The following is a 115,343-nucleotide window of genomic DNA, read 5'->3' on the forward strand; positions in this document are numbered from 1 at the left end:
GGCTGATAAAAACAGTGTGCCTTAAAGCTTCCTGCACGCGGTTGATTGTACCAAGTTGCAGGACAAGGACCGCTTGGGTCAAAAAACCATAAAGAATTTTTAGCCGGATGAAAACGCTGGCCGTTAATGACTCTTCTGGCTAATCTTCGTTCGTTCTCTCTGGCACCTTGATAAAAGTATCCTTTAATGGTCGCTTCAAATCCCCCTGGCCTCTGAAAAACCATCTGCTGCATCGTTCGGATATTTTTAAAATCAAGGCAGTTAGAGCGAATGCGGTTCACGCCGGTATTGCCAACGAGCAGCATGCCTTGATCGCCTTCACCTTCCGCCTCAGCACGTATAAGTCGTGCAAGCAGATCAATATCCTTATTAGTCGCTTTAATGACTGCCACTTGCCTTCCCCCTCTATGTGTTGATTCATGGTGTACAAGCAGGGAAACAGAACATTCGATATATGTGTATGAGCTGTTTTTGGAAACTAGACCAAACTGGATAAAAGTTTTGCCTCTCTGACATTAGAAAACTAGAAAAGTAAAAGGAAGTGCATGAAGAAAAAAGATACAGAAGGGAATTTAGGGAAGCTGTTTTTTGGGGAACGTGCAATATAGTGCGAATGTACGTGCTCAGTGGACAAACTCATTGTTCGGTGTAGAAATAAAATTTATATCCACGTTATTCGTGATATATCCACGTTATTTTCATTAATTCCACGTTAATCGATTTTTACCATAAAAAAACTAAAAAGATGACTCGTCGACTGGAACGAGTCATCTTTATCCATTACACTTGCAAGTAAGACGGCACTGCTTCTTTTGTCAGGATGTTTCCAACATAGAAAGATCCGAATTCGCCGTAGCGTGCACTTACTTCATCAAAGCGCATTTCGTATACTAGCTTCTTAAATTGAAGCATGTCGTTTGAGAACAGTGTTACGCCCCATTCCCAATCGTCAAAGCCGACTGATCCAGTGATGATCTGCTTCACTTTCCCTGCATAGCCGCGGCCGATCATGCCGTGGGAGTACATCATCTTCTTGCGCTCTTCCATCGGCAGCATGTACCAGTTATCGTCACCATCACGGCGCTTGTCCATCGGATAGAAACATACATGCTTCCATTTTGGCAGCTCTGGGAACAGACGAGCTTTAATCATCGGATCCATCTCGCCGCTTTCGTTCTGCGGGTTGTACGTACTAAGCTCAACAACAGAAACGTAAGAGTACTCTTTTACTGTATATTGTGCGAATGCTGTTTTGTTAAATGCGTTCTCGATCTCGTTCAGTTCTTCCATCGTCGGACGAAGAAGCATCATCATGAAATCAGCTTTTTGTCCCATGATGCTGTAAAGAGCATGGCTGCCCGCTTTGTTTGCTTCTACGTTCTCCCACTTTTCAAGAAACGTTAAAAATTCATTGATTGCATATTCTCTCTGGTCACTCGTAAGCGTTTTCCAAGCGGCCCAGTCCATCGTACGGAAATCATGAAGGCAATACCAGCCTTCTAGTGTAATCGCTGCTTCACTCATCATTTATTCACTCCTTGCTAGATATAAACACGTCCCTACAAATATACCATAAGTAGGGACGAATCCAAAAAGGGGGATTAGCTGTATTGGCGAAGCAACTGCTCAATCTTACTTTTAACACCAGCAGGATTTTGCAGCTCGCTGCGAGTAAGTGTCAGGCGTACTTTCGTTTCGTCAAGATCCATTGCCTCTGACAGCATACCGAACAACCCTTTTCCTTTTTTATCAATTTCAAGTAAAAGTTCGATGCTGTCTGTTTGCGGAACCATGATTACTTCTAGCTCATCAAGCTTTCCAGCATATGCTCCTGAAGTTGGAACATACTCGAACTCTTGTAAAAACGGAAGTCTGCGGCGCATATAACGCGGTGCAGAACCACAGTATGCTTTTCGGAGGCGGAATCCAAGCTGTTCAATCGCATCAAAGATTGCAGACGTTTCAGCATCTGGCAGCACACGAATCTGATCGTTATCTGTGGGATCCACAGCCATCTGAATATCAAGTCCTGTTTTGATCCAAACAGGAGTATGTCCGAGAGTTAACGGTGCATCATATGGAAGTTTAAGAGAGAAAGGGATCTCTTGCTGGCTGCCTGCTTTTACAACAAGGGAGCTCGTAACAGTCGTTTTCTCAATCGCAGCTGTTTCGCGTACTTTTTTATCATCTATTTCACGATAGTATTCTGTCATTACATAAAGAGTAATGTGATCGATGTTTTGATCGACCTTGCCACCTTCAATTTTTATTTTTCCTGTAATGTTTTCACCAGGTGAGTAAGTATCTTTATCTAAAATTGTGTCTACCTTTGCTGATCCAATTCCTACTGAAGCTAACATGCGGTTTACAAATGACATGTGAATTCCTCCTCCAAATTTTTCTATCAATTGTACGGAAGAGGGATTAAAAAGATTCATGCGCAAATAAAAAACTTTCTCCCGATCTGGAAGAAAGTTTGTATCGTTCTAGGCGATCATTTTTCTACAAGCGTCTGCACATCTGAAACATGCCTTTGCACACTCCTGACAATGCTCGTGATCGTGCTGTTTACATTCATTACCGCAAGCTTCACAAACTTTTGCGCATAGTTCACAGATTTCTTTAATAAATGGGCTGTTTCGCGCCATCATCTCTGCAGCATAACTGCAAATATCAGAGCATTCACGGTCAAGTCTGATACAATCCGCCATCATCTTAACGTCTTCTTCTTTTAAACAAGCATCATAGCAATGGTTGCATGCTTGCATACAGCGCAGGCATTCATCAATACACTCTTGAAAAGTTTGGTTCATTTCTGAAAAACCTCCTACTAATCGATTTTAGTAAACTGTTTCCCCTGAGTCGTAGTTGTAAACATGCGAGGTGCAGACGTTGAAAAATTCGAAATATAAGAACTTCTTCTATCAAGCGCTTACAACTGCATGGGTAGGTTTAAAAGGTGTAAAAAAAGGAGTAACCTAATAGGGAATGCAAAAAGTAGAGTATTTATAGGAAATAGGAGGCAAAATCATGAGTGATCTTTTTATAGATTTAAAAAACAGAGTTCAATCCGCAAATCCGGTTATCGTTTTTCCTGAAGGAACGGATGAAAGAATTCTAGAGGCAGCTAGCCGTCTAGCATCTGAAAAGGTATTGCAGCCTATTTTAGTAGGAAACCCTGCTGACGTGACAGCAAAAGCACAAGCGGGTAACTTCTCTTTAGATGGGGTACAAGTGCTGAACCCAGCTGAATATGGCGAGTTTGACGCATTAGTTGATGCACTAGTTGAACGCCGTAAAGGTAAAACAACAGAAGAGCAAGCACGCAAAATTTTGTTGGATAAAAATTACTTCGGAACGATGCTGGTTTACACAGGCAAAGCTCACGGACTAGTGAGTGGTGCAGCACATTCTACAGCTGATACCGTTCGTCCGGCGCTTCAAATCATTAAAACAAAAGAAGGCGTGAAGAAAACGTCTGGTGCGTTCATCATGGTTCGCGGTGACGAGAAGTATGTGTTCGCTGACTGCGCGATCAACATTTCTCCAAACAGCCAAGATTTAGCGGAATCTGCGATGGTTTCTGCTGAAACAGCTCGCGTATTCGGAATCGACCCAAAAGCAGCACTTCTGTCTTTCTCTACAAAAGGATCTGCGGTTTCACCAGAGACAGAAAAAGTGGTAGAAGCATTGGAAGTTCTGAAAGGAATGAATCCAGATTTTCCATATGACGGAGAGCTTCAGTTCGACGCAGCGTTCGTACCGTCTGTTGCAGCGAAAAAAGCACCAGAATCACCAATCAAAGGGGAAGCGAACGTATTTATCTTCCCAAGCCTTGAAACAGGGAACATCGGATACAAGATGGTTCAGCGCCTAGGCGGTTTTGAAGCGATCGGACCGATCCTTCAAGGGTTGAATATGCCTGTGAACGATCTTTCCCGTGGCTGTAATTCAGAAGATGTATATAAGTTAGCATTGATTACAGCGATGCAAGCTCTGTAAGTTTATAAAAATGGAAAAGCCAGCTTTGTGCAGCTGGCTTTTTTTGTATGGAAATTGCAGGCGGTTTGGCCAGTCTGCTGTTAAAAATACACCATCACATAAAAATGGAGTCATATCACATAAAAAAGGACCGTTATCACATAAAAAAAATAGGAAGATCACATAAAAATAGCCGTTCATCACATAAAAATAAATTTCAGGTTCTATCTTGTACACCTCAAAAAGACACTGCCACCTAAAGTGACAGTGCCTTCTCATTTCGATCCCACATTCGTTTTATGTTTCCTGGAAGCAGCTCGCTTTCCTCCACCGAAAGCTGACCGCTGTAAAAAAGCTCGCTATTTTTGTGAAGTACACTTAGTAAAGAGGCGTGAATATCAGGAACTGTCACAGGGCGTCCAAGCAGTTCCGCTAAGCTTGCCATAACATCAGGCTCAATCACCGGGTACTGGAACTTTGTCTCCAATCCTGCTAAACCGCGCTTATAAAACTCTCCGATCAACGCCGCGCGCTCTGAACCGCTGCCGTCCACGCATAAGTAGATCTGTACAGCGACCCCGCCGCGCATACGCCGCTGGGAGATTCCAGCAAATTTTTTCCCGCCGATACTTAGGTCATAACTTCCCGGGCAATAAGAACCTACGATCTCATACGCTTCAAACGCTGCATCATAAGGCGCAAGCAGCTCTTCAACTAGTGCTGTCATCGTGTCGTACCCTTGATTGATGTCGATCGTGCCTTCTTTTTCAGGAAGAATGAGTGAGATGTTCAACACGCCGCTGTCAAGCACTACGGCAAGCCCACCAGAATTTCTCACAATCACGCGATAACCCCGAGACTCTAGAAAATCAATCCCTTCCCTTAGATGAGGCAGGCGTGTATCCTGTATGCCGAGGACGATCGTGTCATGGTGAACCCATGTGCGAGCTGTTGCCGGTGAATCACCGCTTCCGATCGATGTGCAAAGAGTGTCATCGGTCGCAAAAGACTGCCGCGCATCAAATGACGGGCCGAGCCCAGACTGATCGATCAGCCGCCAGACCGGCTGGCTCAGTAAATGATCCGCCATTACAATTTCTCCGCCACGATAATAAAGGACTTTGGAATGCCGCGGTCGAGTTCATCCGGGTGTGGTTCTTCAACGAGCTGTTTGATCCAGAGTCCAGCTGAACCGATCGCGGTAACAATCTCACCTAGTGTCCACTGGCGAATTTGTACTTGGAACGGTGCACGCTCTTCTGATGTTGCGTACTGCAGCTCAGGCAAGAACTTAGAATACGCCACGTCTGTCGTTACAAGTTCTTCGCTAAAGTAATCCCCCGAAACTTTATGCTTTCGAACCGATTGGCTTTTACCTTGTGATTCTATGAGTTTTGTTGAAACGGGGTGGAAGTCTTGCAGGATGAGTGTTCCGCCTTTTTTCAAAAGACCTGCTACGACCGCAAAGTATTCGTTCAGATCAGCAAAATAGTGAAGAATGCCGTTTTCCATAAACGCCATATCATAATCTGCAGTCATTTCCGATTCCGGCAGATTCAAAATATCCTCTACCACATAGCGGACATCAACATTAGCTGCTTTAGCCAGTTCTCGCGCATAAGCTGCGTTCGATTCAGAAATATCGATTACGGTAACTTCTGCTCCGAGTAAAGTGAGTGCTACTGCTTTACTGCCATGAGAACCTAAGAGATTCACAACTTTTTTGCCCGAAACTTCGCCAATGTACTGATCCAATGGCTGAAGCCGGCGCATAGGATCTTTTGTGATACGCGAAACTGCTTTTTCTGGCGTGCCAAAGCGGTTTACCCAAGCGGTATAAGAGCTGTTGCTCCATGCTTGTCCGTTTCTAATTCTACGTTCTTGATCCATGATTTGTTCCTCCTGAAATCTATATAAAATCTATCATTTCCGTATTAAGCCTTATCTAGTATAACTCAAATCAGAAGGGTAAGAAAATGGTGGATGCCGGTTATCTTTTACCGATATATATAAAGACCGGCTAGAAAAAAATAGTGGTTGTTTTCAAAGTTATGAACACGATACAATAGGGTATATTCTATTAAATACAACACGACTTTTTGTACAGAAAATACCTTCTCGACGGAATGATTGAGGAAGGGATTTTTCTTTTTTACGAGAACTCTTACCTATAAATGCTGTAGAGAGGGAGCAGGAAAAATTCAATGGCCAAACCATTAGGAAAGTTGCACGAAGAGAAAGTGTTTAAAGATCCGGTGCATCGATATATTCATGTGCGTGATGAGCTGATCTGGCGTCTGATCGGCACGCGCGAGTTTCAAAGACTGCGAAGAATTCGGCAGCTTGGGACGACATACTTAACATTTCATGGAGCAGAACATAGCCGTTTTAGCCATTCTCTTGGTGTTTATGAGATTACGAGGCGGATCATTGATATTTTTCAAGAAAAACAAACGTGGGATCCCGAGCAGCGCCTGCTTGTTCTATCCGCGGCCCTTTTGCATGATGTTGGACACGGTCCATTCTCACACTCCTTTGAAAAAGTGTTCGGGGTCGATCATGAGGAGTTCAGCAGAGATATTATTTTAGGAGATACAGAAGTTCATAACGTCCTTTTGCAGATGGGTGATGATTTTCCGAAGCAGGTTGCAGAAGTGATCGCGAAAACACACAGCGATAAACTGATCGTCAGCTTGATCTCAAGCCAGATTGATGCAGACCGAATGGATTATCTTTTACGAGATGCTTATTTTACTGGGGTAAGCTACGGTAACTTTGACATTGAGCGGATTCTTCGTGTGATGCGCCCGACTGAAGAGGGTGTTGTCATTAAATCGAGCGGAATGCATGCGGTGGAAGATTACATAATGAGCCGCTACCAAATGTACTGGCAAGTTTATTTTCATCCTGTAACGCGCAGTGCTGAAGTGATTTTAAGTAAAATTCTTCATCGAGCGAAGGAACTTTATGAAACAGGGTATACATTTAAGAGAGAGCTCTCTCACTTTAAAACGCTGTTTGAAGGCGATGTTTCACTTCACGATTATATTTCGCTGGATGAAGGTGTTATTCATTATTACTTCCAGGGCTGGATGGAAGAAGAGGATGCTATCCTTAGCGATTTATGTCAGCGATTTATTGATCGTAAATTATTTAAATATACCGAAATGGTCTCGTTTACGGATGGACATTTGCTGTCGGGCTATTTTACAGAAGCCGGCATCAATCCGAAATATTATTTAGTAGTGGATTCATCGTCAGATCTGCCATACGATTTTTACCGTCCTGGTGAAAAAGAAGAGCGTCTGCCGATTAATCTATTAAAACCAAACGGCGATATTCGCGAGCTATCCCGCGAATCCGATGTCGTTGAAGCGATTTCAGGAAAACGCCGCACAGATCATAAGCTTTATTTTCCGCTTGATCTCATTGAAGCGATTGAGGATGAAACGCTTAAAAGTAAAATTAAAGAGATTTTGAATAGATAGAGTTTGGCTCACCACCCAGATTTACTTTACAATAGAGTCTTTTTTAAAGATTCTTGCTTAAAAGACATCATTGCAAGTTGATTGAAGTGTAAGGCGAGAGACTCCTGCGGGACAGGCGGGCGGGTGAGACACTTATACGTGAAACGTACGAATGTGTCTCACCGCGTGCCCCGCGGAAAGCGAGCACCTGAAACGGAAATCAACTACTTACAAAAACAACATTGAATAGTGACAAAACAGAAAATAGATAAAACGAAAAAGGATGTTAGGGGGAAATACTGTGTTTGAGGATCATTTAAAGGTAGTCACCTTGATTCAAGAAGCCGGGGAAGTGGTCGGCCGGAAAAAGCTTCAAAAGATGGTGTATATCGCAAAAAAGCTGAATTTTCCTTTTCAAGAAAAATATCAATTTCACTTTTATGGCCCATATTCCGAGGAGTTAACGTTAAAAATCGAAGAGCTCTGCAACATGGGATACATACATGAAGTAAAAGAAAAGGTGAGCGGTTATTCACAGTACCGTTATGCCGTGAATGAAGAAGGACAGAAGCTTCTTTCCACATATGGTGCGGAGATCGAACAGCTAGGCAATTGTGTGCGCTCAATGAACGAGCAGTCATCACGTTTTCTGGAGCTTGTTTCAACCGTTATGTACTTTGAAAAGCTTGAGCAGGATGAGATCAAAGAAAAGGTCCAGACCGTTAAAGCGAAACAAAAGTACACAGAAGAAGAGATGGATGAAGCTTTTGCATATATCAACTCATTAAAAAGCCAAGTGCAATAAAAAAAACCTGTTTGAGGGCATCGGTTTATGCAGCCTAAGAACAGGTTTTTTGTTTACCATTTAAATTGAAGCGGATGACCGTGATTGTAAAGGCCATAAAAATAAATAAATCCAATAAACACACAAAAGGGAACGAGAATAGCAAGCAGTGTAGTTACAAAACCTTTTACAACACTCTTGTCGTAAAGGCGAGTTGCGTAATAGCCGATTCCTAATCCTAAAAACAACAGCGACAAAATTAAAGCAGCAAGCCAAATCTTCATGCGACACCATCCCTTTTTATCAGCATATCCACCGAATTCTCCGTATAAACGACAGTTTATCTGAAACTTTTTTCTTTTTCTTGCGACTAACAAGAAAAAGGAGGGCATAGTGATGAAAAACATGAAGCTGTTTTTAATGGCATGTCTGCTCGTTCTCCTTGCCGCTTGTGGCTCTAAACCAGTGCCAGAAGAGGACAAACAGAACGGAGCAACTCAAATTGAGAATGATATTCCTGCTGAAAAAGCGGGTGTAGAAGCAGAACTAGCAATTGAAGAGGGCAATGAGGAAGCGAATCTCTCGTTGAAAAATTCATCTGATAAAGAGGCAGGAACAGGAACCGCTTATGTATTAGAAAAGTGGACAGATGGCAAATGGGAGAAAGTAAATAATAATCAAATGTTTACGGAGCAGATGATCATGGTGAAAGCGGGAGAAAACTTTGATCAAGTCATTGATTTAAAGGATCAAGAGGCTGGGACATACCGAGTGTCAAAAGATTTCTTTTTAGATGAAAAGAAAGAAAAGGTAGCAGTTGTGTTCGATAAAAAATAAGAAAAGACCGGTTGCAGCCCTTAATTTAAGGGTTGGCCGGTCTTTTTGTGTATGAGAGATAATTGAAGTCCTTGAAAGTGGTTGATTTCCGTTTCAGATGCTCGCTTTCCGCGGGGCAGGCGGTGAGCCACATTCGTACGTTTCACGTATAAGTGTCTCACCCGCCCGCCTGTCCCGCAGGAGTCTCGCACCTTACACTCCAATCAACTTGGCAATGAAGAACAAATCCTCAATTCACTTTTTATTAGAAAGAAAAAAATTAGTGAGGTAAAAACGCTAACTGATAGAAGAACAATACCGCAAAAAGATAGACTAAAAACGGAACCTCACGATATTTTCCTTTTACTACTTTTAAGATTGGATATGAAATAAATCCTAGTGCAATACCTGTTGCGATCGAAGACGTGAGTGGCATTGTTAAAATAATTAAGAACGCCGGGAACGCTTCATCAAGCTCGTTCCAGTTAATCTTGCTCAAAGATCCGAGCATCAAGCTGCCAACGATTATGAGTGTTGGTGCCGTGATGGCCGCTAGACCCGAGATGGCACTTACGAGCGGTGCAAAGAATGCAGCTGCGATAAATAAAATCGCAACGACAACAGACGTTAAACCAGAACGACCGCCTGCCGCAACACCTGAAGAAGATTCGATATAAGCACTCGTTGGGCTCGTGCCAAATGCCGCACCAACCGTAGTTGCAACAGAGTCAGCTAGTAATGCTTGGCGTGCACGAGGCATCTTTTTGCCTTTCATGAGACCAGCTTGTTCAGCTACACCAACCATCGTTCCTGTTGTATCAAAGATTGTTACGAGCAAGAAAGAAAATACGACAGCATATAATCCATATTGAAACACATCAGAAAACGCGGTGATCGGATCACCAAAGATAAATAGTTCAGATGGCAGGTTGGGAACAGACATAATTTTGTCTTCGAATTTAAGTTGTTCTGTGTAATAAGCAATAGCACCTGTTGCAATCATTCCGAAGAACAATGCGCCGTTTACGTTTAGAGCCATTAAAATGAGTGTGATAGCAAGTCCAGCAAGTGCTAAGAGTACAGTTGGCGAGTGCAGATCACCGAGCCCTACTAAATTTTCCGGATGAGCGACGATAATTCCAGTAAGTCGCATTCCGATAAAAGCGATAAATAGTCCGATACCAGCTGTAATTCCGTGCTTTAAGTTTGCAGGAATCGATTCGATTAATTTTTCTCGAAATGGTGTTAACGATAAAATTACAAAAAGGATACCTGCAACGAAAACAGCACCGAACGCGATACGGTAGTCAATGTTAGGGTTATTCCCAACGACCGAAAACGCAAAATACGCATTAAGCCCCATACCCGGAGCGATAGCGATCGGATAGTTGGCGAGAAGTGCCATCCATAATGTTCCGACAACCGTGGCGATGATTGTTGCCATAAATACCGTGTCAAAAGGAACACCTGCGGAATGTAAAATAATCGGGTTAACCACAACGATGTAGACCATCGTTAAGAAGGTAGTAATACCCGCTAAAATTTCTGTTTTAATGGATGTACCAAGTTCTTTTAATTTAAAAAAGGATGAAAGCATGTGTTTGAACCTCCAAAATACGAACAATTTATAAGTACATGATATATAATATTCGTTTTTAACGGATTATTCAACATTTATCTTTAGGTTTCCATCTGAGAATTTTTTATGTTTTGTGATACAATACGTGGTAACAATGAATGGTAGAGGAGCTGGAAGCATGAAAGATTTTTTCAATTCCAATGACGGCGATAAAAAGAAAAAAGGGATGGGCTTTACCATCATTAGCGGTGATTCAACCGATGGACATGGCGGATATGGTGTAGGAAGTTTAACACTCGATCACGTAACGCCTGTTATCGTTGATGTTGAAGATTCGATCGCTTATATCGATATGGGTGCAATGCATGCTAGAAGTGACGTGGAAAAGCGCATAAAATTCACTCCTAATCGTGTAGATACACCAAACCCGAGACTGTATTGGCTCGTTTGGGTAACGATCAACCGCGGTGCTGAAGGTCCATATTATTTCGGTCTAACGGCTTGTGAGATGCAAGTAGACACTGAAGCGCGACGTGGATATAAAAGTCTGCCAGAACACGTGAACCGAATGGATAAGTCCATGAAGGGAAAAGTGATCGTCGAGGATATGGACGTAAGTGCTCGCCGAGTGCTCGGAAACTTCCTTAAAGAGCATGATGAAGGGATGTTTAGCCGTTCTAGTGACGAAATCAAGTCATTAGTGGAATAAATATGGCAAAGTTATGAACCTTTTTTGAACATTTTTCAAATAACTTGTGACAAGAAAGCACTTCCATTAGAATGTAGATAGCATTGTACACACAATGTTTCTAGGACAATAAAGTGCCCGGGGCTCCTGTAGTAGAGCTCCGGGCATTTTATTTTGTGCAGGATTTGGTAAAAGATAGGACTAGTCGAATGGTCTCGACCCCCCGTAGTTTATGTAATTAGGACTCGCGGGATTATATCCGAAATTCGCGGGAATATCATCAGAACTTGCGGGAATATCATCAAAACTCGCGGGATTATCATCGAAACTTCAGGAAATATTGTTTTATGATTAAAAAATCCCTGTCCGGCTCACCAATAGACAGGGATTACAGGTTCACCAAGAAAAAATCCGCTTAAAAAATCCCTTTTTCTCCTGCTTCTTCTCCAATTTCTCTTTTATTTCATTTGATACACCGTGTTCATCACAATACTCAACAGGTTCTGTTCCTTTTTCATAATACGAGATGCGCGTGACCGGGCAGCTTTCGGTTGCGAGCTTGCCGTTTTGCGGATTGATCGTTACCGCTGTTACACCTTCTGGCTGCTCAAATGATAGGATCTGTTTATTTTTTAAAGCACCTTCCATAAAATACGCCCAGATTCGCTTCGAATAGCCCGTATCGTTCACATCGTGCAGCTCTTCGTTGTTATCGTAGCCGACCCACACACCAGTAACGAGTTGTGGAGCATACCCGACCATCCAGCTGTCGTTCGGAGTGGAGCCCGACTTTCCTGCCATCGGACGCGTCAGATAATGGTTGATGCTTGATCCTGTTACGCTCGTATAGTCATTCAGCTTTTCATCAAACGTTCCTGCCAAGAGATCGGTCATCACAAACGCTTTGTTTTCATCGATGGCCTGCTCGCTTTCGTACTTGTGCTCATAAAGCACTTCGCCTTTAGAGTCCGTAATCTTGGTAATAAAAACAGGTTCTACCTTTTTGCCGCCATTCGCAAAAACTCCGTATGCTTTCGTCAGTTCTAAAACGCCTACTGCCTTTGATCCAAGAGCAAGTGATGGAATGCCGGCAAGTTCACTCTTGATGCCAAACTTCTTTGCTGTTTTCACGAGTTTGTTTGGTCCTAAATAAAGGTTCGTTTTTACAGCATATATGTTATCAGAAAGAGCGAGCGCTTGTGCCATCGTTATAAAATCGTTCGCGTAGCGGTTTTTAAAGTTCTTCGGCTTATAGCTGCTTATGGCGTCTCCCATCGCGAATGTGGTCGGTTCTGATTTAATCGGAGTCGATGCTGTATATCCGTGCTCGAGTGCGGTGTAATACAAAAACGGTTTGAAAGTCGAGCCTGGTGCTCGTTTCGCTTGGAGCGCACGGTTGAAGGAACTTTCCTCAAAGTCCCGGCCGCCAACGAGCGCTTTTACATCGCCGCTGCGAGGATCCATTGCGACTAATGCGGTCTGAATGGAGCTGTTATCGATAATCCGGTTTTCAATCGTATGTTCAGCGACTTCCTGCATGTGTGGATCGAGTGTTGTGTAGATGCGAAGCCCGCCGAACTGTATAGAGTTTGTGTTTACGTTCAGTTCTTTTTTTAATGCACGCATAACAGCATCCTGAAAGTAAGGAGCGACCGTTGCGATCTCTTCCTCTTCTTCACGAACATAAGATAACTTATCTGAAGCTGCTTTTTGGACGTCCGCTTTTTTGATCGAACCATCCTCAGCCATTGAGCTTAGTATAATTCCTTGCCTTTTCTTAGCGTTTTCTTCGTGTAGAATCGGTGAATAGTAACTTGGGCCTTTTGGGATCCCTGCGAGCATACTTGCTTCACTTAGAGAAAGTTCCTCTGCATTTTTTCCATAATAATAGCGTGAAGCAGACTGGATGCCATATGAACCGTGACCATAATAGATCGTGTTCAAATAACCTTCTAAAATCTCATCCTTTGAATAACTCATTTCAAGGCGCAGTGTGTAAAACGCTTCTTGAAACTTTCTTCGCCACGTTTTTTCATGTGTAAGAAAAAGGTTTCGGGCATACTGCTGGGTAATCGTACTTGCTCCTTGCACTTTCGCACCAGCTTTAATGTCAGCGAGTAGTGCTCCTGCAATCCTCTTCAAATCAAATCCGTTATGTTTATAAAAACTTTTATCTTCAATTGAGATTGTGGCAGAAATCAGATTCTTATCTATTTTTTTGAGCGGAACCCAATATCGGTTCTGCCCTCCGTTATTGATCTCGCCCATCTTCGACCCGTCAGCGGCGTACATGATGGTTGTTTGCGGAACAAGCAATGCAGGCGGGCCCATGAGTTTAGCGAGAAGTAACAGCCCAATGAATGAAAGCGCAAAGCTTCCTGAGGCAATGATTCCCCATTTTTTGATCCAGCGTATTTTTTGCTGTTTCGTAGCTTCTTTATAAACCTGCCAAAACTTCATAATCCGCCCTCCTTAAAGACTCTCATTTTCTTATCTAGTATGGTGAAAAAAGACGCTCCTTAAACGTAGGAAAGGGAATGAAATGCTATAATGCTAGTGAGACAGAGGAGGTTCGGAATATGCTTATACAAAACATTCAATATATGACGGTAAGTGATGATGGAAGATGGGTTGTAAACAATGGCGACATCCTTATAAAAGACAATAAAATTGATTCAATAGGAAACGTTGAATGGGATGAAACAGTTGAGAAGCTGGACGGAAAAGGAATGCTTGCTCTGCCTGGACTTGTAAATGGGCACCAGCACACTCCGATGTCCTTATTGCGCTGCTATAGTGATGATGTAACCTTAATGACATGGCTGAATAAAAAGATGCTGCCGCTTGAGATGAAGATGAATGATGAAGATCGTTATTGGGGAGCTTTGCTTTCGATGGCGGAAATGATTAAAAGTGGAACTACTTCTTATGCAGATATGTACATAGGCATCGACACGATCGGGGAAGCGGCTGTGGAATCTGGGATTCGATCAGTTATAGCGCGTGGACTTATCGCGATGGATTTGGATTATGAAGGACGATTGAAGGAAGCTGGGGAAGTTGTAGCTCGCTGGCACGGAAAAGGAAACGGCCGGATTACAACGATGATCGCACCGCACTCGCCTTATATGTGCCCGCCTGATTTTTTACGGTCGGCTGTAAATCTTTCTAAAGAAAAAGACGTTCCACTGCACATTCATTTGGCAGAGACGAAAGATGAAGAAAAGATGATCCAGGAGAAGTATGGGGTGAGCCCTGTTGAATATTTAAGGCAAGCTGGTGTATTTGATCGTCACGTGCTGCTCGCCCATGGTGTTCATTTTAACGATGCAGATTATGAAACACTGACGACTGTGCAAGGCGGCATCATTCATAACCCGGTGAGCAACGCGAAGCTTGGGTGTGGAATCAGTGATGTTAAACGACTGATGGATTTCGGTGTGAAAGTGGGGCTAGGAACGGATGGACCTGCGAGTGCCAGTTCACTCGATCTGTTTTTGGAGATGAAAGCGGCAAGCTGGTTCCAAAAATTGAAGTACGAAGAGGCGGCTGTACTGAGTGCGCATGATGTGTTGACGATGGCGACACAGAACGGTGCTGACATCCTCGGAATCGGAAATGAAGTCGGATCGTTAACAGTAGGAAAGAAGGCGGATATCCTATTGATGGACATGAACAAGCTTCATCTGACTCCGAGTCATGAACCGGCAAACTTGCTCGTCTATTCCGCAACAGGTCAAGACGTAGATACGGTGATCATCGATGGGAAGATGGTAATGCGCGGTCGTGAGTTGAAGACGATTGACGAAGAAAAAGTGATGGCAAATGCTAAAGAACGAACGAAAGAGCTCTTAGGACGATTGTAAGTAGAAAGGCGCCTCAAATTTGAGGTGCTTTTTTGTCGTAAAAATGATTGACACAAAAATTAAAATCATGATATTATAAAATATTTGATTAAATTATAGGGGTATGGTACTCTTAGAAGGTTAGCAAATCTGGAGGTGGAGTATTTGTTTCAAATTGGCGATAACATTGTGTACCCAATGCATGGAGTAGGCGTAATTGAAGCCATAGAAGAAAAAGAATTCCCCGACGAAAAACAACAGTATTATGTTATAAAAATGTCAGTCAGCAACATGCAAGTTATGATTCCAGCGTGTAAGATTATGAATTCTAAGATACGCCCTGTTACGGAACTATTAGCATTAAAGCAGATTATGCACGATTTTCACAATGGAGAATCTGAAACTTTACTAACGTGGAAAGAAAGATACAAAGTAAATTCAGACAAGCTAAAAACGGGTGAAATACGTGATGGTGCCGAAGTTGTACGTGATTTGATGCGTATGAAGAAAGAAAAAACACTGAATGCAAGCGAAAAAAAGATGTTGGAAAGTGCATATGGATTTTTACTCAGTGAACTTGAAGTAATCAAAGGAATCACTGAAACCCAGATTAAAAGTTTCTGTTAAGGTTTAATGGCATGATATGAGGGCTTGAAAAGGATCTCATTCATAGTCGTTTCAGAGACAACACACTTCTTAAACTTACTTAGTTTAACCTCTTTAATTTCTACAACCATCTAATCCTTAATTTTGATTTTACTTTCCTCTATAACCTTATGAAGTTTTTCAAATAAATTCTTTTCAATAATCACTTGATCGGAGTAATACTGATTCACACTGGCACGGACAAGGAGCCGTAAGGATGGAAGAGAGGTAGGGCTTCCATTGTTTTAGGTATACCTCAGTGACTATTTTTAGAAGATTTACTTATCCACCTCCACTAGTACTGTTAATTGTATATAAAAATGGGAAAAGCAGCCGAGAGTGGGTAACGCGGTTTGCTTTTTTACTTTTCAACAAAAAAAGTTCGGAAAATTATGTTAAAATAAATAGGGTTTTAATACCTCTAATTAAATAAAAGAAGGAGGCCAACACGTCATGATCATTAAATGGATCAAATTTCGTTAATGACAAGTGCAGGCCAAGATGACTCCGTTGAGTACTTATTGCTCTGCGCTCTACACAAGGCGAAAAAATAAATTCACGGAGGATACAATGATGAAACAACAACTTTTACAAACGAATCAGGTGGATATAAATACAGAAAGCTTCGGTAACCCTAGTGATCCTGCTGTTCTGCTCATCATGGGGGCGATGTCTTCGCTCGATTGGTGGGATGAAGAATTTTGTGAGCGTTTAGCAGCAGCGGGCAGATATGTGATTCGCTATGATCATCGCGATCTCGGTCAATCCGTCGTCTATGAACCTGGAACTTCAAACTATACGATTACGGACCTGGTTGATGATGCGTTTGGAATTTTAGATGCCTATTCCATAGAGAAAGTGAATATCATGGGAATGTCTCTGGGTGGAATGATCGGGCAGATTATGGCGATCAAGCATCCTGAACGTGTACTAAGTCTCACCATCCATGCATCCAGTGTCTTCGGGTCAGAGCAAGCTGAGCTGCCTCAGATGGATCAGAAGATTTTAGATTTCCATGGAAAAAGTGCTTCGATTGATTGGTCAGACCGAGAGTCGTCCATGGCTTATTTAGCAGAGGGATGGGCAGTTCTTTCAGGATCAAAACCCTTTGAAAAGGAAAGAATGTACACATTGGCAGAAAGAGAATACACACGTGCCAAACAGATTCAAAGCCGCTTTAATTATATTTTTCTAGGTGGCGGTGAAGAGTATTTGGATCGTATGAGTGAAATTGGAGTTCCTACGATTATCCTTCACGGAACTGAAGATCGGGCACTTCCGTTCGAACACGGTCAAGCGCTTGCAAGAGCGATTCCGCAGGCTGAACTCGTTCCCCTCGAAGGAACCGGTCATGAGCTGCACACAGAGGATTGGGATATCATTATAGCCTCAATTGTAAGGAATAGTTCTATAGGAAATTAAAAGTCAAGTTAGCCATGAACAACGGTTGGGTGTTCATGGCTTTTTAAAATTCTTGAGTTCCAGGCATGTTGGTAAGAGGGGTATAATGCTGGGTGTTTAGAGTCGAATTTTGTCAACTCGCCGATAAATGATCAAAACTCGCCGGATTATAGCAAAAACTCGCTGGATTAATTCAATAATTTCTAGGATTATGACCTCAATTTCCTGAATCAAAGTCGTTAATACCCCTACTGGTATTAAGTCAGATCACTTATAAGAGCAAGGGCTGCCCTATATTCGTTCGTATGTGCTCTATTTGTCGTTTGTAAAATAAAGATTCAAATAAAAGGATTACTTTAAACAAGTTTTGTTCCTTAATATCCGTTTTTTTAGAAACTTCACTAAAAAGAACTCGTCCGTGCTAGACACGGACGAGTTGGGCGCCAGAAGGGACACACGAGCCGGTAAAGCGAGGCCGGTTTTTCTGGAACGAAAACCCGGGTGCTTTTACACGTGTGACAGAGGCCTATTTATTTTTAGACGTAAGGACAGTAACGATAAGCGAGCTAAATGCGACCGCAAACATCAACGCCTCAAAGATCGTCAGAGGCATCACCCCCCTTAACTGTAAGCTGCAAAATCAGCTAGATGTCCAGCTTCAGTTTAAAAAAGGGAATGCGCCGACCGTCTGTCATTCTGAACGCTATCTTCATTATACCACTTAATTAATCAGAATAGTCTGCCAAAAGAAACGGGGTATTTGTCCTATTTTAATAATGAAAGATTAGGGAAACAGTAATGTGGTATGGAAAAGAAGCGGCTATTTAGATTTGGCGCACATTCTTACAAAAATTGAATTGGAATCTTAGGTCCTGGAATGCTATAATCATTTTGTTTGTAAAAAGTTGAAACAACGATGCCTGGCATTTCAAAATATATAGTAGGAGTGAGACCAACATGAGTATTTGGTTTACTGAAAAACAAACGGAAAATTTCGGAATTACAATGAAAATTAACAAAACGTACGTATCTGAGCAAACAGAATTTCAAAAGCTGGATATGGTAGAAACAGAAGAATTCGGAAACATGCTAATCCTTGATGGCATGGTAATGACAACGCAAAAAGACGAGTTCGTTTACCACGAGATGGTAGCGCACGTACCTCTTTTCACGCACCCTAACCCGAAGCACGTTCTAGTTGTAGGTGGAGGAGACGGCGGAGTAATCCGTGAAGTGCTGAAGCACCCATCTGTTGAAAAGGCAGTACTTGTTGAGATCGACGGAAAAGTAATTGAGTACTCTAAACAATATTTGCCTGAAATCGCTGGTGACTTAGAGGACCCGCGTGTTGAAGTAAAAGTAGATGACGGATTCATGCACATCGCGACAAGCGAGAATCAGTACGATGTAATCATGGTTGATTCCACTGAGCCAGTTGGACCAGCTGCTAAGCTTTTTGAAAAAGGTTTCTATGAAGGAATCTCAAAAGCACTTAAAGAAGACGGTATCTTTGTTGCACAAACAGACAACCCTTGGTTCACGCCTGAGTTGATCTCTCAAGTGTTCAGTGACGTTAGCGAGATCTTCCCGATCACTCGTCTTTACACAGCGAACATCCCAACTTACCCAAGCGGACTTTGGACGTTCACGATTGGATCTAAGAAACACGATCCATTAGAAGTTCCTGCTGATCGTTTCCACGATATCGAAACGAAATATTGGACACCACAGCTTCACACAGCTGCGTTCGCGCTGCCGAAGTTTGTTAGTGACTTGATTAAAAAATAAATATTAAAAATAGGGGCCGTCAAAAGTGAGTGTGATCTTGCTTTCGGGACGGTCCCGTATTTTACATAAGGAGTGTAAAACTTATGCGTTTTGATGAAGCTTATTCTGGAAATGTATTTATTTTAAGCAAGCCTGATTATAAGACTGCTGATGCTGTTCTTTACGGAATGCCGATGGATTGGACGGTTTCATTCCGACCAGGAAGCCGTTTCGGCCCTGCTCGTATTCGTGAGGCGTCACTTGGCCTTGAAGAGTACAGCCCATACATGGACAAGCATCTTGAAGAAGTGAACTATTTTGATGCTGGAGATATTCCATTGCCTTTTGGTAATCCGCAGCGTTCACTAGATATGATTGAAGAGTATGTTTCAACGCTACTCGCTGACAACAAGTTCCCGCTTGGAATGGGTGGAGAGCATCTTGTAACTTGGCCTGTATTTAAAGCATTAAAACAAAAATATGATGACTATGTGGTAATTCACATTGATGCTCACGCTGACCTTCGCGAGCAATATGAAGGTGAAGTTCTTTCCCACTCAACACCGATCCGTAAAGTGTGTGATTTGATCGGAGCTGAAAACGTTTATTCTTTCGGTATCCGTTCTGGTATGCGTGAAGAGTTCGAATTCGCAAAAACAAGCGGCATGCACATGTACAAGTTCGATGTGGCTGAACCTCTAAAAGAAGTTCTTCCAACATTAAAGGGACGCAACGTTTACGTTACGATCGATATCGATGTGCTTGATCCATCTGCAGCTCCTGGAACAGGAACTGCAGAAGCGGGCGGAATCACTTCCAAAGAGCTTCTTGAAGCGATTCAGTTGATCGCAAAAGCTGACATCAACGTGATTGGTGCAGATTTAGTAGAAGTAGCGCCAATCTATGATCACTCAGAACAAACGCCAATCGCAGCAAGCAAGTTCCTACGTGAAATTTTACTTGGCTGGGTAAAATAATTGAAGAAAAGCCCCTGTATGTCAGCGATTTGCTGATGAACAGGGGCTTTTTAATTGGCCGGGAGAGTGGATGTGAGTGTGCCGAGCGGTGTCGAATGGCCTTTATTTGCTGATTTAGACTTAATTTTTTCTATTAAGACTTAATTAACCTTCAATTAGACCCAATTCAACATGAAAACGACTTAATTGGGGTTCACCGCTTCATTAAAGCCCAATAAGAAAACCGGCCTCGCACTATCGAGACCGGCCATCAACTAAGCTAATTTTTCTACTAACTTTTCTTTTTTTACGGATTTTGCGAACAATACAGCTTCAATTGCAAAATAAACCAATGATCCGACACATACATATGTCCAGATTTCTTGAAGCTTTGCGATCTGCCACATGTCGAGCAGCATGAACAGGGAAGGTAGTGTTAACGTCACCCATGATTGAACGAAAGCGACTCTTCCGATGTACGCTTCGTAAGGCTTCTTAAGTGCGGACGACAAAAAGAACAAAAACCATAGAAACGCCCACAATACCCAAGTCAGTGCGTTAACGACGTCGTTTTCCTGAACATAAAAAACGAGTGCGTAAACGATTGCCATCATCGCAACCCATAACGAGTACCATCCAAGGCCGCTCGCATCAAAGCCTTTTAAAATGGTCACCCCTAAATAGAGGTAGGTGAATCCAAACAAGAAGACGGCACCGTTATTAAACATCGACCAGTTCGATCCATCAGATGTAATGATCAGATAGATCGGAGTGATCACTTGCAATAAGCCGACTAATATATTAAAAAACGCGACACTTTTTTCCTCTGCTTTTCCGAGCAGCATCAAGCTGTTTAAGAATAAAGCTCCACCCGAAAACAGTAATCCTATAGCACCCATTTTATTCCCTCATTACTTTTTATAAATTTCTTTTAGAGGTCTGACCTCTTACATTTATCAAATATAGTAAATTCTTAAGTGTAAAGCAATGGAAACTTAAAGAAAAATAGTAGTTTGGAACTGTCTTAAACAGATTTGGGTCAAAATTGTCGAAATTTGTTATATCGTTAAGTCTTTTTTGCTATAGTTACAATAGAGAATTAGGTGGATAAAGGAGGGACGAATATAATGACAGCGATTTCAAACGAGATGAAGCATATGCAAAATTTCATCGATCAGCTTTCTGAATCGGTAATACTTGTAGCGGCAAATGGTGAGATATCGGCTGTGAATCAGCACTATTTGAATCTCACAGAACAAACAGACTTTGAATCAGGAAAATCTGTTGATGAGGTTCTTTTACGTCATTTCAATGGTGAAGATGGAACAATTCTTGCTGCTAACGGTTTTATAGCGGTTAAAATTAACGAAGGTCTATTGCCGCTTCATGGCGATTTTTTTCGATATTATATCTTGAATGAACAGCCCGCTGTCGTTCATTCGTGCCAAGAGCCTCTTATGAAGACCTTAATGAACATCGTTCCGGATTTTATTGGCATAAAAGATGGGGACGGACGTTTTGTGTTTGCGAACGAATTTGTAGGTGAATTATTTGAACTGACTGGCTTTGATTTTACCGGAAAAAATGATGCTGATCTGGCAGAGATCGCTCCATTTTTTCGTGATGTATTCCAATACTGCATCGAGACAGATGAACAAGTGTGGCAGGCAAAAGAAATCGTGCGATGTGAAGAATATGTGCCTGCACGTGATGGCAGCACACGTTTTTTTGACGTATACAAAATTCCTGTTTTTCATCCAGATGGTTCGCGTAAAAACTTGCTTGTCTTCGGTCGAGAGGTAACGGAAAAGATTGAGTCCCGAATGCTTTTAGAAGAGAGTGAAGCAAGATACAGACTGCTTGCTGAAAACGCGATGGACATGATTACGACCCACACGATGGACGGAACATATACATACGTGTCTCCTGCCTGTGAGATTCTGCTTGGGAGAAAGCAGGAAGAGCTGATCGGAAATACCGGCTATTGGCTGCTTCATCCCGATGATGAGGAAGCGGCATGGAAAGGTCACGAGCAATTGATGGAAGGGCCATGCACGGCAACTGTCCAATTCAGGCTGCAGCATAAAGACGGACATTACGTCTGGCTTGAAACGTCTTGTAAGAGCATCGCGGATGATTCAGGTAAAGTGGTTGAAATCATTGGCGTTACCCGTGATATTTCGGAACGTAAAAAATCTGAAGACATGCTTCGCCAATCCGACAAACTATCGATTGTTGGACAGCTTGCTGCATCAGTAGCGCATGAAATCAGAAATCCGTTAACTTCTTTAAAAGGATTCGTTCAGCTTCTTCAAGAGTGTGAACAAATCGAGACTGCGAACTACTACAACATCATGTTTAAAGAATTGAACCGTATCGATCAAATCATGGGGCAGCTGTTATTGCTGGCTAAACCTCAAGCGAAGACTTACAAAAAAACATCACTGCCAGAGCTCGTGGAGTTCGTAGAAACACTTCTTCAACCTGAAGCACTTAAACAGAATATAGAGATTGAAAGTGTGTTGTGTGAGAGTCTTCCGCTTATTACAGCTGAGGAAAATGAGCTGAAGCAAGTGTTGATCAATGTGATTAAAAATGCGATGGACGCTATGAGCATCGGCGGAACCATTTCTATTGAAGGAAAAAGAGAAGACGATCTCGTTCATTTGATTGTAAAAGACCAAGGATGCGGCATTTCGTCAGACCGCCTGGCAAGACTCGGCGAACCCTTTTACACCACGAAAGAAAAAGGAACAGGCCTAGGATTGATGGTAAGTTCAAAAATTATGAAAGAGCATAAAGGCGAGCTTAAGTTTTACAGTGAGGAAGGCAGAGGAACGACGGTGAGTCTGATATTGCCTGTATAAGGGCGTGAGTGTGCGGGAGTAAGAGCAGGAATAGAAGAGATAGGGTGAAAATTGTCGGAGAGTGTCGACTCGGGGATAAACTCTACAAACTTCTGGATTTAGGCCCGATATTTGTGGATTGGGAGCTGTTTTTTGTGGATTCACCCCCAAAATTTTAGGATTCACTATCTGCGCCCTCATAAAAAGACTGTTGCCAAGCCCTTTTTCAGGTTGGCAACAGCCTTCAACATAACGATTAATTATAGATTTTCTGGATCAGCCACTTTTACGAGCTGTTTTCCTGTGTTTTCACCAGAAAACAGTCCTAAGAACGCATCAATCGTGTTTTCGAAGCCGTCCACGATGTTTTCACTGTAAGAAAGTTTGCCTTCTTTTAGCCATTTCGCAAGTTCGATCGCGCCTTCCTCAAAATGAGCTGCATAGTCGCTCACGATAAAGCCTTTCATTAATGCGCTGTTGATCAGAAGCTGACTTTGCATGCGTGGGCCAACATCGGCTTTTTCGAGATTATAAAGGGCAATCTGTCCGCAGACTGGGATGCGTGCACCTTTGTTGATCAAAGCCAGGACGCTGTCAGAGATCTCGCCGCCGACGTTATCAAAATATACATCAACGCCATCAGGGCATGCAGCTTTTAACGCTTTATATACGTTCTCGGTCTTATAATTGATTGCTGCGTCAAAGCCTAATTCATCTTTCAAATAAGAAATTTTTTCGTCTGAACCAGCGATTCCGACTACACGCGCACCTTTAATCTTGGCGATCTGGCCAACGATTGTTCCAACGGCACCAGCGGCACCACTTACAACAACAGTTTCACCTTCTTGCGGATTTCCGATATCAAGCAATCCGAAATATGCGGTTAAACCTGTCATTCCAAGAACACCAAGGTTTGCAGTTAGTGGCGCAATAGAAGGATCAAGCTTTCGTACTTCAGCATCGCTCGCGACATTGTATTTTTGCCAGCCTAGGTTTCCAATTACAAAATCACCTTCAGCTAATTCCCCAGAACGAGATTCTACAACTTGTCCGACAACGCCTCCAGAGATCGGTTCATTTAACGCAAAAGGAGGTACGTAAGACTTACGGTCACTCATGCGCCCCCTCATGTAAGGATCCACGGAAAGGTAGATCGTCTTCAGAAGCACCTGATCATTTTCTAACGCAGGAATGGCAGCCTCCTCATAACGGAAGTCGCTTTTTTGCGGAGTTCCTTTTGGACGGTTCACCAGTAAGATTTTTTCGTTTTTCATCATAATCCTCCTCATCTATAAATCATCTTCTCGAATGTATGATACGTCATTATCGTGCCTCTTTCCAAATCATCCACTCACAGAAACGTATTTTTAGGCTAATTTTACCTATTAAACAAACGTTTTTTCAAAAAGACACCCATAAGGTTGAAGCGAGGCATTGAAATCTTTTATAATAGGTAAGTTAAAGAGGTACACCAAAAAAGGAAGTGTTGTTCGCATGGATCAAGATACGGAATTGTCTGTTGCGCTTACGATAAGTTCAGAAGTCCATTTTAGCGGTGAAAAAGAAAAGCATTACACCGAGACTGAAGGTAAGCTTTATAAAAGAGGGGACGTCACATATCTTCAATACAAGGAAGAGATAGAAGGTGCAGGTTCTGTCAATAATGTGATTAAGATTACGCACGCTGGAATTCTGATTATCCGCTCAGGCAGTGTATCTATGAAACAGAAATATTTAATCGGCCAGACTACAAAAGGCATGTACGACAGCCCCTATGGCCAGCTTTGGATGGAAACGACCACACATGAAATGAATTTCCGATGGAATCAGCAAAATCAGACGGGTGATCTGAAGCTCGCGTACGAGCTGGTTCTGCAGGGTGAACATACAGGAACACATCGAATCAAGATTAATTTTCAGGAGGCAAAAGCATGAATATCCTTGACCAGGTCAAGCATCTGTTAAAAGAAGAGATTGAAGAAGCGGTCGTAAAAGCAGGGCTAGCTAAAAAAGAAGAACTGCCATCAATCGTTCTTGAGGTACCTAAAGATAAAGCAAATGGTGATTTTGCGACGAACATGGCGATGCAGCTAGCGCGTATCGCAAAAAAAGCACCTCGTATGATCGCTGACGAATTAGTGGCGAACTTTGATAAAAGTAAAGCGTCTATCGCAAAGGTTGAAATCGCAGGCCCTGGATTTATCAACTTTTATATGGACAACTCTTACTTAACAGAGCTAGTACCGACTGTTTTAAAAGCGGGCAAGGATTATGGACGTACTGAGCATGGCGGGGGTAAAAAAGTTCAAGTCGAGTTCGTTTCAGCGAACCCGACAGGAACACTTCACTTAGGACATGCCCGTGGTGCGGCTGTTGGTGACACGATCTGTAATATCCTGGATTATGCAGGATATAACGTTTCCCGTGAGTTCTATATCAATGATGCCGGAAACCAGATCAACAACTTAGCTACGTCGATCGAAGCTCGTTATTTCCAAGCGCTAGGCAAAGATAAAGAGATGCCTGAAGATGGTTATCACGGAGCTGATATCATTGAGTTTGGTAAAGATTTAGCTGAAGAGTACGGCGATTCTTGGCTGGATAAAGATGAAACAGAACGCGTAAGCTTTTTCCGTGAATACGGTCTTACACGAGAGCTTGAAAAATTAAAAGCAGATCTTGCTGAATTCCGTGTAGATTTTGATGTGTGGTTCTCTGAAACTTCTCTTTATCAAAACGGGAAAATTGATGCAGCTCTAGAAAAGTTAAAAGCTAAAGGTGTTGTTTACGAAGAAGAAGGAGCAACATGGTTCCGTACAACAGACTACGATGATGACAAGAACCGTGTACTCATCAAAAATGACGGATCTTACACGTACTTAACGCCAGATATCGCATATCATAACGACAAGTTTGAGCGTGGCTTTGAAAAGCTGATCAATATTTGGGGAGCGGACCACCACGGTTATATTCCTCGAATGAAAGCAGCGATTCAAGCGCTCGGTTATGATAAAGAACAGCTTGATGTCATGATTATTCAGCTTGTTTCTCTTTTCCAAAACGGAGAAAAAGTTCGTATGAGTAAGCGTACAGGTAAAGCTGTTACGCTTCGTGAACTGATGGAAGAAGTGGGCATCGACGCAACTCGTTATTTCTTTGCAATGCGTTCGAATGATACTCACCTTGATTTTGATATGGACTTAGCCGTTTCCAAATCAAACGAAAATCCTGTATACTATGTACAATACGCACACGCACGCGTATGCAGCATGCTTCGTCAAGGAGAAGAGATGGGGCTTTCTTATGACGGGGACTTGGATTTAAAGCAGATCGATTCTGAAAAAGAGTTTGAACTGTTGAAAAAGATCGGGGAATTCCCAGCCGTTATTAATGAAGCGGCTGAAAAACTTCTCACACACCGCGTGACGAACTATGTATTTGAGCTAGCATCTGCTCTTCATAGCTTCTATAACGCTGAGCGTGTACTGGATGCTGAAAATAAAGTAAAATCACAAGCGCGTTTTGCTTTGATGAAAGCAACTCAAGTGACGATTGAGAATGCACTGAACATCGTGGGCGTAGAAGCGCCAGAGCGTATGTAATAGAGAGATACAATGGGAAAACCTGTCTGCGGACAGGTTTTTTTATCTGTTTTCGTACATACATTGTTGTTCTTGAAAGTAGTTGATTTCCGCTCCAGGTTGCTCGCTTTCCACGGGGCGTACGGTGAGCCTCCTGCCGCTTTGCGCCTTTAGGAGTCTCCACCTGACCGCTCGTCCCGTAGGAGTCTCGCACCTTGCGCTCCAATCAACATGCTAACGATGATGATAGAAAGAGTCTGAGAAGAGAAGACAAATCTAGAGGTTAGGATCGCTTCGACTACTACTCCAACTTCCATGTCAAAAGTCTGCAAGCTCACTACATCCATCAGAAACCTTTAAAGCCAAGAGGAATTTTCCAGATTTTCTTGAATTCTAATAAAGCACATTATTGCTCAGGAGGTTACACAAAATGACAACATCCAACAAAAGCCCTTTCGTCATCGGACAGATCGAAGGGTATTCGAAGGAGTTTTCTAACTTGATCTCGATGATGAACTACGCGAGGGAAACGACGATTTGGGAAGTGGAAAATTTATCTGTGGAAGAACTCGACTTTAGAATCAACGGAACGGGCAATTCGATCGGTATGCTGCTCGCTCATTTTGTAGCGGTGGAGAAGATCTATCAATTTTTAACGATGGATGGAAAGGACCTGCCAGATGAAGAGATCGATCGTTATGCAGAAACTCTTCAGCCCGCACTCGATTTAGGCGAAGCGGGGACAATCATCAATGGGAATACAGCGGAATTTTATTTAGAAGACTTAAAGAAGACCCGTGAAATTACACTGAAGAATTTTCAGAAGCTGCCAGATTCGTGGCTCTACGAAACGACACCGTGGTGGAATAATGAGCTTGGCAACAACTATTTTAAGTGGTTTCATGTTTTTGAAGACGAGATCAATCACCGCGGCCAGATCCGAATCATTAAAAAGCAGTATGAACGAGCGAACGCCTCCACCACCACTCAAGCTTAATTGCAATGAAATAGGGATATTGTAGTAAGAACGTGCCATATTAATAATAGATAGGTTTGGAAACTCGTTTGAATGAGGGGGTACATACATGAAGTTGATCTTATTATCATTGATAACAGGCGCCCTCGTAGGCTTTGTTTTTGCCCTGTTAAAGTTACCAATTCCAGCGCCGCCCGCATTACCCGGAATCATGGGAATCGTTGGCATTTATTTAGGCTATCAAGTGTACATTTGGATGGCAGGAACGTTTTTAAAGTGAGGATAACATGGCATTAGCCGGACTGACCTCTGAGTTTCAAATCTACTATGAAAAGTTAGGGACGGGTGCTCCACTCGTATTTTTACATCCGTCGGGTATGAGCCATCTCGTGTTCAAGTATCAAAAAGAGCTATCACAATACTGCCAAACCATATTTCCAGATGTTCGGGGCCATGGCAGGTCATCTGTTAAAGACCCAGAGTCGTTTACAATATGGGATCTAGCTGATGATGTGGCAAATCTTCTGGACCATCTGTTAATTGACGAGGCGTATATTTGTGGTTATTCTGCAGGAGGCTCGATCGCACAGGCTTTTGTACAAAAGTATCCACATCGGACAAAGGGTCTTATATTAAGCGGGGGCTTTTCTCAAGTTTCCACTTTTGCACTTAAAAAGCAGTTTCAAACAGGAATAAGGCTGGCAAAAAATGCACCAGCCCTATTGAATCAGATACTTGTCGGCACACATTCAAATTCGCAGCAGGATCGAAAAGAGATGCTGGCGTATCATAAACAATCAGATCCGAAAACGTGTGAACGATTTTACAGGGAAAGCTTTATGTTTAATTGCACAGATCAGTTAAAAGAATGGTCGTTTCCATTATTGTTTCTGTACGGTGACCGAGCGGAATATATGCATCCTTATAGAAGGATCTATACAAAAAATGTACATCCAAGGGCTAAGTTCGTCATATTGAACAAAGCTCTGCATCAGCTGCCGATCAAGCATTATAAAAGCTTTAATGCTGAGGTTCAGCGTTTTATAACGGGTTCTACATAAGAATCGTCCCGCCGCTCATCCTTTTAAAACCGCGTACTTTTTCAAGCTCATCAACGAGCTGAAGAACGGCGCGGTCTTTTTGTTTAGCTTCAATCATCACATCAAGCTCATCTGTAAAATCAGACATCATCTTAAAAAACGGAAGCACGTAGTCTAGGCTCACATAATCGTGGTGGCTTCTGTACGCTTTTTCGTCTTTCGGTGATGAGAGGTGAACCTTAGGCGGTCTGCCCGTATTTTTCCAAGTGGCAACAAACCGCGGAAGAAGTTCCTCGAGCGCACCATCGTCATCAGGGTTCGCTTTATAATGATGATAATCAAACATGAATGGGATGCCTTCATTTTCACATACCTCCAGCGTCTCTTTCGTTGTAAAGGTTTTGTCGTCGTTCTCAAGTGTCATCCTAGCTTTAACATCAGCGGGAAGCATTTTAATATTTTCATAAAAACGTTCTAATGCGGAAGATTTATCTCCATAAGCGCCGCCAATATGGATATTGATATAGCTGCGGTCCTCAATGCCCATTCCTTTAAGTAGGTCATAATGATACTGCATGTCTTTTACCGCATTAACTGTTACTTCCGGCCGCGGACTCGTAAAAAGGGTGTATTGGTTCGGATGCATGCTCGTTCGAATATTGTACTTCTTCACGAGCTTCTCAATCTCTTTGCACTCTTTTTTTGTTTTCTGCAAGAAATCCCAAGCGGCTTCAGGGTGTGTAGCTAAAGGGACGATGGAAGAGGACATCCGATATAACGGAAGTTCGTGTGCAATGCAATAATGGAGCACACGAAGGGTCCGCTCTAAATTGTTTTTTGTGATGGCAAGCAATTGTGCCGTACGTTCTTTTTCTTCGCGTTTCTGATACGTTGCATATGTCATCGTTTTTGCAGGTGAGGCCTCATATAAGTTGAGAGCCGTTGATACAAAACCAAAAGATGTTAACATGTTTGGCCCCCTGTTTTTATTGTTATGGTGAGTTGAAAAAACTGCTGCTAAGAGGTGTTTTATGCTTTGTTTGATAGAAGTGCAAGAGTGTACCGCTGACGTCCTGAAACGGATATCACTATCTTTCAAAAGCATTAAAGAAAGTTTATTTATAAAGGCTCTTTTCTAAAAGAATGTTGCTCTCAAATTTTGTCTTCTATGCTTGTTGATTGGAGTGTAAGGTGCGAGACTCCTGCGGGACAAGCGGTCAGGTGAGACCCTTAAAGGCGCAAAGCGGCAAGGGGCTCACCGCCTGCCCCGCGGAAAGCGAGCACCTGAAATGGAAATCAACTACTCTCAAGAGCAACAAAGTTTTAGCTTTATAAAAAAGGCGAAAGTATAAACCCAATCACTTCTTTTACACGCACTTTGGCTGTTCTAGTCTTTTGAAGCCGTTCGAGTGTCAGCTTCTCGGAACGAGCGAGATCCGATTCGATCACTTTTTTGACGGCTTGAATTTCTGTTTTGTCAGTAAAGATACAATTGATCTCGTCGTTATAAAAAAAGCTGCGCAGATCAAAGTTGGCGGTTCCGATATCACAGATCGATTCATCAAACATTAATACTTTTGAATGATAAAATCCTTCATGGAACTGATAGATTTCTGCTCCAGCTTCTAAAAGCGGTATGACAAAACGATAAGACGCTTCTTGTACAAATGGGTGGTCAGGAGTCATAGGGACGAGCAGCTTGACATTTACACCCCGATCAATTGCAGACAGAAGTTCCTTGTTCATCTTTTTACCCGGAATAAAGTACGGTGAACCTATAAAGATGTTTTTTTCGGAACGTTTTATTTTTTCATAAAAGAAACGATAGGCTGCATCGCCTTTAGAGGGAAGAAGCAAGATCTCTTTGCCGTGTTCTTCATCAGTTGCAAGCCCATTCTTACTGGTCATCTTATCATTCGTCGATCCATTCCAATCATCAATGAACAAAAGCTGCAGTTCATGTACAGCTGGACCTCTTAATTTTAAATGATAATCCCGCCAATCCCCAAACCTTGTGATTCTGCCAATGTATTCATTACCTATGTTATATCCACCGATATATCCGATCTTGTCATCTATGATGGTGATCTTCCGATGATTTCGGTGGTTGATGCGATATAAAAGATAAGGAAACTGTGGTTTGTTGCTGTATTCAAAATGAACTCCCGCATTCTTCAAATTTTGAATGGTCTTCTTTTTTACTCTATAACTTCCTATATAATCGAGAAGCAGCCTGACTTCTACGCCTTCTTTTGCTTTTGAAATCAATCTTGTACACAAATCATTGCCAAGTTCATCATCACGTAAAATGTAAAACTGTATGTATATGGAATGAGAGGATTTATCGATATCTTGAAACAGCTCATCGAAAAAATGTGAGCCAGTCGATAGAAACTGCATGCTTCCTTTTGTTGTTACGGGAGGCTCTTCCTTTTTAACTGTTTGTTGATGTCCTAAATAAAAATCAATCCACGCTAAAATCCCCACGATAGCAATCACTAAAACGATCCACACGTTCATCTCCTCCTTCTGCCAAAACTTTTATTTAGTATGCCCTTGCCATTTAAAACGACTAAAAAAAATTTTGATGAGATGTTGACTGAATGCTCATTCATTTATTTTTTATGATATAATGATGTCAGAAAATTAATTTCATTTAGAATTATTAAAAGAGAAAGAATTAGGGAATAGCAGGAGTGGAAGGGAGAGAAAGTGATGAACGGCTTAATGGTAGCAAACTGGCTTGCATTTCTTTTTGTAACCGCTTACGCATTGTTTTTGTTTGCTTATGTGGTAAAGACAAGGTATGAGTTTATCAAACTCGGTAAGAAAGTGGAGTTCGATAACACGGTACAAGAAAGAATCAAAGCAGTCTTAGTCAACGTTTTTGGTCAAAAGAAGCTGTTGAAAGATAAAAAAAGCGGAATTATCCACATTATGTTTTTTTACGGATTTATTCTTGTCCAGTTCGGAGCGATCGATTTTATTTGGAAAGGGCTCGCACCTGGGTCTCATCTGCCGCTCGGTCCGCTATATCCAGGGTTCACGTTTTTCCAAGAAATCGTAACAACGATGATCATGGTTGCAGTAGTATGGGCTTTTTATAGAAGATATGTTGAAAAGCTTGTGCGTCTGAAGAGAGGCTTTAAGTCAGGATTAGTGCTTCTGTTCATCGGCGGCTTGATGCTATCAGTACTAGTAGGAAATGGAGCAGAAATCATCTGGCATGACTTGCCTTATGAATGGACGGCTCCGATCGCGTCAGGTATCGCAATGGCTCTCGGTTTCCTAGGTAAAACCGGTGCTGCAGTCGTTTTCTTTACCTCTTGGTGGATTCATTTATTGTTCTTATTAACATTCTTAGTGTACGTGCCTCAATCGAAGCATGCTCACTTGATCGCAGGCCCGCTGAACGTTTGGCTTGGCCGCAAAGATAAAGTAGGAAAGCTTTCTTCTATTAACTTTGAAGATGAAACGCAAGAAGTTTTCGGCGTAAATAAGATTGAAGACTTCAACCAAAAACAGCTCGTTGATCTCTACGCTTGTGTAGAATGTGGCCGCTGTACAAATGTTTGTCCAGCAACGGGTACAGGTAAGATGCTTTCACCGATGGACATGATCGTTAAACTTCGTGACCATCTGACGGTCAAAGGTGCTGCTGTTACATCCCGCACACCTTGGATGCCAGCATTTGCTTTCTCGAACACAACAGGCAACCAGATCGCATTTGAAGCGAGAGGCAAAGGCGCTGAAGAAACAGCGGCAACAACAGACGGATCATCTGCCCTAGCTTATGATGTGGAAATGATCGGTGAAGTTATGACAGAAGAAGAGATCTGGGCTTGTACAACTTGCCGAAACTGTGAAGATCAGTGTCCTGTAATGAACGAACACGTAGATAAAATTATCGACATGCGCCGTTACCTTGTTTTAACAGAAGGTAAGATGGATGCTGAAGCGCAGCGTGCGATTAAGAATATCGAAAAGCAAGGAAACCCTTGGGGGATCTCGAAAAAAGAACGCGAAAACTGGCGTGAACTGAAAGAAGATATCGTGATTCCTACTGTGAAAGAGAAGGAAAAAGCAGGTGAAGAGTTCGAGTACCTTTTCTGGGTAAGTTCGATGGGTGCTTATGATAACCGCTCACAAAAAATTGCCCTTTCTCTTGCGAAGATCATGAACGAAGCGGGCATCACGTTTGCAATCTTAGGAAACAAAGAGAAAAACTCTGGTGACACACCTCGTCGTCTTGGGAACGAGTTTTTATTCCAAGAGATGGCGAACGCGAACATCGAACTGTTTGAGAAGCACGATGTGAAGAAGATCATCACGATCGACCCGCATGCGTACAACACGTTTAAAAATGAATATCCGGAGTTTGGTCTAAAAGCGGAAGTCTATCATCATACAGAACTTTTAGCGGAATGGATCAAGGAAGGAAGAATTCAGCCTAAACATGAAGTGAATGAAACGATCACGTACCACGATTCTTGTTATCTAGGCCGCTATAACGAAGTATACGAGCCGCCTCGCGATATTTTAAAAGCGATTCCTGGCGTAAAAGTGGTCGAGATGGACCGCAACCGTCAAAACGGTATGTGCTGTGGAGCGGGTGGAGGTATGATGTGGATGGAAGAAAAAGCGGGCTCGCGTGTGAACGTTGCGCGTACAGAACAGGCTCTTGCTGTAAATCCAACCATGATCGGAAGCGGATGTCCATACTGCTTAACGATGTTGAGTGATGGTACGAAAGCGAAAGAAGTAGAAGATCAAGTACAAACGTTAGACGTAGTTGAAATCTTAGAAAAATCAATATTTGGATCTCAAAAACAAGAGATTCTTCAGTAGTCTGAGCATGTAAATAAGCTGCCCGCGTATGAGCTGGCAGCTTCATGCTTGGGATTTGGTCGACTGAGCGTTCGCTCGGCTTGTCTGTCATTCTTTTTGTAAGCGTTAACAATATGTTCAGCTTCAGCAATTCAAAACAGGAGGTCTTTCACATGACAAAATCAGTAATCGTTAGTGGTGCGCGTACGCCTGTCGGGAAGTTTGGCGGTGGATTAAGCTCTTTTACGGCATCAGATTTAGGTGGAATCGCCATTAAAGAAGCACTTCAACGAGCAGACGTCGCTCCAGAATCAGTTGATGAAGTTATTTTGGGCTGCGTACTTCAAGGAGGTCAAGGTCAGATTCCTTCTCGTCAAGCGGCAGAAAAAGCAGGATTACCTTGGGAGACGAAGACAGAGACGATTAACAAAGTATGTGCTTCAGGTCTTCGAGCGATCACGCTAGCAGACCAAATTATCCGTGCAGGTGATGAGGAGATCATCGTTGCGGGCGGTATGGAGTCGATGAGCAATGCACCATATATTTTACCGAAAGCTCGCTGGGGTCTTCGTATGGGGGATAGCTCAGTGAAAGATCTGATGGTACATGACGGGTTAACATGTACGTTTACTGGTGTTCACATGGGAATCTACGGAAATGACGTTGCAAAAGAGATGGAGATCTCACGCGAACGCCAAGATGAGTGGGCGTACCGCAGTCATAGCCGTGCTGTAGAGTCTATTGAAAAAGGAATATTTGCTGAAGAGATCGTTTCGGTAGAAGTGCCTCAGCGAAAAGGGGATCCAATCGTGGTTTCTCAAGATGAGTCGCCTCGTAAGGACACTTCGGTAGAATCTCTTGCTAAATTAAGACCCGTATTTTCTCAAGACGGGACGATTACAGCAGGTAACGCGCCTGGCGTGAACGATGGCGCGGCAGCTGTAGTTGTGATGAGTGAAGAACGTGCTGAAAAAGAAGGCAAAGAAGTGATGGCAACGATTCTAGGTCATACGGCGATTGCAGTGGAAGCGAAGGATTTCCCGAAGACGCCAGGATTAGTGATCACGGAGCTTTTAAAGAAAACGGGAAAATCATTAGAAGAAATTGATATTTTTGAAATTAATGAAGCATTTGCGGCAGTTGCGTTAACAAGCGCAGAGCTTGCAGGATTAGATCTTGAAAAAGTAAATGTGAACGGCGGTGCAGTGGCATTAGGTCACCCGATTGGGGCGAGCGGCACGCGCATCGTGCTGACGTTGATTCACGAATTAAAAAGACGCGGCGGCGGACTTGGCATTGCATCGATCTGTTCAGGCGGCGGTCAAGGCGACGCGATTTTAGTAGAAGTTAAGTAAAAGAGGAGGAACATTTCATGGGCATTCAAAACATTATGGTAATTGGTGCAGGGCAAATGGGTTCAGGTATCGCGCAAGTAAGTGCGATGGCTGGATACTCGGTGGTTCTGCACGATATGAAAGACGAATTCGTACAAAAAGGAATCGGCATCATTCAAAAAAACTTAAATCGTTCAGTTGAAAAGGGACGTATGGATGAGAATGAAAAAGAAAACATCCTTTCTCGTATTACATCTTCTACCTCTTTAGAGAACGCGTCCAGCGCAGACCTTGTGATTGAAGCGGTCATTGAAAACATGGATGTAAAAACACAGCTGTTTAAGATGCTGGATCAATATGCGCCAGCACATACGGTCTTAGCGTCGAATACTTCTTCCCTTCCGATCACAGAGATCGCGGCAGCAACAGAGCGCCCTGAAAAAGTAATCGGCATGCATTTCATGAACCCTGTACCGGTTATGAAACTTGTAGAAATCATCCGTGGTCTTCAGACAGCAGATGAGGTGTATGAAACGATTGAGTCAGTATCCAAGAAGCTGCAAAAAGTACCTGTTGAAGTGAACGATTTTCCAGGATTCATCTCGAACCGCATCCTTATGCCGATGATAAACGAAGCGATCTTCGCAGTGTATGAAGGAGTAGCAACACCAGAAGCAGTAGATGAAATTATGAAACTCGGAATGAACCATCCTATGGGACCGCTAACACTAGCAGACTTTATCGGGCTTGATACGTGCCTCTACATTATGGAAACACTGCACGAAGGCTTCGGCGACGATAAGTACCGTCCATGTCCATTGCTTAGAAAGTACGTGAAGGCAGGCTGGTTAGGTAAGAAATCAGGCAGAGGCTTCTACAGCTACGCTTAGGGGTCTGACCCCACACAAAGACAAAAATTCCATTTTTGTCTTTGTGGAAGAGACACCTCACAGAGAGACAACATTTTTCAGCATTCAAAATAGGAAATGGGGAGAGACCATGAACCTCGTGTTTACAGAAGAACAGAAGATGATGCAGAAGATGGTACGGGATTTTGCGCAAAAAGAGATAGCACCTACCATTGAACATATGGAAGAGACAGAAGAGTTTCCGCGTCATCTTATAAAGAAGATGGCAGAGCTTGGGCTGATGGGGATTCCAATTCCAGAAGAGTATGGCGGAGCGGGGATGGATTTTACCTCTTACATCATCGCGATCAACGAATTATCAAAGGTGAGTGCGACAATCGGTGTGATTTTATCCGTTCATACGAGTGTCGGAACAAATCCGATCCTTTATTTCGGGAATGAAGAACAAAAGAAAAAATACATTCCTAAGTTAGCGAGTGGAGAGTATCTTGGGGCGTTCGGACTTACAGAACCGAGTTCAGGTTCTGATGCAGCAAGCTTAAAAACAAGAGCTGTTAAACAAGGTGATCATTACGTTTTAAACGGCTCGAAGATATTTATTACTAACGCAGGTGAAGCGGATGTGTACATCGTGTTTGCTTCAACGGAACCTGACAAAGGCAGTTATGGAATCTCAGCCTTCATCGTAGACAAAGATACACCAGGTTTTTCAGTAGGAAAGAAAGAGAAAAAAATGGGGTTGAACGGATCAAATACGTGCGAGATCGTTTTTGAAGATGCGCGCGTTCCTGCTGAAAATCTGCTTGGTAAAGAAGGGGAAGGCTTTAAGATTGCAATGAGCAACCTGGATGTGGGCAGGATCGGAATCGCTGCTCAGTCACTTGGAATCGCAGAGGCTGCCTTAGAATATGCCACAAACTACGCTAAAGAGAGAAAGCAGTTTGGCAAGCCGATCGGTACTAATCAAGGCCTAGGTTTCAAACTAGCAGACATGGCGACAGAAGTTGAGGCGGCAAAACTTTTAACCTATCGTGCGGCTGATCTGAAAACAAACAATCTTTCATGCGGAAAAGAAGCGTCGATGGCAAAGCTTTTCGCTTCAGAAACGGCGATGAAATCAGCAATCGAAGCGGTGCAAGTGTACGGAGGCTACGGATATACGAAAGAGTATCCGGTAGAGAGACTGTTCCGAGACGCAAAGGTGTGTCAGATCTATGAGGGAACAAGTGAAATTCAGCGCATGGTATTAAGCAAACATTTACTAGGATAAAAGGGAGAGATAGAGATGCAATTTATGTTATCTGAAGAACATGAAATGATCCGCAAGATGGTGCGTGATTTTGCGAAAAACGAAGTAGAACCAACAGCAGCAGAACGTGACGAAGAAGAACGTTTTGACCGTGCGATTTTCGACCAAATGGGAGAGCTGGGACTTTGCGGTATTCCTTGGCCTGAAGAGTACGGCGGGATCGGCGGAGACTTTCTGGGCTATGTAATCGCAGTTGAAGAGCTGTCACGCGTTTGTGCGTCAGTTGGTGTAACACTTTCGGCTCACACATCACTTGCAGGCTGGCCGATCTTTAAGTTCGGTAACGAAGAGCAAAAGCAAAAGTTCCTTCGTCCAATGGCTGAAGGCAAGAAGATCGGAGCATACGGCTTAACAGAACCAGGTTCTGGATCTGACGCTGGAAACATGAAAACAACCGCTAAAAAAGACGGCGACCACTACATCATCAACGGCTCTAAAATTTTCATTACAAATGCTGGAGACGCTGAGATCTATGTTGTGTTTGCGCGCACGGATATTGAAGCAGGAACGAGAGGAGTTTCTGCATTCATCGTAGAAAAAGGAACACCAGGCTTTTCTTTCGGGAAAAAAGAAAAGAAACTAGGAATTCGTTCGTCTCCAACATTAGAAATTATTTTCGAAGACTGCCGAGTGCCAGCTGAAAACCTTCTTGGAAAAGAGGGAGAAGGCTTTAAAATTGCGATGATGACACTTGACGGCGGACGTAACGGAATCGCGGCTCAAGCCGTTGGGATCGCGCAAGGTGCACTAGATGCTTCCGTAAACTACGCAAAAGAACGCAAGCAGTTCGGTAAGCCGATCGGTGTGAACCAAGGAATCGGATTCAAACTGGCTGACATGGCGACAAAAGTAGAAGCGGCAAGACTTTTAACCTATCAAGCAGCATGGAGAGAATCAGAAGGCCTGCCATACGGTAAGGAATCCGCGATGTCTAAGCTTTTCGCTGGAGATATCGCAATGGAAGTCACAACAGACGCGGTTCAAGTATTCGGTGGATACGGCTACACGAAAGAATATCCGGTTGAGCGCTATATGCGTGACGCGAAAATTACACAGATCTATGAAGGTACACAAGAGATTCAGCGTCTTGTTATTTCGAAGATGCTTTTGAAAGATTAAGAGTTCGAGGTTATGCGACACAGTGGCTAGGGAAATCCCTTGCTAAGTCAGTTTGCATGTGAGGAATTTAAGAGCCGATTTGCAAGATGGTGTTGTCCATTTCATAACAGAGTGTTGCTAAGAGTGGTTTTAGTAACACCCTTTGCAGTTGATTGGAGAGCAAGGTGCGAGACTCCTGCGGGACTAGCGGTCAGGTGAGACCCTTAAGGGCGCAAAGCGGCAAGGGGCTCACCGCCTGCCCCGCGGAAAGCGAGCATCCTGGAGCGGAAATCAACAACCACGAAAAAGTTTTAGGAGGATATTATGCATCCATTAGCACAGCGCATCCAGCAAAAAGACGAACGCGCCCTCGCGAAAGCGATCACGCTTGCCGAGAACAACGGTGAAGACAAACTAGAGCTGTTAAAGAGCATTTACCCGCTTCAAAAAGGTGCCCACTGGATCGGCATCACCGGTTCACCGGGTGCGGGGAAAAGCTCGCTCGTTAACCGCCTTATCTCTTTTTTGCGTAAAAAAGAAATGACCGTAGCCGTTGTTGCTGTTGATCCGACGAGTCCCTTTAGCGGAGGCTCTATCCTTGGAGACCGCGTGCGGATGGCTGACCATTTTACCGATCCTGGTGTGTTTATCAGAAGCATGGGAACGCGTGGAAGTCTTGGAGGACTCTCTCGTTCTACGAAAGAAACGGTAAGGCTGATGGATGCGTATGGTTTTGATGTGATTTTAATAGAGACAGTAGGAGTGGGGCAGTCTGAGCTCGACATTATGAAGCTAGCGGATTCGGTAGCGGTGGTTCTAAATCCGGGAAGCGGGGATGTTGTTCAAGTGTTTAAAGCGGGAATCATGGAAATAGCGGATCTGTTCGTTGTGAACAAAGCAGATATGCCAGGGGTTCCAAAGCTGCTCGCAGAGATTGAAGCGATGCTCGACTTAGTAAAACACGACAGTCCGTACCGCCCGCCAGTCGTACAGACCATTTCTACTGAAAATAAAGGTTTAGAAGAGTTGTGGAATGCCCTTTGTGCGCACCGTGACTATTTGGATAAAAGCGGTGAAGGCAAGGAACGAAAGCTTTCAAACCTTAAGCGTGAGGTGATGGAAGTCGTTCAGCATGAAATCTATCAGGAAGTATGGAAAAACGAACAGAAAAACGGGTTCTCCTGGCTGGCCGACTTAGAATCAGGTAACACAGACCCTTATACAGCTGCAGAACAAATCTTAAAAGGACGTTTGCAGCCGGCTGACGGGAAACAGAAATGAGGGAGGCCAATTGGGTAAGAAAGAAGTGCCGTCGCTCGTAAAAGATGAGAAATTGATTCAAAGGCGGCGGGAAGAAATGGTGAAAGCGGCGGTGTCACTATTTAAAGAGAATGGATTCCACCGCACGACTACCCGTGAGATCGCAAAAGCGTCAGGCTTCAGCATCGGTACATTGTACGAATATATTCGTTCAAAAGAAGATATTTTGTATCTCGTTTGTGACAGCATCTATGATGGCGTAAAGGTGAGGCTGCAGCAGGATATTAACGGTGAGGACAGCGGAATAAAAGGTGTTGAACGTGCAATCACAGCTTACTTTAAAGTGATGGACGATATGCAGGATGAAGTGCTCGTCATGTATCAGGAAGCTAAATCCCTTTCTGATGAAGCGCTTCCGTATGTACTGAAAAAAGAGCTGGAGATGACAGCGATTTTTGAACAGCTCTTATCTAAAGTTGTGCTGCAGGGCGAATTGGATCTAAGTGAAAAAGAAATCCAGGCAGCCGCTCACAATATTTTGATCATAGGTCAGATGTGGACGTTCAGACGCTGGGCGCTGCAGAAGATGTATACATTGGAAGAATATACCCAATTACAGCTTCAACAATTGCTTTATGGCATAAAAGGAGCGTAAGAAAGGATGAGTAAAATGACACAGACCGACATTTACCGGCCGAAAAATCCGGTTCGATTTGTAACCGCTTCCAGTCTTTTTGATGGTCATGATGCTTCCATTAACATTATGCGAAGAATCATTCAGTCGAACGGATGTGAGGTTATCCACCTGGGACATAATCGTTCCGTAGATGAAGTAGTGAGTGCCGCGATTCAAGAAGACGTTCAAGGCATCGCCATCTCCTCTTATCAAGGCGGACACGTTGAATATTTTAAATACATGATCGATCTATTAAAAGAACGTGGTGCAGGGCATATTAAAGTCTTTGGCGGAGGCGGGGGCGTAATTATCCCACCTGAGATCAAGGAACTTCATGCTTATGGGGTGACACGTATCTTCTCGCCTGAAGATGGAAGATTGCTAGGACTTCAAGGCATGATCAATAAAATGGTAGAAGAATGTGATTTTCCGACGGTAACCTCTTTAACAGACGAGATTGAGAAAGTGAAAGAAAAAGACGTCCGCTCTGTTTCTCGTCTTATCACATTAGCGGAAAACGCAAAGCAGGCACCAGAAGAAATCGCGGCAACGGCTGAACAGACGTTAAATGAGTTGAAAAGTCTGCAAAAGCAAGTACCTGTTCTAGGGATTACAGGTACAGGGGGAGCGGGGAAAAGTTCACTGACAGATGAGCTCGTTCGCCGTTTCTTAAATGAGTGTGAAGACAAGACGATTGCAATCATCTCGATTGACCCGACAAAACAAAAGACAGGCGGAGCGCTTTTAGGTGACAGAATCCGTATGAACGCGATCTATCACCCTCGAGTGTATATGCGTTCACTTGCAACCCGCGGATCTCGTTCGGAGTTGTCCGATGCAATTAAGGATGCGATCGCTGTAACGAAAGCAGCAGGATTTGATCTGATTGTTGTTGAGACAAGCGGAATCGGTCAAGGTGATGCTGGAATTTCTGAGATTTCCGATGCTTCGCTATACGTCATGACGAGCGAGTTTGGTGCACCTTCACAGCTTGAGAAAATCGATATGATCGATTACGCAGATATTATCGCAATCAATAAGTTCGAGCGAAAAGGTTCTGAAGATGCGCTTCGTGATGTGAAGAAGCAATATCAGCGCTCTCACAACTGGTTTGATAGAGATCTAGATGAGATGCCGGTTTATGGAACGATCGCAAGTCAGTTTAACGACGCGGGCACGAACATACTCTTTTATCACTTGATGAAGGTGATCGAAGAAAAGTCTGGCGTGGATTGGGGCATTCAACCAGCTGCTGAGGCCATGACTGCAAAAAAGAACGTCATCATTCCTGGTGAACGTGCGCAATATTTAAACGAGATCGCACAAACCGTTCGCAAGTACCATGAAACAGTGGATGAGCAGGCGAAACTAGCTCGCAAGTCGTTCCAGATCCAGGGGACGCTTGAAACGGTGAGAGAATACGACGCAGCAGGTGAAGAAGTAGAGGCGAGTTTAAATAAGGCGCTTGAAAAAGTAGAAGAAAAACTTTTACCAACGACTTCAAAAATGCTGAAACAATGGCCAGAGCTAAAAGAAATGTACAGTAAAAAAGAGTTTGTCACAAAGATCCGCGACAAAGAGATCGTGACCGAGCTTACGACGAAAAGTCTTTCAGGTCTTGATATTCCAAAGGTTGCTCTTCCGAAGTTTGAAGACTGGGGAGACATCGTAAAGTGGATCATGAAAGAGAACGTTCCAGGTTCGTTCCCTTATACAGCCGGCGTGTTTCCTTTTAAACGTAAAGGAGAAGATCCGAAGCGCCAGTTCGCTGGAGAAGGAACTCCTGAACGAACGAATCGGCGTTTTCATTATCTATCAAAAGATGATGACGCAAAGCGCTTGAGTACTGCGTTTGACTCGGTAACGCTTTATGGTGAAGATCCGGATTACCGTCCTGACATCTATGGAAAAGTTGGGGAGAGCGGTGTGAGCATCTGTACGCTCGACGATATGAAGAAGCTGTATGACGGCTTTGATCTGATCGCACCTTCAACGTCGGTTTCAATGACGATCAACGGTCCGGCACCGATTATCCTAGCGATGTTCATGAACACAGCGATCGATCAGCAAGTGAAGATTTTTGCTGAAAAAAATGGCCGACAGCCGAACGAAGCAGAGTACGGCGAAATCAAGGCGATGACCCTTGCATCTGTTCGCGGAACGGTTCAGGCCGATATTTTAAAAGAAGATCAAGGGCAGAACACGTGCATCTTCTCTACTGAATTTGCTCTTCGCATGATGGGAGACATACAGCAATACTTTATCGACCATCAAGTGCGCAACTATTATTCGGTTTCAATTTCTGGCTATCATATCGCAGAAGCTGGTGCGAACCCGATCACGCAGCTCGCGTTTACACTCGCAAACGGCTTTACGTATGTAGAGTACTATTTGAGCCGCGGAATGGATATTAACGCATTTGCGCCTAACCTATCGTTCTTCTTCTCAAACGGTTTGGATCCGGAATATAGCGTAATTGGCCGCGTGGCTCGCCGAATTTGGGCAACCGTTATGCGCGATAAATACAAAGCGAACGAACGCAGCCAGAAGCTGAAATATCATATCCAAACATCTGGGCGTTCACTGCACGCGCAAGAAATTGATTTTAACGATATCCGTACGACGCTTCAGGCGTTGATGGCACTCTATGATAACTGCAACTCGCTCCACACGAACTCGTATGATGAGGCGATCACGACACCGACTGAAGAATCTGTTCGCCGCGCGATGGCCATTCAGATGATCATCACGAAAGAACTAGGTCTAGCTCGCAACGAGAACTCGCTTCAAGGATCATTTATCATTGAAGAGTTGACCGATTTGGTAGAAGAGATGGTTCTGCAAGAGTTCGAACGCATGAATACAAGAGGCGGCGTGCTTGGTGCGATGGAAACACAGTATCAACGCGGAAAGATTCAAGAAGAATCTATGTATTATGAAATGAAAAAGCATGATGGATCACTTCCGATTATCGGTGTGAATACGTACTTAAATCCGAACCCGCCGTCAGAAGAAGAGTTCAACATGCAGCTCGCTCGTGCGACAAAAGATGAAAAAGAACAGCAGATTCAGAATCTGAACACGTTCCAAGAATCAAGTAAGGATCAAGCAGCAGAAGCACTGAAACGTTTGAAATCCGTTGCATTGTCTGGCGGAAATATTTTCGATGAGCTCATGCATACCGTAAAATTTGCGAGTCTCGGTCAGATCACAAGTGCGCTTTATGAAGTAGGCGGAAAGTATAGAAGAAACATGTAACGACATGAGAAAAGGGAGCCGTTATTAGCGGTTCTCTTTTCTTTGCGAGAGTCTCTTCTCAAACAGATTGTTTTGTTGGTATTGAATGTTTTGTTCATTCTCTTCTTGAAAAGTTGATTGAAGCGCAAGGTGGGGAGACTCCTGCGGGACAGCGGTCAGGTGAGACCCTTAACGGCGCAAAGCGGCAAGGGGCTCACCGCCTGCCCCGCGGAAAGCGAGCATCCAGGAGCGGAAATCAACCACTTTCAAGAGCATCGAAGTTACTCTAACATGTTCTACAAAACCTTTTCTGGAAAAAAGAAAGATTACTACTGGCATATCCGTATGGGATTTGTTTATAATGAAGAGTATGATTCTTCTAGAGAATGAGCACAATGTGTTGATATAAATGAGTGTGGAGAAGGAAAGGAAGTGCCGATGTGGCTATGTTGAACACGTATACGAAGGAACAAGTCGTTGAAATGTCTATGGTCGAAATCGCATTTGAAATTTTGCAGAATGCTAAGCAGCCTGTTCAATTCTACGATTTAGTAAAACAGATCGCTGAAATCAAAGGTTTGTCTAAAACTGCAGTTGAAAACCGAATTGCGTATTTTTACACAGATATGAACATTGATGGACGTTTCGTTTCATTAGGAGATAACAAATGGGGACTTAAAACGTGGTACCCAGTAGAAAGCTCTGAAGAAGAACTAGGTGCTACGAACAAACCAACAAAACGTAAAAAAGCTTCTGAAGATGATTATGACTTTGAAGAGGACTTTGATGATGAAGACTTTGATGAGTTAGAAGTTGAAGATGAGTTCGTTGAAGACGACGATCTTGCTGATGACGATGACGATGATGATGACGACGATGAAGAAGAATTAGACTTCGATGAAGAAGATGAAGACTTTGAAGAAGATGAAGACGAAGATCTTGAAGAGGAAGATGAAGATCTGTAAGTCTGAGTATTTAGTATGAGTCTACTAAGAAACCGGTGCCTTTTGGTGCTGGTTTTTTTGGTTTTGATAAATAAATGCCAAATCTCATTAAAGATATTCCGGCGAGTTTTACCTATAATACGGCGGATTATCGGAATATATCGGTGATTTTACAAAATTCAATAAAATTTTTCAGTAAAACAATGTCATTAAGAATAAAATTTCCATGTGCAGATCATCTTGACATGAGCTTTCGACTCGGGTAATATTCTTTTTGGGCTATTCCTGTATCTTTTATTTAAAAGACTAATTTTATATGATATCAAAGCAAAAGTGCCCCCTAACCATAGGGGAAGTGTCTTTTGCTTTTTATTTTTTTACGGATTGGTACTTATCACAAGCCTCTCCTGATAGTAGAAAAAGCGTTAAACGCACATACTTATTTTAGAAAATTTAGGGGGATTGAACACATGACAAAATATATTTTTGTTACAGGCGGGGTTGTTTCTTCTTTAGGAAAAGGGATTACTGCTGCATCATTAGGCCGATTATTAAAAAACCGCGGAGTTAAAGTGACAACGCAAAAATTCGATCCTTACATCAACGTGGATCCAGGGACGATGAGCCCTTATCAGCATGGTGAAGTTTTCGTAACAGATGACGGTGCTGAAACGGATTTAGACTTAGGTCACTACGAGCGTTTTATCGATATTAACTTAAACAAATACAGCTCAGTTACGACTGGGAAAATCTATTCTACGGTTCTTAGAAAAGAGCGCCGCGGTGAGTATCTTGGCGGAACGGTTCAGGTTATCCCGCACATTACGAACGAGATCAAAGAGCGTGTTTTCCGTGCTGGCCGCGAAACGAATGCTGATGTAGTAATCACAGAGATTGGCGGAACAGTTGGGGACATCGAGAGCTTGCCTTTCCTAGAAGCGATTCGTCAAATTAAAAGTGATGTAGGTTCTGAAAATGTGATGTACATCCACTGTACATTGATTCCATACATTCGTGCCGCAGGCGAGCTGAAAACGAAGCCAACACAGCACAGTGTAAAAGAGCTTCGCAGTCTTGGTATTCAGCCGAATATTATCGTGGTTCGTACAGAGATGCCAGTACCTCAAGAAATGAAGGACAAGATTGGTCTATTCTGTGACATCGATCCGAAAGCGGTAATCGAAGCAAGAGATGCGGACACGCTTTACCAAGTACCGATCGATCTTCAAGAACAAAAGATGGACGAGCTTGTATGCAAACATCTTAAGCTTGAGACTCACGAGCCTGATATGGCGGAATGGAAAGAACTGATCAACCGAGTAACGAACCTTAAAGGAAAAGTGAAAATCGCATTAGTCGGAAAATATGTAGCACTTCAAGATGCTTATATTTCTGTTGTTGAAGCGATGCGCCACGCAGGTTACCATTTTGACACGGATATCGACATCGACTGGATCAATTCTGAGATGGTTACAGCTGAAAATGTAAACGACCTTTTAAAGGATGCTGATGGTATCCTAGTTCCTGGCGGATTCGGTGACAGAGGGGTAGAAGGAAAGATTTTAGCTACTCAATATGCGCGTGAGAACAAAGTTCCTTTCTTAGGTATCTGTTTAGGTATGCAATTAGCTTCAGTAGAGTTTGCCCGCAACGTTCTTGGACTTGAAGGAGCACATTCTGCAGAATTAATGCCTGAAACGCCATTCCCGGTAATTGATTTGCTTCCTGAACAAAAGGACATCGAAGATCTTGGAGGAACACTTCGTCTTGGATTGTATCCTTGTAAAATTAAAGAAGATACAAAAGCGTTCGCAGCTTATAACGATGAAGTTGTTTATGAAAGACACCGTCACCGTTACGAGTTTAACAACGAGTACCGTGAACAGATGGAAAAAGCAGGCTTCATCTTCTCAGGAACATCTCCTGATGGACGCCTTGTAGAAATCATCGAATTAGAAGATCACCCGTGGTTTGTTGCGTCACAGTTCCACCCGGAATTCACATCACGACCAACACGCCCGCAAGCATTATTCCGTGACTTTATCGGCGCGGTAACACAGTTGAAGAACTAAGAATTTATCGACCGGCAGCTTCCTTTTTGAATGGGGCTGTCGGTTTTTTGCAATTTATGTGATCATCGTCCATTTTTATGTGATGGGCTCTGATTTTTATATGATGTAGTCCATTTTTTATGTGATTACCTTCAATTTTTATGTGATTAAGTTTTTGGACGACTAAAAGTGCTTACGAAAGCTGTTTATCATAATGAAAAAGCCTGGCGCAACAGCCAGGCTTACTTTTACTCTTCAATAAAATCCTCTAAAATTTCCTCTGTAGTTAAAAATAAAGCATAATAAACGAACAAAGCGGCCAATCCTGACGGGAAACCGAGGCGGGAGCCATCATCTAGCGGTACAAGACCGCGAACTGCCTTCGTATCGATTACAATATCTGCCGCCTTCTCCAAATCAGCTTCTTTTCTGTATCCGCCCATCAAAATAACATGACAATCGGCAATTTCTCGCACTTTTGCACAGAACTCAACTGCTTCTTCATCATCCACAAACCGGCTTGCTACAACCACACTATCAATCGTCAAAAGTTCTTCAAACTTCGTATCCGAAAACTCTGCAGCTTGGCGGAATTGATTCTCACCATACAATGCCTCACTCACAACAGCTCCCATTTCGCCAAAGCCATTGAAATAAACGGTTCCTTCTGACAAAACGGTCTGTGCCAGCAAGCGGGAAGCTTCTTCAATCGATTGCTCTTCTTTATCGGAAATGGATTTTAGCAATCCTGCAACTTGTGTTGAAAATATTTTTAACATGAAATGACTCCTAACTTTTCTTAAATCATCGTGAATTTGTCCTTTTATTTAGTATACTGAATTTAACAATACAATTCATGGATATGAGCAGGAAATTGATCTGACTATCTAGAATGACATACAGACAAAGAAACTCAGATGAGGTGAGCAATAATGAGCGGGAAAATATTAATTGTAGACGATCAGTATGGCATCAGAATTCTTTTAAACGAAATTTTTCAAAAAGAAGGTTATAAGACGTATCAGGCAGCTAACGGTGTACAAGCTCTTTCTATTGTAGAGAAGGACCGCCCTGATCTTGTCATTTTAGATATGAAAATTCCTGGAATGGATGGCTTGGAAATTCTTCGCCGTGTCAAAAAACACGATGAAACGATTCAAGTTATTATTATGACAGCATACGGTGAGTTGGACATGATTCATGAGGCCATGAAACTGGGAGCGATTACTCATTTTGCAAAACCATTCGACATTGATGAGATTCGCGCAGCAGTAAGGAAAGAACTTCCATTAAACACGCCTTCCTCATAAAAATCTTTTAAATGCAGGCGTGTCGCAGATGATAGCGTTTACACCCCGAAAACGTTGATGTGTTGCGGTTTTCAGGCGATATTGGTATGCTATACTAGAATTGAAAATGAGCATTATGAAATGTTTAGCAAGACGCCATGAAAGGTAAACTATAATGGCTTCTTTTTGCTGTGTATGCACATTTCAGCACTATACAATACAAAAATGTAGTTGGTCTGCTCGTGCCAATATCCAAAGGAGGACATATAATATGCCTTTAGTTTCAATGAAAGAAATGCTTGAAAAAGCAAAAGCGGAAAATTATGCAGTTGGTCAATTTAACTTGAACAACCTTGAGTTCACTCAAGCGATCCTTAAAGCTGCACAAGAAGAGAAATCTCCAGTAATTCTTGGTGTTTCTGAAGGTGCTGCTCGTTATATGGGCGGGTTCAAGCTTGTAGTTGCTATGGTTAAAGCGCTTATGGAAGAGTATAAAGTGACTGTACCTGTAGCGATTCACCTTGACCACGGTTCAAGCTTCCAAAAGTGTGCTGAAGCGATTCATGCAGGTTTCACATCTGTAATGATCGACGGATCTCATCACCCGTTAGAAGAGAACATCGAGTTAACGAAAAAAGTGGTTGAGCTTGCTCACATCCACGGTGTTTCTGTTGAAGCAGAACTTGGCCGTATCGGTGGACAAGAAGACGACCTAATCGTTGACGATGCTGAAGCTGCTTACGCTGTACCTTCTGAGTGTGATCAACTTGTTCGTGAAACTGGCGTTGACTGTTTCGCACCTGCACTAGGATCTGTTCACGGACCTTACAAAGGTGAGCCGAACTTAGGATTCGACCGCATGAAAGAAGTTATGGAACTAACAGGTGTACCTCTTGTACTTCACGGTGGTACTGGTATCCCAACAAAAGATATCCAAAAAGCAATTTCTTTAGGAACTGCTAAAATTAACGTAAACACAGAAAACCAAATTGCTTCTCACAAAGCGGTTAAAGAATATGTTGGATCAAACCCGGACAAGTACGATCCTCGTAGCTACCTAACTGCTGCACGCGATGCGATCCAAGCGACAGTAGCTGGAAAAATGCGTGAGTTTGGTTCTTCAAACAAAGCTTAATAAAAACCTTTCTTTGAAACCGCCTATACATCATAGGCGGTTTCATTTACACTATAAGAGTGTGAAACTTGGCAAGCTTTATAAGCGTCTAATACACGGTGTTCTTTTTGCAAAAAGATTGTTGCTTTTAGCTTTTTATTCTCGTCATTTGCAAGGTGATAGGAGCGTAAGTTGCGAGACTCCTACGGGACGAGTGGTCAGGTGGAGACTCCTAATGGCGCAAAGCGGCAGGAGGCTCACCGAAAGCCCCGTGGAAAGCGAGCATCTGGAGCGGAAATCAACCACTTTCAAAAGCAACTTTGAAATTTGTAAGCGTAATCCTTCGTGTATGAAGACACACATGTTATAAAAGAATATAAAAGATAGAAAAACTCAACAAACAGGAGTGATTATTTTTGAAATTCTTTATTGATACTGCCAACATTGATGATATTAAAGAAGCCTATGACCTGGGCATTTTATCAGGAGTAACAACAAACCCGTCTTTAGTTGCTAAAGAAAAAGGCGTTGATTTTCATGAGCGTTTAAAGGAAATCACTAGTCTTGTACCGGGTTCTGTTAGTGCTGAGGTGATCGGAACTTCTTATGAAGAAATGGTTACAGAAGGCCGTGAGTTAGCGAAGATCGCACCAAACATCACAGTAAAAGTTCCAATGACGCTGGATGGATTAAAAGCGGTAAAGACGTTTTCTGATGAAAACATTAAAACAAACGTAACGCTTATTTTTAATGCGAACCAAGCATTGTTAGCAGCTCGTGCAGGTGCGACATATGTTTCACCATTCTTAGGACGCTTAGATGATATCGGTCAAGATGGGCTTGAACTGATCTCACAAGTGGCGCAAATTTTTGCGATCCACGAAATTCCAACTGAGATTATCGCAGCATCTATTCGCCACCCTGTTCACGTAACAGAAGCAGCAATACGAGGCGCCCACATCGCAACGATTCCGCCAAACGTAATCAAAGGACTTGTAAAGCATCCATTAACCGACCAAGGCATCGAAAAGTTCCTAGCCGACTGGGAAGCTGCGAATAGAAAGTAATTGCAAACATTGTAGCTTTTGGAAGTGGTTGATTTCCATTTCAGATGCTCGCTTTCCGTGGGGCAGGCGGTGAGCCACATTTGTACGTTTCACGTATAAGTGTCTCCCTTGTCTAGTTGCAGTGGCTAGCCCCTCGAGGTCAAAAGTTAAACGGTCAAGAAGGCAAAGTGCGCCTTCCTAGCCCATTCATCTTTTGCTTGTCGGGGCTGAGCGAGCCACTTCCACTTTGAAGACTGCCCACCTGTCCCGCAGGAGTCTCGCATCTTACACTCCAATCAACAATCATAGAAGACAAAATTTGAAAGCAACAATTTATTAGTTAAGCTTTTGATTTTCCATCTTCATCGTAAGTTGATTGTAGCGGAAGGTTGCCGACTCCTATGGGACGAGCGGTCAGGTGGAGACTCCTAAAGGCGCAAAGCGGCAGGAGGCTCACCGTACGCCCCATGGAAAGCGAGCAACCTGGAGCGAAATCAACTGCTTAACGCGCGACAAAGAAATGCGTAATTTTTATACATGAAAAGAAAATTTTGGTAAATAATAAAACTATTGAAACTGGTAATGCAATCACAACTTTTGTGACTCTTACTGAAAGGAGTTTACCATGGAAAAACTGATGATTGAAGGGGGCTATCCTCTCGAAGGAACGGTCCATATAAGCGGAGCAAAGAATAGTGCGGTGGCATTGATTCCCGCGACGATACTAGCAGAATCTACCGTTACCATTGATGGTTTACCTAACATATCAGATGTTCGTATTCTGCGTGATTTGTTAGAGGAAATCGGAGGGGAAGCTTACCTGGATGAGAATCAGACTCTAACGGTTAACCCTGAAAAAATGATTGCGATGCCGCTGCCGAGCGGAAAAGTGAAAAAGCTTCGTGCTTCATATTACTTGATGGGTGCGATGCTAGGACGCTTTAAGAAAGCTGTTATCGGGTTGCCAGGGGGATGTAACTTAGGACCTCGTCCGATCGATCAGCACATTAAGGGGTTTGAAGCACTCGGTGCAAAAGTAACGAACGAGCAAGGTGCGATCTATCTTCGTGCGGATGAGCTTGTTGGAGCACGAATCTACTTGGACGTTGTAAGTGTTGGAGCGACGATCAATATCATGCTTGCAGCAGTAAGAGCAAAAGGACAAACGATTATTGAGAACGCGGCGAAAGAGCCTGAGATCATTGATGTAGCTACGCTTTTAACAAGCATGGGTGCAAAGATTAAAGGTGCAGGTACTGACGTGATTCGTATTGATGGTGTTGATGAAATGCACGGCTGCCGTCATTCCATTATTCCTGACCGTATCGAAGCAGGAACGTACATGATCTTAGCAGCATCAATGGGTCAGCAAGTGCTGCTTGATAACGTAATTCCGCTTCACTTAGAATCGCTGATCGCAAAGTTAAGAGAGATGGGCGTGTACATCGAAACAAAAGATGATCAAGTGCTCGTTTATCGAGGAAAAGACCCATTAAAAAGCGTTGATATTAAGACGCTCGTATACCCAGGGTTTCCGACGGATCTTCAGCAGCCGTTCACTTCACTTTTAACAAGCTCAGAAGGGACGAGCATTGTAACCGATACGATCTATAGTGCCCGTTTTAAACATATCGACGAACTTCGCCGTATGGGAGCGAATGTGAAAGTTGAAGGACGTTCTGCTATAATAAATGGGCCGACAAAGCTTGAAGGTGCAAAAGTAAAAGCTTCTGATCTTCGTGCAGGAGCAGCGCTTGTTGTTGCAGGGCTTATGGCAGAAGGTGTAACAGAGATCTCTGGCCTCGAGCATATCGACCGCGGCTATGAATCTTTAGTGGACAAGTTAAAAGGACTTGGCGCTAAAGTATGGCGCGAGAGCATGGGTGCCGAAGAGATGGAAGAGCTTAAGAATTCATAAACAAAAATGAAAAATCACCTATACCTGGTGATTTTTCTTCAGGATAAAAATGTAAGCGTTTTAAGATTGGGGAGGGAACACACATGGAGAGAAGTTTATCAATGGAGCTTGTTCGTGTAACAGAAGCAGCAGCTCTTGCATCAGCAAGATGGATGGGTAGAGGAAAGAAAGAAGAAGCGGATGATGCAGCAACAACTGCAATGCGTAACGTTTTTGATACGGTTCCGATGAAAGGAACAGTTGTGATTGGTGAAGGAGAAATGGACGAAGCGCCGATGCTTTATATCGGTGAAAAGCTTGGGACAGGCTATGGTCCGCGAGTAGACGTAGCAGTCGATCCATTAGAAGGAACAAATATCGTAGCATCAGGAACGTGGAACGCACTGGCGGTTTTAGCGATTGCTGACCATGGCAATCTGCTTCACGCACCAGACATGTATATGGACAAGATCGCAGTTGGCCGCGAGAGCGTCGGGAAAGTTGATATCAATGCACCGGTCATTGACAACTTAAGAGCAGTAGCGGAAGCGAAAAACAAAAATATCGAGGACTTAGTAGCGGTTATTTTAGATCGTCCTCGTCATCAGCAGATCATCCAAGACATCCGTGAAGCAGGTGCCCGTATTAAGCTAATCTCAGACGGTGATGTAGCTGCAGCGATCAATACAGCATTTGATGATACAGGAGTAGATATTTTATTCGGATCAGGCGGAGCTCCAGAGGGAGTAATCGCAGCGGTAGCATTAAAATGCCTCGGCGGAGAGCTTCAAGGAAAGCTTCTTCCTCAAAACGACGAAGAATTAGAACGCTGCAAACGTATGGGTATCGATGATGTGAACCGTGTATTGTACATGGACGACCTTGTAAAAGGCGACGATGCGATCTTTGCGGCAACAGGTGTAACAGACGGAGAGCTGTTAAAAGGAGTTCGTTTTGACGGATCAACAGGAACAACACAATCTGTTGTTATGCGTGCAAAATCAGGAACGGTGCGATTTATCGATGGAAGACATAGTTTGAAGAAGAAGCCAGACCTTGTGATTAAACCATAAATAATGTGTGAGACCGGACAATGCGTCCGGTCTTTCCATTACAATTACATGAATTCATTTTAAATTCGGTTGCAAAAGTTTTATATGTATTGTAAATTCACGTAGAGGGGCTTGTTTACTCGAGTTTCTGCTGCTTGATTAAAGACCGAATTTGTGGTTAAAATAAGAAGTATGATTCATTTTGTTATCAACATTTTCTTCATACCCACTAAACCATCTTTCAAAAGGAACTCCTTCCATTAACAAAACCTAATTTTACAAAACCAAAACCAAACCAATACAAACATAAAAAAATCCCATTTATAAAACATAAATTGAGTTAGTTATTAATAGAAAAGCGTGGTGTCACTATGGGGATAGATTTAGCAACATTAGAGACAAAGAAGTTAAAAGAGCTTTATGAGCTTGCCAAACAATTTGATATTCAATATTATGGTAAATTAACAAAACGTGAATTGATGTTTTCAATTTTGAAAGCACAGGCAGAACTTGATGGTTATTCATTCATGGAAGGTGTATTGGAAATCATCCCGAACGAAGGATTCGGCTTTCTGCGTCCGATCAACTACTCACCGAGTTCTCAAGATATCTACATATCTGCATCACAGATCCGCAGATTTGATCTAAGAAACGGTGATAAAGTTTCGGGGAAAGTTCGTCCTCCAAAAGAGAACGAGCGGTATTACGGACTTTTACAAGTTAACGCGGTTAATGGCGAAGATCCTGAAACGGCAAAAGAACGCGTGCATTTCCCTGCACTGACAGCTCTTTATCCGGAAAGAAAAATGGTGATGGAAACAACGGGCAACAATATCTCAACGCGAATCATCGATATGATGGCACCTGTTGGATTTGGTCAGCGTGGTCTGATCGTCGCTCCTCCAAAAGCGGGTAAGACGAGCTTGTTAAAAGAAATCGCACACAGTGTAACGACGAATAACCCGCAAGTAGAACTGATTGTTTTGCTAATCGATGAACGTCCAGAGGAAGTAACGGATATTGAGCGCTCTGTTAAAGGGGACGTTGTAAGTTCAACGTTTGATGAAGTGCCTGAAAACCACATTAAAGTGGCAGAGCTTGTGTTAGAGCGTGCGATGCGACTCGTTGAACATAAAAAAGATGTTGTGATCTTGCTGGACAGCATTACGCGTCTAGCTCGTGCATACAACTTAGTTATTCCGCCAAGCGGACGAACACTTTCTGGTGGTATCGACCCGGCTGCATTTCACCGTCCGAAGCGTTTCTTTGGTGCGGCCCGTAACATCGAAGAAGGCGGCAGCTTAACAATTTTAGCAACGGCTCTTGTAGATACGGGTTCTCGTATGGATGATGTTATCTACGAGGAATTCAAAGGAACAGGAAACATGGAGCTTCACTTAGACCGCAAGCTGGCTGAGCGCCGTATTTTCCCTGCGATCGACATTCGCCGTTCTGGAACGAGAAAAGAAGAGATGCTTATTGCAAAAGATCATCTTGAAGCACTTTGGTCGATCCGTAAGACGATGGATGACTCGTTCGATTTCGTAGATAAATTCATGAAACGCATGCGTAAAACAGAAAATAACGAAGAGTTTTTCGAGCTGTTTGAGAGTGAAAAAAAGGGCACGCCAAAAAGAGCTAAACCCGTAACAAACTAACGAAAAAGTATGGTTGCAAATGGGTTTTGTCCCTGTTATACTATTTTTATGTGTTTATAACTCTGTCTCCGCATAGGAAACAGGGCAGAAGGAGTGGAATTAGAATGAAACAAGGAATTCATCCGAATTATAAAAAGGTTATCTTTGTTGACGCTCAAAGCGGATTTAGCTTCCTTTCAGGTTCAACTTTGTCTTCAAGCGAGACAATGAAATGGGAAGACGGTAACGAATATCCAGTAATCAAAGTGGATGTAAGTTCTGACACTCACCCGTTCTACACAGGACGTCAGAAGTTCTCTGATGTTGGTGGACGTGTTGACCGCTTTAAGAAGAAATACAACCTTAAGTAATTTGTTGCAAGTAAAAGGGCAGGAGTCTTTCTTGCCCTTTTTTCTTTTATATAAACAAACATTTTCAGACTCGGTAACTGTATTGATGGACCGGGTTTTTTATACGCCTTAAAAGGAGTAAAGCACTCCTATACCGAACGTTTAAGTATGAGAAAACAGAAGCGAAATCGTACATACTAAGGGAAAGATTGTTGCGAAAGGGGGAGCAGGCCATGTATGTGATGAAACAAAATGGCTGGATCGAATTGATTTGCGGCAGCATGTTCTCTGGAAAGTCAGAAGAACTCATTCGCCGTGTAAGAAGGGCAACGTATGCCAAACAAAAAGTACAGGTGTTTAAGCCGCTGATCGATAATCGCTACAGCGAGGAGTCGGTTGTGTCTCATAACGGAACAGCTGTAATGGCTGAGCCTGTTGGACGATCTGTTGAGATCTTAAAAAATGTTTTACCGGAAACAGAAGTCGTTGCGATCGATGAAGTGCAATTCTTCGATGAAGATATCATTCCAGTTGCTCAAGAGCTTGCGGATCAAGGACTGCGCGTCATCGTTGCTGGACTTGATCAAGACTTTAAAGGCGAGCCATTTGGACCTGTTCCAAAAATGATGGCACTTGCTGAACACGTGACTAAGCTTCAGGCGATCTGCATGGTTTGCGGCTCTCCTGCCAGCCGTACACAGCGTTTAATCGACGGCAGACCAGCTTCTTACGATGATCCCGTGATCTTAGTAGGCGCATCCGAGTCATACGAACCGCGCTGCCGCCATTGTCACGAAGTACCAGGAAAGAAAAGAAACCTCCTTTCAGGCGCAGAGGGCTTAGAAGGACGTTTGAAATAGTTGAATGGATTAAGTCCGAAAGCTCTGTGCTTTTGGGCTTTTTTAGTTGGTTGAAATAAAAAGATGTGTCGAGTTTTGCTTTATTTTGTCAACTCGCTTATATAATGTTAAAATTCGCCGTATTATGCTCAGAACTCGCTGTATTACTTTGAATTCTCGCCGTATTATCCATCTATTTTCTTGAATTAACTTGTGCACATTACCTTCAACTTCAAAAAGGTCCAGTTTCGCTCAGCGAAACTGCTCACTATACAACATAAACACCTCCACATCAGGAAATCCTAACGATATGGGAGGTGTTTATAGTGAAAAAGGCAATTATTGCTCCAGTTTTGGCGCTGCTTGTTACCACAGCGTGTTCTCCTATGCAGTCGTACAAAGAAGAAGGCGGAAAAACGGAACCGGCAGCTCACGAAAATAAACGGGATATACGCGATAACCTGTTTGGCCATGGAATTATAAATTACCACCTAACCAAAAATGAGCCGCGTAACAGTTATAGTTTTGATACGAACATGAACCCGAGTGATTATCGGACAATGAACTCTACTCGCTTTGATTTGTCTGATGATCAGGATATGATTCGTCAAGCTGTTATTGATGCGTCTGGTATTAACCCGCAGATGGTCACCATTAACGGGAATTATGCGCACATCCATATTAATGTGCCGCATGATATGTCAAAAAAGGAACGTGCTGCAACACATCGAAAAATCATGAATGCCGTTGAACGTGCAGTTCCTCGATATAATTTCTCACTAAAAATTGATGACTAGCGGGAAATAAAATGGGAAATGGGGTCAGACCCCATTTCCCATTTTATTTCCCAAGTCTTCTAGCTGCTTGCTGGATTGGATCCCATGAACCGTTATAAGGCGGTGCGTAGGATAGATCCAAATCCGCTAATTCCTCAACGTCCATTTCATGATAAAGAGCTGTCGCTAATACATCGATTCGTTTATCAACGCCTTCTGCTCCAATAATTTGGCCACCTAAGAGCTTCTTTGTTTCTTTATGATACGTTAATTTCACTTCTAATTTTTTCGGATCAGGATAATATCCAGCATGACTTTTTGTTGTTATTTTAATCTCATCAAACGGAATGTTAAGTTTTTCTGCTTCTTTGTTCGATAATCCCGTTTTTCCGAGTGTTAAATCCATAAATTGAATAATGGAAGAGCCTACAATTCCTTTAAATTGCTTTTCCACGCCAGCCATATTCAGTCCTGCGATCCTGCCTTGTTTATTAGCGGTCGTTCCGAGCGGAATATGGTCATTGAGTTTTTTTACACGGTGATAATGGGTCGCGCAATCGCCAGCGGCATAAACGCCATCCACATTCGTCTCCATACGCTCATTTACAACGATAACACCTTGTTCGTTTAACTCCACATTTGTATCTTTCAAAAAGTCAGTGTTGGGTGTCACTCCAACCGAAACGATCACGAGGTCTGTTGGATAATCTTTTTTAGCGGTTTTAACAAACTGAACATGATCATCACCTTTAAAGCCTAGCACTTCTTCCTCTAAACAAAGCTCGATCCCATGTTTTTCTGCTTCTTCGTGAATGAATGGAGCGAAATCTTCATCAAAGATGCTGCCAAGCTGATTGCTGCGCTGGATGATACGTACACTTTTACCGAGTTTAAGCACGTTTTCAGCCATTTCGAGGCCGATGTAGCCGCCGCCAATAATCGTTACGTTCTGCACACCTTTCAGTCCAGCCATCAGTTCCTCAGCGTCAGGAATCGTTTTAAGAGGGTAGATGCCTTTTAGATGAACCCCTGTCCATTGTTTTGGGATGATCGGCCGAACACCTGTGGCTACCAAAAGCTTATCGTATGTCACTTCGAACGGTTTCCCTGTTTTCGTATGTATGCCAGAGACCGTGTTGGATTCCGTGTCTACCGCATTTACTTCGTGAAAAGTACGTGCGTCCATTCCGTATTTTTCGCGAAAGGTTTCAATACTGCGAGCGATGAGTTTTTCTGTAGAAGGGATGAGCCCGCCTACGACATACGGAAGTCCACATTGTCCATAAGAATAGATGCCGCCTTTTTCAAGAACGGTTATATCAGCGTTCTCTGTGTTCCTGACAATCTGCATCGCGGCACTCATGCCAGCTGCGTCTCCTCCAATAATGCAATATTTCATCTGATCAGCTCCTTACATCTCTCTAACAATATAGTATTCCCATTGTCTCAAAAAAAGTAACTTTACATGTATGATGACACAACTCTCTCGTTTTTGACCAACAAGAAGTACGGAATTAAAACGAATTATGATAGTAGAAAGAGGTGGTGGACTGTGCTAGAAATTAAATCTAACGGAGCGGACTGGAATGCACCGGTTCAACCGATTCATACATTGTTAAAAAAGTTGGAACAAAAACCATTAGACCCTGTTTATGAAGGCATGGGGAATTTTATTATTAAATATAAACATGAGCATCAGACAGATAATCCGCGTTATGTCGGGTGTACGCACTTTCTCGGTCATTTTGCGACCATTCCATATGTATTTAATCTGATTACGAATGAAAAAGTAGTTATAGAGGAGTTAACGAAAGCGATTCGAATGAACCAGGAGCGTATCGATTACGAGCAATTGCGCCGAAATATATTTTCCTATTAATTTCCTTTTGTCCTGTGCTATGCTTTTGGTGAGGTGATGGGAATGAAGGGAAAAGTAGCTTCCTTAAACATCAAGCTTCCGGAAGAAGTAGCAACGTCTAACAAGACTTTTTTTACAGCTTATAATAAAATTCCGCAGCGGCAGCCGGTCTTTTTATATAAAACGCATTTTGAAGGAGACGGTGTTGGAGATAAAGTCCATCATGGCGGACTGGATCAAGCGGTTTGTGTGTATCCTTATGAACATTATGAAAAGTGGAATGCTGAGCTGAAGCTGGATAGTCCGCTTAAGATACCAGCATTCGGAGAAAATATTACACCTATAGGATTTACAGAAGATGCTGTGTGTATTGGTGACGTTTTTCAGATGGGGGAAGCGGTCGTTCAAATTACACAGCCTCGCCAGCCTTGTAACACATTAGCTTCTATATTGTGCCGCCCTGATATGATTAAAAAAGTTGTAGATACAGGCCGTACAGGATATTATCTTCGTGTTCTGCAAGAAGGAATGGTGGCAGCAGGTGATGAGATGGTGAAAATCGAAAAACACTCAGCTGGCATTTCTGTTACAGAAACCAATCAGATCAAGTATGGATTTGAAAAAGATCCCGAAAAAATTCAGCGTTTAATTGAAGTGAAGGAATTGGCTGCATCGATGAGAGAATCTTTATTAAAAAGAACTTAAAACTTTTATTATAACACCTTTATAAAAAGGAATCATTTGGGAAAATGGTTCTTTTTTTAGGTTGTTTATTCCACTGTTAAGAACACGTTTTTCCCAATTTTTGAAAAGAACAATCATGATACAATATTTAAGTAATAGTCGAACAATTCAGAATTATACATAACGGGCCCGGGACCTGACCACCAAGAGCACATGGTTTGATTGTTATAAAATCATGATTGGGGGAAAAGAAATGAAAAAAACTGTATTACGCACGTTTAGTGCAATGCTCAGTTTATTGTTTGTCCTATCCTTATTGGTAGGTAATCTCCATTTCTCTGCATCTGCTGCAACGGTTGATAAAGGACCGAAAAACTTCCTCGTTGGTTTTAAATCAGATATTCAAACAGCTCAAGTAAATGATGTTAAAAAAATGGGTGGGCAAGTTAAGCATCAGTTCAAGTTTATGGATACGATGCTTGTTTCAATGCCTGAAGCGGCAGCAGAAGCACTTAAAAAGAACCCGAATGTTTCTTTTGTAGAAGAAGACAGCATCGCGTATAAAACAGCTCAATCTACCCCTTGGGGAATTACACATATTAAAGCAAATCAAGTTCATGCGACTGGAAACACAGGATCAGGTGTTAAAGTAGCGATTTTAGATACGGGAATTGACGCAAGTCATGAAGACTTAAACGTACGTGGCGGTGCGAGCTTTGTACCTAGTGAGCCAAATGCACTGGTTGATGGTGATGGCCACGGAACACACGTTGCGGGTACAGTAGCAGCACTTAATAACACGACAGGTGTTCTTGGTGTAGCTTATTCAGCTGACCTTTACGCGGTAAAAGTTTTAGACAGTACTGGAAGCGGAACATACAGCGGCATCATTCAAGGAATTGAATGGGCTGTTGCTAACAATATGGATGTCATCAACATGAGCTTAGGTGGTAGCTCTGGATCAACGGCGCTTCAGCAAGCTTGTGATAATGCATATAACTCTGGTGTGCTAGTAGTTGCGGCTGCAGGAAACTCAGGAACAAAAGGGAAGAGAAACACGATTGGTTATCCTGCAAAATATGCTTCTGTAATGGCAGTTGGAGCGGTTGACGCTAACAATGCGCGCGCTTCGTTTTCGAGCGTGGGTACCGAGCTTGAAGTGATGGCACCGGGTGTTAGTATTTTAAGTTCTGTGCCAGGCAACAAGTATGCGAGCTACAACGGAACTTCGATGGCTTCACCACACGTGGCAGGAGCAGCAGCACTGATTATGGCGGGTAACCCAGGACTAACAAACGTTCAAGTTCGCCAAAAGCTCGTCAACACAGCGAAACCGCTTGGTGATGCATTTTATTACGGTAAGGGCGTAATTGATGTTTACGCAGCTACTAGATAACTAAAAAAATACAAAAAAGAGGTTCTTTACAGAGCCTCTTTTTTTGCTTGTAGTTCTTTTACCTTGCTTCCGAATATCTTACCTTCACGTCTAAGTCATCACAAAATACTTTGAATTGATAGTAATCAAAATAAAGCTGGTCTTCATCATTTTGATTCCAGCTAAAGATGGTTGATCCAAATACATAATCTTTCTTTCTGAAAGCCCGTATGGATGGGGTATGTTGAACAACTTCAATCATTCCTTTCTCCATACCTATTTCAAGCTGAAGGATGACCCAAGGCAAGTCCTCTGGATGTACTTTCCTCTTTTCTCCGTTCCTTACGATTCGAATCGTTTTAGACATCGGCAGGTCCCCAATATTTTTATAGTCATTTCGTATCGTAGTTATTATAATGATAGTTAGTATCCATACGCAAGAAGGTACATTAATGTAACTAAGGCAACGAAATGAAACTAAGGGGTGTTTTCGATTGAGAAAAGAATATTCTCATCCGATTGAAGTGACGATGGATGTGGTATGCGGAAAATGGAAAGGTATCATCTTATGCCATTTACAGCAAAACGATGTTTTACGATTTGGTGAAATTAAAAAACTGCTTCCAAAAGTGTCACAAAAAACACTAACGCTTCAACTAAGAGAATTAGAAGCTGATGGCTTGATCAATCGTGAAGTATACCCAGAAGTGCCTCCGAAAGTAGAGTATTCGTTAACGGAATACGGAAAAAATTTAGAAGTCACATTAAACCACATGAGTGAATGGGGAAGAAGTCATGTTGAAAAAGTGGAATTAAACAGGTAGAAAACAGTTACAATGAAGAAGTGGTATACTTTCGCTCCAGATTGCTCGCTTTCTGCCGCGTGTGGCAGTGAGCCCGTTGAAAGAGATATGAAATGCTGCTCCTGCGTCCACGAGAAATTCTGCCTATGATGTTTCCTCGTCGCAATGCTGTACGCTCACTTAAAATTGTCAGCGAATAGCCTCACCATAAAATCTTTCAAAAAGCCACACTCTTTCAGAAAAGGGCTGCTGAAAAAGATTGAGAGTTTAGCTGATAACGACTATAATTATACTGTTATGCATATAAAACAGAGGTGAAAAACCATGTTAGAACGTTTAGAGACGATTGAAGCAAGATATGACAAGTTAAATGAATTACTCAGTGACCCTGAGGTTATAAATGATACGAACAAGCTTCGCGATTATTCAAAAGAGCAATCTTCCCTTCAAGATACAGTAGCAGTTTACCGTGAGTATAAAGAAGCGAAAGAGCAGCTGGATGAAGCAAAATTGATGCTCGAAGATAAGCTTGATGCTGAAATGACTGCGATGGTAAAAGAAGAGATCTCAGGGCTTAATCAACAGATCGAAGAATTTACAGCTCAGTTAAAAATTCTATTGCTTCCAAAAGACCCGAACGACGACAAGAACGTTATCGTCGAGGTTCGCGGTGCAGCAGGTGGAGACGAGGCGGCACTTTTCGCTGGCGACCTTTACCGTATGTACACACGTTATGCAGAGATGCAAGGATGGAAGTCCGAAGTAATTGAAGCTTCATACACAGAGCTTGGCGGATACAAAGAGATTATCTTTATGATCAATGGTGCTGGTGCTTATTCGAAGCTTAAATATGAAAACGGTGCACACCGTGTTCAGCGTGTCCCTTCAACAGAATCAGGCGGACGTATTCATACGTCTACAGCAACGGTTGCTGTACTTCCAGAGGCTGAAGAGGTTGAAGTTGAGATTCATGAAAAAGACGTTCGTGTTGATACGTTTACATCTTCTGGTCCTGGGGGTCAGTCTGTAAACACGACTCAATCAGCAGTTCGTTTAACACATGTTCCTACAGGTACGGTTGTATCATGTCAGGATGAGAAATCACAGATCAAGAACAAAGAAAAAGCGATGAAGGTTCTTCGTGCGCGTGTATATGATAAGATTCAGCGAGAAATACAAAAAGAGTATGATGAAACACGTAAGAGTGCGGTTGGATCAGGTGACCGTTCAGAGCGTATTCGTACGTACAACTTCCCGCAAAACCGTGTTACCGACCACCGTATCGGTTTAACGATTCAAAAGCTTGATCAAATTCTTCTTGGTAAAATGGATGAGTTCGTTGAAGCACTCATTACGGAAGACCAAACAAGCAAGATGAAAGCTCAGGCGGACGCGTAAAATGAGTACAAAAGTTCATGAAGCCCTCGCGTGGGCTTCTTCTTTTTTAGCTGAAAACGGACGTGAAAGCTTTGCGGCAGAGATTTTAATGAGACATGTATTGGGCGATGTCAACCGAACAGAGATGCTGATGCGTCTTCACGATGTGATGGGTGAGGATGAGTACGCTGAGCTAAGAGCAGCAGTCAAGCGCCATGTTGACGGAGAACCTGTTCAGTACATTACGGGCAAGGAAGAGTTTTACGGACGAACGTTTTCGGTGAACGAAGAAGTCTTAATTCCGCGTCCCGAAACAGAAGAACTGGTCGAGCATATGCTCACGCTTATTTCTAACCATTTTGGGGATGGCGCGGCCATTTCTGTTGCAGACATAGGCACAGGAAGCGGTGCGATCTCGATTTCGTTAGCTCTTGAAAACGAGCGATTGGATGTATATACGGTTGATATTGCAGAGGAGTCGATTGAAGTTGCACAAGGTAATGCCGAGCGGCTTGGTGCAAAGGTTACATTCCTGCACGGCGACCTGCTGCAGCCTTTCATTGAGCAGAATCAGAAGCTGGATGTAGTCGTTTCAAACCCGCCATATATCCCTGATCATGAGATAGCAGTCCTCGAAACCATCGTAAAAGACCGTGAGCCGATGAGAGCATTAAGCGGCGGGGAAGACGGATATGTTTTCTACAGAAGGTTTATGGAAGAACTGCCTCTTGTTTTGAATGAAAAGGCAATTGTTGGCTTTGAAGTTGGAGCGGGGCAGGGCGAGACGGTTGCAGATATGCTGCGTGAGACGTTCCTTAATGCTGAAGTTTATGTGAAAGATGACATCAGCGGCAAGGATCGCATGGTTTTCGCCCTTCTTGGGAAATAACGTGGGAAATGGGGTCTGACCCCGGGTCAGACCCCAAACAATTTAAACACAATTCAAATCTCAAAAAGAAGAGGCCGACTCGGCCTCTTCTTTTTGAGATATTTATTACTTCTTTTATTACTTCTTTTATTACTTCGCCATCTTATTCCTTCACCATTAACTTAAGCGGTGCGGCAATCTTCTTTTCTACTTTCTTTCCGGCTAGTACGTCTGATGCGGCTTTTACAGCGAGTTCGCCGATCAACGCAGGCTGTTGAGCGACCGTTGCTGCTAGTTTACCTTCTTTTACAGCGTTTACCGCATCATCATTTCCGTCAAACCCAACGACAAGCACATCGCGGCCAGAGCTGTTGATTGCTTGCAAAGCACCTAATGCCATCTCATCGTTGTGTGCGAAGACTGCTTTGATGTCTGGATTTCCTTGAAGGACGTTCTCCATAACGTTCAACCCTTTTGTTCGGTCAAAGTCAGCTGATTGTTTCGCAGTGACATCTAGCTTTTGATCTGCCACGTTATGAAATCCTTTACCACGCTCACGTGTAGCGGAAGCTCCTGGCACACCTTCTAACTCAGCGACTTTTGCGCCTTCACCAAGCTGTTCGACAATAAAGTCAGCTGCCATTTGGCCGCCTTTTACGTTATCAGAAGCAACAAGTGTTGCTACATCTCCTTTATCTGTTGAGCGGTCGAGCGTTACAACAGGAACATCCATGTTATTTGCGGATTGAACGGCAGTTGAGATGGCCGCTGAATCTGTAGGATTGATCAATAGGGCATCAATTCCTTGCTGCAATAGATCCTCAACATCGTTTACTTGTTTAGCAGAGTCATTCTGTGCATCCACGACAACTACTTCTGCACCTTGTTTCTTTGCTTCCTCTATAACGCCATTTTTCATTGAAACGAAGAATGGATTGTTTAGCGTTGAGACGGATAAACCAATCTTAATTTTTTCTCCATCACCTTTTTTGGATGGCTTCGCCCATGAAGGGGGCTCTAATGAACATGCTCCTAATAAGAAGATTGATAGAGACATCATAATTAATAAAGCTTTTTTCATAATTTGAACCCTCCTATGCTGCTTTTTTACGATCAATTAATACGGCGATCAGGATAACGACACCTTTTACGACCATTTGGAAGAATGAAGATACACCTAGCAAGTTCAGACCGTTGTTCAGCGTTCCGATAATCAAGGCACCAATCAAAGTTCCAACAATCAAACCGCGTCCGCCTGATAGACTTGTGCCGCCTAGAACGACCGCAGCGATCGCATCTAACTCATAAGACGTCCCGGCAGTTGGCTGTGCAGAGTTTAAACGCGATGTTAGAATCGCACCTGCCAAAGCTGCAAGAAGTCCAGCTAGGGAATAGATCATCACTTTTACTTTTGTAACTTTAATACCTGAAATGATAGAGGCTTTCTCGTTTCCGCCGATCGCATATGTTTTACGTCCGAACGGAGTCTTGTGAAGGATCACCCAAAACAATGCGAAAGAAAGCATCATCGTAATCGCTGGGACAGGAATACCTAAGAAATACCCTCGTCCGAAAAGCTGAAATAAATAGTTCTCGCCAAGACCTGTAATCGGGTTACCGTCTGTATATACCAATGTCAATCCACGGAAAATCGTCATCGTTGCAAGTGTTGCGATAAAAGGAGCCATTTTTCCTTTTGTAATCAATAAGCCGTTAATCGCGCCCATAACCGCTCCAAGCAAACATCCGATTAAGATGGCAAGCATCGGGTCCATCCCAGATACAATCATACCAGCCATCAACGCACTGGAAAGCGCTAGAATCGCACCGACGGATAAGTCGATACCGCCTGTTAAAATAACGAATGTCATACCGAAAGCAATAAGTGCATTAATCGCCACTTGGCGCAGCAAGTTTAATAAGTTTAGTGGTTCTAGGAAACTTGGGTTCAGGACCGATACAATAACGACAAGGATGATCAGGCCCAAGAATGGTCCAAGCTTCTGCGTGATATTATCTACATGATTCACTTTTGCAGGTGTTTTCATATTACTGTCCTCCCGTTGCATATGTCATAATCTTTTCTTGTGTGGCTTCATTCTTCGGAAGCTCACCATTGATTCTACCTTCGTGAACGACCAGAATCCGGTCGCTCATACCAAGAACTTCTGGCAGTTCGGATGAAACCATGATGATGGCTACACCGCGATCAGTAAGCTCATTCATCAGCTGATAGATTTCACGTTTTGCACCAACATCAACACCTCTTGTCGGTTCGTCCAAAATTAATACTCTCGGACCGATTCCGACCCATTTGGCGATCACGACTTTTTGCTGGTTACCGCCTGATAAATTCTTTGCGGAGGTTTCGCCAGATTCTGTTTTGATTTGAAGACGTTTAATCAGCATATCTACAAAATCTGTTTCCGTTTTATAGTCTATAACGCCATTTTTCGAAAAACTCGTTAAGTTCGGCAGCGCCATATTTTCACGAATCGAGAAATCCAGTACCAATCCTTCATTCTTCCGGTCTTCTGTAATAAACCCGATTCCGCGTTTCACCGCCTCAAACGGGTTTTTGATCGATACCTTTTGCCCGTTGATCCAAATCTCGCCAGAATCCAGCTTATCGAGGCCAAACAACGCTCGCATGATCTCTGTTCGGCCAGCTCCCATGAGTCCAGCCACTCCGACAATTTCACCAGATTTCACTGAAAAATTCACATCATCAAAAACACCTTGTCTCGTGGCATACTTGACTTCTAAAACTGTCTCGCCTATGTTCGGATTGCGCTCCGGATAACGGTCTGTCAGTTCGCGGCCTACCATTTTACGAACGACTTCATCAAAATTGGTCTCTGAGACCGTTTGCGTATCTACCGTTTTACCGTCGCGCATGACCGTGATTCGGTCGCAAATCGCGAAGATCTCTTCCATCCGGTGAGAAATATAAACAATCGACACGCCTTCTTTCCGAAGTGCGTTGATCACGGTAAATAACTTTTCAATCTCACGCTCTGTAAGGGCAGCAGTAGGCTCGTCCATGATGATCACTTTTGCATTCGTCATGAGAGCTTTTGCGATTTCAATCATTTGCTGCTCGCCGACTGAGCAGAGGCCGGCTTCTTTATCGAGCGGGATCGTGACAGCCAGCTTTTCAAATTGCTTTTTTGCCAGCGTTTTCATTTCTTTTGATTTTAAAAGGCCGAACGGTGATCGTAATTCTTTTCCGATAAACAGGTTATCAAGCACCGTCATGTCAGGCCATACGTTAAGCTCTTGGTGGATAAACGCAATACCGTGCTTTTCAGCTTCTTTCGGGTTATCAAAATAGCGTTCTTCACCATCTATAACAATCTTTCCAGAATCCCGTTTGTGAAGACCGGTCAGAATGTTCATCATTGTTGATTTTCCTGCGCCATTTTCACCCATAAGGGCATGAACTTCGCCTTCTTGCAGATCAAAGTGAACGCCGGTTAATACTTGGTTGGCACCAAATGCCTTATAGATATCGTTCATTTGAATATGCATCACAATCACCTCTTTCTAGAAGATTACACCTGCTTGTAACATACAGTTTGCATAAGGTGTGACTTCACCTGTACGAATCACCACTTTTGCCTGCTTTGTTTTTTCTTTAAAATCTTCATGCGATATAAATTCAATCTCTGTATCTGAAAAATTCTTCTTCATAAATTGAAGCGTTTTTTCGTTGTTTTCTTGTATTTCACTCGCTAAAATCACGTTTTCGACAACCATATCGTCATTTACTGCCTGAACAACTTCTGCAAAACTCGGGACGCCGACGGTTAAAGCGAGATCGATCCGTGGAACATCACTTGGAATCGGAAGCCCCGCATCAGCAATCACGATCAGATCGGTATGGCCAAGGTCACTTAGTACTTTTGAGATATGACTGTTTAACATTCCGTATCGCTTCATAACGTTTCCTCCACTTCTTTTCTCAGTGGCATTCCGCCTTGTGCACCAAACTTCGTAACCGATAGGGAAGCCGCTCGGTTAGCGAATCGAAGGCTGTTGCTGATGCTTTTACCTTCTGCTAATGCTACAGCTAGTGCGGCGTTGAACGTATCACCTGCACCTGTCGTGTCGACCGCTTTAACTGGATAAGAGGGAACGAGCACCTCTTTTTCACCATCATGATACCGAACGCCATCTTTACCCTCTGTAATAAAAACTTTGTTTGGATATTGCTTTAATGCTTCTTCTGTCGATAAACCATTAAACAATACCGCCGCTTCATGTTCATTTGGTGTGATGTAGCTCGCTTTGTCTATCACATTTTGCGAAAGCGGGCGAGCAGGTGCCGGGTTCAACAGCAGTGAAACATCGTGCTCTTTACAAATTTCACTCACGTATTTAACGGTTTCTTCTGGAATCTCTTGCTGAATGAGCACCATATCAGCTTCTTTAATAAGATCCAGTGACTGCTTCACATATTGAGGTGACACATGATCATTCGCGCCTTTTACAACGACGATGCTGTTGTCCCCTTCAGCTAAAATGATATGAGCCGTACCGCTCTCAGTATCTGTAACCGGTTCCACATGGGTTACATCAACATCATTTTGTCTGAAATTTTCTAAGATGCTAGCTCCATAATGATCATCGCCTACACATCCGATCATGGTTACGTCTGCGCCTAGACGAGCAGCTGCGACAGCCTGGTTTGCACCTTTTCCTCCAGGGACAGTTTTAAACGAGCTGCCTAAAACTGTTTCTCCCGCTCCAGGACGCTTTTCAGATGTAACGACTAAATCCATTGAAGAACTGCCAATGACCACAATTTTAACCATTTGTATCAACCTTTCTTGTTGTGTTTCGATCTATAAACGTAACAGGCATCTGAATATGCTGTTGCTCGATTTTTTCTTTGTTGATGATTTTGACTAAAAGCTCTGCCGCTTCTTTCCCCATTTCATAAGCTGGCTGGCGAATGGTGGATAGGGAAGGGAACAACAAGTTGCTTTGCGGAATATCGTCAAAACCGATAATCTGCAGATCCTCTGGAATCGATTTTCCGAGGCGAAGCGCTTCATGTAAAACAGCTGTTGCCACGATATCATTACTCGCTAGCACTCCATCTGTATCAGGATACGTCGCAAACAGTTCCTTTGCCCATTTCTCTGCGTCTTCAAATGCGAACGAAGTAGTCGTCATCACGTGAAAATCAACGGTTGATTGACTTAACGCTTCTAACGCCCCTTGAAAACGGTCTTGAGCGGGCTGGATGTGAGCGGGACCTTTTAAAAGAGTGATCCGCTTGCTTCCTCTTTTTACGATTTCGTCTGCTGCTATTCTGCCGCCTTCTTTTCCATCTGCATACACCGACGGATAATCGTTGGATGTTCGGTCTAGAAAAACAACAGGAATAGACAGGTCTTTATAGTTAGTTTTCGTTTTATTATTCGTAGCGGAGATGATTCCGACGACATTGTTTTGAATAAATGTGTTCAGATAATCCATCTCTTTTTCGTCATTCTCATCACTGTTTCCAAACAATAAGCGGTAGCCGCCTTTTTGCATTTCGTCTTCAACACCTCTTGCAAGCTGTGGGAAGAACGGGTTCGTTATGTCTGGCAGCAACAGTCCGATCAGCTTTGATTTCTTTTTAAAAAGGGAACGGGCTACTTCATTAGGGCTGTACTTTAATTCTGCAACGGCAGCCATCACTTTTTTCCGTGTATCCTCGTGCACGTATCCAGTTTCATTAAGAACACGAGATACAGTCGCGACTGATACACCTGATTTCTTTGCAACATCACGAATAGTAACCAATTTTTCGCCTCCTCCCAAAATATATGTAACCGTTTACACATTTAAAGTAACATGAATGAAAGCGTTACGCAAGTTGGTAAATGTTTCTTTTGATGTAACGTGTGAACGTGGTTGATTTCCGCTTCAGGTTGCTTCGCTTTCCGGGGGGCGTGCGGTGAGCCTCCTAGCGCTATGCGCTGTTAGGAGTCTCACCTGTCCCGCTGATCCCCCAGGAGTCTCGCACCTTCCGCTCCAATCAACTTGTCAATGAAGAGAAAGAAAAATGAACCTATAGCAATCGTCTTTTGAAAAGTTAACGCTTTTGACTTTCCTTTGTCGAATCACAAAGAACGAATTTTACTAGATTACTAGTATGAAATTTTTGCGTGGTGTCCAAACTGTGGTTAGATACGACGGGGGAGGAAAAAACGATGAAAAAACGCAATCATTTCTTTATTCTTGTTCTTATTTCTTTAGCGGTGATGTTCTTATTTTTTGAAACACAAACAAAAGTGGCAAACGCAACAATGAATGCCTCTGTTAAGATACCAGAAGAGTCGATCAGACTTCGCATACTAGCAAACAGCAATACGGATGCTGACCAAAAGCTTAAGCGTGAGATCCGAGACGAAGTGAACGAGCAGATCACAACTTGGGTTGGCGAGCTATCCAGCATTTCTGAGGCACGTGAGATTATTCGTAAGCAGCTTCCGGCGATTGAAAAAATCGTTCAATCAAAGCTGGATGAAGCAGGACTGGAAAAGACGTTTTCAGTGGAACTAAACAAGGTCGCTTTTCCTACTAAAATGTATGGCGAGTACATCTATCCGGCAGGTCAATATGAAGCAGTGTTGATCACCCTTGGAGAAGGCGAAGGGAAGAACTGGTGGTGTGTTCTTTTTCCTCCACTTTGTTTCTTGGATTTTGAAAATGGTGATGCTGTTAAAGAAAACAAAGACAATAAAGCGGATGTTACGGAAACAGCTTCTGCTGAAGAAACGGATCAAACAGAAGAAATCCAGACTAAATTCTTTGTAGTAGAACTGTTTCATAGCCTTGTTAGTGCTGTAGGCTCCTTATTCTCTTAAAATGTGCATAAGTTCCTCCCTATTTTCATAGATTATAGAAAATGAAGAAGGTAACCTCATGGTGGTTAGCCTTCTTTTTTTAAGGCTCTTTTCTAAAGGGTTTTTGCCTTTAATCTTTACGTCTTCTTTGAACAGTTGGTTGTAGTGGAAGGTGGGAGACTCCTGCGGGACAGGCGGGCAGGTGAGACACTTATACGTTTAACGTACGAATGTGGCTCACCACCTGCCCCGCGGAAAGCGAGCACCTGGACCGGAAATCAACTACTTCCAAAAGCAACAATGGATATGAAAACAGCCTTTTTAATAATGATTTACAACATTTGCGTGAAAAACGGCCAAATGAGGCTGAAATCATATAAGAATAGGGGAGTTATGATATGACCATTATTTTAAGGCAGGCCATGCAGCACGAGGCGAAAGATTTATTGCAGCTCGTCGGTAAAGCTGGGCTTCAATCTGAGGGGATCAAGGACAGCATTGAAAACTATCTCGTTGTTGTGAATGATGCAGGAGAGACGATTGGAACAGTAGGATTAGAGCGCATTGGTAATGATGGCTTGCTGCGTTCTTTTGTGCTGAAACAGAAATATTCGTCTGAAACGCTTCTCCTTAAACTCATTGATAAAATTTTGGTATACTCAAAGGATAAGGGAGTAGAAACTCTTTATTTGCTTACAAAAGCTGTACACATGTTTGAAGCACTTTCTTTTAAGATCATTCCAAAAGATAAAGTGCCACCACACATTGAAAGTGCAGACCATGTTAAAAATAATGCATCATCAGGAGCAGAACTTTTAGCGTATGCATTGGATTCCTAGAGATTTGTCAACAAGTTGTCCACAATTAACGACAAATTGTGTATAACTCTGTGGATATAAAAGTTTTGCAATTCACCTTTTAATCATAAGGTTGCCTGAGTAGTAGAAAGGATTTATCCCATGAGATCATTCCAAACGGAACGCTGGGCTGTGGATAAAAAGGAACAATCACTAACAACTCATCCACATGTTATTCAAGCTTCCTTGTGGATAAAAAAGAATGAAGTGATAGCTATACCAACTGAAACGGTTTACGGGCTTGCTGGAAATGCGAGAAGCGACGAAGCGATCTCACGCATTTTTGAAGCGAAAGGAAGACCGAGTGATAATCCGCTAATTGTCCACATTTCTGACCGATCGCAGTTAGAAGGACTTGTTTCTTCTATTCCTGCCGCCGCTGAAAAACTAATGGATACGTTTTGGCCAGGACCGTTAACAATCGTGCTGCCAAAAGGAGAAGATGTGAGCGAAAAGGTAACTGCCGGGTTATCCACAGTCGCAGTCCGCATGCCGGACCATGAAATCGCTCTTGCAGTTATAGAAGCTTCAGGTGTTCCGCTTGCTGCACCGAGTGCCAACCTTTCGGGAAAACCGAGCCCGACAACTGCCGATCACGTATATGAAGATCTGAAGAGCAGAATTCCCGGCATTGTGGATGGAGGGGCAACAGGTGTTGGCGTTGAATCCACAGTTGTTGAGTGCACGAATGACCTTGTTACGATTTTAAGACCTGGCGGGATCACGTTAGAAGAATTAGAGAAAGTAGCTGGTGTGGGCCATGTTGTTGTGGATCCTGGCCTGGAGAACGAGAAGCATGCACCAAAGTCACCAGGTATGAAATATACCCACTATGCACCTGATGCACAATTCGTTCTTGTGGATGGAAGTCCTGAATTTTTGCAAGGACTTGTGGATAAAGAACGGGCCGCGGGACGGAAAATCGGGATTCTCACGACTGAAGAAAGAATGGATTCTTATAAAGCGGACTGTGTCATTCCAGCGGGGAAGCGTGCGAACCCAGAAACGGTGGCGCAGCATCTGTATGAAGCATTAAGGGCATTTAATGAAGCTGGTGTAGACCAGATTTTCGGGGAAGTGTTTCCGAAAACTGGAGTAGGCGTCGCGATCATGAACAGACTCGAAAAATCTGCTGGTGGTAATATCATAAAAGAATAAAAATAGGGACCTGATTCAATGTTTTCGATTGAATCAGGTCCTTTAGTATATAAAAGAGGTGCAGACATCAATTTGAACTAAAATTATTTGTTGGATACCGTAAACGAATTAATAATTTCACGGTAATTCATTTTATTTTCACGGTAAATCAAAATATATTCACAGATAGAAGGAATAATTTCACGGATAAAATTTTTTAAACGATTTTCGACAAAATTTCGCTACCTTGTCTCATGAAAAATGAAAAACTTGCGTCCTTTAAGACACAGGCTTGTTTGTATAGATCGGCAGCATGATTGAAAAGGTTGTGCCTTCATCAATCTTGCTGTCGATTAGAATTTTACCGTGATGATTCTCCACGATTTTATAACAGATCATGAGGCCGAGGCCGGTTCCTTTTTCTTTTGTCGTATAAAAAGGTTCGCCGAGCGTCGGTAGGCGTTCTTCTGGAATACCGCACCCATGGTCGATAAAGGAAGCCATCACATAATTGCCTTGTTTTTGAAGATGAATATGTACGGAACCACCCGTAGGCATCGCTTCAATCGCATTTTTCAGCATGTTGACAAACACTTGCTTGATCTGATTATCCACACACCAAATTTCAGGCAGGTCGGGTTCGCTCTCGAAATAGATCTGAACATTTGTTAATATGGCTTGCGTGTCAAGAATTGAGATAACGTGTTTTAACAGCTGGCGGAGATCTGTTTGTGTAAAGTTCATCGCCTGCGGTTTGGCGAGAAGCATGAACTCCCCGACAATGCTGTTGATTCGGTCGATCTCGGAAAGCATGATCTCATAATAATCTTCGTTTTCTGAAGCTCTAGATTGAAGGAGTTGTAAAAAGCCGCGAATCGAAGTAAGCGGATTGCGGATTTCGTGCGCAACACCAGCAGCAAGCTGCCCGAGTACAGACAGTTTGTCAGACTTTCTGAGCATCTCTTCTGTCTTTTTGCGTTCGGTCAGATCACGTGCGACAACAACGCAAGAATCAGGCTGATCAGAATCGTTCGCGATTGGCGTCGCATTGGCTTCGAGAGTGACCCAGTGTCCGTGGGCATGTTTGCAGCGTACTTCAAACTTCACCGGCTTTTGTGTTTGAACCATTTCATTAATCGCCATTTTTACTTTTGGTCTGTCATCCGAATGAAAAAAGCCTTGAATCTTTTTACCATCATAAAGAGATGGATCAAAGCCAAGGAGGAGTCGATTAGAAGGGGAGACATATTTTACGTTTCCTTCTAAATCTACGACACCTACTAAATCCGTCGTATTCTCTGCAATTATCCGGTACTTTTCTTCGCTTTCCTTGAGAGCTTTTTCTTTTAACTTTTTATCCGTTATATCACGTGAGATGGCAGAAAGAGCGACGACTTCACCGTTTTCTCCATAAATCGGGCTTAAGGAAAGGCTTACATTTAAGCGTTTGCCGCATTTCGTTAAGCGAATGGTCTCGACACCTTTTACATAACCGCCATGTTTAACGATCGTCATCAGTCTCTCTGATTCAGCTGCTTTATCCTCAGGTACTACGGGAAGTATGTGTGAAGTCAGGTTGTTGAGTTCGTCTTGTGACCAACCATAAATGAACTCAAACGCCGGATTCACTTTTACAGAATAGTTCGTTAGATGAACGACTGATATCGCATCGCTAGAATGATAGATGACGGATTCAAGCAAGTCCTTTGTTTCTCGCAGTTCTTTTTCTGCTTCTCGTTTTGCGGTTACGTCTTTTGCAATTCCGAACACACCAAGCACTTTGTTTAGCACGATGATCGGGGTGAGCGTGAACGTGATCTGGCGGATGCCGCCATTCTTTTGCCGGATGCGTGTTTCGTGCATTTTCGATTTGCCTTTTAAGGCATCGTTAAATTGGTCGATCGCAATCGCTTTTCGGTCAGGCATCATGAACGGATCAAAGGTCATGTTTAAGAGTTCAGTTTCGCTGTATCCGGTAAGAATGGTACATGCTTTATTAACGGTCGTAAACTTTCCGTCCATATCCAGTGAAAATAAGGCGTCAATGTTGTGATCCATCAATGAGCGGAAACGCTGTTCGCTTTCAGCCAGCTGCGTTTCGACAGATACACGTTCGCTCAAATCGACACAGAATCCATACACTTCCGAAACAGCACCATTTTTATCATAAATAGGACCGATCGCAGCCAAAAAAGGAATACCGTTCAGTGCTGATTCATACGTGAGACTTTCTCCGTTCAGAGCTCTTTCATACATTTCCTTTTTAAAAGCAGCCATTTCTTCCGGAAAGATATCTTCTATTCTCTTTTGTAATACGTTTTCTCTCTTGAGACCAAACAAGTCAAATAGTTCCCCTTCGCTCTCGGTCATAATAAGGTCTTCATTCTGTTTGATGCATCGAAATGTCATGCTTTTTTGACGTGATAAGCCGGTTTGAAACGGGGACGGCTGCCACACGTCTATTTTTTTATCCGTTATGGCCGAAGCGTTATTGATCATCCTTGTTCCTCTCCTTTACGTACAGAGTTATATCCTTTTTATATACGATATAAATCCTATTATCCCTTCCTCTAAAGCAGTAAAGAGTGCATTTTTTAAACCGCTTAACAGCTTGTATGTTTTTTAGTCTTTTTAAAAGTAGACATGCATAGGTTGAAAGTATGATGGTTAAAGGAGTGGGAACTAGTTGGCAACGATGGGAGAATGGATGACGCTTTTGTTTATGTCTGTTGCGCTAGGTATGGACGCTTTTTCAATCGGCCTGGGCATGGGAATGTTATCACTTCGATTTAAGCAGATTATGAAAATAGGGATTACGATTGGACTTTTCCATATGCTGATGCCGCTTGCTGGAATGACGATCGGAAAACAAATCTCTCTTCACTTTGGTGATATTGCTGCGATCATTGGCGGAATCTTGCTCGTCATACTTGGTGTTACGATGATTCGCTCTTCGTTTTCAAGTGATGATGAACCGTTCGTACAACCGATCGGTATTGGTTTATTGGTCTTTGCATTAAGTGCGTCTTTAGACAGCTTTTCGGTAGGCTTATCATTAGGAATTTATGGGGCCAAAACATGGATGACGATTCTGATGTTCGGTATGATGAGCATGCTGTTAACATGGGCTGGATTGATTATGGGGAAGAAAGTGCAAAAGTGGCTCGGTTCGTACGGTGAAGCCTTTGGCGGCTGTATCCTGCTCGCTTTTGGTGTGAAGATCCTGTTTCCTTTTTAACTTTTGGGGAGCTTGCATTGGTAGGTTGATAACTCCTGAAAAGTGAAGCGAACATAGTTAAGGCTCATGTTTAAAAGATTGTTGCATTAGTGGTATTTCGTTCACTTTCTTCCTTGACAAGTTGATCGGAGTGCAAGGTGCGTGCCTACCACATGAGAAGCTTCTCGCTAGGCATGCGACGAGGAAGCTCACTGCGGAAGCATTAACTTGTAGACGCAGGAGCAAGGATGCTATCTTGGTGAGACACCTAAGAGCGATAGCACCGAGGAGGCTCACCGCACACCCCCCGGAAAGCGAAGCAACCTGGAACGGAGATTAACCACTCTCAAAATCAACAGTGAATAACAAACCAGCCATTTTTTTATTCATGAAACCGATGATATACTTAATAGAATAACGTTATCCCAGATAAAAATGGGGAAAGATAGAATATGAGGTGAAGCCACCAATGAATAGAAACGTTTTATTTATTTGTACAGGCAATACATGCCGCAGCCCGATGGCAGAGGCGATTTTACGTGAAAAAGGAAAAGGCAAGTTCAACGTTAAGTCTGCAGGTGTTTTTGCTGGAAATGGCGCGGTGATGAGCTCGAATGCTTCACATGCCCTTTCAGAGAGAAAGATCAAAGAAAGCCATCAGTCACAAGGCGTATCCGATTATCTGATCGAATGGGCGGACCTCATATTAACAATGACAGAAAGCCACAAACATGCTCTTGTCGGACGTTGGCCGGATGCAGTGAATAAGACGTACACATTAAAAGAATATGTTCTCGATGAAGAAGATCAAAAGAAAATAGAAGAAATCTATGAGCTGTACACAGAGATCGAGATGCTGAAGCTTCAATATATGTCAAAGGATTCTGCGGATGAAGAAGTGAGACAAGCATTTGAGAAAGAAGTAAGGCCGCTTGTTGAAAGACGAATGAAACTGGAAAGTACTGTTCCGTCTCTAGACATTACTGATCCGTTCGGCGGGCCTCTCCACCTTTATCAGGAAACGAGAGATGAAATTGAAGCACTTATTGAAAAATTAATGAAAAAAGACGATAGCAAGAAGTAGTGAGACATAATTCAGTAAGGCTGTCCTAAATTGCCGTGAAGTGACATTGTACAGGCGATAAGGACAGAATATAATGGAAAAAAGTATGAGAGAGCAGGTGCACGCAACATGAAAGTAGCAATTGGATCAGATCACGCCGGAGTTGAATTACGAAAAGAGATCATCGCCATGATAGAAGAACTGGGAATGGAAGTAGAAGATGTTGGCTGTGAATGCGATACTTCTGTAGATTACCCAGACTATGCTATCCCTGTAGCTGAAAAAGTTGCCAACGGTGAAGCGGATCGTGGAATCTTAATCTGCGGTACGGGTATCGGAATGAGCATTGCGGCAAACAAGGTAAAAGGAATCCGCTGCGCGCTTGTTCATGATCTGTTCAGTGCAAAAGCAACAAGACAGCATAACGACAGCAATGTACTTGCCATGGGTGAACGTGTCATTGGGCCAGGTCTCGCTTTGGAAATCGCAAAAGTATGGCTAACGACAGAATATGAAGGCGGACGCCACGGTCGCCGTGTGGGTAAAATCTCTCAATACGAAGGCCAATAGCAGTACAGCTATTAACCCATAAAATGAAGGGAAGACCATCTAATGAGCGATGAGCTCCAACAAATTCAAGACCAAGTCCTGAATGTTTTGCAAGATCTGCAAAAGCATGCACAATTAAGACCGTCTCAATTATTAGTAGTAGGCGCAAGTACAAGCGAAGTAATTGGTGAACGAATTGGCACATCAGGCACGATGGATACAGCGGGTGCACTTTACCGAGGTATCGTAGCGTTTCAAGAGGAAACAGGAGTTGCACTTGCCGTGCAGTGCTGTGAGCACTTGAATCGTGCGCTCGTTATGGAGCGTGAAGATGCAGAAAAACGAGGCTATGAAGAAGTCCGGGTCGTTCCTGCTCGCTCAGCAGGAGGTGCGTTGGCAACACATGCCTTCCACCACATGAACGAACCCGTGATCGTTGAATATATAAAAGCCGACGCAGGCATCGACATCGGTGACACCTTTATCGGGATGCACTTGAAGCATGTTGCCGTGCCTGTGCGCAGTGAAGTGAAGAAGGTTGGCGCTGCGCATGTGACGTTGGCGAAAACCCGTCCGAAGCTGATCGGCGGCGAACGCGCAGTGTATCCGAGCAAAGAAGACATTCGGTGTTTTTAGTTAGTGGAAAGCCCTCTTGGTGAGGGCTTTTTTTATTAAGCAGGGGAGTGGGAGGAGGGCTGCGGTTAACCGCAGGAGAGGCGAAAATTGTCGAGGATTGTAGACTCGTGGATAAACAGCCAAAACTTCTGGATTCAGCCCTAAAACTCGTGGATTGAAGTACAAAACTCGTGGATTCATGGGCATTTTTTGTGGAATTACAGTTAACAAGGCTGATTTCAGCTGGTCTTGATGCCCTTCCGGTGCTTCCAAACCAATATTCTGAAGCTTGCCACCCGCCAAGCACCCTAATTATGTTCGATTTCGTAGTGAATCCACTCTGAATTGATGTTTTTCCCACCCATTTTTTTATAAAGAGCTTGTGCAGACGTGTTATCGATGGCGGTTTGCCAAGACATGTACGCATAGCCTTCCTTTTTCGTATACTCAAGCACATGCTGAAACAGCTTTTCGCCTAATCCAGACCCACGAAACTCAGAATCTACAAATAAATCATTCAAAATGGCGATCTTTTGCACGCGCGTCGTGCTGAACGAAAAGTAAAGTGTAGCAAACGCTGCTAATCGGCCGTCCTCTGTTTCTGCTACAAATTGTGTTCCTGCTTCATCCGAAACCAGCAAATGTTTAATATGATCCTGCAGTTTTGTTCCTTCAGGTGTTTTTCCTTTATAAAAGTCAACGATATAACGAAGCATTAAGCCATTCAACTGCTCTACATCCTCTAAAACGACAGGACGAATTTTAAAAGTTTCCATCTTCTGCATCTCCTTTAATATCACTTCAATAACGAAAGAAGCGTTCATTTTACATCTATATTAAGTGATTCTTAGAGAACTGAATAGTATGATTAATGGGATGAAGTGGAATCGTGAATTGTCTGGCAAGGGCATACTATTGCTGCTTCCTTTTTGAAACGTGAAAGGAGAGGTTATTTTGAGGAATTATGCGATCGGAATTGATATTGGAACAACGAGCACAAAGGTCGTTCTTTTTGATGAAAAAGGCGCGGCTGTCGCTCATCATTCAAAAAACTATCCGCTGCTTTCTGAAGAACCGGGTACAGCGGAACAAAATCCGAATGAAATTTATGAAGCGGTTGTTTATTGCTTAAGAGAAACGGTAAGAAAGAGCGGGGATCTGGCTAGTAGAATTAGCTTTCTCTCATTTAGTACAGCGATGCATTCGTTGATCGCCGTCGACAGTGAGGGGACACCGCTCACAAACAGTATCACATGGGCAGATATCCGTAGTGAACCTTATGCGGCTGCTTTCAAATCAAGTGCAGAAGCCATTGATCTGTATAAACGGACTGGTGTGCCGCTGCATCCGATGACACCGTTCTTTAAATTACAGTGGTTAAAAAGGGTATCACCTGAAGTCTTCCAAAAAGCAGCTAAATTTGTTGGTATAAAGGATTACATACTCTACCGGTGGTTTGGTGACTGGGTAACCGATTATGCATCAGCCGCAGCGACTGGTCTATGGAACTTGGAATCAAAAACGTGGGACGCGGAAGCACTGCAAATAGCGGGTATCACACCGGAAAAATTACCTGATCTTCAGCCAACTACTTATTATTGGGACACGCTTTCTGAAGTGCTTTTAAAGAAATCAGGCCTCGATCAATCTGTAAAAGTAGTGATTGGTGCAACAGACGGACCATTATCTAACCTTGGTGTCGGAGCGATCTCACCTGGAGATGTTGCGGTAACAATAGGGACGAGCGGTGCGATTCGAACAACATCTGCTGCACCTATATTAGATACAGAAGGCCGCACGTTCTCTTATCCGCTGACAGAAAATCTTTGGGTATCAGGCGGACCGGTTAATAACGGTGGTATAGCGTTTCAATGGATTCATGATGTTTTGCAAAAAGACGGCTACCCTGCCTATGAAAAACTGTCTGCTGAAGCGGATCAGATAGAGCCTGGTGCAGAAGGACTTCTGTTTCTGCCTTATCTAACGGGGGAGCGAGCTCCTTTATGGGAGGCACAAGCGAAAGCTTCTTTTATAGGTCTTACCCTTCGCCATACTCAAAAACACATGGTGCGGTCGGTGCTAGAAGGAACGATTCTGAACTTATACAATGTATATGCTCTGATTAAAGATCATGTTGAAGGTGAAGATGTTAAGATATTCGCGACAGGCGGTTTTACGAATTCTCCTCTATGGAAACAGATTTTAGCAGACGTTTTTCAAACAGAGGTGAGCATACCGGAACATACGGAAAGCTCATGTCTCGGGGCAGTCTTGCTTGGGCGATTTGCAATCGGGGAAACAGAGACATTACAAGAGGCACCTTCTGAAACGAAACAATACGAAGAAATCGTACCGAACAAGGAGCATCAGCAAGTCTATCAAGAACTGTTCGTCCTCCATCAATCCCTTTCTAATGTGATTCAGACACAATACGGGGCGTTGCATGATTTTCAAAATAGACATAAAAAAGAGAGCGGAGAATAATTCCGCTCTTGGTTTTAGTTGATATATGTCGCATTGATTAACGGAAGTCCAGACTTAGCGTCTTTGCCATTTTTAACATTTCCGTAAACCGTAATTTCTGAACCTTCTTTAAAACTGCTATCCATCGTAAAGTTCATCACTTTGAACGTTGTGGCGCCAACTTTCATCTCAAAACTGCTGCCCATGCCTTTTTCTTCATGAGCAGTTACTGTTCCCGTTGCTTTAATAATTTTTTCATTATAAGCACTAGGATCTGATTCAAGCGCACTTGGATCTAACTGAACCGCATTTTTCTCCATATTTTTGATAACCTCGGCTTGTTGACCAGCTAAATCATCTTTCGTGTTTTGATCTTCATTTGCTCTTTTTTCTGTTTCTTCCTTCGCTTCAGGCTTTGCTTTTTCTTCGCTGCAGCCTGCTAATGCTAGTACTAAAACAAGGAGACTTGCTCCAAACCACTTTCTCATCATGCAAAAACACCCCTTAATATATCACTCTATCTCTATTATGTATCATCATACCATGTTCATCCCTATCAAATAAAATGAATTTTCACACTTGTGCATTTCCTCTTACAACTTAAAGCATTAACGTGTAAGATATAGGGGTATGTTACAATCATAATAATTTTTCACATAAGGTAAGGGGGAAGCGAAATTGAACCATTTGAAAACAGCTGATCAAGAAGTCTACCAATCCATTATGGATGAATTGCACCGCCAGCGTACGAAAATCGAATTGATTGCTTCTGAAAACTTTGTAAGCCAAGCCGTAATGGAAGCTCAAGGCTCCGTTCTAACGAATAAATACGCTGAAGGCTACCCGTCTAAACGCTATTATGGCGGATGTGAACACGTGGATGTTGTTGAGAATTTAGCAAGAGACCGCGCGAAGAAAATTTTTGGTGCGGAACATGCTAACGTTCAGCCTCACTCTGGTGCACAAGCGAACATGGCCGTATATTTTACGATTTTAGAGCAAGGTGACACTGTACTCGGAATGAACCTTTCTCATGGCGGTCATTTAACACACGGAAGTGCTGTGAACTTCTCAGGAATTCAATACAATTTTGTTGAGTATGGTGTAGATGCTGAGAAAAACGTGATCGATTATGAAGATGTTCGTCAAAAAGCCCTTGAACACCGTCCAAAGCTGATTGTAGCAGGAGCGAGCGCGTATCCGCGTGCGATTGATTTTGCAAAGTTCCGCGAGATCGCCGATGAAGTTGAAGCTTACCTTATGGTGGACATGGCCCACATCGCAGGACTTGTAGCGGCTGGACTTCACCAAAATCCAGTTCCTTATGCAGACTTTGTAACAACAACTACACACAAAACACTTCGCGGTCCTCGCGGAGGAATGATTTTATGTAAAGAAGAATTCGCGAAAAAAATTGATAAATCCATCTTCCCGGGCATCCAAGGCGGTCCTTTGATGCACGTAATCGCTGCAAAAGCGGTATCGTTCGGGGAAGTGTTAACAGATGAGTTCAAAAGCTATGCAGAGCAGATTGTGAAAAACGCAAAACGCCTGGCAGAGTCTTTGAAAAAAGAAGGCATCACACTTGTTTCTGACGGCACAGACAATCACTTGATCCTGATCAACGTGAGCGAGCTTGCGCTAACAGGAAAAGTGGCTGAAAAAGCACTAGATGATATCGGGATCACCGTGAACAAGAACACGATTCCATTTGATAAAGAAAGCCCGTTTGTAACGAGCGGTATCCGTATCGGAACAGCAGCGGTAACTTCACGCGGTTTTGTTGAAGAAGACATGGACGAGATCGCTGCAATTATGGCTTCTGTACTGAAGAACATCGAAGACGAAACAACATTGAAAGATGCAGAGACACGCGTTGAAAAGCTAGCAGGAAAATATAAGCTGTACGAATAAAATAGAGATTAAAAAACCAGTTTCTAAGCAGAAACTGGTTTTCTTTGTATAGATGTTCTTTTTCTTTTGTTTGGCACAGGAATAATGAATTGGTGTTTAGGAACTTGCTGAACAATTTTAACAAAGACAATGGTTGTAAACAGAACAGCAAAAAACATAATCGGCATGAATTTTGTCTGCCAAACGACATCAGGCAGTAGGATTGTAAATAGAATCAAGGTAAATGGATGGATCAGATAGATTCCCATAGATAGTTTACCGATAACTTGTAAAGCGTTTTTTAGCCAATTCATTTTAATGAGATAAGAATATAAAGCAATCGTTGCAAAACTTAATAACGGAATATTAATAAGATTTGTCTCTCTTCTAGATGAAATTGAACCCATAACTTTATATTCGATAAATGCAGCTACATAGATGATTACAACACTGACAGCAAGAAGTACAGAGTGTTTTTTCACCCATGCTGAGATTGGTTTCCAGTAATACGCTAGAAATCCACCAAAGATAAAGTAAAAAATCCAATGCATCACAAATACCTTATCAATTAAGACTCTTTCGATAATGCCTGATGCAAATGATACCTCTTGCAGATTTGTAAAATAAAGACTTATTGCAGCAGATACAATTAGTCCAATCCACCAGCCAAGGCCGTTTTTAATAAATTGAAGGAGTGGAAACATAAAATAGAACTGTACAACGATAGCCATAAAGTATAAATGATAGAACGATTCACCCATCGTAAAGTTATATAGGAGTACTTTAGGATCTGTAGGTACGGTTCCTCCAAGGAAATATACGGTTACAAATTGATAAAACAAACTCCAAATCAAGAATGGCATAATAATTTTCGTTGTACGTGATGTGATAAAAGATTTAAACGAAAAGCCTCTCTTATTTACTGCATTAAAAAGCAAGAAACCACTAATAACAGCAAAAGTTGGTGTTCCAAAACGGCCAAGCTGGTTGAAGAAATACGTAAACCAGTTCCAAACACCATCAGCCTCATTGTAGTATGTTGCAGAAACATGAACCAATAAAACACCGATACATGCGAACGCTCTTAAAAAGTGAATTTCATTGAAGTATTCTTTAGTTGCTACATTTTTATTCACTTTTTACATCCTCTCTATTTTTAAAAAGTTAAAGCAGTTAAATAATTTCACGGTTATAAAGTTCGTATTGTTTTTTATATTGCATAGGGTTGAATCGCTTGTAATAAATGGGATAAGAGGAAGGTCAACCATAACAAGAAGGTCTAGCAAAGTAACCATTTTTTGTACACTTCGACAAAAAACAAAACTTTTTTTCAAAAAAAGTGATCCAAATAAAAACTCTCTCCGTTAGCTAAGTGTAAAAAACAAAAAAGGAGAGATTACCTATGAAAATGAAAAAAGCACTTTTAGCAGTACCGTTAAGTGTGTCTCTATTAATCCCTACATTCTCGGTGGCTAATGCACATGGTCATGAAAGTCACAGCAAAGGCACGATGTCAGCAGAAGTAACGAACCCGGCAATCGATCTTCGTGCTTCACTTGATACTCTTCTTTCTGAACATGCATTTCTAGCAGTTGTTGCGATGCAAAAAGGAATTGACGGAAAAGAAGACTTTGAAGCAGCAGCTGGACAGTTGAACCAAAATACAGAGGCACTTTCAGCAGCAGTTGGATCTGTTTACGGTGAAGAAGCTGGAGCACAATTTAAAGAGATTTGGAGCAGCCATATCGGATACTTCGTAGACTATGTAACAGCAACAGCTGAAAATAACGAAGAAGGAAGAAAGCAGGCATTAGCGGAATTGGATAAATACCGTGTGACGCAAGCTGATTTCCTTGATAAAGCTACAGAAGGCAGATTAAAAGCGAAAGACCTTGAAGAAGGTCTGAAAGTCCACGTTGACCAACTAGTGTGGGCATTTGAAAGCTATAGAACAGGGGACTATGACAAAGCGTACGACAACATTTCAGAAGCCATGCACCACATGTTCATGACAGGTAAAGGTTTATCTTGGGCAATCACGGATCAGTTTCCTGATAAGTTCGAAAACAAATCAGTGGATACACCAGCAGCTGACCTTCGCGCTGACTTGAATAGCGTATTCTCGGCGCACGCAGCATTAGCCGCATTAACGATGCAAAAAGGAATCGATGGCGCGAAAGACTTTGAAGCCGCAGCTGCAGAACTTAACGAAAACACAGATGACATCACAGCGGCTGTAGAATCTGTATACGGTGCAGAAGGTGCAGCACAGTTTAAAGAAATTTGGAGCAGCCACATCGGCTATTTCGTAAATTATGTAACTGCAACAGCTGAAAACAACGAAGAAGGCAAGAATCAAGCGATGGCTGAATTGGACAAGTACCGTGCTGAACAAGCTAAATTCCTAGACACGGCAACAGAAGGCCGTCTAAAAGCAGCTGACTTAGAAGAAGGCTTAAAAGTACACGTAGACCAATTACTAGCAGCGTTTAACAGCTACACAGGAAAAGATTACCCTGCAGCATACAAGAATATCTCTGAAGCTTATGCTCACATGTTCGGTGTAGGACAAGCGATGTCTGGTGCGATCGTTGATCAATTCCCAGATAAGTTTGCTGGCCAGAAGCCATCCGAAATGCCGAAAACAGGTATGGGCGGCATGAGCCAAACATCAAATGACGCTGTACTTTGGAGTCTGTTCGGGTTGATTCTAGCTTCTGCTACAACAGCTATGATTCTTCGCAGAAAAGCAACAAACCAATAGTAAGAGTAAAGAGTGGAGGACGAATGAGTCCTCCATCTTTTCTATCTAATTGAGATGGAAAGGAAGGTTTTTATTATGAAAAAATTAGTTGCGGGTATTCTGTTAGCTGTGCTGATTGTAAGCGGCTGTTCGAACTCTGATGAGAACAGTAAAAGTGAGGATTCTAAAGCTAGTGAAACGGTAAAAAAACAAGAGCAGCAGGAAGAAGTGGCATCCTCATCAACTGAGCTGACGCCGCCAGAAGGATTAAAGTTAAAAGCAGATACAGAGGGAATAACACCTTCTACGATTGAAATTCCAGCATTGAATATCAACACTGAAATTGAAAAAGTCGGTACGCTAAAAAATGGCCAGATGGGTGTTCCGAAAGGTATGGATACCGTAGGCTGGTTTGGTGACGGGGCGAAACCCGGATCGCCGGGAAACGCTGTAATGGCAGGGCATGTTGACAGTAAGACAGGTCCAGCTGTGTTTTATAAACTAGAAGACCTTGAAAAAGGCGATGAAGTGATCGTTAAAAACAAAGACGGCAAAACACTGACTTTTGAAGTAACAGGAAAAGAAAAATACGACAGAAAAAACGCGCCTGTCGATAAGATATTCGACTATTCGTATGGAAGCAAGCTGAACTTAATAACATGTACCGGTACCTTTAATCGTGATGAAGGAACGCATGAAGAGAGATTGGTTGTTTATACAGAGTTAAAAACGAATGAGTAAGAGAATGAAAAATCAAAGAGTATCAAAATTAACAAAAAGCATCCATTCGTGTGGGTGTTTTTTTGATGTGCGGTTGAGGGGGAACTAAGTGGACAGTATTATTGCGGAAGTGGACAGTAAAATCAGAAAAGTGGACAGTAAACTTCAATTGGGGCTAAACCATCCCACGAAGGCAGCAAGCATATAGAAAGTTTTTCAGGATTTCACCTCTGAATTCAGGGAATAGTAGTAGAAGAGTTTTTATGTAATATTTGGAGTCTAATTTCTTGTCATCAGCCGCTAATTTCCCTTGAAGTAGATGCTGTTTTTCTGTACAATGCTAGAGATGCTTTTTGAACGACAATAAAAGTTACATAAGGAGAGGTGCTTAAACATGAGCAATGTATATGTCCTTGATCATCCGTTAATTCAGCATAAATTAACATACATCCGTGATGAAAGAACGGGTACAAAAGAATTCCGCGAGCTTGTTGATGAGGTAGCGGGACTGATGGCTTTTGAAATTACACGTGATCTTCCATTGCAAGAAGTAACGGTAAAAACGCCGGTTGCTGAAGCGACAATGAAAACAATCGCTGGGAAAAAATTAGGGCTAGTACCGATCCTTCGTGCAGGACTTGGAATGGTAGACGGAATCCTTAAGCTGATTCCAGCAGCAAAAGTTGGACATGTTGGTCTTTACCGTGATCCTGAAACACTAACACCGATCGAATATTACGTGAAGCTTCCTTCTGATGTGGAAGAGCGTGATTTTATCGTAATCGATCCAATGCTTGCTACAGGTGGATCTGCAGCTGCAGCAATCGAGTCGATTAAAAAGCGCGGCGCGAAAAACATTAAGCTTATGTGCTTAGTAGCAGCTCCAGAAGGTGTTAAAGTGATTCAAGAAGAGCACCCAGACGTTGATATTTTCTTAGCAGCACTTGATGAAAAATTAAACGACCATGGATATATCGTTCCAGGTCTAGGCGACGCCGGAGACCGTTTATTCGGAACAAAATAAGCTAAAAAAACAAAAAAACTGACTCGATGAAAGGTGAAAAAACCTCTGTCGAGTCATTTTTTTATTTTAAGCGTGCAATAATCTTCCCTGAACATAAAGAAATTTTGCTACAAATAGCTGGCTGCGCGAGAAAAGCCTCGAGGCGCGCGTAAATCAAGTGAATACGCGTGTAACTTCGGTAAAGGTGCGCGTAACTTTGTCGAACACGCGCGCAAACAAAGCAATCCTGCGCGAACGTGAATATATAATAGCTGATTGTTAGAGTAACGGGTTCTCTTTTGGAGGAGAAAATCGTAATTCGCAAGCCAATTAGCAGGTGAAATAGCACAATAATTGGATATGTAAATGACATTAAAAACGACCAGATTTTTGTCTGGTCGTTTTCTTATGCCCTTATTCAATTAAAGCCCCCGTTTGTTGAAGAATATTTTTATTCACTCAAATACTTATTTACACTTGAAAACACAGTTTCTTTATCGAGGAGTATTTTAAATCCATTTCTAACTACTTCTTTTGTCCCTTTATCTAGGGGTTCCTTAACTCATATATTTGTTGATACTCCATACTCAACTTCTAATTCATTATCATAAAATATTCTGAGTGAAGTTAAGAAGGGTCCCCACTGTTCCAATTGATGTCTGTTCACAACATGATACTTGAATCTGACAAAATACCTTGTAATGTAACCTCTTTATTAGTTGAGATAATTACCAAATCTACATCCGATTTCAAATGAAAGTCACCTCTTGCAAATGACCCCACAATAGCTACACCTTTACCGTTTTACGATAAGTAATTTATAATTAACTTTTTTGCTGAACAGTATATTCGTAGTGTGCATTAACGCTGCTGTTTATAACCATATTTATAAAGGTCACACCATCGACCGATAAGGTTTATACCTCATACCTTATCTAAACTATAGTATATGAATTCATATATACGCCTTTTGATAAAACATTTCCTCATTTTAAGATCTTTTTTATTACTTTAGCATACCAGTAAACGATTTTGATTGGTTTAGTAACCGGTTTTGTTAAATCTTTCATCACACTTTGAGCTAAGTTTTTTCTTTTCTCTGGTGGTCGACCACGCTCTGTCAACTTCTTATCAATCTTCTTTTGTAAATTATCAATCGTCCCATGTATTCCTTTTTTAGGTCTTTTATCATTTCCAAACATTAATAAATTCCTCCCATTCTAAATGTCTTTCATAAAGCGTCAAGAATTTGTCAAGTCTATAAGTTGTAAATAGTGTCTTCTCCTACATTTAACATTTCATCATCAACATTATCTCTAATAAAAAAGACTTACTTCTTTAAAGTAAGACTCTTTGAACTCTGTTTATATTCGATATTCGAAAAAAAATCCCTTCTACCATTAAACTGCCACGTTTGTTGAATAAGGACTGCACGTTTTTACCCTTATTATATATTCGATTTAACCGCCTTTTAATCCTTTTTCACTAAAAATGGCACGTCAATTGACAAGTGAATTCGCATACCAATTCGCAGCGTGACAATAGTTATTGTCATCTTGCTAGAACGTGTGCGAATTGGGGTGCTAATTAAGGTGATAAAAATGGGTTTTTTAACCAAAATCCTTATATACCAAGAAAAAATCGCAACGAATTACGCTGCGATTTATAGTGCTAATTACTATGCGATTTGGCTTGTTTTTTCTCGTTTTCTCCCTCAAAAGAGAACCTGTTATTGTTAGAGATGCATTTTTTTCTCTTCATTGGCGTGTTGAATGGAGCGCAAGGTGGCGAGACTCCTACGGGACGAGCGGTCAGGTGGAGACTCCTAATGGCGCAAAGCGGCAGGAGGCTCACCGCACGCCCCGTGGAAAGCGAGCCACCTGGAGCGGAAATCAACTACTATCAAAAACAACTTGAATACGAAAAGAGCTTTTATAAAAGAACACGTACCGTAAAATCTAAAAAAAGAAGGCTGACAACCGACAGCCCTCATCCCAAAAGTTGAATTAGTTCATCTCCTCAAACTTCATATCCATCAGCTTGTTGTCATCATGCATCACGCCGACTTTTACAAGATGTTTCTTATCTTCTTGATACACCGTAAAATCAAAGTAATCTGTTATGGTACCATCCGGGCTAACTCGTCGTGTATCGTACTGATAATCGCTCACTCTGCTGTTCGGATACTTTTTTCTCGTTTCAGCCAAGGCCATTTTGCCCCATTTTGCATAATCTTTTTGTGTCACAGATGAATTCATATCGTCAGTAGGGGTCTGGTCATTGTATTGAACGTTTAATGGTTTTGTACGATCGTTCTCAACATTGTTTCTCATATCTGTAGACTCTTCCGTCGGCTTCTTGTCATTGTTCATGCAGCCACTTGCCACAAAAACTGAGATCGCTGCAAATAAAATAATTACTTTTTGTTTCATGTCGAACAAGCTCCTTCACATATATTTAATGTAAGTATTTATCAAAAGCAGTTAATTATTCAGGATAATGGAAAAAGTAGGAAGATGTAGTAAACCAAGTTAATAATAAACCATTGTAACAAGCCACAAAATTTCCACAATTTATTTAATAAACCGTCCCGTAAGTCGTTGACATAGAAATGTCACTATTGTATTCTTACAAAGGGAATATGGTAAGGTTTACATTCTTGTTATTTCAAGGTTTTTCAAGAAAAAAATTACCAAGTTTCCATTAGGAAGGAGTCCATACGATATGAGCAACGGGAAACGCCCTTATAAAGCGATGGCTTTAATGTCTGGCATTCTTTCTCAGCTTGTTGGATGCATTTTGGTTGGACTTTTTGGAGGGAAATGGCTGGACGAGAGAGTCGGCAATGAATTTCCAATTTTCCTTATCATCGGGTTGTTTCTAGGTCTTGGAACAGGTGTTTACGGGATGATCCGCTTAATATCGAAGTTTTCAGGGGATGGGCAATGATGGATGAGTACCGATCGGTGTTTTTCAAATACATAAAGTACACATTATATCTTCTTTCCATTCTATTTATCGGATATGCCTTCACTCCCTACAAAACAATCTTTTTAGGACTTGCTTTAGGAACTGTATTCGGTTTGTACAATCTTTGGAGCATGTACTCAAAGATTGAGCGGATGGGACAAGCAGTGATCCAGCAAAAAAAAGTGAAGTCACTCGGTTCACTTTCAAGACTCCTCTTTGCAGGGTTAGCGGCGCTCATCGCGATGAAATACCCGGAACATTTTCATTTATTAAGTGTGGTAGTGGGATTGATGGCAGTCTACATTATCATGTTAATAGATTCACTAACTCAAGTTACACGTACTCCAAAGGAAAAGAGGTGAACATAGGTGGAACATGGTGCAGTTACAGCTGATTTTCTAGGTTTGACGTTTAATCTGTCAAACGTACTAATGATCACAGTTTCATCCGTTATTGTTTTCCTTATTGCGGTACTCGCTACTCGAACCCTGTCAATGCGACCAGGAGGAATGCAAAACTTCCTTGAATGGGTAGTCGATTTCGTAAAAGGAATCATCAACAGCACAATGGATTGGCATACGGGCGGACGCTTTTTAGCTTTAGGACTTACATTAATCATGTATATTTTCGTTGCCAACATGCTGGGATTACCTTTTGCAGTAGTAGTCGACCATAATCTATGGTGGAAATCCCCTACTGCAGACCCGACCATTACATTGACTCTAGCAGTTATGGTAGTGGCGCTATCACACTATTACGGTGTGAGAATGAAAGGGTTCAAGGAATATGGAGCTGAATTCTTCAAGCCAATGAAGTTCTTGTTCCCACTAAAGATTATTGAAGAGTTTGCGAACACATTAACGCTTGGTCTTCGTCTTTATGGAAACATTTTCGCTGGTGAGATGCTTTTAGGTCTATTAGTAGGTTTAACTAAGATGGGTATTTTTGCTGGCGTACTAGGAATCTTCCCATTGATCGTGTGGCAAGGCTTCTCAGTTTTCGTTGGTGCAATCCAAGCATTTATCTTCACAATGCTAACAATGGTTTACTTGGCTCATAAAGTAAGTCACGATCACTAATTATCGGGAAAAATCAAGCTTCTATACATAGGAGCCCATTTTCATAAAAATTTTAAGGGAATTCAGAAGGGAGAAATTTTATCATGAATCTTATTGCAGCTGCAATCGCGGTAGGTCTAGCGGCACTTGGTGCTGGTATTGGTAACGGTTTAATCGTAGGACGTACAGTTGAGGGTGTTGCTCGTCAACCAGAACTACGTGGTACTCTTCAAACAACAATGTTCATCGGGGTTGCGTTAGTTGAAGCACTTCCAATCATCGGTGTAGTTATTGCGTTCATCGCTCTTGGCGCTGAGTAATCTAACAACCACTGTTTATTACGATTTCTATAATGGCGAAGCAAGTTTCCGTAGTGAGACTACCCTTCGCCATTCCTTATGTATGATTGATTGAAGGGAGGAAATGGTGTGCAAAACTTAATTCTAGGTGCTGCTGCAGGTGGAGGCCTGAACACAGGTGATATTCTTTACCAGCTGGCTGCATTTTTAATCCTACTAGTATTATTGCGTAAATACGCATGGGGCCCTTTAATGGGAATCATGAAAGAGCGCCAATCACATATCAACAGCGAAATTGATGCGGCTGAAAAATCCCGTCAAGAAGCTAAAAGCTATCTGGAGACTCAAGTTGAAGAGTTGAAGAAAGCGAAAGATGAAGCAAAAGCTATTATCGATAATGCGAAAAAGCAAGGCGAAGCACAAGGTGAAGCAATTATTAAAGCATCTCGTGACGAAGCTGAGCGTGTGAAAGAAGCTGCATTAGCTGAGATCGCTTCTGAAAAAGAAAAAGCAGTTGCAACACTTCGTCAAGAAGTTGCTACTCTATCCGTTAAAATCGCTTCTAAAGTTATTGCAAAAGAACTTGATGAAAGCTCTCAGGAGAAGCTCATTAACGAATACCTTCAAGAGGTAGGCGAGTCTCGATGAGCAAAGATCAAGCAATCGTAGCAAAACGTTATGCATTAGCACTATTTGAAGTAGTTGGTGTTACGAAACTTGAAGATACAGTTTCCGAATTGCGTCTTGTGAAAAACGTACTGGAGATCAACAAAGATCTTCAAAAAGTTTTAGCACATCCAAAAGTATCAAAAGATCAGAAGAAAGAATTGATCAAAGAGAGCGTTGGAGCTGACCTTTCTACTGCTGTAATGAACACGATCTATCTTATGGTAGACCGCAACCGTTACACATACATCACAGAGATGGCAGCGCAGTTCATTGAATTAGCAAATGAAGCACAAGGCATTGCCGACGCAAATGTATACTCTGTACGTCCTTTATCAGACTCAGAGATACAAAAGTTGGAGCAAACGTTTGCTGCCCGAGTCGGCAAAAGAGCGTTGCGCATTAATAATATTGTAGATCCTTCCCTAGTTGGAGGAATCAAAATCCGCATTGGCAACCGTATTTTTGACGGAAGCATCAGCGGAAAGTTGAATCGAATGGAACGTCAATTAGCTTCTAACGGAAGCTGAGAGGATAGGGGTGAAATTCATGAGCATTAAAGCTGAAGAAATCAGTGCTTTAATAAAAAAACAGATTGAAAACTATCAATCTGAGATCGAAGTTAATGATGTGGGTACAGTTATCCAGGTCGGTGACGGTATTGCCCGTGCCCATGGATTAGATAACGTAATGGCTGGTGAGCTTGTTGAATTTTCTAACGGTGTAATGGGTATGGCCCAAAACCTTGAAGAAAACAACGTAGGTATCATCATTCTTGGGCCTTACCAAGAAATTCGTGAAGGTGACGAAGTAAAACGTACAGGACGCATCATGGAAGTTCCTGTAGGTGAAGAGCTTCTTGGCCGTGTAGTTAACCCTCTTGGACAGCCGATCGACGGTAAAGGTCCAGTTGCGACTACAAAAACTCGTCCTATCGAGCAAAAAGCTCCAGGCGTAATGGCTCGTAAATCAGTACATGAGCCGCTTCAAACAGGTATCAAAGCGATTGACGCACTAGTGCCAATCGGACGCGGACAACGTGAGCTTATCATCGGTGACCGTCAAACAGGTAAAACAGCTGTAGCGATCGATACGATCCTAAACCAAAAAGATCAAGATATGATCTGTATCTATGTAGCGATCGGACAAAAAGAATCAACAGTTGCGGGCGTAGTAGAAACACTTCGTCAACACGGAGCGCTTGATTACACAATCGTTGTATCAGCATCTGCTTCTCAACCTGCACCAATGTTGTTCCTAGCTCCTTATGCTGGGGTATCTATGGCTGAAGAATTCATGTGGGCTGGCAAGCACGTATTGATCATTTATGATGATCTTTCTAAGCAAGCTGCAGCTTACCGTGAGCTTTCCTTGCTACTTCGCCGTCCTCCAGGCCGTGAAGCTTATCCAGGGGACGTATTCTACCTTCACTCACGTTTACTAGAGCGTGCTGCGAAGCTGAATGACGAGCTAGGCGGCGGATCGATCACAGCGCTTCCGTTCATTGAAACGCAAGCATCTGACGTATCTGCTTATATTCCAACAAACGTTATCTCTATCACAGACGGACAGATTTTCTTACAATCTGACTTGTTCTTCTCCGGTGTTCGTCCGGCGATCAACGCAGGTATCTCCGTTTCTCGTGTAGGGGGAGCTGCTCAGATCAAAGCGATGAGCAAAGTATCTGGTACACTTCGTCTGGATCTTGCTTCATACCGTGAGCTTGAAGCATTCGCTCAGTTCGGATCTGACCTTGATAAAGCAACTCAAGCAAAACTTAACCGTGGTGCACGTACTGTTGAAGTACTTAAGCAAGGACTTCACAAGCCGCTAAAAGTTGAGCACCAAGTTGCAATCCTTTATGCATTGACTCGTGGTTACATTGATGATGTAGCTGTTGAAGATGTAAACCGCTTTGAAGAAGCGCTTTACGCTCACATGGAAGCTAACTCTAAAGACGTTCTTGATGCAATCAAGACATCTGGAAAACTTCCTGGTGACGACAGCCTAGACGAAGCGATCAAAGCATTCAAAAAGACATTCGCGTAAGATTTTAAATAGACTTTAAAGCAGTGGTGCGGCGGTTAGCCGTGCCCTGCAACCAGCTTACAACAAAGGTTTGTTTTAAAACGTGGATTGCCTATGTTTTAAAACTTTCACTAAAAGGTGGTGAAAATGAATGGCATTAAAAGATATTAAAGCACGTATAGACTCCACTAAGAAGACCATGCAGATCACAAAAGCGATGGAGATGGTTTCAGCTGCAAAGCTAAACCGTGCTGAGCAAAATGCAAAATCTTTCGGCCCTTACGTGGACAAGATCCAAGAAGTGGTTGGAAGCATCGCATCTGGCAGCAACGCTAAACACTCTATGCTTTTAACACGACCAGTGAAGAAGACGGGCTATTTCGTCGTAACAGCTGACCGTGGATTGGCAGGGGCTTATAACTCGAATATTTTGCGCCACGTTTATCGCACGATTCAAGAGCGTCACAAGTCACCAGATGAGTACGCATTAATCGTAATCGGTAAAGTGGGTGTAAACTTTTTCAAAAGCCGTAAGATGTCTATCTTGGACAGCATCACAGGCGTGGCAGACCAGCCATCCTTTGCTGAGATTAAGGCGATCGCATCAAAGGCAGTAGGTCTTTATGCGGACGGGACATTTGATGAGCTTTACATGTATTACAACCATTTTGTAAGTGCCATTCAGAGCGATCTGACGGAGAAGAAGCTTCTTCCGTTAACAGATATCGCTGCAACAAAATCAAAATCTTCTTATGAGTATGAACCATCAGAGGACGAGATCCTTGAAGTGCTTCTTCCTCAATATGCAGAGAGCTTGATTTATGGTGCTTTACTTGATGCGAAAGCAGCCGAGCATGCTTCTCGTATGACTGCGATGAGAAATGCAACGGATAACGCTAATGAACTGATCGGCCAATTGAACCTCTCGTACAACCGTGAGCGTCAAGCAGCCATCACTCAGGAAATTACGGAAATCGTCGGCGGTGTAGCAGCTCTAGAATAGACTTTTATTAAAAAGTGATTCTAACAGCTAATGTGCAAAGTAAGATAGGAGGGAAACCGATGAATAAAGGCTATATTACTCAAATTCTTGGACCGGTCGTTGACGTAAAGTTTGAAGGCCAGCTTCCAGAATTGCTTAACGCTTTAACTGTTAGCGCTGAGGGTGTTGACTTAACACTAGAAGTAGCACTTCACCTTGGTGATAACATGGTTCGTACAATCGCAATGGATTCAACGGATGGTCTTGTTCGTGGGATGGAAATCGCTGACTCAGGTAAGCCGATTTCTGTACCAGTAGGTGAAGCAACACTTGGACGCGTATTTAACGTAACAGGTGATCATATTGACCTTGGTGAGGCAGTACCGGCAGATGTTCGCCGTGACCCAATTCACCGTTCAGCACCTTCTTTTGAAGAATTAACAACAAAAACTGAGATTCTTGAAACAGGAATCAAGGTAGTTGACCTTATCGCTCCATACGTAAAAGGTGGAAAAATCGGTCTTTTCGGTGGTGCGGGTGTAGGTAAAACAGTTCTTATCCAGGAGCTAATCAACAACATCGCACAAGAGCACGGTGGTATCTCCGTATTCGCAGGTGTTGGTGAGCGTACTCGTGAAGGGAATGACCTTTACCACGAGATGAGCGACTCTGGTGTTATCAAGAAAACGGCAATGGTATTCGGACAAATGAACGAGCCGCCTGGAGCACGTGCACGTATCGCTCTTTCTGGTTTGACAATGGCTGAATTCTTCCGTGATGAAGAAGGACAAGACGTTCTTTTCTTCGTAGATAACATCTTCCGTTTCACGCAAGCAGGTTCTGAAGTATCTGCCCTTCTTGGCCGTATGCCATCAGCGGTAGGTTACCAGCCGACTCTTGCAACTGAGATGGGTCAATTACAAGAGCGTATCACATCTACGAAAAAAGGTTCTGTAACATCTATCCAAGCAATCTATGTACCTGCCGATGACTATACGGATCCGGCTCCAGCTACAGCGTTTGCTCACTTAGATGCAACAACAAACCTTGAGCGTAAACTAACAGCTATGGGTATCTATCCAGCGGTAGATCCTTTGGCTTCGACTTCACGTGCACTTTCTCCTGAGATCGTTGGAGAAGAGCATTACGAAGTAGCTCGTAAAGTACAGGCGACTTTACAGCGTTATAAAGAACTTCAAGATATCATCGCAATCCTAGGTATGGACGAGCTTTCTGAAGACGATAAGCTAGTTGTACACCGTGCGCGTCGTATCCAGTTCTTCTTATCTCAAAACTTCCACGTTGCAGAACAATTTACAGGACAAAAAGGTTCATACGTTCCTGTTAAAGATACAGTTCGTGGATTCAAAGAAATCCTTGAAGGAAAATACGATGATCTTCCGGAATCAGCGTTCCATCTCGTAGGCTCTATTGAGGATGCTATTGAAAAAGCAAAAACTTTGGCCTAATGCCTGAAAGGGGTAAGATTGGATGAAAACCATTCAAGTCAGCGTAGTAACCCCTGATGGTCCTGTGTTTGAAGGAAATGCGAAAATGGTCAGCGCGAAAGCAAAAAGTGGGGAGCTTGGAATTCTTCCAGGCCATATCCCTCTTGTAGCTCCTTTAACGATCAGCGCCGTGCGTGTTCACGACGTTGATGGGAAAACACAATATGTGGCCGTTAGCGGTGGATTTATTGAAGTGCGACCTGAAAAAGTCACGATCTTAGCAGAAGCTGCTGAAATCGCTGGCGAAATCGAAGTGGATCGCGCACGTGCATCAAAAGAACGTGCAGAGAAGCGTCTTGCAGGCAACAAACAAGACAACTTAGATGCAACGCGTGCGGAGTTGGCACTAAAACGTGCGATCAACCGTATCGACGTAGCAGCAAAGCGATAATTTTCAAGCCTTTCAGCTTTCCAGATTTGGAGAGCTGAAGGGCTTTTTTGTTTTATGCGGTGTAAGTCAGAGCGGTGTGAGAGGGTATGTGACGCATGTGGTGGGCGCGAAATATGTCGAGGATTGTAGACTCGTGGATAAAAGCTTAAAACTTTTGGATTGAGAGCCAAAACTCGTGGATAAACAGCCAAAACTTCTGGATTGAAGGATCTTATTTCTGGATTGCATAGACTTAATACCCAGGCAGGTATGTGTGGTAAACAGTTTCGAGGACCGAAACTGTACCTTTTTAGCTTGAAAAGACCTCATTCTGACTCACCGCTCGTTCAGCGAAACCAGCATACTAAAAAAGTAGACCACTTACCTTCAAAAGCAACAGAATTTTGTGAAAAACGGGCTCAAAAACAACATCTCACCTATTGGAGAAGGATGAAGACACTTTGATCAGCTTAATTTCGTTTTCTTCCTAATTTCGCGGATCATTTAATCCTCGTCCTGCAGAGCTAAAATGTGGTATTATCACTTAATATGTAAACAAGACAAATACCCCAATTGCGATAAAAAGCGCGGAAAAGGTGAATGCTAAAGAAAGATGAGGAGTGTGCACGATGAGCTTTCATGGACAGCAAGTCTTACCGGCAGCCAGGAAGATGAAGGATTTTGAAAAACTGCTGAAAAGCAAATATACATACATTGTTTGTTTGGATACACATATTAGTCAGCTGAAGTTTATGATTGCTATGGCGAACGAAAGAAACAAGAAGGTGCTTGTTCACCTTGATTTGATCAACGGATTAAAAGCGAATGAATATGCGGTAGACTTTTTAGCTCAGGAAATGAAGCCGGCAGGAATCATCTCAACACGCTCAAACTGCATCATCCGCGCCAAAAAGAAGAACATGATCGCCGTGCAGCGCTTATTTTTATTGGACTCGCTAGCGCTTGAAACGAGTTATAAAGTCATCGAACGTGCACAGCCAGACTATTTAGAGGTTTTGCCGGGCATCATGCCGGAAATAATACAAGAAGTGAGTAAACAGGCGGGTATACCAGTAATTGCTGGAGGATTGATTCGCACAAAATTAAATGTGAAAGAAGCCCTTGATGCAGGTGCAGAGGCGGTAACAACTTCAAACCCGGAATTGTGGATATAATGTTCTTGTGAAATAACGTTTGACAACGTTTACATCCTTGCTATAATAGAGACAAGTTAATAAACGTGACGGAGAACATGGAGATCCACAAGGGTTACTTATAGCACAACTATAGGTATCTTTTGCTGGGTCTTTTTTTGTTCGAAACCCGCACATTAACAGCGCTTGTCAAAGCATAAAGGAGGAATATCGATGTCAACTTTCATGGCAGAACTTATAGGTACCATGATTTTAATCATTTTTGGCGGTGGCGTTGTTGCAAACGTTTCCTTAAACAAATCGAAAGCTCAAGGGGGCGGATGGATCGTTGTCGCACTTGCTTGGGGACTAGCCGTTGCAATGGCAGTTTACGCTGTAGGAAGCTTTAGTGGTGCGCACCTTAACCCGGCGGTAACACTCGGACTCGCATCTATCGGTGAATTTGCTTGGGCCGATGTGCCAGCGTATATTATTGCTCAGGTACTTGGCGGAATGCTTGGCGGGATGGTAGTTTACTTTCACTTCCTGCCGCATTGGAAAGCGACGGATGACCCAGCTGTTAAGCTAGGCGTTTTCTCTACAGACCCTGCAATTCCGCACACGTTTTCGAATCTTTTATCAGAATTTATTGGAACCGCGGTTTTACTAGTAGGATTATTGTCAATCGGAGCGAATAAATTTTCAGATGGATTAAATCCTTTGATCGTTGGATTTCTTATCGTGGCGATCGGATTATCACTTGGTGGACCGACAGGGTACGCAATCAATCCTGCGCGTGATCTTGGTCCCAGAATTGCGCACTTTATCTTGCCGATTCCAGGCAAAGGCGGATCCAACTGGACGTATTCTTGGATCCCGATCGTAGGACCAGTTCTTGGCGGAGTGTTCGGTTCATTATTTTATCAGGCGGTCTTTACTGGAAAAGTGACAACGCTTTTCTGGATCTGGACAGTAGTTTCACTAGCCGTATTCGTCATTACATTCTTCTTAGGAAACAAAGGCACACAGGCATTGCCACATGGAGATGAAATAGAAAACTAAATTTTTGGGAGGGTTTACTTCATGGAAAAAAAATATATCATTGCACTCGATCAAGGAACAACAAGCTCAAGGGCGATTCTTTTTAACAAAGCAGGAGAGGTCGTGGAAATCTCTCAAAAAGAATTCAAGCAGCATTTCCCGAAGCCAGGCTGGGTGGAACATGATGCTCAAGAGATCTGGGGAACGATCTTAGCTGTTGTGGCAGAAGTTCTTTCGAAAACAGATACAGATCCTGGAGAAATCGCATCGATCGGAATCACGAATCAGCGTGAGACAACGGTTGTTTGGGATAAAAACACAGGAAAACCGGTTCACAACGCAATCGTTTGGCAATCCCGTCAAACAGCAGAGATCTGTGATGAGTTGAAAAATCAAGGACTGAACGACAAGTTTCGTGATAAAACAGGACTCTTAATCGACGCTTATTTCTCTGGAACAAAAGTTAAATGGATTCTTGATAACGTAGAGGGAGCTAGAGAAAAAGCAGAAAACGGTGACCTTTTATTCGGAACGATCGACACGTGGCTCGTTTGGAAGCTCACAGGTGGTAAGGCTCACGTTACCGACTATTCCAACGCTTCACGAACGCTCATGTACAATATTTATGATCTGAAATGGGATGACGAGCTTCTTGAAATATTAGGTGTTCCGAAATCTATGCTTCCAGAAGTGAAATCTTCATCCGAAGTATATGGCGAAACGATTGATTATCACTTTTTCGGTAAAAACATTCCGATCGCAGGTATCGCCGGTGATCAGCAGGCGGCGCTTTTCGGACAAGCTTGCTTTGAAAAAGGAATGGCGAAAAATACGTATGGAACGGGCTGCTTTATGCTTATGAACACGGGTGAAAAAGCGGTTAAGTCAGAGCATGGACTTTTAACGACAATCGCATGGGGAATTGATGGAAAAGTAGAATATGCCCTAGAAGGAAGTATTTTTGTAGCGGGTTCAGCGATTCAATGGCTGCGCGACGGTCTTCGCATGTTAAAGAACGCTGCGGACAGTGAAGAGTATGCAGAACGCGTTGCTTCTACAGATGGCGTATATGTTGTCCCTGCTTTCGTTGGACTAGGCACACCATACTGGGATTCAGAAGCACGCGGTGCGATCTTCGGCATTACGCGCGGTACCGAAAAAGAACATTTTATCCGTGCTACACTTGAGTCACTGGCTTATCAAACAAGAGACGTGTTAACAGCAATGGAAGCAGACTCAGGAATCGAACTGAAGAAACTCCGTGTAGATGGTGGAGCAGTTAAGAACAATTTCTTGATGCAGTTCCAGAGCGATATTTTAAACGTTCCGGTTGAGCGTCCAGAAATCAATGAAACAACAGCGCTCGGTGCGGCTTATCTTGCAGGACTTGCTGTTGGTTTCTGGGGTGATCGCCAAGAAATCGCAGATAAGTGGAAAGTGGACAAAGACTTTGACGTAAACATGAAAGAGGAAGAGCGTACAGAGCTTTATGAAGGCTGGAAAAAAGCGGTTGAAGCAACAATTGCGTATAAACCGAAAGCATAACCCTTTAAAAACTTGCAAAACTGCGCTATACTAAAAACAAGTTGATATTGAACCGGTTGGAGATCAGGAGAGACCACAAAACCTCGTACAGAAGATGCGGGGTTCTTGTGGTCTTTTTTTGCGTGCTAAATACACGGTAATGTAGAAAAACGTGTGTTGCGTCCGCTGATTCGGGGAAAACTACCCGTATCATCTACGTGTCCATCGGTTCTGTACAGAAGGAGTGAGAGAAAATGACAGCATCATTTTCAACATATAAAAGAGAAGAAATTATCGGTGATATGAAAAAAGAGAAGCTCGATCTGCTCGTAATCGGTGGCGGAGTAACGGGAGCGGGTATTCTTTTAGACGCGCAAACACGCGGAATGAAAGTAGGTCTTGTAGAGATGCAAGACTTTGCTGCCGGAACGTCCAGCCGATCCACAAAACTCGTACACGGCGGACTTCGTTACTTAAAACAGTTCGAAGTAAAGCTCGTTGCTGAAGTAGGTAAAGAGCGTGCGATCGTGTACGAAAACGCTCCACACGTAACAACGCCAGAATGGATGCTTCTTCCTTTTTATAAAGGTGGCACATTCGGTAAATTCTCAACGTCTATCGGACTAAAAGTATACGATTTCTTAGCAGGTGTAAAACGTAAGGAACGCAGAAAGATGTTTTCAGCTGAGGAGACTCTGCGCCGTGAACCTCTTTTGAAAAAGAAAGACCTGCTTGGCGGCGGATATTATGTAGAATACAAAACAGATGACGCTCGTCTCACGCTTGAAATCATGAAGGAAGCCGTTGAACGCGGTGCATCAGCTGTAAACTACGCGAAGGTTACAAGCTTTATCTATGACGGAAAAAGAGCGGTCGGAGTAAAAGTTGAAGACCAGCTGACAGGTGAAGTTCATGAGATCTATGCGAAGAAGATTGTGAACGCAACAGGCCCTTGGGTAGACGAACTCCGCGAAGAAGACCGTTCTAAAACAGGCAAAGAAATTCATCATACGAAGGGGATCCACCTCGTCATTGATGGATCAAAGTTCCCGCTGAAGCAAGCGGTGTATTACGACACGGAAGATGGCCGTATGGTATTCGCAATTCCGCGTGCAGGAAAAACGTATGTAGGAACGACGGATACGGATTATAAGGGAGACCTTGCAAACCCTGGGATGACAGAGGAAGACCTAGAGTATGTACTGAACACCATCACTTTCATGTTCCCAGATGTGAAAATCACACGCGATGATGTAGAATCATCTTGGTCAGGATTGCGTCCGTTGATTCATGAACCGAAAAAAGGACCTTCTGAAATTTCTCGTAAAGATGAAGTGTTCCACTCGCCATCAGGCTTGTTGACGATCGCAGGCGGTAAGCTTACAGGTTACCGCAAGATGGCTGAAAAAGTAGTGGACATTGTCCGCGACCAGCTTGGAGAAGAAGAAGGCGCGAAATTCCCAGGATGCCGTACACAGCACATGGAGCTATCTGGTGGTAAGATGGGTGGCAGCAAAAACTTTGCAGATTTCCTGAGTAAGAAAGTGCAAGAAGGTTTAGCGTTAGGTTTAGATGAGAGTAAAGCCCGTGAGCTCGTTCAGCGCTACGGAACAAATATTGATATCGTTTTTGGATTTATGGAAGAACGCGGTGAAGAGGCGAAGAACTACAATTTGCCAAAGAGTCTATATGCTTCATTACTTTACGCGTTAGAGTATGAGATGACTTCCACACCATCCGACTTCTTGATCCGCCGTACGTCCGCTTTATATTTTGACATCGATACCGTCTATAAGTGGAAAGACAGCGTGATCAACTGCATGGCAGATAAATTGGGCTGGGATGCAGAACAAAAACGTGATCATGCAGAACAATTTGAAGAACAGTTGAGGTTGTCGGTAGAGGCGATCTAAGTAGGATAGAGGGCATTCCGCTGGTTTATGAAGCGGGATGTCTTTTTTTGTTGGATGGGGGGTATTTACCTATGATGAGATTGTCGGAATTTGTAAACTCGCCGATATTTTGCAAAAACTCGCCGGATTAATGCTGAATCTCGCGGGAATAAGTAAAAAACTCGCCGGATTAATGTGCATTTTTCCTGAATTATCTTTTAGAATACCCCTTTAGGTATATATGACGAACAGTTTCGTTCACCGAAACTGCACCTATTTCACCTAAAACAAAAGGATGCTCCCACGCAAAACGGGAAACATCCTCAATTATTGATAAAAGTTGATCGAAATAAGTAATCTGAAGGGTATTTTTGCAACATATAATGCAAAAATAGGTCAATTTCATATGGAATTTCATCAAAATAATCATCATCAGATCTTCTTAACGTTTCCACTAACTCAAAAAAGTGTTTTTTATCATATTCATCTGCTGATTTTTTAAAATAACCCCAAACATGCTCGAGTGTGTTACATAAAGCACGCCGTTCGAAGGACTTCTCCTTTAAATTGGCAATCATAACTGTTATTTCTGTGTAATCCGCGTCAGATTGAGCATCTCTCATCAAACGCTGAACCTCTTTGTAAAAGTTGTAGCCCTTTGCCATCACCGTGTACTTTTCACTCGCCCACAGCAATTCGGTCTCTTTTTTCAAGATGGTTCACATCCTTTGCATACCGGCAATTTTATTAAAGATAAATGTACAAAGCAAGTGCAATAATGGAGATGAGTATGACAACTGCATAAATGGCAGTTAACCGAATCAGGTTTTGTTTTGTTGAGCTGCCGTATTTTTCGTCCTGCGTTCTAGAGATCATAATTGTACCGACTAACCCAGCGATTGAGATCACAACAATCAAGAAATAAGCAATCCACCATATATCCATTTCAAATCTCCCCTTTACCCTATCATACTGCTAACTTTGTATACTGCACATGCAAAAAATTTACAGGAATATGAACATTTCTATAGAAAAATAAGAAGTAGACATTTGTATAGTGATGATTCCATATGTGAAGAAGCACATCGACACAAAATATGGAATTTGCTATAATTAAAGCGGTTACAGAATTTAAAAAATTCTGAAGATTAGGGGGTAGTCAGAATGGATTTTTATCATCTGTATCAAAACAATTACCTCATTGTGGCTGTATTTTTATTTTTAGGGATCCTGTTGCCAGTGGTTGCATTGACTGCAGGCCGTTTGCTGCGTCCTTATAAACCATCAGCAGAGAAATACACCACGTACGAAAGCGGAATCGACCCTTTTCATCAAAGCTGGGTTCAATACAATGTCCGCTATTATTTGTTTGCGCTTATGTTTGTTATTTTTGATGTTGAAACCGTATTTCTATATCCATGGGCCGTTGCCTATGAAGAGCTCGGTGTGTTTGCCTTGATCGAGATGGGAATTTTCGTTGTTCTTTTAACGTTAGGTCTTGTATACGCTTGGAAAAAGAAGGTGCTTAAATGGACATAAAATGGGAGCTTACGGCTGAAGAACGTGCCGAACTAGATCGCAACGTATTCATGGTAACACTCGAACAAGTAAAAGCCTGGGCGAGAAGCAATTCGCTGTGGCCGTTGACCTTTGGACTCGCTTGCTGTGCCATTGAAATGATGGGTACAGGATCGTCGCATTATGACTTAGACCGATTTGGAAGCATCTTTCGGACGTCACCGCGTCAATCGGATGTCATGATCGTTTCTGGAACAGTAACGAAAAAGATGGCTCCTGTACTAAAAAGATTGTATGAGCAGATGCCGGAACCAAAATGGGTTATTGCGATGGGGTCGTGCGCAACAGCTGGCGGACCATACATCAAATCCTATGCGGTTGTAAAAGGCGTCGATCAAATCGTGCCTGTGGATGTGTACATACCAGGATGTCCACCTAACCCTGCTGCACTCATTTATGGCATCAACAAGCTTCAGGAAAAAATCCGATTTGAAGCGAAGACCGGCAAGAAGGTGATGAGCGAATGACAGATAAGCAAAATGAATCCAATGAAGGATTATCGATAGAAGAACAAAAAAAGAAAGCCGCCGCTGAAGCGAAGGCAAAAGCACTTGAACTCGCAAAACAGCGTCAAGCTGAAAAAGCAAAAGCTCCGGAATCGGCAGAACAACCTTCAGCAGAACCAGAATTAACAAAAGAAGAGCTGAAAAAGAAAGCCGCTGCTGAAGCGAAGGCAAAAGCGCTCGAGCTCGCAAAACAGCGTCAGGCTGAAAAAGCGAGAACAGCTTCGGAATCGACAGAACAACCGTCAGCCGAACCAGAGTTAACAAAAGAAGAGCTGAAAATGAAAGCTGCGGCTGAAGCGAAAGCAAAAGCATTTGAGCTCGCGAAGCAGCGACAAGCTGAAAAGGCGAAAGTAGATGCGGAATCGGCAGAACAGCCAGCAGCCGAACCAGAATTAACAAAAGAAGAGCTGAAAAAGAAAGCTGCAGCTGAAGCGAAGGCAAAAGCGCTTGAGCTCGCAAAACAGCGTCAGGCTGAAAAAGCGAAAGCAGAGGATTCGACGCCAGCCACGAATGATTCAACAGATGACCTTGCTAAACAAAAAGCACTCGCAGCCGCCAAAGCTAAGGCCGCTGCAGCAGCTAAGGCGAAAGCAGCCGCTGCCGCAAAAGCAAAACTAGCAAGAGAAGCGGGTGGCGACACATCAACAGAACCCGCAACAGATGATGAAAAAGCAAAAGCCGCAGCAAAAGCAAAGGCCGACGCAGCCGCAAAGGCAAAAGCAGCAGCCGCAGCGAAAGCAAAAGCTTTACGAGAAGCAGGGGGAGAAGCACCGGCCGAAACACCTGCAGGCGACGACGAAAAAGCAAAAGCAATTGCAGCCGCGAAAGCGAAGGCCGCTGCAGCAGCAAAAGCGCGTGCCGCCGCAAATGCAAAAGGAGCTGCAGCTGAACCTGCTGCAGAAGAAAAACCATCACCAAACCAACCTATCCTCGATACCTACATAAAAGTCATCAAAGAACATCTAGGAGAAGATGTGCTAGAGAATTCCTATATTAATAGGCTGTCTAAAGACGTGCCTACCTTAGTTGCAAAACCCGATACCTATTACAAAATCGCTGAGTTTTTAAAGCATAACGATCAGCTTCGTTTTGACTATCTGTCAGAAATGCACGGCACAGATTTCGAAACGCACTTTGAAGTATATAACCACTTATATTCGTACGTAAATCGCCAGTCGGTCGCACTTAAAGTGAAAATTGACAGAACAAGTGCTACTACCCACTCTATTACCCCGTTATGGGAAGGTGCAAACTGGCCAGAGCGTGAAACGTATGACCTGTTGGGCATTCATTTTGAAGGTCATCCGAACTTAACGCGCATCATGCTTCCAGATGACTGGGTCGGTCATCCGCTCAGAAAAGATTACGAACCGCATGACGTGGAGGTGTAGACATTGATCAGAACAGAAGAGATGCTCCTCAACGTTGGACCTCAGCATCCGAGCACACACGGCGTGTTCCGGATCGTGCTGAAAATTGACGGAGAAACCATTATTGAAGCAACACCGGTTATCGGCTACCTGCACAGGGGTACAGAGAAGCTTGCAGAAAACCTTCAATACACGCAAATCATTCCGTACACCGACCGAATGGATTACCTTGCGGCTATGACGAACAACTATGTGATCTGTCACGCGGTTGAAACGATGATGAGCCTTGAGATTCCCGAACGAGCGGAGTATTTGCGTGTAATCGTGATGGAGCTTGGCCGAATCGCGAGCCATCTCGTATGGTTCGGTACATATCTGCTGGATATCGGGGCGATGAGTCCTTTTCTATATGCGTTTCGTGAACGTGAAGCCATCATCAACATGCTGAACGAGATTTGCGGCGCACGCCTAACGTTTAACTACATGCGTGTAGGCGGTGTGAAGTGGGATGCACCAGATGGCTGGATCGAGAAGGTCCGAGATTTTGTTCCGTACATGAGAGAAGAGCTTGCAGGCTATCACGATCTTGTGACAGGCAACGAAATTTTCTTAAACCGTGTAAAAGGAATCGGCTTTTACACAAAAGAAGAAGCGCTGAACTTTAGTTTGAGCGGCGCTAACTTAAGGTGCACGGGTACGAATTGGGATCTAAGAAAAGATGAGCCGTATTCGATTTATGACCGTTTTGATTTTGATGTTCCGGTCTTTCATACGGGAGATGCATGGGCGCGTTATCAGTGTCGCATGCAGGAAATTGAAGAATCACTCAAGATTTTAGAACAAGCGGTGCAACAGTTTCCTGAAGAAGGTCCAGTGATGGCAAAAGTGCCAAGGATCATCAAGCCGCCAAAAGGTGAAGCGTTCGTTCGAATCGAGTCTCCACGCGGAGAGATAGGCTGTTACATCGCGTCAGAAGGAAAAAAGGAACCTTACCGCTTGAAGTTTCGCAGACCATCCTTTTATAACCTTCAGATTCTGCCAAAACTTTTAGTCGGTGAAAACATCTCCAACTTGATTACCATCTTAGGCGGGATTGATATCGTTCTCGGGGAGGTTGATGGCTGATGGAGGATCTTTTATACGCACAGCCTGGCTGGATGCATGTAGCCATTTTCTTTGCGCTCGGTGCCGCACTGCTGATGACAGTACTAGGCTTCGTAACATACGCGATCTTAGCGGAGCGAAAAGTGCTCGGGTTCATGCAGATGCGCACGGGACCGAACCGGGTTGGAGGACGATTTGGTCTTCTTCAGACCGTTGCTGACGTTTTTAAACTTTTAATAAAAGAAGATACCATTCCAAAGCTTGCTGACCGTCCGCTTTTTATATTGGCGCCTGTTATCGCGTTCGCACCAGCGTTCATGGTGCTCGCGACGATTCCGTTCTCGGAAAACATGCAGTTCGCAGACCTTGGTGTAGGTCTTCTATATTATGTAGCCATCTCAGGAATTTCAACAATCGGCATCTTGATGGGCGGCTGGGCTTCTAACAATAAATATTCATTACTCGGCGGCATGCGTGCTGCAGCGCAGATGATTTCATACGAGATTCCGCTCGTCATCTCGGTAGTCGGGGTTATCCTTTTTGCGGGAAGCCTGAACCTAAACGATATCGTGAGAGGACAAGAAAACATCGCCTACATCTTTTTAACACCGATAGGGTTTTTCGTCTTTTTGATCTCCTCGATCGCTGAGTTGAACCGTACGCCGTTCGACTTGCCAGAAGCAGAGTCAGAGCTCGTTGCCGGTTATCACGTAGAATACTCCGGTTTCCGCTGGGCGTTCTTCATGCTCACAGAGTATGTGTACCTATTTGCGATGGCGTCCCTTACAACCGTCCTGTTCCTAGGAGGCTGGAACCCGATTCCGTTTTTAGGATTCATCCCTGGAGCATTGTGGTTTGGCGTTAAATTTAGCATCGTCGTGTTTTTCATGATCTGGATTCGCGGAACACTCCCAAGACTCCGGGCCGATCAGCTCATGGGCTTCGCATGGAAAGTCCTGCTGCCGCTAGCGCTATTGAATATCTTTGTCAGTGCCGCAGTGAAAGAACTGTTTTTATAAAAGGGTCCTAGACTTGCCATGTTTTTTAAGGGTGAGGTTGCTAAATTTACTTACACCGCTTTTTGTGAATTTCCTTCTTTGACAAGTTGATTGGAGTGCAAGGTGCGAGACTCCTGCGGGACTGGCGGTCAGGTGAGACACTTAAGAGTGAAACGTCCGAATGTGGCTCACCGCCTGCCCCGCGGAAAGCGAGCAACCTGGAGCGGAGATCAACACTTTCATAAACGACAGAGCGCAATCTCACAAAAAGTGTTTTTGCCTAACAAACAAAGCTCAATTAATAGAAAGACCAACGCATAAGGAGCGTGATCTCAGGATGAAAGGTCTTGTGAAAGGTTTAAGCTATACGGTCAAAAACCTGACAAAGCAAAACGTCACGACAAGCTATCCGGACGTACCAATCCAGATGCCTGACCGTTTCCGCGGCATCCAAAAGTTTTATCCCGAAAAGTGTATCGTGTGCAACCAATGCGCGCAGATCTGCCCGACCGACTGCATCCAGTTAACGGGGAAGCCGCATCCGGATCCTGCGAAAAAAGGGAAGATCATCGATACGTACGACATCAATTTTGAAATCTGTATTTTGTGCGATCTGTGTACAGAAGTTTGTCCGACTGAAGCAATCGTGATGACCAATCAGTTCGAGCTTGCTGAATACAGCCGGGATGAGCTTTTCAAAAATCTCGAGTGGCTCGATGAAAACGATGAGAATGTCAGAAAGGAGAACAAAGCATGACCGGTGAAATGATCGCTTTTTTCTTTCTCGCACTAACAGCCATTGCCGGCGGCGTTCTTCTCATTAACCTGACAAATGTCGTACACATGGTTGTTGCTCTTATCTTTACGTTTATTGCGATTGCGGGTATTTACGTTACACTATCGGCTGAGTTCGTTGCCGTCGTGCAAGTGCTCATTTATTCAGGCGCTATTACGATCATCATGCTCTTTGGAATCATGCTAACCCGTCACCAGGAAAAGGAAAAGCAGCTGCCTCGTTTAAAGGTTATCTTAACAGGGCTTGCGATTGGGCTTTTCTTCCTGATCATGTACGGCAAAATCAAAGACCTTGATTTTGGCCAGCAGAACGCAGAGCTTCATATCGATAACACGAAAAAAATCGGGATCGAACTGTATTCCCATTATGTCATTCCGTTTGAGCTAACATCCGTGCTGCTGCTCGTTGCACTGATTGGTTCGATCATCCTAGCCAAACGGGATGACGATGAAAAGGAGGCAAAAAAATGAGCTCTGTCCCTTTAGCAGCTTACTTGATGCTTGCCTTGATTCTTTTTTGCATTGGATTGTTCGGTGCACTAACGAAGCGAAATGCGGTTATTGTACTCATTTCAATCGAATTGATGCTGAATGCGGTAAATATAAACTTGGTTGCTTTTGCAAAATATTCGATTAACCCTGGGCTGACTGGTCAAATTTTCTCGCTGTTCACCATAACGGTGGCCGCAGCAGAAGCGGCAGTTGGACTTGCGATTCTCATTGCACTATACCGCAACAGACAGACGGTAAATGTGGATGAGATGGATACGATGAAGCGATAAGGAAGGAGATGGACGATCATGTTGCAGAGTAGTTGGCTTATACCGTTGTTCCCGCTTTTATCCTTCATTTTATTGCTCATTTTTAGAAAATCAAAAAGTGAGAGCACCGCTTGGATCGGGGTGCTGTTAACTGGAATTTCACTTGTGATGTCTGTCGGGGTTTGGCTCGCGGTATGGCAAGGTGACGGAATTAAAGTAGAAGGCACTTGGTTTCAAATGGGTGAACGGGCTATCACAATGGGATATGAAGTAAATCCGCTTAATGCGCTCATGCTTGTCATCGTTTCACTCGTCAGTTTTTTAGTACACCTTTATTCAAAAGGGTACATGCACGGAGACGAACGATTCCCGGTATTCTTCGCCTATTTAGGATTGTTTTCATTCGCGATGCTTGGACTGGTTCTATCTCCTAATCTATTACAGCTTTACATGTTTTGGGAGCTGGTAGGATTAGGTTCATTTCTATTAATCGGTTTCTATTATTTTAAGCCGGAAGCAAAGGCCGCTGCGAAAAAAGCCTTCGTTATGACCCGTATTGGGGACGTTGGTCTGTTTATCGGAATGGTTTTGCTATTTTGGCAGGTTGGCAGTTTTGAATATGACGAGATTTTCGCTTCCGTAAAAAATGGCGATATCTCATCAGGCATGCTGACACTCACTGCTTTATGTATCTTTATTGGAGCAATCGGTAAATCAGGTCAGCTGCCACTTCACACATGGCTTCCTGACGCGATGGAAGGTCCGACACCGGTTTCAGCGCTCATTCATGCGGCAACGATGGTAGCAGCAGGGGTTTATCTTGTCGCTGCGATGTATCCACTCTTTCAAGCATCAGAAACAGCGTTAACAGTTGTTGCTGTTGTAGGCGGAGTAACTGCCATTTTTGCGGCTTCAATCGGTCTCATGCAAAAAGACATCAAACGCGTTTTAGCGTATTCTACCGTCAGTCAGTTAGGGTACATGATGCTCGCGCTAGGTGCATCAGGTTATGTGGCTGGAATTTTCCACTTAACAACACATGCGTTCTTTAAAGCATTGCTGTTTTTAGCTGCTGGAAGTGTGATTCATGCTGTACATACACAAAACATCGAAGAGATGGGCGGGCTTTGGAAAAAGCTTCGCGTGACAGGACCGCTCTTTTTAATCGGTGCTCTCGCCATTTCAGGTGTTCCATTGTTATCCGGATTCTTTTCAAAAGACGAAATATTGGCAAGTACGTATGCAGATGGCAAGTACGGACTGTTTTGGCTCGCTGTTATCGCTGCGTTCATGACGGCATTTTACATGTTCCGCTTGTTTTTCCTCGTGTTTACAGGGAAACCGCGCGGCGATCAGAGTGGTGTTCATGAATCACCAAGTGTGATGACACTGCCGATGATTGTTCTAGGGATCTTGGCAGTCGTTGCGGGTTATTTGAACACAACATGGTTTGGCACGTTTTTATCTGATTATTTGGCTAATGGTCCTGTTGAACTGCCGCATGCTGATCATCACGGGCCAGGGTGGATTCCGATTGTCGCGACAATGGCATCACTTTTAGGAATTGCGCTCGCTTATCTGATCTATCAAAAAGGAACGTTATCCCGAGACTGGATGACGCGTTCATTGCCAGGGCTCAGCAGCGTGATCTACAACAAGTGGTATGTTGATGAAGGGTATGACGCCACATTTGTAAAAGGAACGAAGGGCTTGAGCAAGCTTGGCGTTTTATTTGATAAATATGTAGTCGACGGACTTGTTGCCGCTGTTGTGAACGGTGTACAAGGATTAAGTAAGATCGGTTCAAGGCTGCAAAATGGGCAGGTTCAGTCATATGGAACGTTCGCAATCTTTGGCATCGTCATCCTATTACTGATCGTCGCATTAACAGGGGGGTACTTCTCATGAACACATATCTTCTTTCCATCTTGATTTTTTCCCCTTTGTTAGGCGTGCTCGTCCTTCTGTTTACACCTTCTCATGATGAGAAGTCTATCAAATGGATCGGAATCTTAGGAACGCTATTCCCGCTCGGTACCGCACTCGTTACGTTATCAGCTTTTAATATGTCAGGCGAGGGCCTTCAGCTTGCGGAGAAATTTCAATGGGTTTCTTATGAAGTCTTTCAATCAAAAGGGGATGTAAGCTATCCGATCTTTTATGAAGTTGGTGTGAACGGCCTATCGATGGTGCTCATTCTTTTAACGTCAGTTGTGAGTGTGCTCGCCGCCATCGCGTCGTTCTCTATAAAAAAAGACTGGAAAAGTTACTTCATTTTGTTCTTTTTGCTTGAGATGGGAATGCTCGGCGTTTTTGCCGCACAAAATTTATTCTTATTCTTCATTTTCTTTGAGATCACGCTCATTCCGATGTTTTTCTTAATCGGGCGATGGGGTTATCTTGAGAAAGAAAAAGCGGCTTACAGCTTTTTGATCTATAACGGAGTCGGTTCAGCCATTCTCCTTATTGCGTTTGTAGCCATGTTCATGAAGACCGGAACAATGAACTTTGAGCAGCTTGCTTACACGTTCTCGCTTCCGCAATCAGAACTGAACCAGCTGAATATAACGAAGAATTTTAAGATGGGGATGCTGATCGCTCTGCTCGTTGCGTTTGCTGTTAAGCTACCGGTCGCACCGCTTCATTCATGGATGGTTCGCGTCCACGTTCAAGCGCCGCCTCCGATCGTTATGATTCACTCAGGCATTCTATTAAAAATCGGTGCGTACGGTTTGATCGTGTTTGGAGCAGGACTTTTTCCTGATCAGTTCAAGTCGCTCGCGTTTGTTATCGGATTGTTCGGTGTGATCAACCTGCTTTACGGAGCGTTTTTAGCACTAACACAAACGGACGTGAAACGAGTGTTGGCTTATTCATCCGTCTCTCATATGGGAATCGTGCTCATCGGGCTTGCGGCAGTGAACGAAGCAGGGATGACGGGAGCTGTATTCCAAGTGGTCTCTCACGGATTGATCTCCGCGCTGCTGTTTTTCTTAGTAGGTGTTCTTTATGAACGAGCAGGCTCTTCTGAATTGAAAGATTTCGGAGGAGTGGCGAAAAAGATGCCGATCTTCGCAGGTGTCATGCTCGCTGGAGGTCTCGCTTCATTAGGTCTGCCGGGAATGTCAGGCTTTATAAGCGAATTTATGGCGTTTTTAGGATTGTTTGAGAAAATGCCTGTGTTAGCCGCTATTGGAACGCTAGGGCTGATTTTAACCGCTGTTTACGTGCTGCGGGCGGTCTTGGCCATCACGTTTGGCGCTGAAAAAGAACTCTCAAACGCTCATGATCTATCTTCAACAGAGCGGATTCCAGCGTTTATCTTGCTGGCGGCGATTTTGTTTATCGGAATCTATCCTGCTTGGTTAAGTGATATGCTCCGTCCAACATTAGATGTCATTCTGCTAGGGTTAGGGGGCTAAGTCATGGATTTAGATACGTTATTTTCTTTTGAATGGAGCGTCATGGCTCCTGAATTTATTATTCTTGGCGTAGCCACATTGTTATCCATTATTGATCTTTTTATGAAAAGGGAGTCCAGCCGAAAACCTCTGGCTTGGCTTGCAGGAGCAGGAGTTGTGGCTGCTCTCGTCGCCATTTTTATGCAGCTCGATCAAGACGTTACGTCGATTCTTTATGATACGTATAGATTGGACTCGTTTTCAAAAGCCTTTAAGATTCTTCTTTTGTTAGGAACGCTATTGGTACTTGTCTTAGCGTCCAATTATAAAAAAGAAGATATCGAAGAAAACAGAGGTGAGTTCTACTACTTACTGCTTGCAGCACTATTAGGAGCCATGATGATGGCTTCAAGTGCAGACCTCATCACACTGTTCGTAGGCTTGGAGCTTCTTTCTCTATCCTCTTATATTATGGCTGGTCTGGAGAGGCGAAACAAACGCAGCAACGAATCAGCGTTTAAGTATGTCGTTTCAGGCGGAATCGCTACGGCAATCACTTTATTTGGAATGAGTTATATTTTCGGTCTGACAGGGGAAACGAATCTGTTCAAGATTGCTGAAAACATGGGGAACGTTGAACTATTAAAGCACAGTTTTTTGATCGTCTTTGCATTCATTATCACGTTTGCAGGTCTAACGTTTAAAATCGCAGCTGCTCCACTTCACATGTGGGCACCGGATGTTTACGAAGGTGCACCTGTTCCTGTAACGGCATTCTTAAGTGTCGTATCGAAAACAGCAGGCTTTGTGATCTTACTTCGTGTGATCATCATCACCTTTATTGCGGCACCTGGGATCGATAGTGAACCGCTTTTATTGCAAGTTCAGCCGTACGTTATGCTGTTAGCTGCTGCTACCATGATCATCGGGAATGTTACCGCGCTTCGACAAAGAAACATTAAGCGGATGTTTGCGTATTCGTCTATCGCTCAAGCGGGTTACATTTTAGTACCGTTCGTTTCAAATTCGTCATTGTTGTTTGAGCTGATCTGGTTCTATTTGCTGGCTTACTTGTTTATGAATATCGGGGCATTTACGGTGATTCAATTGTTAACGAGTCAGGAAGGTTCGAACGATATCAGCGTTTTCCGCGGATTGTTCAAGCGTTCTCCATGGCTTGCCGTTCCGATGACCTTTTTCGTATTGTCACTTGCCGGGATCCCCGTGACTGCAGGTTTTATAGGGAAATTCGGAATTTTTATGGGAGCGCTCGGATTGGAACCCGCCCATTATTGGCTTGCGGCTGTAATGATGGCGACGACGCTCGTTTCTTATGTGTATTACTTTAATATCATTGCGATCATGTTTTTCCGTGATGGAGAAGGAGCGAAGGTTTCGGTTCCTGGAGGTATGGCAGCCGTGTTGGCGTTTTGTGCCGCATCCATTCTGATTTTGGGAGTCATGCCAGATCTCGCACTTGATTTCTTCTACGGAAACTTTGACGTGAACGAATTCTTTATGCAGATTGAAACAGAAGTTCATACGCATGATCATTGATTTAGCTGATTTTGATAGCCAGCTCATTGAGGTTTCTTTTGAAGAAACCTTGATGGGCTTTTTTGATGAAAACTAGCTAACGTGGAATTATTAAAAAACCGTGGATATATCATAATTAACGTGGAATTATTGAAAATAATGTGGATATATCAAAAATAACGTGGATATAAATTCCGCTTTCTTTATCAGATACATTCTTTGTCCGCTCCAGTTGGATAGTGATTAGAGTTCCCTTCTGAAATGGACATCACCATCGCAATCCCATCCCCTAATATAAATCCCTATCAAATTCCTATCAAAAATGAGTCAAAACTACCGTAACTTCTTATCATTTTATTCGTCTAAATATAATAAAACGACTGCCTAAATTTTTTTACGGATCACAGTCGTTACAACTTTTTGAACTTCTTGAAAGAAAGGGCTTTCAAAACAAGTAACTAGGGAGAAAGTAGCTATCTAAAATGACACAAAAGAATTATGCTTAAGATGTCGAAATATGTAATAAGGAGGTCAGACGTTTTTATGATTCCAATCGGACAACAAGCTTTATTACATATCATCGTACATCTATTGTTTCTCGTTATTGCTTGGTGGGCATTGCAGGCGATCCACTTTGATAAATGGATCAAAAAAGGAAAGGTCATGCAGGCTAGAGTGCTATACATACTGCTAGTGATTAGTCTTGCAAGTATAGCGAGCGATTTTTTTCTGAAATATCTACAGTATTCCACTAATCTCAGCCAGTTATTTGGGTAATGAGCAACCGTTAACCAAAAACGGAATTGTCGGAATATGACTACAACTTCCACGGATATCCTCTGTCTCTTTGGCAACAATGAGAAATAGAGAGGATGTGCTGGGGAATGAAAAAATGGACAATGACGATTACTGCGATTTTGCTTACAATTATGATTACTTCTGGATATGCAAAAACAGACGAAAAAACAAATGAAGTTACACATATAATAGACGTTTTAAAAGACAAGGGCGTAAAACCTGACAAATGGACGATGTATTTTCGTGGTCAAATAGGTTTTACATCTAAAGGACTAGGGTATTTAAAACAAGCAGAAGAGCTTAAACGTAATTATCCTGAATTTGACTGGGCGGTAACAGAAGATGAGGCCGGACATTATAAAATGAACGGGACTCTTGAGCGTAATGATATCGGGGTTTCAGAGAAAATGACCATCATTACATACCCCCAAAAAGATCAATCCGCATCGTATTTTATTTATGCGGTTGAAGGACTTGTAAATACAAATCAAAACTGGAAAGAAATCCAGAACCTGATTGATCGCCGTGTTGAACAATCAGTAGGAGGAAATCCCAAAATTTTCTCTTGTGTTACCGGTACATACGGTGATAGAATGGTGGTTGATTTGTATTCGCAAGCAAATGAATTGGTACGCGCCTTTTCTGGTGTTTCTGTAGAGGAACTAAAAGAAGAGACGTTTGTGTCGCTTTCTGCATATACTGAGCTGTGGGAACAAGCGATTTATACCGGTCATCAACATAAAATGAATCTTCAGGTTGCACTGCGAACTGAAGGATTGGGCAGTAAAACTACTGTCACAATTGGCACACCAATAATTACGTCTGAATATTAATATACAAATTGGACGCGGAGGGGAATATCGTTGGAAAAAATCATTGTCCGTGGTGGTAGGCGGTTAGAGGGCTCTGTACGAGTTGAAGGAGCTAAGAATGCCGTACTTCCTGTCATCGCAGCATCCATTTTAGCTAGTCAAGGCA

Annotated in this window: 120 protein-coding genes (1 of these 120 running past the window's edge); 86 read left to right on the forward strand and 34 right to left on the reverse strand. The window is 42.9% G+C overall.

Going from position 1 to position 115,343, the window contains the following annotated elements:
• The 4 genes from P8610_RS11330 to P8610_RS11345 all read right to left on the reverse strand — a co-directional run.
• On the reverse strand, positions 1-392 hold a 392-nt coding region (locus P8610_RS11330; protein WP_394604472.1), incomplete at its 3' end, for a cell wall hydrolase.
• A 388-nt stretch (positions 393-780) separates the two neighbouring features.
• Positions 781-1,524 (reverse strand): hydrogen peroxide-dependent heme synthase, encoded by a 744-nt coding sequence (gene hemQ, locus P8610_RS11335; RefSeq protein WP_394604700.1) that lies wholly within the window; start codon positions 1,522-1,524, stop codon positions 781-783.
• A gap of 77 nt (positions 1,525-1,601) precedes the next feature.
• Positions 1,602-2,378, reverse strand: a complete 777-nt coding sequence (locus tag P8610_RS11340) for a sporulation protein (RefSeq protein WP_394604473.1) — start codon at positions 2,376-2,378, stop codon at positions 1,602-1,604.
• A 108-nt stretch (positions 2,379-2,486) separates the two neighbouring features.
• Positions 2,487-2,813 carry a four-helix bundle copper-binding protein gene (locus P8610_RS11345; RefSeq protein WP_289493982.1) on the reverse strand — a complete coding sequence of 109 codons (327 nt, stop codon included), beginning with the start codon at positions 2,811-2,813 and terminating at the stop codon, positions 2,487-2,489.
• Between the two features lie 217 nt (positions 2,814-3,030).
• Between P8610_RS11345 and pta the strand changes: the two genes are divergently transcribed.
• Positions 3,031-4,002, forward strand: coding sequence for a phosphate acetyltransferase (gene pta / locus P8610_RS11350; protein WP_394604474.1), 972 nt, complete (start codon positions 3,031-3,033; stop codon positions 4,000-4,002).
• A 235-nt stretch (positions 4,003-4,237) separates the two neighbouring features.
• Here pta and P8610_RS11355 read toward each other — a convergent pair whose 3' ends face one another.
• On the reverse strand, positions 4,238-5,071 hold the full coding sequence (locus P8610_RS11355; protein ID WP_394604475.1) for a lipoate--protein ligase family protein: 834 nt from the start codon (positions 5,069-5,071) through the stop codon (positions 4,238-4,240).
• Positions 5,071-5,871 (reverse strand): class I SAM-dependent methyltransferase, encoded by an 801-nt coding sequence (locus P8610_RS11360; RefSeq protein WP_394604476.1) that lies wholly within the window; start codon positions 5,869-5,871, stop codon positions 5,071-5,073. Before P8610_RS11360 ends, P8610_RS11355 begins: the two co-directional genes overlap by 1 nt.
• A 314-nt stretch (positions 5,872-6,185) precedes the next feature.
• On the opposite strand from P8610_RS11360, the gene P8610_RS11365 reads away from it, so the two are divergent.
• A complete protein-coding gene (locus P8610_RS11365; RefSeq protein WP_394604477.1) occupies positions 6,186-7,469 on the forward strand; it encodes an HD domain-containing protein in 1,284 nt (427 codons plus the stop codon).
• A 280-nt stretch (positions 7,470-7,749) separates the two neighbouring features.
• Positions 7,750-8,253, forward strand: coding sequence for a YwgA family protein (locus P8610_RS11370; protein ID WP_394604478.1), 504 nt, complete (start codon positions 7,750-7,752; stop codon positions 8,251-8,253).
• A gap of 53 nt (positions 8,254-8,306) precedes the next feature.
• Here P8610_RS11370 and P8610_RS11375 read toward each other — a convergent pair whose 3' ends face one another.
• Positions 8,307-8,516, reverse strand: a complete 210-nt coding sequence (locus P8610_RS11375) for a hypothetical protein (RefSeq protein ID WP_394604479.1) — start codon at positions 8,514-8,516, stop codon at positions 8,307-8,309.
• A 112-nt stretch (positions 8,517-8,628) separates the two neighbouring features.
• Between P8610_RS11375 and P8610_RS11380 the strand changes: the two genes are divergently transcribed.
• Positions 8,629-9,069 carry an immunoglobulin-like domain-containing protein gene (locus tag P8610_RS11380; RefSeq protein ID WP_394604480.1) on the forward strand — a complete coding sequence of 147 codons (441 nt, stop codon included), beginning with the start codon at positions 8,629-8,631 and terminating at the stop codon, positions 9,067-9,069.
• A 20-nt stretch (positions 9,070-9,089) separates the two neighbouring features.
• Here the strand turns inward: P8610_RS11380 and P8610_RS11385 are convergent, their stop codons facing one another.
• Positions 9,090-9,260, reverse strand: a complete 171-nt coding sequence (locus tag P8610_RS11385; RefSeq protein WP_394604481.1) for a hypothetical protein — start codon at positions 9,258-9,260, stop codon at positions 9,090-9,092.
• Between the two features lie 68 nt (positions 9,261-9,328).
• Positions 9,329-10,645 carry an NCS2 family permease gene (locus P8610_RS11390; protein ID WP_394604482.1) on the reverse strand — a complete coding sequence of 439 codons (1,317 nt, stop codon included), beginning with the start codon at positions 10,643-10,645 and terminating at the stop codon, positions 9,329-9,331.
• 160 nt (positions 10,646-10,805) lie between these two features.
• Between P8610_RS11390 and P8610_RS11395 the strand changes: the two genes are divergently transcribed.
• Positions 10,806-11,336: a YwhD family protein gene (locus P8610_RS11395; protein WP_394604483.1), complete on the forward strand. Its 531-nt coding sequence runs from the start codon at positions 10,806-10,808 to the stop codon at positions 11,334-11,336.
• A 375-nt stretch (positions 11,337-11,711) separates the two neighbouring features.
• On the opposite strand, the gene P8610_RS11400 is transcribed toward P8610_RS11395, so the two are convergent.
• Positions 11,712-13,775 carry a transglycosylase domain-containing protein gene (locus P8610_RS11400; protein ID WP_394604484.1) on the reverse strand — a complete coding sequence of 688 codons (2,064 nt, stop codon included), beginning with the start codon at positions 13,773-13,775 and terminating at the stop codon, positions 11,712-11,714.
• Positions 13,776-13,894: 119 nt separating this feature from the next.
• Here P8610_RS11400 and P8610_RS11405 point away from each other — a divergent pair, with 119 nt between their 5' ends.
• The 6 genes from P8610_RS11405 to speB all read left to right on the forward strand — a co-directional run bounded on the left by P8610_RS11405 (position 13,895) and on the right by speB (position 19,950).
• On the forward strand, positions 13,895-15,181 hold the full coding sequence (locus P8610_RS11405; protein WP_394604485.1) for an amidohydrolase: 1,287 nt from the start codon (positions 13,895-13,897) through the stop codon (positions 15,179-15,181).
• Positions 15,182-15,325: 144 nt separating this feature from the next.
• On the forward strand, positions 15,326-15,787 hold the full coding sequence (locus tag P8610_RS11410; RefSeq protein ID WP_198768716.1) for a CarD family transcriptional regulator: 462 nt from the start codon (positions 15,326-15,328) through the stop codon (positions 15,785-15,787).
• A gap of 591 nt (positions 15,788-16,378) precedes the next feature.
• Positions 16,379-17,227 carry an alpha/beta fold hydrolase gene (locus tag P8610_RS11415; protein WP_394604486.1) on the forward strand — a complete coding sequence of 283 codons (849 nt, stop codon included), beginning with the start codon at positions 16,379-16,381 and terminating at the stop codon, positions 17,225-17,227.
• A gap of 494 nt (positions 17,228-17,721) precedes the next feature.
• Complete coding sequence (locus P8610_RS11420; RefSeq protein WP_394604487.1) at positions 17,722-17,931, forward strand: hypothetical protein; 210 nt, start codon at positions 17,722-17,724, stop codon at positions 17,929-17,931.
• Positions 17,932-18,163: 232 nt separating this feature from the next.
• Positions 18,164-18,994 (forward strand): polyamine aminopropyltransferase, encoded by an 831-nt coding sequence (gene speE, locus P8610_RS11425; protein WP_289493997.1) that lies wholly within the window; start codon positions 18,164-18,166, stop codon positions 18,992-18,994.
• An 83-nt stretch (positions 18,995-19,077) separates the two neighbouring features.
• Positions 19,078-19,950: an agmatinase gene (gene speB, locus P8610_RS11430; RefSeq protein WP_066244630.1), complete on the forward strand. Its 873-nt coding sequence runs from the start codon at positions 19,078-19,080 to the stop codon at positions 19,948-19,950.
• A gap of 254 nt (positions 19,951-20,204) precedes the next feature.
• Here speB and P8610_RS11435 read toward each other — a convergent pair whose 3' ends face one another.
• Complete coding sequence (locus P8610_RS11435) at positions 20,205-20,828, reverse strand: AmiS/UreI family transporter (RefSeq protein WP_394604488.1); 624 nt, start codon at positions 20,826-20,828, stop codon at positions 20,205-20,207.
• 228 nt (positions 20,829-21,056) lie between these two features.
• On the opposite strand from P8610_RS11435, the gene P8610_RS11440 reads away from it, so the two are divergent.
• Entirely contained in the window at positions 21,057-22,796 is a 1,740-nt protein-coding gene (locus P8610_RS11440) for a PAS domain-containing sensor histidine kinase (protein WP_394604489.1), read from the forward strand.
• Positions 22,797-23,035: 239 nt separating this feature from the next.
• Here P8610_RS11440 and P8610_RS11445 read toward each other — a convergent pair whose 3' ends face one another.
• Positions 23,036-24,052, reverse strand: coding sequence for an NADP-dependent oxidoreductase (locus P8610_RS11445; RefSeq protein ID WP_394604490.1), 1,017 nt, complete (start codon positions 24,050-24,052; stop codon positions 23,036-23,038).
• Between the two features lie 217 nt (positions 24,053-24,269).
• Between P8610_RS11445 and P8610_RS11450 the strand changes: the two genes are divergently transcribed.
• Positions 24,270-24,710 (forward strand): DUF1934 domain-containing protein, encoded by a 441-nt coding sequence (locus P8610_RS11450; RefSeq protein ID WP_394604491.1) that lies wholly within the window; start codon positions 24,270-24,272, stop codon positions 24,708-24,710.
• A complete protein-coding gene (argS, locus tag P8610_RS11455) occupies positions 24,707-26,377 on the forward strand; it encodes an arginine--tRNA ligase (RefSeq protein WP_394604492.1) in 1,671 nt (556 codons plus the stop codon). The genes P8610_RS11450 and argS overlap by 4 nt, the downstream gene beginning before the upstream one ends.
• A gap of 149 nt (positions 26,378-26,526) precedes the next feature.
• Here argS and P8610_RS11460 read toward each other — a convergent pair whose 3' ends face one another.
• Positions 26,527-26,688, reverse strand: coding sequence for a hypothetical protein (locus tag P8610_RS11460; protein ID WP_289494004.1), 162 nt, complete (start codon positions 26,686-26,688; stop codon positions 26,527-26,529).
• 98 nt (positions 26,689-26,786) lie between these two features.
• Here P8610_RS11460 and P8610_RS11465 point away from each other — a divergent pair, with 98 nt between their 5' ends.
• The 3 genes from P8610_RS11465 (at position 26,787) to P8610_RS11475 (ending at position 28,393) form a co-directional block, all read left to right on the forward strand.
• Complete coding sequence (locus tag P8610_RS11465) at positions 26,787-27,353, forward strand: DinB family protein (protein ID WP_394604493.1); 567 nt, start codon at positions 26,787-26,789, stop codon at positions 27,351-27,353.
• Between the two features lie 88 nt (positions 27,354-27,441).
• Positions 27,442-27,612, forward strand: a complete 171-nt coding sequence (locus P8610_RS11470) for a XapX domain-containing protein (RefSeq protein WP_289494006.1) — start codon at positions 27,442-27,444, stop codon at positions 27,610-27,612.
• 7 nt (positions 27,613-27,619) lie between these two features.
• On the forward strand, positions 27,620-28,393 hold the full coding sequence (locus P8610_RS11475) for an alpha/beta fold hydrolase (protein ID WP_394604494.1): 774 nt from the start codon (positions 27,620-27,622) through the stop codon (positions 28,391-28,393).
• Here P8610_RS11475 and uvsE read toward each other — a convergent pair.
• Both uvsE and cls read right to left on the reverse strand, forming a co-directional pair.
• Positions 28,386-29,342 carry a UV DNA damage repair endonuclease UvsE gene (uvsE, locus tag P8610_RS11480; RefSeq protein WP_394604495.1) on the reverse strand — a complete coding sequence of 319 codons (957 nt, stop codon included), beginning with the start codon at positions 29,340-29,342 and terminating at the stop codon, positions 28,386-28,388. The two genes, P8610_RS11475 and uvsE, sit on opposite strands and share 8 nt — an antisense overlap.
• Positions 29,343-29,701: 359 nt before the next feature.
• A complete protein-coding gene (cls, locus tag P8610_RS11485; RefSeq protein ID WP_394604496.1) occupies positions 29,702-30,886 on the reverse strand; it encodes a cardiolipin synthase in 1,185 nt (394 codons plus the stop codon).
• Between the two features lie 201 nt (positions 30,887-31,087).
• On the opposite strand from cls, the gene P8610_RS11490 reads away from it, so the two are divergent.
• From P8610_RS11490 to P8610_RS11540, 11 genes are all read left to right on the forward strand, one after another.
• Positions 31,088-33,220, forward strand: coding sequence for a (Fe-S)-binding protein (locus P8610_RS11490; protein WP_394604497.1), 2,133 nt, complete (start codon positions 31,088-31,090; stop codon positions 33,218-33,220).
• Between the two features lie 152 nt (positions 33,221-33,372).
• Positions 33,373-34,554 (forward strand): acetyl-CoA C-acetyltransferase, encoded by a 1,182-nt coding sequence (locus P8610_RS11495; protein WP_394604498.1) that lies wholly within the window; start codon positions 33,373-33,375, stop codon positions 34,552-34,554.
• A 17-nt stretch (positions 34,555-34,571) separates the two neighbouring features.
• Positions 34,572-35,423 carry a 3-hydroxybutyryl-CoA dehydrogenase gene (locus tag P8610_RS11500; RefSeq protein ID WP_394604499.1) on the forward strand — a complete coding sequence of 284 codons (852 nt, stop codon included), beginning with the start codon at positions 34,572-34,574 and terminating at the stop codon, positions 35,421-35,423.
• A 109-nt stretch (positions 35,424-35,532) separates the two neighbouring features.
• Positions 35,533-36,672: an acyl-CoA dehydrogenase gene (locus tag P8610_RS11505; RefSeq protein WP_394604500.1), complete on the forward strand. Its 1,140-nt coding sequence runs from the start codon at positions 35,533-35,535 to the stop codon at positions 36,670-36,672.
• Positions 36,673-36,687: 15 nt separating this feature from the next.
• Positions 36,688-37,830, forward strand: a complete 1,143-nt coding sequence (locus tag P8610_RS11510; protein WP_394604501.1) for an acyl-CoA dehydrogenase — start codon at positions 36,688-36,690, stop codon at positions 37,828-37,830.
• A gap of 303 nt (positions 37,831-38,133) precedes the next feature.
• Positions 38,134-39,090 (forward strand): methylmalonyl Co-A mutase-associated GTPase MeaB, encoded by a 957-nt coding sequence (gene meaB, locus P8610_RS11515; protein WP_394604502.1) that lies wholly within the window; start codon positions 38,134-38,136, stop codon positions 39,088-39,090.
• A gap of 10 nt (positions 39,091-39,100) precedes the next feature.
• A complete protein-coding gene (locus P8610_RS11520; RefSeq protein ID WP_394604503.1) occupies positions 39,101-39,724 on the forward strand; it encodes a TetR/AcrR family transcriptional regulator in 624 nt (207 codons plus the stop codon).
• Between the two features lie 15 nt (positions 39,725-39,739).
• Positions 39,740-43,003 carry a fused isobutyryl-CoA mutase/GTPase IcmF gene (icmF, locus tag P8610_RS11525; protein ID WP_394604701.1) on the forward strand — a complete coding sequence of 1,088 codons (3,264 nt, stop codon included), beginning with the start codon at positions 39,740-39,742 and terminating at the stop codon, positions 43,001-43,003.
• A gap of 159 nt (positions 43,004-43,162) precedes the next feature.
• Positions 43,163-43,372 (forward strand): hypothetical protein, encoded by a 210-nt coding sequence (locus P8610_RS11530; RefSeq protein WP_394604504.1) that lies wholly within the window; start codon positions 43,163-43,165, stop codon positions 43,370-43,372.
• Positions 43,373-43,428: 56 nt separating this feature from the next.
• Positions 43,429-43,947, forward strand: a complete 519-nt coding sequence (rpoE, locus tag P8610_RS11535) for a DNA-directed RNA polymerase subunit delta (protein WP_289497561.1) — start codon at positions 43,429-43,431, stop codon at positions 43,945-43,947.
• A gap of 449 nt (positions 43,948-44,396) precedes the next feature.
• Entirely contained in the window at positions 44,397-45,998 is a 1,602-nt protein-coding gene (locus P8610_RS11540) for a CTP synthase (protein ID WP_394604505.1), read from the forward strand.
• A gap of 227 nt (positions 45,999-46,225) precedes the next feature.
• Here the strand turns inward: P8610_RS11540 and P8610_RS11545 are convergent, their stop codons facing one another.
• Entirely contained in the window at positions 46,226-46,756 is a 531-nt protein-coding gene (locus tag P8610_RS11545; RefSeq protein ID WP_394604506.1) for a DUF2529 family protein, read from the reverse strand.
• A gap of 150 nt (positions 46,757-46,906) precedes the next feature.
• Between P8610_RS11545 and P8610_RS11550 the strand changes: the two genes are divergently transcribed.
• The 4 genes from P8610_RS11550 to fsa all read left to right on the forward strand — a co-directional run bounded on the left by P8610_RS11550 (position 46,907) and on the right by fsa (position 49,447).
• The gene (locus P8610_RS11550; RefSeq protein WP_171005594.1) at positions 46,907-47,287 is read left to right on the forward strand and encodes a response regulator; all 381 of its coding nucleotides are present in this window, start codon (positions 46,907-46,909) and stop codon (positions 47,285-47,287) included.
• A gap of 250 nt (positions 47,288-47,537) precedes the next feature.
• On the forward strand, positions 47,538-48,401 hold the full coding sequence (gene fba, locus P8610_RS11555; protein WP_394604507.1) for a class II fructose-1,6-bisphosphate aldolase: 864 nt from the start codon (positions 47,538-47,540) through the stop codon (positions 48,399-48,401).
• Positions 48,402-48,572: 171 nt separating this feature from the next.
• The gene (locus P8610_RS11560) at positions 48,573-48,704 is read left to right on the forward strand and encodes a hypothetical protein (protein WP_394604508.1); all 132 of its coding nucleotides are present in this window, start codon (positions 48,573-48,575) and stop codon (positions 48,702-48,704) included.
• 92 nt (positions 48,705-48,796) lie between these two features.
• Positions 48,797-49,447: a fructose-6-phosphate aldolase gene (gene fsa / locus P8610_RS11565; RefSeq protein ID WP_066244699.1), complete on the forward strand. Its 651-nt coding sequence runs from the start codon at positions 48,797-48,799 to the stop codon at positions 49,445-49,447.
• Here fsa and P8610_RS11570 read toward each other — a convergent pair.
• On the reverse strand, positions 49,415-49,540 hold the full coding sequence (locus P8610_RS11570) for a hypothetical protein (protein WP_394604509.1): 126 nt from the start codon (positions 49,538-49,540) through the stop codon (positions 49,415-49,417). The two genes, fsa and P8610_RS11570, sit on opposite strands and share 33 nt — an antisense overlap.
• 511 nt (positions 49,541-50,051) lie before the next feature.
• Here P8610_RS11570 and P8610_RS11575 point away from each other — a divergent pair.
• The 6 genes from P8610_RS11575 to P8610_RS11600 all read left to right on the forward strand — a co-directional run bounded on the left by P8610_RS11575 (position 50,052) and on the right by P8610_RS11600 (position 55,998).
• Positions 50,052-51,344, forward strand: a complete 1,293-nt coding sequence (locus P8610_RS11575; protein ID WP_394604510.1) for a UDP-N-acetylglucosamine 1-carboxyvinyltransferase — start codon at positions 50,052-50,054, stop codon at positions 51,342-51,344.
• Between the two features lie 83 nt (positions 51,345-51,427).
• The gene (gene glpX, locus P8610_RS11580; protein ID WP_289494025.1) at positions 51,428-52,396 is read left to right on the forward strand and encodes a class II fructose-bisphosphatase; all 969 of its coding nucleotides are present in this window, start codon (positions 51,428-51,430) and stop codon (positions 52,394-52,396) included.
• Positions 52,397-52,746: 350 nt separating this feature from the next.
• Positions 52,747-54,033: a transcription termination factor Rho gene (gene rho / locus P8610_RS11585; protein ID WP_394604511.1), complete on the forward strand. Its 1,287-nt coding sequence runs from the start codon at positions 52,747-52,749 to the stop codon at positions 54,031-54,033.
• Positions 54,034-54,137: 104 nt separating this feature from the next.
• Complete coding sequence (locus P8610_RS11590) at positions 54,138-54,383, forward strand: type B 50S ribosomal protein L31 (protein ID WP_066399025.1); 246 nt, start codon at positions 54,138-54,140, stop codon at positions 54,381-54,383.
• A 212-nt stretch (positions 54,384-54,595) separates the two neighbouring features.
• Positions 54,596-55,222: a thymidine kinase gene (locus P8610_RS11595; RefSeq protein ID WP_394604512.1), complete on the forward strand. Its 627-nt coding sequence runs from the start codon at positions 54,596-54,598 to the stop codon at positions 55,220-55,222.
• A 305-nt stretch (positions 55,223-55,527) separates the two neighbouring features.
• The gene (locus P8610_RS11600) at positions 55,528-55,998 is read left to right on the forward strand and encodes a hypothetical protein (protein WP_394604513.1); all 471 of its coding nucleotides are present in this window, start codon (positions 55,528-55,530) and stop codon (positions 55,996-55,998) included.
• Between the two features lie 43 nt (positions 55,999-56,041).
• On the opposite strand, the gene P8610_RS11605 is transcribed toward P8610_RS11600, so the two are convergent.
• Positions 56,042-57,376 carry a CoA-disulfide reductase gene (locus P8610_RS11605; protein ID WP_394604514.1) on the reverse strand — a complete coding sequence of 445 codons (1,335 nt, stop codon included), beginning with the start codon at positions 57,374-57,376 and terminating at the stop codon, positions 56,042-56,044.
• Positions 57,377-57,529: 153 nt separating this feature from the next.
• Here P8610_RS11605 and P8610_RS11610 point away from each other — a divergent pair, with 153 nt between their 5' ends.
• From P8610_RS11610 to P8610_RS11620, 3 genes are all read left to right on the forward strand, one after another.
• Entirely contained in the window at positions 57,530-57,856 is a 327-nt protein-coding gene (locus P8610_RS11610; protein WP_289494030.1) for a hypothetical protein, read from the forward strand.
• Between the two features lie 42 nt (positions 57,857-57,898).
• The gene (locus tag P8610_RS11615; protein ID WP_394604515.1) at positions 57,899-58,540 is read left to right on the forward strand and encodes an MOSC domain-containing protein; all 642 of its coding nucleotides are present in this window, start codon (positions 57,899-57,901) and stop codon (positions 58,538-58,540) included.
• 232 nt (positions 58,541-58,772) lie between these two features.
• Positions 58,773-59,915 (forward strand): S8 family peptidase, encoded by a 1,143-nt coding sequence (locus P8610_RS11620; RefSeq protein WP_394604516.1) that lies wholly within the window; start codon positions 58,773-58,775, stop codon positions 59,913-59,915.
• Between the two features lie 58 nt (positions 59,916-59,973).
• On the opposite strand, the gene P8610_RS11625 is transcribed toward P8610_RS11620, so the two are convergent.
• A complete protein-coding gene (locus tag P8610_RS11625) occupies positions 59,974-60,261 on the reverse strand; it encodes a hypothetical protein (protein ID WP_394604517.1) in 288 nt (95 codons plus the stop codon).
• Between the two features lie 163 nt (positions 60,262-60,424).
• On the opposite strand from P8610_RS11625, the gene P8610_RS11630 reads away from it, so the two are divergent.
• The 3 genes from P8610_RS11630 (at position 60,425) to prmC (ending at position 62,963) form a co-directional block, all read left to right on the forward strand.
• Positions 60,425-60,718, forward strand: a complete 294-nt coding sequence (locus P8610_RS11630; protein ID WP_289497562.1) for a winged helix-turn-helix transcriptional regulator — start codon at positions 60,425-60,427, stop codon at positions 60,716-60,718.
• A gap of 303 nt (positions 60,719-61,021) precedes the next feature.
• Positions 61,022-62,095, forward strand: coding sequence for a peptide chain release factor 1 (prfA, locus tag P8610_RS11635; RefSeq protein WP_066399006.1), 1,074 nt, complete (start codon positions 61,022-61,024; stop codon positions 62,093-62,095).
• A 1-nt stretch (position 62,096) separates the two neighbouring features.
• Entirely contained in the window at positions 62,097-62,963 is an 867-nt protein-coding gene (gene prmC / locus P8610_RS11640; RefSeq protein WP_394604518.1) for a peptide chain release factor N(5)-glutamine methyltransferase, read from the forward strand.
• A 142-nt stretch (positions 62,964-63,105) separates the two neighbouring features.
• On the opposite strand, the gene rbsB is transcribed toward prmC, so the two are convergent.
• Genes rbsB through P8610_RS11670 form a run of 6 tightly spaced genes read right to left on the reverse strand, consistent with a single transcriptional unit; the run spans position 63,106 to position 68,741 of the window.
• A complete protein-coding gene (rbsB, locus tag P8610_RS11645) occupies positions 63,106-64,023 on the reverse strand; it encodes a ribose ABC transporter substrate-binding protein RbsB (RefSeq protein WP_394604519.1) in 918 nt (305 codons plus the stop codon).
• Between the two features lie 13 nt (positions 64,024-64,036).
• Positions 64,037-64,990, reverse strand: coding sequence for a ribose ABC transporter permease RbsC (gene rbsC, locus P8610_RS11650; protein WP_394604520.1), 954 nt, complete (start codon positions 64,988-64,990; stop codon positions 64,037-64,039).
• A gap of 1 nt (position 64,991) precedes the next feature.
• On the reverse strand, positions 64,992-66,473 hold the full coding sequence (locus P8610_RS11655; RefSeq protein ID WP_394604521.1) for a sugar ABC transporter ATP-binding protein: 1,482 nt from the start codon (positions 66,471-66,473) through the stop codon (positions 64,992-64,994).
• Between the two features lie 15 nt (positions 66,474-66,488).
• On the reverse strand, positions 66,489-66,884 hold the full coding sequence (gene rbsD / locus P8610_RS11660; protein ID WP_394604522.1) for a D-ribose pyranase: 396 nt from the start codon (positions 66,882-66,884) through the stop codon (positions 66,489-66,491).
• Positions 66,881-67,759: a ribokinase gene (gene rbsK / locus P8610_RS11665; RefSeq protein ID WP_394604523.1), complete on the reverse strand. Its 879-nt coding sequence runs from the start codon at positions 67,757-67,759 to the stop codon at positions 66,881-66,883. Before rbsK ends, rbsD begins: the two co-directional genes overlap by 4 nt.
• Positions 67,752-68,741, reverse strand: coding sequence for a LacI family DNA-binding transcriptional regulator (locus P8610_RS11670; RefSeq protein WP_394604524.1), 990 nt, complete (start codon positions 68,739-68,741; stop codon positions 67,752-67,754). The genes rbsK and P8610_RS11670 overlap by 8 nt, the downstream gene beginning before the upstream one ends.
• A gap of 410 nt (positions 68,742-69,151) precedes the next feature.
• Between P8610_RS11670 and spoIIR the strand changes: the two genes are divergently transcribed.
• From spoIIR to P8610_RS11685, 3 genes are all read left to right on the forward strand, one after another.
• Positions 69,152-69,808, forward strand: coding sequence for a stage II sporulation protein R (gene spoIIR / locus P8610_RS11675; RefSeq protein ID WP_394604525.1), 657 nt, complete (start codon positions 69,152-69,154; stop codon positions 69,806-69,808).
• A gap of 377 nt (positions 69,809-70,185) precedes the next feature.
• The gene (locus P8610_RS11680) at positions 70,186-70,626 is read left to right on the forward strand and encodes a GNAT family N-acetyltransferase (RefSeq protein WP_289494043.1); all 441 of its coding nucleotides are present in this window, start codon (positions 70,186-70,188) and stop codon (positions 70,624-70,626) included.
• 120 nt (positions 70,627-70,746) lie between these two features.
• The gene (locus P8610_RS11685) at positions 70,747-71,802 is read left to right on the forward strand and encodes an L-threonylcarbamoyladenylate synthase (protein ID WP_394604526.1); all 1,056 of its coding nucleotides are present in this window, start codon (positions 70,747-70,749) and stop codon (positions 71,800-71,802) included.
• Between the two features lie 258 nt (positions 71,803-72,060).
• Here the strand turns inward: P8610_RS11685 and P8610_RS11690 are convergent, their stop codons facing one another.
• Positions 72,061-74,280 (reverse strand): PAS domain S-box protein, encoded by a 2,220-nt coding sequence (locus P8610_RS11690; RefSeq protein WP_394604527.1) that lies wholly within the window; start codon positions 74,278-74,280, stop codon positions 72,061-72,063.
• A 196-nt stretch (positions 74,281-74,476) separates the two neighbouring features.
• Here P8610_RS11690 and P8610_RS11695 point away from each other — a divergent pair, with 196 nt between their 5' ends.
• From P8610_RS11695 to P8610_RS11710, 4 genes are all read left to right on the forward strand, one after another.
• Positions 74,477-75,019, forward strand: a complete 543-nt coding sequence (locus tag P8610_RS11695) for a manganese efflux pump MntP family protein (RefSeq protein ID WP_394604702.1) — start codon at positions 74,477-74,479, stop codon at positions 75,017-75,019.
• A gap of 448 nt (positions 75,020-75,467) precedes the next feature.
• Positions 75,468-76,082: a low molecular weight protein arginine phosphatase gene (locus P8610_RS11700; RefSeq protein ID WP_394604528.1), complete on the forward strand. Its 615-nt coding sequence runs from the start codon at positions 75,468-75,470 to the stop codon at positions 76,080-76,082.
• Positions 76,083-76,190: 108 nt separating this feature from the next.
• A complete protein-coding gene (gene rpiB / locus P8610_RS11705; RefSeq protein WP_289494047.1) occupies positions 76,191-76,631 on the forward strand; it encodes a ribose 5-phosphate isomerase B in 441 nt (146 codons plus the stop codon).
• Positions 76,632-76,673: 42 nt separating this feature from the next.
• The gene (locus P8610_RS11710; protein WP_289494048.1) at positions 76,674-77,246 is read left to right on the forward strand and encodes a TIGR01440 family protein; all 573 of its coding nucleotides are present in this window, start codon (positions 76,674-76,676) and stop codon (positions 77,244-77,246) included.
• A 287-nt stretch (positions 77,247-77,533) separates the two neighbouring features.
• Here the strand turns inward: P8610_RS11710 and P8610_RS11715 are convergent, their stop codons facing one another.
• Entirely contained in the window at positions 77,534-78,001 is a 468-nt protein-coding gene (locus tag P8610_RS11715; RefSeq protein ID WP_394604529.1) for a GNAT family N-acetyltransferase, read from the reverse strand.
• Between the two features lie 178 nt (positions 78,002-78,179).
• Between P8610_RS11715 and P8610_RS11720 the strand changes: the two genes are divergently transcribed.
• Positions 78,180-79,709: a gluconokinase gene (locus tag P8610_RS11720; protein WP_394604530.1), complete on the forward strand. Its 1,530-nt coding sequence runs from the start codon at positions 78,180-78,182 to the stop codon at positions 79,707-79,709.
• A gap of 14 nt (positions 79,710-79,723) precedes the next feature.
• On the opposite strand, the gene P8610_RS11725 is transcribed toward P8610_RS11720, so the two are convergent.
• Positions 79,724-80,179, reverse strand: coding sequence for a hypothetical protein (locus tag P8610_RS11725; RefSeq protein WP_289494051.1), 456 nt, complete (start codon positions 80,177-80,179; stop codon positions 79,724-79,726).
• A gap of 187 nt (positions 80,180-80,366) precedes the next feature.
• Here P8610_RS11725 and glyA point away from each other — a divergent pair, with 187 nt between their 5' ends.
• A complete protein-coding gene (gene glyA, locus P8610_RS11730) occupies positions 80,367-81,602 on the forward strand; it encodes a serine hydroxymethyltransferase (protein ID WP_394604531.1) in 1,236 nt (411 codons plus the stop codon).
• 23 nt (positions 81,603-81,625) lie between these two features.
• Here the strand turns inward: glyA and P8610_RS11735 are convergent, their stop codons facing one another.
• A complete protein-coding gene (locus P8610_RS11735) occupies positions 81,626-82,717 on the reverse strand; it encodes an acyltransferase (protein WP_394604532.1) in 1,092 nt (363 codons plus the stop codon).
• Positions 82,718-82,983: 266 nt separating this feature from the next.
• Here P8610_RS11735 and P8610_RS11740 point away from each other — a divergent pair, with 266 nt between their 5' ends.
• The 3 genes from P8610_RS11740 (at position 82,984) to upp (ending at position 86,068) form a co-directional block, all read left to right on the forward strand.
• Positions 82,984-84,345, forward strand: coding sequence for a copper amine oxidase (locus P8610_RS11740; RefSeq protein WP_394604533.1), 1,362 nt, complete (start codon positions 82,984-82,986; stop codon positions 84,343-84,345).
• Between the two features lie 75 nt (positions 84,346-84,420).
• Complete coding sequence (locus tag P8610_RS11745; RefSeq protein WP_394604534.1) at positions 84,421-85,065, forward strand: class F sortase; 645 nt, start codon at positions 84,421-84,423, stop codon at positions 85,063-85,065.
• Between the two features lie 373 nt (positions 85,066-85,438).
• A complete protein-coding gene (gene upp / locus P8610_RS11750) occupies positions 85,439-86,068 on the forward strand; it encodes a uracil phosphoribosyltransferase (RefSeq protein WP_066244766.1) in 630 nt (209 codons plus the stop codon).
• A 642-nt stretch (positions 86,069-86,710) separates the two neighbouring features.
• Here upp and P8610_RS11755 read toward each other — a convergent pair.
• Together P8610_RS11755 and P8610_RS11760 are read right to left on the reverse strand one after the other, a co-directional pair.
• Positions 86,711-86,833 (reverse strand): nucleotidyltransferase domain-containing protein, encoded by a 123-nt coding sequence (locus P8610_RS11755; protein WP_394604703.1) that lies wholly within the window; start codon positions 86,831-86,833, stop codon positions 86,711-86,713.
• Between the two features lie 200 nt (positions 86,834-87,033).
• Positions 87,034-87,249, reverse strand: a complete 216-nt coding sequence (locus P8610_RS11760; RefSeq protein WP_394604535.1) for a hypothetical protein — start codon at positions 87,247-87,249, stop codon at positions 87,034-87,036.
• 626 nt (positions 87,250-87,875) lie between these two features.
• On the opposite strand from P8610_RS11760, the gene P8610_RS11765 reads away from it, so the two are divergent.
• Positions 87,876-88,052 carry a hypothetical protein gene (locus tag P8610_RS11765; protein WP_394604536.1) on the forward strand — a complete coding sequence of 59 codons (177 nt, stop codon included), beginning with the start codon at positions 87,876-87,878 and terminating at the stop codon, positions 88,050-88,052.
• Position 88,053: 1 nt separating this feature from the next.
• Here the strand turns inward: P8610_RS11765 and P8610_RS11770 are convergent, their stop codons facing one another.
• Entirely contained in the window at positions 88,054-88,479 is a 426-nt protein-coding gene (locus P8610_RS11770) for a DUF3889 domain-containing protein (RefSeq protein ID WP_394604537.1), read from the reverse strand.
• Positions 88,480-88,771: 292 nt separating this feature from the next.
• Between P8610_RS11770 and P8610_RS11775 the strand changes: the two genes are divergently transcribed.
• The 14 genes from P8610_RS11775 to P8610_RS11840 all read left to right on the forward strand — a co-directional run bounded on the left by P8610_RS11775 (position 88,772) and on the right by P8610_RS11840 (position 101,539).
• Positions 88,772-88,996, forward strand: a complete 225-nt coding sequence (locus P8610_RS11775) for an AtpZ/AtpI family protein (RefSeq protein ID WP_394604538.1) — start codon at positions 88,772-88,774, stop codon at positions 88,994-88,996.
• Entirely contained in the window at positions 88,996-89,379 is a 384-nt protein-coding gene (locus P8610_RS11780; RefSeq protein WP_394604539.1) for an ATP synthase subunit I, read from the forward strand. Before P8610_RS11775 ends, P8610_RS11780 begins: the two co-directional genes overlap by 1 nt.
• A 6-nt stretch (positions 89,380-89,385) precedes the next feature.
• Positions 89,386-90,096: a F0F1 ATP synthase subunit A gene (gene atpB / locus P8610_RS11785; RefSeq protein WP_197128303.1), complete on the forward strand. Its 711-nt coding sequence runs from the start codon at positions 89,386-89,388 to the stop codon at positions 90,094-90,096.
• Between the two features lie 83 nt (positions 90,097-90,179).
• Complete coding sequence (gene atpE / locus P8610_RS11790; RefSeq protein WP_066293895.1) at positions 90,180-90,395, forward strand: F0F1 ATP synthase subunit C; 216 nt, start codon at positions 90,180-90,182, stop codon at positions 90,393-90,395.
• A 108-nt stretch (positions 90,396-90,503) separates the two neighbouring features.
• Positions 90,504-91,022: a F0F1 ATP synthase subunit B gene (atpF, locus tag P8610_RS11795; RefSeq protein ID WP_289494060.1), complete on the forward strand. Its 519-nt coding sequence runs from the start codon at positions 90,504-90,506 to the stop codon at positions 91,020-91,022.
• Positions 91,019-91,570, forward strand: coding sequence for a F0F1 ATP synthase subunit delta (locus P8610_RS11800; RefSeq protein WP_394604540.1), 552 nt, complete (start codon positions 91,019-91,021; stop codon positions 91,568-91,570). The genes atpF and P8610_RS11800 overlap by 4 nt, the downstream gene beginning before the upstream one ends.
• Positions 91,571-91,589: 19 nt before the next feature.
• Positions 91,590-93,089 (forward strand): F0F1 ATP synthase subunit alpha, encoded by a 1,500-nt coding sequence (atpA, locus tag P8610_RS11805; RefSeq protein ID WP_289494062.1) that lies wholly within the window; start codon positions 91,590-91,592, stop codon positions 93,087-93,089.
• 130 nt (positions 93,090-93,219) lie between these two features.
• Positions 93,220-94,071: an ATP synthase F1 subunit gamma gene (gene atpG / locus P8610_RS11810; protein ID WP_289494063.1), complete on the forward strand. Its 852-nt coding sequence runs from the start codon at positions 93,220-93,222 to the stop codon at positions 94,069-94,071.
• Positions 94,072-94,130: 59 nt separating this feature from the next.
• On the forward strand, positions 94,131-95,519 hold the full coding sequence (atpD, locus tag P8610_RS11815; protein WP_226536983.1) for a F0F1 ATP synthase subunit beta: 1,389 nt from the start codon (positions 94,131-94,133) through the stop codon (positions 95,517-95,519).
• A gap of 22 nt (positions 95,520-95,541) precedes the next feature.
• Entirely contained in the window at positions 95,542-95,949 is a 408-nt protein-coding gene (locus P8610_RS11820; RefSeq protein ID WP_289494065.1) for a F0F1 ATP synthase subunit epsilon, read from the forward strand.
• A 608-nt stretch (positions 95,950-96,557) separates the two neighbouring features.
• Positions 96,558-97,103, forward strand: coding sequence for a glycerol-3-phosphate responsive antiterminator (locus tag P8610_RS11825; RefSeq protein WP_394604541.1), 546 nt, complete (start codon positions 96,558-96,560; stop codon positions 97,101-97,103).
• A gap of 192 nt (positions 97,104-97,295) precedes the next feature.
• A complete protein-coding gene (locus P8610_RS11830) occupies positions 97,296-98,123 on the forward strand; it encodes an MIP/aquaporin family protein (protein WP_394604542.1) in 828 nt (275 codons plus the stop codon).
• A 21-nt stretch (positions 98,124-98,144) separates the two neighbouring features.
• Positions 98,145-99,647, forward strand: a complete 1,503-nt coding sequence (gene glpK, locus P8610_RS11835; protein WP_394604543.1) for a glycerol kinase GlpK — start codon at positions 98,145-98,147, stop codon at positions 99,645-99,647.
• Positions 99,648-99,880: 233 nt separating this feature from the next.
• Entirely contained in the window at positions 99,881-101,539 is a 1,659-nt protein-coding gene (locus tag P8610_RS11840; RefSeq protein WP_394604544.1) for a glycerol-3-phosphate dehydrogenase/oxidase, read from the forward strand.
• A gap of 302 nt (positions 101,540-101,841) precedes the next feature.
• Here P8610_RS11840 and P8610_RS11845 read toward each other — a convergent pair whose 3' ends face one another.
• Both P8610_RS11845 and P8610_RS11850 read right to left on the reverse strand, forming a co-directional pair.
• Complete coding sequence (locus tag P8610_RS11845) at positions 101,842-102,231, reverse strand: DUF1722 domain-containing protein (RefSeq protein ID WP_394604545.1); 390 nt, start codon at positions 102,229-102,231, stop codon at positions 101,842-101,844.
• Between the two features lie 34 nt (positions 102,232-102,265).
• Entirely contained in the window at positions 102,266-102,463 is a 198-nt protein-coding gene (locus P8610_RS11850; RefSeq protein WP_394604546.1) for a hypothetical protein, read from the reverse strand.
• Positions 102,464-102,682: 219 nt separating this feature from the next.
• Here P8610_RS11850 and P8610_RS11855 point away from each other — a divergent pair, with 219 nt between their 5' ends.
• From P8610_RS11855 to murA, 15 genes are all read left to right on the forward strand, one after another.
• Positions 102,683-103,057, forward strand: a complete 375-nt coding sequence (locus tag P8610_RS11855; RefSeq protein ID WP_289494072.1) for an NADH-quinone oxidoreductase subunit A — start codon at positions 102,683-102,685, stop codon at positions 103,055-103,057.
• A complete protein-coding gene (locus P8610_RS11860) occupies positions 103,048-103,563 on the forward strand; it encodes a NuoB/complex I 20 kDa subunit family protein (protein ID WP_066244801.1) in 516 nt (171 codons plus the stop codon). The genes P8610_RS11855 and P8610_RS11860 overlap by 10 nt, the downstream gene beginning before the upstream one ends.
• Positions 103,560-104,993 (forward strand): NADH-quinone oxidoreductase subunit C, encoded by a 1,434-nt coding sequence (locus P8610_RS11865; protein WP_394604547.1) that lies wholly within the window; start codon positions 103,560-103,562, stop codon positions 104,991-104,993. The genes P8610_RS11860 and P8610_RS11865 overlap by 4 nt, the downstream gene beginning before the upstream one ends.
• A 3-nt stretch (positions 104,994-104,996) precedes the next feature.
• Positions 104,997-106,097: an NADH-quinone oxidoreductase subunit D gene (locus P8610_RS11870; RefSeq protein ID WP_394604548.1), complete on the forward strand. Its 1,101-nt coding sequence runs from the start codon at positions 104,997-104,999 to the stop codon at positions 106,095-106,097.
• Positions 106,094-107,095, forward strand: a complete 1,002-nt coding sequence (gene nuoH / locus P8610_RS11875; RefSeq protein WP_289497564.1) for an NADH-quinone oxidoreductase subunit NuoH — start codon at positions 106,094-106,096, stop codon at positions 107,093-107,095. Before P8610_RS11870 ends, nuoH begins: the two co-directional genes overlap by 4 nt.
• Positions 107,096-107,197: 102 nt before the next feature.
• The gene (locus tag P8610_RS11880; protein ID WP_394604549.1) at positions 107,198-107,395 is read left to right on the forward strand and encodes a hypothetical protein; all 198 of its coding nucleotides are present in this window, start codon (positions 107,198-107,200) and stop codon (positions 107,393-107,395) included.
• Positions 107,396-107,411: 16 nt separating this feature from the next.
• A complete protein-coding gene (nuoI, locus tag P8610_RS11885) occupies positions 107,412-107,831 on the forward strand; it encodes an NADH-quinone oxidoreductase subunit NuoI (protein ID WP_066244809.1) in 420 nt (139 codons plus the stop codon).
• Positions 107,828-108,340 carry an NADH-quinone oxidoreductase subunit J gene (locus P8610_RS11890; protein WP_394604550.1) on the forward strand — a complete coding sequence of 171 codons (513 nt, stop codon included), beginning with the start codon at positions 107,828-107,830 and terminating at the stop codon, positions 108,338-108,340. Before nuoI ends, P8610_RS11890 begins: the two co-directional genes overlap by 4 nt.
• Positions 108,337-108,651, forward strand: coding sequence for an NADH-quinone oxidoreductase subunit NuoK (gene nuoK, locus P8610_RS11895; RefSeq protein WP_144696957.1), 315 nt, complete (start codon positions 108,337-108,339; stop codon positions 108,649-108,651). The genes P8610_RS11890 and nuoK overlap by 4 nt, the downstream gene beginning before the upstream one ends.
• A gap of 18 nt (positions 108,652-108,669) precedes the next feature.
• Positions 108,670-110,538 carry an NADH-quinone oxidoreductase subunit L gene (gene nuoL, locus P8610_RS11900; RefSeq protein WP_394604551.1) on the forward strand — a complete coding sequence of 623 codons (1,869 nt, stop codon included), beginning with the start codon at positions 108,670-108,672 and terminating at the stop codon, positions 110,536-110,538.
• Entirely contained in the window at positions 110,535-112,052 is a 1,518-nt protein-coding gene (locus P8610_RS11905; RefSeq protein ID WP_394604552.1) for a complex I subunit 4 family protein, read from the forward strand. The genes nuoL and P8610_RS11905 overlap by 4 nt, the downstream gene beginning before the upstream one ends.
• A 3-nt stretch (positions 112,053-112,055) precedes the next feature.
• Positions 112,056-113,588 carry an NADH-quinone oxidoreductase subunit NuoN gene (gene nuoN / locus P8610_RS11910; protein WP_394604553.1) on the forward strand — a complete coding sequence of 511 codons (1,533 nt, stop codon included), beginning with the start codon at positions 112,056-112,058 and terminating at the stop codon, positions 113,586-113,588.
• 522 nt (positions 113,589-114,110) lie between these two features.
• The gene (locus P8610_RS11915; protein WP_066244820.1) at positions 114,111-114,344 is read left to right on the forward strand and encodes a DUF1146 family protein; all 234 of its coding nucleotides are present in this window, start codon (positions 114,111-114,113) and stop codon (positions 114,342-114,344) included.
• Between the two features lie 107 nt (positions 114,345-114,451).
• Positions 114,452-115,198 (forward strand): YwmB family TATA-box binding protein, encoded by a 747-nt coding sequence (locus P8610_RS11920; protein WP_394604554.1) that lies wholly within the window; start codon positions 114,452-114,454, stop codon positions 115,196-115,198.
• 30 nt (positions 115,199-115,228) lie between these two features.
• On the forward strand, positions 115,229-115,343 hold the beginning of the coding sequence (murA, locus tag P8610_RS11925) for a UDP-N-acetylglucosamine 1-carboxyvinyltransferase (RefSeq protein ID WP_289494080.1). 1,199 nt of this gene lie beyond the right edge of the window; 115 of the gene's 1,314 nt are visible here — the first part of the coding sequence; it begins with the start codon at positions 115,229-115,231; the stop codon falls past the right edge of the window.

The sequence above is a fragment of the Fictibacillus sp. UD genome (assembly GCF_043558025.1).
GTDB lineage: Bacteria > Bacillota > Bacilli > Bacillales > Fictibacillaceae > Fictibacillus.

What these genes read in the sequence shown, in the direction of transcription:
- hemQ (WP_394604700.1), bottom strand. Translation starts at nt 1,524, where the DNA reads ATGAGTGAAGCAGCGATTACACTAGAAGGCTGGTATTGCCTTCATGAT.
- P8610_RS11340 (WP_394604473.1), bottom strand. Translation starts at nt 2,378, where the DNA reads ATGTCATTTGTAAACCGCATGTTAGCTTCAGTAGGAATTGGATCAGCA.
- P8610_RS11345 (WP_289493982.1), bottom strand. Translation starts at nt 2,813, where the DNA reads ATGAACCAAACTTTTCAAGAGTGTATTGATGAATGCCTGCGCTGTATG.
- pta (WP_394604474.1), top strand. Translation starts at nt 3,031, where the DNA reads ATGAGTGATCTTTTTATAGATTTAAAAAACAGAGTTCAATCCGCAAAT.
- P8610_RS11355 (WP_394604475.1), bottom strand. Translation starts at nt 5,071, where the DNA reads ATGGCGGATCATTTACTGAGCCAGCCGGTCTGGCGGCTGATCGATCAG.
- P8610_RS11360 (WP_394604476.1), bottom strand. Translation starts at nt 5,871, where the DNA reads ATGGATCAAGAACGTAGAATTAGAAACGGACAAGCATGGAGCAACAGC.
- P8610_RS11365 (WP_394604477.1), top strand. Translation starts at nt 6,186, where the DNA reads ATGGCCAAACCATTAGGAAAGTTGCACGAAGAGAAAGTGTTTAAAGAT.
- P8610_RS11375 (WP_394604479.1), bottom strand. Translation starts at nt 8,516, where the DNA reads ATGAAGATTTGGCTTGCTGCTTTAATTTTGTCGCTGTTGTTTTTAGGA.
- P8610_RS11380 (WP_394604480.1), top strand. Translation starts at nt 8,629, where the DNA reads ATGAAAAACATGAAGCTGTTTTTAATGGCATGTCTGCTCGTTCTCCTT.
- P8610_RS11390 (WP_394604482.1), bottom strand. Translation starts at nt 10,645, where the DNA reads ATGCTTTCATCCTTTTTTAAATTAAAAGAACTTGGTACATCCATTAAA.
- P8610_RS11395 (WP_394604483.1), top strand. Translation starts at nt 10,806, where the DNA reads ATGAAAGATTTTTTCAATTCCAATGACGGCGATAAAAAGAAAAAAGGG.
- P8610_RS11400 (WP_394604484.1), bottom strand. Translation starts at nt 13,775, where the DNA reads ATGAAGTTTTGGCAGGTTTATAAAGAAGCTACGAAACAGCAAAAAATA.
- P8610_RS11405 (WP_394604485.1), top strand. Translation starts at nt 13,895, where the DNA reads ATGCTTATACAAAACATTCAATATATGACGGTAAGTGATGATGGAAGA.
- P8610_RS11415 (WP_394604486.1), top strand. Translation starts at nt 16,379, where the DNA reads ATGAAACAACAACTTTTACAAACGAATCAGGTGGATATAAATACAGAA.
- speE (WP_289493997.1), top strand. Translation starts at nt 18,164, where the DNA reads ATGAGTATTTGGTTTACTGAAAAACAAACGGAAAATTTCGGAATTACA.
- speB (WP_066244630.1), top strand. Translation starts at nt 19,078, where the DNA reads ATGCGTTTTGATGAAGCTTATTCTGGAAATGTATTTATTTTAAGCAAG.
- P8610_RS11435 (WP_394604488.1), bottom strand. Translation starts at nt 20,828, where the DNA reads ATGGGTGCTATAGGATTACTGTTTTCGGGTGGAGCTTTATTCTTAAAC.
- P8610_RS11440 (WP_394604489.1), top strand. Translation starts at nt 21,057, where the DNA reads ATGACAGCGATTTCAAACGAGATGAAGCATATGCAAAATTTCATCGAT.
- P8610_RS11445 (WP_394604490.1), bottom strand. Translation starts at nt 24,052, where the DNA reads ATGATGAAAAACGAAAAAATCTTACTGGTGAACCGTCCAAAAGGAACT.
- P8610_RS11450 (WP_394604491.1), top strand. Translation starts at nt 24,270, where the DNA reads ATGGATCAAGATACGGAATTGTCTGTTGCGCTTACGATAAGTTCAGAA.
- argS (WP_394604492.1), top strand. Translation starts at nt 24,707, where the DNA reads ATGAATATCCTTGACCAGGTCAAGCATCTGTTAAAAGAAGAGATTGAA.
- P8610_RS11465 (WP_394604493.1), top strand. Translation starts at nt 26,787, where the DNA reads ATGACAACATCCAACAAAAGCCCTTTCGTCATCGGACAGATCGAAGGG.
- P8610_RS11470 (WP_289494006.1), top strand. Translation starts at nt 27,442, where the DNA reads ATGAAGTTGATCTTATTATCATTGATAACAGGCGCCCTCGTAGGCTTT.
- P8610_RS11475 (WP_394604494.1), top strand. Translation starts at nt 27,620, where the DNA reads ATGGCATTAGCCGGACTGACCTCTGAGTTTCAAATCTACTATGAAAAG.
- uvsE (WP_394604495.1), bottom strand. Translation starts at nt 29,342, where the DNA reads ATGTTAACATCTTTTGGTTTTGTATCAACGGCTCTCAACTTATATGAG.
- P8610_RS11490 (WP_394604497.1), top strand. Translation starts at nt 31,088, where the DNA reads ATGAACGGCTTAATGGTAGCAAACTGGCTTGCATTTCTTTTTGTAACC.
- P8610_RS11495 (WP_394604498.1), top strand. Translation starts at nt 33,373, where the DNA reads ATGACAAAATCAGTAATCGTTAGTGGTGCGCGTACGCCTGTCGGGAAG.
- P8610_RS11500 (WP_394604499.1), top strand. Translation starts at nt 34,572, where the DNA reads ATGGGCATTCAAAACATTATGGTAATTGGTGCAGGGCAAATGGGTTCA.
- P8610_RS11505 (WP_394604500.1), top strand. Translation starts at nt 35,533, where the DNA reads ATGAACCTCGTGTTTACAGAAGAACAGAAGATGATGCAGAAGATGGTA.
- P8610_RS11510 (WP_394604501.1), top strand. Translation starts at nt 36,688, where the DNA reads ATGCAATTTATGTTATCTGAAGAACATGAAATGATCCGCAAGATGGTG.
- meaB (WP_394604502.1), top strand. Translation starts at nt 38,134, where the DNA reads ATGCATCCATTAGCACAGCGCATCCAGCAAAAAGACGAACGCGCCCTC.
- icmF (WP_394604701.1), top strand. Translation starts at nt 39,740, where the DNA reads ATGACACAGACCGACATTTACCGGCCGAAAAATCCGGTTCGATTTGTA.
- rpoE (WP_289497561.1), top strand. Translation starts at nt 43,429, where the DNA reads ATGTTGAACACGTATACGAAGGAACAAGTCGTTGAAATGTCTATGGTC.
- P8610_RS11540 (WP_394604505.1), top strand. Translation starts at nt 44,397, where the DNA reads ATGACAAAATATATTTTTGTTACAGGCGGGGTTGTTTCTTCTTTAGGA.
- P8610_RS11545 (WP_394604506.1), bottom strand. Translation starts at nt 46,756, where the DNA reads ATGTTAAAAATATTTTCAACACAAGTTGCAGGATTGCTAAAATCCATT.
- fba (WP_394604507.1), top strand. Translation starts at nt 47,538, where the DNA reads ATGCCTTTAGTTTCAATGAAAGAAATGCTTGAAAAAGCAAAAGCGGAA.
- P8610_RS11575 (WP_394604510.1), top strand. Translation starts at nt 50,052, where the DNA reads ATGGAAAAACTGATGATTGAAGGGGGCTATCCTCTCGAAGGAACGGTC.
- glpX (WP_289494025.1), top strand. Translation starts at nt 51,428, where the DNA reads ATGGAGAGAAGTTTATCAATGGAGCTTGTTCGTGTAACAGAAGCAGCA.
- rho (WP_394604511.1), top strand. Translation starts at nt 52,747, where the DNA reads ATGGGGATAGATTTAGCAACATTAGAGACAAAGAAGTTAAAAGAGCTT.
- P8610_RS11590 (WP_066399025.1), top strand. Translation starts at nt 54,138, where the DNA reads ATGAAACAAGGAATTCATCCGAATTATAAAAAGGTTATCTTTGTTGAC.
- P8610_RS11595 (WP_394604512.1), top strand. Translation starts at nt 54,596, where the DNA reads ATGTATGTGATGAAACAAAATGGCTGGATCGAATTGATTTGCGGCAGC.
- P8610_RS11605 (WP_394604514.1), bottom strand. Translation starts at nt 57,376, where the DNA reads ATGAAATATTGCATTATTGGAGGAGACGCAGCTGGCATGAGTGCCGCG.
- P8610_RS11615 (WP_394604515.1), top strand. Translation starts at nt 57,899, where the DNA reads ATGAAGGGAAAAGTAGCTTCCTTAAACATCAAGCTTCCGGAAGAAGTA.
- P8610_RS11620 (WP_394604516.1), top strand. Translation starts at nt 58,773, where the DNA reads ATGAAAAAAACTGTATTACGCACGTTTAGTGCAATGCTCAGTTTATTG.
- P8610_RS11625 (WP_394604517.1), bottom strand. Translation starts at nt 60,261, where the DNA reads ATGTCTAAAACGATTCGAATCGTAAGGAACGGAGAAAAGAGGAAAGTA.
- P8610_RS11630 (WP_289497562.1), top strand. Translation starts at nt 60,425, where the DNA reads ATGGATGTGGTATGCGGAAAATGGAAAGGTATCATCTTATGCCATTTA.
- prfA (WP_066399006.1), top strand. Translation starts at nt 61,022, where the DNA reads ATGTTAGAACGTTTAGAGACGATTGAAGCAAGATATGACAAGTTAAAT.
- prmC (WP_394604518.1), top strand. Translation starts at nt 62,097, where the DNA reads ATGAGTACAAAAGTTCATGAAGCCCTCGCGTGGGCTTCTTCTTTTTTA.
- rbsB (WP_394604519.1), bottom strand. Translation starts at nt 64,023, where the DNA reads ATGAAAAAAGCTTTATTAATTATGATGTCTCTATCAATCTTCTTATTA.
- rbsC (WP_394604520.1), bottom strand. Translation starts at nt 64,990, where the DNA reads ATGAAAACACCTGCAAAAGTGAATCATGTAGATAATATCACGCAGAAG.
- P8610_RS11655 (WP_394604521.1), bottom strand. Translation starts at nt 66,473, where the DNA reads ATGCATATTCAAATGAACGATATCTATAAGGCATTTGGTGCCAACCAA.
- rbsD (WP_394604522.1), bottom strand. Translation starts at nt 66,884, where the DNA reads ATGAAGCGATACGGAATGTTAAACAGTCATATCTCAAAAGTACTAAGT.
- rbsK (WP_394604523.1), bottom strand. Translation starts at nt 67,759, where the DNA reads ATGGTTAAAATTGTGGTCATTGGCAGTTCTTCAATGGATTTAGTCGTT.
- spoIIR (WP_394604525.1), top strand. Translation starts at nt 69,152, where the DNA reads ATGAAAAAACGCAATCATTTCTTTATTCTTGTTCTTATTTCTTTAGCG.
- P8610_RS11680 (WP_289494043.1), top strand. Translation starts at nt 70,186, where the DNA reads ATGACCATTATTTTAAGGCAGGCCATGCAGCACGAGGCGAAAGATTTA.
- P8610_RS11685 (WP_394604526.1), top strand. Translation starts at nt 70,747, where the DNA reads ATGAGATCATTCCAAACGGAACGCTGGGCTGTGGATAAAAAGGAACAA.
- P8610_RS11690 (WP_394604527.1), bottom strand. Translation starts at nt 74,280, where the DNA reads ATGATCAATAACGCTTCGGCCATAACGGATAAAAAAATAGACGTGTGG.
- P8610_RS11695 (WP_394604702.1), top strand. Translation starts at nt 74,477, where the DNA reads ATGGGAGAATGGATGACGCTTTTGTTTATGTCTGTTGCGCTAGGTATG.
- P8610_RS11700 (WP_394604528.1), top strand. Translation starts at nt 75,468, where the DNA reads ATGAATAGAAACGTTTTATTTATTTGTACAGGCAATACATGCCGCAGC.
- rpiB (WP_289494047.1), top strand. Translation starts at nt 76,191, where the DNA reads ATGAAAGTAGCAATTGGATCAGATCACGCCGGAGTTGAATTACGAAAA.
- P8610_RS11710 (WP_289494048.1), top strand. Translation starts at nt 76,674, where the DNA reads ATGAGCGATGAGCTCCAACAAATTCAAGACCAAGTCCTGAATGTTTTG.
- P8610_RS11715 (WP_394604529.1), bottom strand. Translation starts at nt 78,001, where the DNA reads ATGGAAACTTTTAAAATTCGTCCTGTCGTTTTAGAGGATGTAGAGCAG.
- P8610_RS11725 (WP_289494051.1), bottom strand. Translation starts at nt 80,179, where the DNA reads ATGATGAGAAAGTGGTTTGGAGCAAGTCTCCTTGTTTTAGTACTAGCA.
- P8610_RS11740 (WP_394604533.1), top strand. Translation starts at nt 82,984, where the DNA reads ATGAAAATGAAAAAAGCACTTTTAGCAGTACCGTTAAGTGTGTCTCTA.
- P8610_RS11745 (WP_394604534.1), top strand. Translation starts at nt 84,421, where the DNA reads ATGAAAAAATTAGTTGCGGGTATTCTGTTAGCTGTGCTGATTGTAAGC.
- upp (WP_066244766.1), top strand. Translation starts at nt 85,439, where the DNA reads ATGAGCAATGTATATGTCCTTGATCATCCGTTAATTCAGCATAAATTA.
- P8610_RS11760 (WP_394604535.1), bottom strand. Translation starts at nt 87,249, where the DNA reads ATGTTTGGAAATGATAAAAGACCTAAAAAAGGAATACATGGGACGATT.
- P8610_RS11765 (WP_394604536.1), top strand. Translation starts at nt 87,876, where the DNA reads ATGGCGCAAAGCGGCAGGAGGCTCACCGCACGCCCCGTGGAAAGCGAG.
- P8610_RS11770 (WP_394604537.1), bottom strand. Translation starts at nt 88,479, where the DNA reads ATGAAACAAAAAGTAATTATTTTATTTGCAGCGATCTCAGTTTTTGTG.
- P8610_RS11775 (WP_394604538.1), top strand. Translation starts at nt 88,772, where the DNA reads ATGAGCAACGGGAAACGCCCTTATAAAGCGATGGCTTTAATGTCTGGC.
- P8610_RS11780 (WP_394604539.1), top strand. Translation starts at nt 88,996, where the DNA reads ATGGATGAGTACCGATCGGTGTTTTTCAAATACATAAAGTACACATTA.
- atpE (WP_066293895.1), top strand. Translation starts at nt 90,180, where the DNA reads ATGAATCTTATTGCAGCTGCAATCGCGGTAGGTCTAGCGGCACTTGGT.
- P8610_RS11800 (WP_394604540.1), top strand. Translation starts at nt 91,019, where the DNA reads ATGAGCAAAGATCAAGCAATCGTAGCAAAACGTTATGCATTAGCACTA.
- atpA (WP_289494062.1), top strand. Translation starts at nt 91,590, where the DNA reads ATGAGCATTAAAGCTGAAGAAATCAGTGCTTTAATAAAAAAACAGATT.
- atpG (WP_289494063.1), top strand. Translation starts at nt 93,220, where the DNA reads ATGGCATTAAAAGATATTAAAGCACGTATAGACTCCACTAAGAAGACC.
- atpD (WP_226536983.1), top strand. Translation starts at nt 94,131, where the DNA reads ATGAATAAAGGCTATATTACTCAAATTCTTGGACCGGTCGTTGACGTA.
- P8610_RS11820 (WP_289494065.1), top strand. Translation starts at nt 95,542, where the DNA reads ATGAAAACCATTCAAGTCAGCGTAGTAACCCCTGATGGTCCTGTGTTT.
- P8610_RS11825 (WP_394604541.1), top strand. Translation starts at nt 96,558, where the DNA reads ATGAGCTTTCATGGACAGCAAGTCTTACCGGCAGCCAGGAAGATGAAG.
- P8610_RS11830 (WP_394604542.1), top strand. Translation starts at nt 97,296, where the DNA reads ATGTCAACTTTCATGGCAGAACTTATAGGTACCATGATTTTAATCATT.
- glpK (WP_394604543.1), top strand. Translation starts at nt 98,145, where the DNA reads ATGGAAAAAAAATATATCATTGCACTCGATCAAGGAACAACAAGCTCA.
- P8610_RS11840 (WP_394604544.1), top strand. Translation starts at nt 99,881, where the DNA reads ATGACAGCATCATTTTCAACATATAAAAGAGAAGAAATTATCGGTGAT.
- P8610_RS11850 (WP_394604546.1), bottom strand. Translation starts at nt 102,463, where the DNA reads ATGGATATATGGTGGATTGCTTATTTCTTGATTGTTGTGATCTCAATC.
- P8610_RS11855 (WP_289494072.1), top strand. Translation starts at nt 102,683, where the DNA reads ATGGATTTTTATCATCTGTATCAAAACAATTACCTCATTGTGGCTGTA.
- P8610_RS11860 (WP_066244801.1), top strand. Translation starts at nt 103,048, where the DNA reads ATGGACATAAAATGGGAGCTTACGGCTGAAGAACGTGCCGAACTAGAT.
- P8610_RS11865 (WP_394604547.1), top strand. Translation starts at nt 103,560, where the DNA reads ATGACAGATAAGCAAAATGAATCCAATGAAGGATTATCGATAGAAGAA.
- nuoI (WP_066244809.1), top strand. Translation starts at nt 107,412, where the DNA reads ATGAAAGGTCTTGTGAAAGGTTTAAGCTATACGGTCAAAAACCTGACA.
- P8610_RS11890 (WP_394604550.1), top strand. Translation starts at nt 107,828, where the DNA reads ATGACCGGTGAAATGATCGCTTTTTTCTTTCTCGCACTAACAGCCATT.
- nuoK (WP_144696957.1), top strand. Translation starts at nt 108,337, where the DNA reads ATGAGCTCTGTCCCTTTAGCAGCTTACTTGATGCTTGCCTTGATTCTT.
- nuoL (WP_394604551.1), top strand. Translation starts at nt 108,670, where the DNA reads ATGTTGCAGAGTAGTTGGCTTATACCGTTGTTCCCGCTTTTATCCTTC.
- P8610_RS11905 (WP_394604552.1), top strand. Translation starts at nt 110,535, where the DNA reads ATGAACACATATCTTCTTTCCATCTTGATTTTTTCCCCTTTGTTAGGC.
- nuoN (WP_394604553.1), top strand. Translation starts at nt 112,056, where the DNA reads ATGGATTTAGATACGTTATTTTCTTTTGAATGGAGCGTCATGGCTCCT.
- P8610_RS11915 (WP_066244820.1), top strand. Translation starts at nt 114,111, where the DNA reads ATGATTCCAATCGGACAACAAGCTTTATTACATATCATCGTACATCTA.
- P8610_RS11920 (WP_394604554.1), top strand. Translation starts at nt 114,452, where the DNA reads ATGAAAAAATGGACAATGACGATTACTGCGATTTTGCTTACAATTATG.